This window comes from Pseudoalteromonas sp. Bsw20308 (genome assembly GCF_000310105.2).
GTDB classification, from domain to species: domain Bacteria; phylum Pseudomonadota; class Gammaproteobacteria; order Enterobacterales; family Alteromonadaceae; genus Pseudoalteromonas; species Pseudoalteromonas fuliginea.
In genome coordinates this window covers 3,689,876-3,805,218 of record NZ_CP013138.1, presented here as the reverse complement: position 1 = coordinate 3,805,218, position 115,343 = coordinate 3,689,876, and the positions used below count along the sequence as shown (strand labels likewise).

General features: G+C 39.7%; 104 protein-coding genes, 3 rRNA genes and 2 pseudogenes (1 of these 109 cut by a window edge). 77 read left to right on the top strand and 32 right to left on the bottom strand.

Annotation, left to right across the window (positions count from 1 at the left end):
- Positions 1-225 precede the first annotated feature (225 nt).
- Complete coding sequence (locus D172_RS16695) at positions 226-1,212, top strand: hypothetical protein (RefSeq protein WP_007376380.1); 987 nt, start codon at positions 226-228, stop codon at positions 1,210-1,212.
- A gap of 43 nt (positions 1,213-1,255) precedes the next feature.
- The gene (locus tag D172_RS16690) at positions 1,256-1,849 is read left to right on the top strand and encodes a hypothetical protein (RefSeq protein ID WP_007376381.1); all 594 of its coding nucleotides are present in this window, start codon (positions 1,256-1,258) and stop codon (positions 1,847-1,849) included.
- A gap of 2 nt (positions 1,850-1,851) precedes the next feature.
- On the opposite strand, the gene D172_RS16685 is transcribed toward D172_RS16690, so the two are convergent.
- Positions 1,852-2,232 (bottom strand): hypothetical protein, encoded by a 381-nt coding sequence (locus tag D172_RS16685; protein WP_007376382.1) that lies wholly within the window; start codon positions 2,230-2,232, stop codon positions 1,852-1,854.
- A 99-nt stretch (positions 2,233-2,331) separates the two neighbouring features.
- Here D172_RS16685 and D172_RS16680 point away from each other — a divergent pair, with 99 nt between their 5' ends.
- A complete protein-coding gene (locus tag D172_RS16680) occupies positions 2,332-2,772 on the top strand; it encodes a TerB family tellurite resistance protein (RefSeq protein ID WP_007376383.1) in 441 nt (146 codons plus the stop codon).
- A 17-nt stretch (positions 2,773-2,789) separates the two neighbouring features.
- On the opposite strand, the gene D172_RS16675 is transcribed toward D172_RS16680, so the two are convergent.
- Positions 2,790-3,356: an NADPH-dependent FMN reductase gene (locus tag D172_RS16675; protein ID WP_007376384.1), complete on the bottom strand. Its 567-nt coding sequence runs from the start codon at positions 3,354-3,356 to the stop codon at positions 2,790-2,792.
- A 119-nt stretch (positions 3,357-3,475) separates the two neighbouring features.
- Here D172_RS16675 and D172_RS16670 point away from each other — a divergent pair, with 119 nt between their 5' ends.
- A complete protein-coding gene (locus D172_RS16670) occupies positions 3,476-4,375 on the top strand; it encodes a LysR family transcriptional regulator (protein WP_007376385.1) in 900 nt (299 codons plus the stop codon).
- Between the two features lie 21 nt (positions 4,376-4,396).
- On the opposite strand, the gene norR is transcribed toward D172_RS16670, so the two are convergent.
- Positions 4,397-5,953, bottom strand: coding sequence for a nitric oxide reductase transcriptional regulator NorR (norR, locus tag D172_RS16665; protein WP_007376386.1), 1,557 nt, complete (start codon positions 5,951-5,953; stop codon positions 4,397-4,399).
- Between the two features lie 279 nt (positions 5,954-6,232).
- Here norR and D172_RS16660 point away from each other — a divergent pair, with 279 nt between their 5' ends.
- Both D172_RS16660 and hmpA read left to right on the top strand, forming a co-directional pair.
- The gene (locus D172_RS16660) at positions 6,233-7,465 is read left to right on the top strand and encodes an NnrS family protein (protein WP_007376388.1); all 1,233 of its coding nucleotides are present in this window, start codon (positions 6,233-6,235) and stop codon (positions 7,463-7,465) included.
- 21 nt (positions 7,466-7,486) lie between these two features.
- Positions 7,487-8,668 carry an NO-inducible flavohemoprotein gene (gene hmpA, locus D172_RS16655; RefSeq protein ID WP_007376389.1) on the top strand — a complete coding sequence of 394 codons (1,182 nt, stop codon included), beginning with the start codon at positions 7,487-7,489 and terminating at the stop codon, positions 8,666-8,668.
- A 95-nt stretch (positions 8,669-8,763) separates the two neighbouring features.
- Here hmpA and D172_RS16650 read toward each other — a convergent pair whose 3' ends face one another.
- Both D172_RS16650 and D172_RS16645 read right to left on the bottom strand, forming a co-directional pair.
- On the bottom strand, positions 8,764-9,417 hold the full coding sequence (locus D172_RS16650) for an endonuclease (protein ID WP_033023363.1): 654 nt from the start codon (positions 9,415-9,417) through the stop codon (positions 8,764-8,766).
- Positions 9,418-9,609: 192 nt separating this feature from the next.
- The gene (locus D172_RS16645) at positions 9,610-12,321 is read right to left on the bottom strand and encodes a TonB-dependent receptor (RefSeq protein WP_007376391.1); all 2,712 of its coding nucleotides are present in this window, start codon (positions 12,319-12,321) and stop codon (positions 9,610-9,612) included.
- A 423-nt stretch (positions 12,322-12,744) separates the two neighbouring features.
- Here D172_RS16645 and D172_RS16640 point away from each other — a divergent pair, with 423 nt between their 5' ends.
- Positions 12,745-13,125 carry a hypothetical protein gene (locus tag D172_RS16640; protein ID WP_007376393.1) on the top strand — a complete coding sequence of 127 codons (381 nt, stop codon included), beginning with the start codon at positions 12,745-12,747 and terminating at the stop codon, positions 13,123-13,125.
- Positions 13,126-13,135: 10 nt separating this feature from the next.
- Here the strand turns inward: D172_RS16640 and D172_RS16635 are convergent, their stop codons facing one another.
- Together D172_RS16635 and D172_RS16630 are read right to left on the bottom strand one after the other, a co-directional pair.
- Positions 13,136-13,576, bottom strand: coding sequence for a PaaI family thioesterase (locus D172_RS16635; RefSeq protein ID WP_007376394.1), 441 nt, complete (start codon positions 13,574-13,576; stop codon positions 13,136-13,138).
- Positions 13,577-13,810: 234 nt separating this feature from the next.
- The gene (locus D172_RS16630; protein WP_007376395.1) at positions 13,811-15,301 is read right to left on the bottom strand and encodes a M12 family metallo-peptidase; all 1,491 of its coding nucleotides are present in this window, start codon (positions 15,299-15,301) and stop codon (positions 13,811-13,813) included.
- A 263-nt stretch (positions 15,302-15,564) separates the two neighbouring features.
- Between D172_RS16630 and lexA the strand changes: the two genes are divergently transcribed.
- The 5 genes from lexA (at position 15,565) to D172_RS16605 (ending at position 20,826) form a co-directional block, all read left to right on the top strand.
- On the top strand, positions 15,565-16,182 hold the full coding sequence (gene lexA, locus D172_RS16625; RefSeq protein WP_007376396.1) for a transcriptional repressor LexA: 618 nt from the start codon (positions 15,565-15,567) through the stop codon (positions 16,180-16,182).
- A 468-nt stretch (positions 16,183-16,650) separates the two neighbouring features.
- The gene (coxB, locus tag D172_RS16620; protein WP_007376397.1) at positions 16,651-17,793 is read left to right on the top strand and encodes a cytochrome c oxidase subunit II; all 1,143 of its coding nucleotides are present in this window, start codon (positions 16,651-16,653) and stop codon (positions 17,791-17,793) included.
- Positions 17,793-19,385, top strand: a complete 1,593-nt coding sequence (ctaD, locus tag D172_RS16615) for a cytochrome c oxidase subunit I (protein ID WP_002959615.1) — start codon at positions 17,793-17,795, stop codon at positions 19,383-19,385. The genes coxB and ctaD overlap by 1 nt, the downstream gene beginning before the upstream one ends.
- Positions 19,385-19,915, top strand: a complete 531-nt coding sequence (locus tag D172_RS16610) for a cytochrome c oxidase assembly protein (protein WP_007376398.1) — start codon at positions 19,385-19,387, stop codon at positions 19,913-19,915. The genes ctaD and D172_RS16610 overlap by 1 nt, the downstream gene beginning before the upstream one ends.
- A gap of 35 nt (positions 19,916-19,950) precedes the next feature.
- The gene (locus tag D172_RS16605; RefSeq protein WP_002959610.1) at positions 19,951-20,826 is read left to right on the top strand and encodes a cytochrome c oxidase subunit 3; all 876 of its coding nucleotides are present in this window, start codon (positions 19,951-19,953) and stop codon (positions 20,824-20,826) included.
- Here the strand turns inward: D172_RS16605 and D172_RS21895 are convergent.
- Positions 20,729-21,037 (bottom strand): DUF2909 family protein, encoded by a 309-nt coding sequence (locus D172_RS21895; RefSeq protein ID WP_083503347.1) that lies wholly within the window; start codon positions 21,035-21,037, stop codon positions 20,729-20,731. The two genes, D172_RS16605 and D172_RS21895, sit on opposite strands and share 98 nt — an antisense overlap.
- A 14-nt stretch (positions 21,038-21,051) precedes the next feature.
- On the opposite strand from D172_RS21895, the gene D172_RS16600 reads away from it, so the two are divergent.
- The 13 genes from D172_RS16600 to D172_RS16540 all read left to right on the top strand — a co-directional run bounded on the left by D172_RS16600 (position 21,052) and on the right by D172_RS16540 (position 33,151).
- Entirely contained in the window at positions 21,052-21,792 is a 741-nt protein-coding gene (locus D172_RS16600) for an SURF1 family protein (protein ID WP_007376399.1), read from the top strand.
- On the top strand, positions 21,782-22,276 hold the full coding sequence (locus D172_RS16595; protein WP_007376400.1) for a hypothetical protein: 495 nt from the start codon (positions 21,782-21,784) through the stop codon (positions 22,274-22,276). The genes D172_RS16600 and D172_RS16595 overlap by 11 nt, the downstream gene beginning before the upstream one ends.
- 28 nt (positions 22,277-22,304) lie before the next feature.
- On the top strand, positions 22,305-23,294 hold the full coding sequence (locus D172_RS16590; RefSeq protein ID WP_007376401.1) for a COX15/CtaA family protein: 990 nt from the start codon (positions 22,305-22,307) through the stop codon (positions 23,292-23,294).
- Positions 23,295-23,306: 12 nt separating this feature from the next.
- Positions 23,307-24,236, top strand: a complete 930-nt coding sequence (gene cyoE, locus D172_RS16585) for a heme o synthase (RefSeq protein WP_007376402.1) — start codon at positions 23,307-23,309, stop codon at positions 24,234-24,236.
- Positions 24,233-24,850, top strand: coding sequence for an SCO family protein (locus D172_RS16580; protein WP_007376403.1), 618 nt, complete (start codon positions 24,233-24,235; stop codon positions 24,848-24,850). Before cyoE ends, D172_RS16580 begins: the two co-directional genes overlap by 4 nt.
- A gap of 165 nt (positions 24,851-25,015) precedes the next feature.
- Positions 25,016-25,288, top strand: coding sequence for an STAS domain-containing protein (locus D172_RS16575; RefSeq protein WP_007376404.1), 273 nt, complete (start codon positions 25,016-25,018; stop codon positions 25,286-25,288).
- An 8-nt stretch (positions 25,289-25,296) separates the two neighbouring features.
- On the top strand, positions 25,297-25,659 hold the full coding sequence (locus D172_RS16570) for a response regulator (RefSeq protein ID WP_007376405.1): 363 nt from the start codon (positions 25,297-25,299) through the stop codon (positions 25,657-25,659).
- Between the two features lie 14 nt (positions 25,660-25,673).
- Complete coding sequence (locus D172_RS16565) at positions 25,674-27,761, top strand: chemotaxis protein CheA (RefSeq protein WP_007376406.1); 2,088 nt, start codon at positions 25,674-25,676, stop codon at positions 27,759-27,761.
- Positions 27,758-28,243 (top strand): chemotaxis protein CheW, encoded by a 486-nt coding sequence (locus tag D172_RS16560; RefSeq protein ID WP_007376407.1) that lies wholly within the window; start codon positions 27,758-27,760, stop codon positions 28,241-28,243. The genes D172_RS16565 and D172_RS16560 overlap by 4 nt, the downstream gene beginning before the upstream one ends.
- A 55-nt stretch (positions 28,244-28,298) precedes the next feature.
- Positions 28,299-30,605, top strand: a complete 2,307-nt coding sequence (locus tag D172_RS16555) for a methyl-accepting chemotaxis protein (protein WP_033023365.1) — start codon at positions 28,299-28,301, stop codon at positions 30,603-30,605.
- A 74-nt stretch (positions 30,606-30,679) separates the two neighbouring features.
- Positions 30,680-31,510 carry a CheR family methyltransferase gene (locus D172_RS16550; RefSeq protein ID WP_007376409.1) on the top strand — a complete coding sequence of 277 codons (831 nt, stop codon included), beginning with the start codon at positions 30,680-30,682 and terminating at the stop codon, positions 31,508-31,510.
- A complete protein-coding gene (gene cheD / locus D172_RS16545; RefSeq protein ID WP_007376410.1) occupies positions 31,494-32,111 on the top strand; it encodes a chemoreceptor glutamine deamidase CheD in 618 nt (205 codons plus the stop codon). Before D172_RS16550 ends, cheD begins: the two co-directional genes overlap by 17 nt.
- 8 nt (positions 32,112-32,119) lie before the next feature.
- Positions 32,120-33,151: a protein-glutamate methylesterase/protein-glutamine glutaminase gene (locus tag D172_RS16540; RefSeq protein WP_007376411.1), complete on the top strand. Its 1,032-nt coding sequence runs from the start codon at positions 32,120-32,122 to the stop codon at positions 33,149-33,151.
- On the opposite strand, the gene D172_RS16535 is transcribed toward D172_RS16540, so the two are convergent.
- Positions 33,148-34,179 (bottom strand): polysaccharide deacetylase family protein, encoded by a 1,032-nt coding sequence (locus D172_RS16535; protein ID WP_007376412.1) that lies wholly within the window; start codon positions 34,177-34,179, stop codon positions 33,148-33,150. The genes D172_RS16540 and D172_RS16535 overlap by 4 nt on opposite strands.
- Here D172_RS16535 and dinF point away from each other — a divergent pair.
- Positions 34,159-35,493: an MATE family efflux transporter DinF gene (dinF, locus tag D172_RS16530; protein ID WP_150115564.1), complete on the top strand. Its 1,335-nt coding sequence runs from the start codon at positions 34,159-34,161 to the stop codon at positions 35,491-35,493. The two genes, D172_RS16535 and dinF, sit on opposite strands and share 21 nt — an antisense overlap.
- Before the next feature lie 13 nt (positions 35,494-35,506).
- Here dinF and D172_RS16525 read toward each other — a convergent pair whose 3' ends face one another.
- Complete coding sequence (locus D172_RS16525) at positions 35,507-35,776, bottom strand: hypothetical protein (protein ID WP_007376414.1); 270 nt, start codon at positions 35,774-35,776, stop codon at positions 35,507-35,509.
- Between the two features lie 9 nt (positions 35,777-35,785).
- Entirely contained in the window at positions 35,786-36,361 is a 576-nt protein-coding gene (nfuA, locus tag D172_RS16520) for a Fe-S biogenesis protein NfuA (protein ID WP_002959571.1), read from the bottom strand.
- A gap of 148 nt (positions 36,362-36,509) precedes the next feature.
- On the opposite strand from nfuA, the gene D172_RS16515 reads away from it, so the two are divergent.
- On the top strand, positions 36,510-39,059 hold the full coding sequence (locus D172_RS16515; protein ID WP_033023368.1) for a M14 metallopeptidase family protein: 2,550 nt from the start codon (positions 36,510-36,512) through the stop codon (positions 39,057-39,059).
- Positions 39,060-39,072: 13 nt separating this feature from the next.
- On the opposite strand, the gene D172_RS16510 is transcribed toward D172_RS16515, so the two are convergent.
- The gene (locus D172_RS16510; protein ID WP_007376417.1) at positions 39,073-39,750 is read right to left on the bottom strand and encodes a ComF family protein; all 678 of its coding nucleotides are present in this window, start codon (positions 39,748-39,750) and stop codon (positions 39,073-39,075) included.
- A 74-nt stretch (positions 39,751-39,824) separates the two neighbouring features.
- On the opposite strand from D172_RS16510, the gene bioH reads away from it, so the two are divergent.
- From bioH to D172_RS16495, 3 genes are all read left to right on the top strand, one after another.
- Positions 39,825-40,562 (top strand): pimeloyl-ACP methyl ester esterase BioH, encoded by a 738-nt coding sequence (bioH, locus tag D172_RS16505; RefSeq protein ID WP_007376418.1) that lies wholly within the window; start codon positions 39,825-39,827, stop codon positions 40,560-40,562.
- Between the two features lie 90 nt (positions 40,563-40,652).
- Positions 40,653-40,961: a hypothetical protein gene (locus D172_RS16500; protein ID WP_007376419.1), complete on the top strand. Its 309-nt coding sequence runs from the start codon at positions 40,653-40,655 to the stop codon at positions 40,959-40,961.
- A gap of 4 nt (positions 40,962-40,965) precedes the next feature.
- The gene (locus D172_RS16495; RefSeq protein WP_007376420.1) at positions 40,966-41,820 is read left to right on the top strand and encodes a putative metalloprotease CJM1_0395 family protein; all 855 of its coding nucleotides are present in this window, start codon (positions 40,966-40,968) and stop codon (positions 41,818-41,820) included.
- A gap of 72 nt (positions 41,821-41,892) precedes the next feature.
- Here the strand turns inward: D172_RS16495 and D172_RS16490 are convergent, their stop codons facing one another.
- The 4 genes from D172_RS16490 to greB form a co-directional block, all read right to left on the bottom strand.
- Complete coding sequence (locus tag D172_RS16490; RefSeq protein ID WP_007376421.1) at positions 41,893-44,220, bottom strand: Tex family protein; 2,328 nt, start codon at positions 44,218-44,220, stop codon at positions 41,893-41,895.
- Positions 44,221-44,387: 167 nt separating this feature from the next.
- Positions 44,388-44,969, bottom strand: coding sequence for a CBS domain-containing protein (locus D172_RS16485; protein WP_007376422.1), 582 nt, complete (start codon positions 44,967-44,969; stop codon positions 44,388-44,390).
- Positions 44,970-45,019: 50 nt separating this feature from the next.
- A complete protein-coding gene (locus D172_RS16480; protein WP_007376423.1) occupies positions 45,020-45,331 on the bottom strand; it encodes a hypothetical protein in 312 nt (103 codons plus the stop codon).
- 116 nt (positions 45,332-45,447) lie between these two features.
- Positions 45,448-45,927, bottom strand: a complete 480-nt coding sequence (greB, locus tag D172_RS16475; RefSeq protein WP_007376424.1) for a transcription elongation factor GreB — start codon at positions 45,925-45,927, stop codon at positions 45,448-45,450.
- Between the two features lie 195 nt (positions 45,928-46,122).
- On the opposite strand from greB, the gene ompR reads away from it, so the two are divergent.
- Both ompR and envZ read left to right on the top strand, forming a co-directional pair.
- Complete coding sequence (gene ompR / locus D172_RS16470; RefSeq protein WP_007376425.1) at positions 46,123-46,842, top strand: two-component system response regulator OmpR; 720 nt, start codon at positions 46,123-46,125, stop codon at positions 46,840-46,842.
- 5 nt (positions 46,843-46,847) lie between these two features.
- Positions 46,848-48,164: a two-component system sensor histidine kinase EnvZ gene (gene envZ / locus D172_RS16465; protein WP_007376426.1), complete on the top strand. Its 1,317-nt coding sequence runs from the start codon at positions 46,848-46,850 to the stop codon at positions 48,162-48,164.
- A gap of 674 nt (positions 48,165-48,838) precedes the next feature.
- Here the strand turns inward: envZ and D172_RS16455 are convergent.
- The 3 genes from D172_RS16455 to D172_RS16445 all read right to left on the bottom strand — a co-directional run bounded on the left by D172_RS16455 (position 48,839) and on the right by D172_RS16445 (position 55,623).
- Entirely contained in the window at positions 48,839-49,999 is a 1,161-nt protein-coding gene (locus D172_RS16455; RefSeq protein WP_007376427.1) for a tryptophan 7-halogenase, read from the bottom strand.
- A gap of 7 nt (positions 50,000-50,006) precedes the next feature.
- Complete coding sequence (locus D172_RS16450) at positions 50,007-53,009, bottom strand: LodA/GoxA family CTQ-dependent oxidase (RefSeq protein WP_007376428.1); 3,003 nt, start codon at positions 53,007-53,009, stop codon at positions 50,007-50,009.
- Between the two features lie 571 nt (positions 53,010-53,580).
- On the bottom strand, positions 53,581-55,623 hold the full coding sequence (locus D172_RS16445; protein ID WP_007376429.1) for a glycoside hydrolase family 97 protein: 2,043 nt from the start codon (positions 55,621-55,623) through the stop codon (positions 53,581-53,583).
- Positions 55,624-55,784: 161 nt separating this feature from the next.
- On the opposite strand from D172_RS16445, the gene D172_RS16440 reads away from it, so the two are divergent.
- From D172_RS16440 to D172_RS16430, 3 genes are all read left to right on the top strand, one after another.
- Positions 55,785-56,411, top strand: coding sequence for a methylamine utilization protein (locus D172_RS16440; RefSeq protein WP_007376430.1), 627 nt, complete (start codon positions 55,785-55,787; stop codon positions 56,409-56,411).
- Positions 56,401-57,633, top strand: a complete 1,233-nt coding sequence (locus D172_RS16435; RefSeq protein WP_007376431.1) for a hypothetical protein — start codon at positions 56,401-56,403, stop codon at positions 57,631-57,633. The genes D172_RS16440 and D172_RS16435 overlap by 11 nt, the downstream gene beginning before the upstream one ends.
- Before the next feature lie 64 nt (positions 57,634-57,697).
- Positions 57,698-59,296, top strand: coding sequence for a methyl-accepting chemotaxis protein (locus tag D172_RS16430; protein WP_007376432.1), 1,599 nt, complete (start codon positions 57,698-57,700; stop codon positions 59,294-59,296).
- Between the two features lie 74 nt (positions 59,297-59,370).
- Here D172_RS16430 and speE read toward each other — a convergent pair whose 3' ends face one another.
- Entirely contained in the window at positions 59,371-60,234 is an 864-nt protein-coding gene (gene speE, locus D172_RS16425; RefSeq protein WP_007376433.1) for a polyamine aminopropyltransferase, read from the bottom strand.
- 198 nt (positions 60,235-60,432) lie between these two features.
- Here speE and speA point away from each other — a divergent pair, with 198 nt between their 5' ends.
- The 4 genes from speA (at position 60,433) to D172_RS16405 (ending at position 65,454) form a co-directional block, all read left to right on the top strand.
- Complete coding sequence (gene speA / locus D172_RS16420; RefSeq protein WP_007376434.1) at positions 60,433-62,313, top strand: biosynthetic arginine decarboxylase; 1,881 nt, start codon at positions 60,433-60,435, stop codon at positions 62,311-62,313.
- Positions 62,314-62,374: 61 nt separating this feature from the next.
- Entirely contained in the window at positions 62,375-63,247 is an 873-nt protein-coding gene (locus D172_RS16415) for an acyltransferase (protein ID WP_007376435.1), read from the top strand.
- A 30-nt stretch (positions 63,248-63,277) separates the two neighbouring features.
- The gene (locus D172_RS16410) at positions 63,278-64,198 is read left to right on the top strand and encodes an acetyltransferase (protein ID WP_007376436.1); all 921 of its coding nucleotides are present in this window, start codon (positions 63,278-63,280) and stop codon (positions 64,196-64,198) included.
- Positions 64,195-65,454 (top strand): mechanosensitive ion channel family protein, encoded by a 1,260-nt coding sequence (locus D172_RS16405; RefSeq protein ID WP_007376437.1) that lies wholly within the window; start codon positions 64,195-64,197, stop codon positions 65,452-65,454. The genes D172_RS16410 and D172_RS16405 overlap by 4 nt, the downstream gene beginning before the upstream one ends.
- Here the strand turns inward: D172_RS16405 and chrA are convergent.
- Positions 65,411-66,565 carry a chromate efflux transporter gene (chrA, locus tag D172_RS16400; RefSeq protein ID WP_007376438.1) on the bottom strand — a complete coding sequence of 385 codons (1,155 nt, stop codon included), beginning with the start codon at positions 66,563-66,565 and terminating at the stop codon, positions 65,411-65,413. The two genes, D172_RS16405 and chrA, sit on opposite strands and share 44 nt — an antisense overlap.
- 189 nt (positions 66,566-66,754) lie before the next feature.
- Here chrA and D172_RS16395 point away from each other — a divergent pair.
- Positions 66,755-67,350, top strand: a pseudogene (locus tag D172_RS16395) (OmpA family protein).
- Between the two features lie 195 nt (positions 67,351-67,545).
- Complete coding sequence (locus D172_RS16390; RefSeq protein WP_007376440.1) at positions 67,546-68,253, top strand: hypothetical protein; 708 nt, start codon at positions 67,546-67,548, stop codon at positions 68,251-68,253.
- A gap of 41 nt (positions 68,254-68,294) precedes the next feature.
- On the opposite strand, the gene D172_RS16385 is transcribed toward D172_RS16390, so the two are convergent.
- Positions 68,295-70,073: an ABC transporter transmembrane domain-containing protein gene (locus tag D172_RS16385; RefSeq protein ID WP_007376441.1), complete on the bottom strand. Its 1,779-nt coding sequence runs from the start codon at positions 70,071-70,073 to the stop codon at positions 68,295-68,297.
- Positions 70,074-70,161: 88 nt separating this feature from the next.
- Here D172_RS16385 and D172_RS16380 point away from each other — a divergent pair, with 88 nt between their 5' ends.
- The 4 genes from D172_RS16380 to D172_RS16365 all read left to right on the top strand — a co-directional run bounded on the left by D172_RS16380 (position 70,162) and on the right by D172_RS16365 (position 78,771).
- Positions 70,162-70,569 (top strand): DUF3224 domain-containing protein, encoded by a 408-nt coding sequence (locus tag D172_RS16380; protein WP_007376442.1) that lies wholly within the window; start codon positions 70,162-70,164, stop codon positions 70,567-70,569.
- Between the two features lie 207 nt (positions 70,570-70,776).
- Positions 70,777-71,394, top strand: a complete 618-nt coding sequence (locus D172_RS16375) for a LysE family translocator (protein ID WP_033023353.1) — start codon at positions 70,777-70,779, stop codon at positions 71,392-71,394.
- Positions 71,395-71,565: 171 nt separating this feature from the next.
- Positions 71,566-74,442 (top strand): TonB-dependent receptor, encoded by a 2,877-nt coding sequence (locus D172_RS16370; protein ID WP_007376445.1) that lies wholly within the window; start codon positions 71,566-71,568, stop codon positions 74,440-74,442.
- A 24-nt stretch (positions 74,443-74,466) separates the two neighbouring features.
- Positions 74,467-78,771, top strand: coding sequence for an alpha-1,6-glucosidase domain-containing protein (locus tag D172_RS16365; protein WP_007376446.1), 4,305 nt, complete (start codon positions 74,467-74,469; stop codon positions 78,769-78,771).
- A 47-nt stretch (positions 78,772-78,818) separates the two neighbouring features.
- Here the strand turns inward: D172_RS16365 and D172_RS16360 are convergent, their stop codons facing one another.
- On the bottom strand, positions 78,819-79,574 hold the full coding sequence (locus D172_RS16360; protein ID WP_007376447.1) for a MipA/OmpV family protein: 756 nt from the start codon (positions 79,572-79,574) through the stop codon (positions 78,819-78,821).
- A gap of 288 nt (positions 79,575-79,862) precedes the next feature.
- On the opposite strand from D172_RS16360, the gene D172_RS16355 reads away from it, so the two are divergent.
- Together D172_RS16355 and D172_RS16350 are read left to right on the top strand one after the other, a co-directional pair.
- Positions 79,863-80,408: a PH domain-containing protein gene (locus D172_RS16355; protein WP_033023371.1), complete on the top strand. Its 546-nt coding sequence runs from the start codon at positions 79,863-79,865 to the stop codon at positions 80,406-80,408.
- Between the two features lie 42 nt (positions 80,409-80,450).
- Positions 80,451-80,846 carry a DUF1801 domain-containing protein gene (locus D172_RS16350; RefSeq protein ID WP_007376449.1) on the top strand — a complete coding sequence of 132 codons (396 nt, stop codon included), beginning with the start codon at positions 80,451-80,453 and terminating at the stop codon, positions 80,844-80,846.
- 21 nt (positions 80,847-80,867) lie between these two features.
- Here the strand turns inward: D172_RS16350 and D172_RS16345 are convergent, their stop codons facing one another.
- Positions 80,868-81,212: a rhodanese-like domain-containing protein gene (locus D172_RS16345; RefSeq protein WP_007376450.1), complete on the bottom strand. Its 345-nt coding sequence runs from the start codon at positions 81,210-81,212 to the stop codon at positions 80,868-80,870.
- On the bottom strand, positions 81,212-81,400 hold the full coding sequence (locus tag D172_RS16340) for a YgaP family membrane protein (protein WP_033023357.1): 189 nt from the start codon (positions 81,398-81,400) through the stop codon (positions 81,212-81,214). Before D172_RS16340 ends, D172_RS16345 begins: the two co-directional genes overlap by 1 nt.
- Before the next feature lie 104 nt (positions 81,401-81,504).
- Between D172_RS16340 and D172_RS16335 the strand changes: the two genes are divergently transcribed.
- Entirely contained in the window at positions 81,505-81,813 is a 309-nt protein-coding gene (locus D172_RS16335) for an ArsR/SmtB family transcription factor (RefSeq protein WP_007376451.1), read from the top strand.
- Here D172_RS16335 and D172_RS16330 read toward each other — a convergent pair.
- Complete coding sequence (locus tag D172_RS16330) at positions 81,806-82,483, bottom strand: nitroreductase family protein (RefSeq protein ID WP_007376452.1); 678 nt, start codon at positions 82,481-82,483, stop codon at positions 81,806-81,808. The two genes, D172_RS16335 and D172_RS16330, sit on opposite strands and share 8 nt — an antisense overlap.
- 187 nt (positions 82,484-82,670) lie before the next feature.
- On the opposite strand from D172_RS16330, the gene D172_RS16325 reads away from it, so the two are divergent.
- The 4 genes from D172_RS16325 to D172_RS16310 all read left to right on the top strand — a co-directional run bounded on the left by D172_RS16325 (position 82,671) and on the right by D172_RS16310 (position 88,029).
- Positions 82,671-83,549, top strand: a complete 879-nt coding sequence (locus D172_RS16325) for an ABC transporter ATP-binding protein (RefSeq protein ID WP_007376453.1) — start codon at positions 82,671-82,673, stop codon at positions 83,547-83,549.
- 11 nt (positions 83,550-83,560) lie between these two features.
- Complete coding sequence (locus D172_RS16320) at positions 83,561-87,136, top strand: ABC transporter permease/M1 family aminopeptidase (RefSeq protein ID WP_007376454.1); 3,576 nt, start codon at positions 83,561-83,563, stop codon at positions 87,134-87,136.
- A 261-nt stretch (positions 87,137-87,397) separates the two neighbouring features.
- Entirely contained in the window at positions 87,398-87,709 is a 312-nt protein-coding gene (locus D172_RS16315) for a Bor family protein (RefSeq protein ID WP_007376455.1), read from the top strand.
- A complete protein-coding gene (locus D172_RS16310; RefSeq protein WP_007376456.1) occupies positions 87,706-88,029 on the top strand; it encodes a Bor/Iss family lipoprotein in 324 nt (107 codons plus the stop codon). The genes D172_RS16315 and D172_RS16310 overlap by 4 nt, the downstream gene beginning before the upstream one ends.
- A 61-nt stretch (positions 88,030-88,090) precedes the next feature.
- Here the strand turns inward: D172_RS16310 and D172_RS16305 are convergent, their stop codons facing one another.
- The 4 genes from D172_RS16305 to D172_RS16290 all read right to left on the bottom strand — a co-directional run bounded on the left by D172_RS16305 (position 88,091) and on the right by D172_RS16290 (position 91,003).
- Positions 88,091-88,777: a TorF family putative porin gene (locus D172_RS16305; RefSeq protein WP_033023360.1), complete on the bottom strand. Its 687-nt coding sequence runs from the start codon at positions 88,775-88,777 to the stop codon at positions 88,091-88,093.
- Between the two features lie 278 nt (positions 88,778-89,055).
- Positions 89,056-90,219, bottom strand: coding sequence for a hypothetical protein (locus tag D172_RS16300; protein WP_033023362.1), 1,164 nt, complete (start codon positions 90,217-90,219; stop codon positions 89,056-89,058).
- A gap of 155 nt (positions 90,220-90,374) precedes the next feature.
- The gene (locus D172_RS16295) at positions 90,375-90,575 is read right to left on the bottom strand and encodes a helix-turn-helix transcriptional regulator (protein WP_002959505.1); all 201 of its coding nucleotides are present in this window, start codon (positions 90,573-90,575) and stop codon (positions 90,375-90,377) included.
- Positions 90,576-90,583: 8 nt separating this feature from the next.
- Positions 90,584-91,003, bottom strand: a complete 420-nt coding sequence (locus D172_RS16290) for a hypothetical protein (RefSeq protein ID WP_002959502.1) — start codon at positions 91,001-91,003, stop codon at positions 90,584-90,586.
- A 232-nt stretch (positions 91,004-91,235) separates the two neighbouring features.
- On the opposite strand from D172_RS16290, the gene D172_RS16285 reads away from it, so the two are divergent.
- The 25 genes and pseudogenes from D172_RS16285 (at position 91,236) to D172_RS16165 (ending at position 113,905) form a co-directional block, all read left to right on the top strand.
- Entirely contained in the window at positions 91,236-93,206 is a 1,971-nt protein-coding gene (locus D172_RS16285) for an AsmA family protein (protein WP_058230564.1), read from the top strand.
- 272 nt (positions 93,207-93,478) lie between these two features.
- A complete protein-coding gene (rplN, locus tag D172_RS16280; protein WP_002959498.1) occupies positions 93,479-93,847 on the top strand; it encodes a 50S ribosomal protein L14 in 369 nt (122 codons plus the stop codon).
- Between the two features lie 10 nt (positions 93,848-93,857).
- The gene (rplX, locus tag D172_RS16275) at positions 93,858-94,172 is read left to right on the top strand and encodes a 50S ribosomal protein L24 (protein WP_002959496.1); all 315 of its coding nucleotides are present in this window, start codon (positions 93,858-93,860) and stop codon (positions 94,170-94,172) included.
- 16 nt (positions 94,173-94,188) lie between these two features.
- A complete protein-coding gene (gene rplE / locus D172_RS16270; protein ID WP_024610257.1) occupies positions 94,189-94,728 on the top strand; it encodes a 50S ribosomal protein L5 in 540 nt (179 codons plus the stop codon).
- Between the two features lie 10 nt (positions 94,729-94,738).
- A complete protein-coding gene (gene rpsN / locus D172_RS16265; RefSeq protein WP_033016334.1) occupies positions 94,739-95,044 on the top strand; it encodes a 30S ribosomal protein S14 in 306 nt (101 codons plus the stop codon).
- Between the two features lie 21 nt (positions 95,045-95,065).
- On the top strand, positions 95,066-95,458 hold the full coding sequence (gene rpsH, locus D172_RS16260) for a 30S ribosomal protein S8 (protein ID WP_007376462.1): 393 nt from the start codon (positions 95,066-95,068) through the stop codon (positions 95,456-95,458).
- 13 nt (positions 95,459-95,471) lie between these two features.
- Positions 95,472-96,005 carry a 50S ribosomal protein L6 gene (rplF, locus tag D172_RS16255; protein ID WP_007376463.1) on the top strand — a complete coding sequence of 178 codons (534 nt, stop codon included), beginning with the start codon at positions 95,472-95,474 and terminating at the stop codon, positions 96,003-96,005.
- A 9-nt stretch (positions 96,006-96,014) separates the two neighbouring features.
- Positions 96,015-96,365 (top strand): 50S ribosomal protein L18, encoded by a 351-nt coding sequence (gene rplR / locus D172_RS16250; protein ID WP_002959486.1) that lies wholly within the window; start codon positions 96,015-96,017, stop codon positions 96,363-96,365.
- Between the two features lie 9 nt (positions 96,366-96,374).
- Positions 96,375-96,881 (top strand): 30S ribosomal protein S5, encoded by a 507-nt coding sequence (gene rpsE, locus D172_RS16245; RefSeq protein ID WP_002959485.1) that lies wholly within the window; start codon positions 96,375-96,377, stop codon positions 96,879-96,881.
- Positions 96,882-96,883: 2 nt separating this feature from the next.
- On the top strand, positions 96,884-97,066 hold the full coding sequence (gene rpmD, locus D172_RS16240) for a 50S ribosomal protein L30 (RefSeq protein ID WP_002959482.1): 183 nt from the start codon (positions 96,884-96,886) through the stop codon (positions 97,064-97,066).
- 4 nt (positions 97,067-97,070) lie between these two features.
- Positions 97,071-97,505 (top strand): 50S ribosomal protein L15, encoded by a 435-nt coding sequence (gene rplO / locus D172_RS16235; protein ID WP_002959480.1) that lies wholly within the window; start codon positions 97,071-97,073, stop codon positions 97,503-97,505.
- Between the two features lie 10 nt (positions 97,506-97,515).
- The gene (secY, locus tag D172_RS16230; protein WP_007376464.1) at positions 97,516-98,844 is read left to right on the top strand and encodes a preprotein translocase subunit SecY; all 1,329 of its coding nucleotides are present in this window, start codon (positions 97,516-97,518) and stop codon (positions 98,842-98,844) included.
- Between the two features lie 22 nt (positions 98,845-98,866).
- On the top strand, positions 98,867-98,980 hold the full coding sequence (gene rpmJ, locus D172_RS16225; protein ID WP_002959476.1) for a 50S ribosomal protein L36: 114 nt from the start codon (positions 98,867-98,869) through the stop codon (positions 98,978-98,980).
- Positions 98,981-99,105: 125 nt separating this feature from the next.
- Positions 99,106-99,462, top strand: coding sequence for a 30S ribosomal protein S13 (gene rpsM / locus D172_RS16220; protein WP_002959473.1), 357 nt, complete (start codon positions 99,106-99,108; stop codon positions 99,460-99,462).
- Positions 99,463-99,474: 12 nt separating this feature from the next.
- The gene (gene rpsK, locus D172_RS16215; protein WP_002959471.1) at positions 99,475-99,861 is read left to right on the top strand and encodes a 30S ribosomal protein S11; all 387 of its coding nucleotides are present in this window, start codon (positions 99,475-99,477) and stop codon (positions 99,859-99,861) included.
- 21 nt (positions 99,862-99,882) lie between these two features.
- Positions 99,883-100,503, top strand: a complete 621-nt coding sequence (gene rpsD / locus D172_RS16210; protein WP_002959461.1) for a 30S ribosomal protein S4 — start codon at positions 99,883-99,885, stop codon at positions 100,501-100,503.
- Positions 100,504-100,527: 24 nt separating this feature from the next.
- Positions 100,528-101,514: a DNA-directed RNA polymerase subunit alpha gene (locus D172_RS16205; RefSeq protein WP_002959452.1), complete on the top strand. Its 987-nt coding sequence runs from the start codon at positions 100,528-100,530 to the stop codon at positions 101,512-101,514.
- Positions 101,515-101,553: 39 nt separating this feature from the next.
- Complete coding sequence (rplQ, locus tag D172_RS16200; RefSeq protein WP_002959450.1) at positions 101,554-101,955, top strand: 50S ribosomal protein L17; 402 nt, start codon at positions 101,554-101,556, stop codon at positions 101,953-101,955.
- A 1,060-nt stretch (positions 101,956-103,015) separates the two neighbouring features.
- Positions 103,016-104,550: ribosomal RNA gene (locus D172_RS16195) — 16S ribosomal RNA — on the top strand.
- 299 nt (positions 104,551-104,849) lie between these two features.
- A 23S ribosomal RNA gene (locus tag D172_RS16190) occupies positions 104,850-107,740 on the top strand.
- 150 nt (positions 107,741-107,890) lie between these two features.
- A 5S ribosomal RNA gene (gene rrf / locus D172_RS16185) occupies positions 107,891-108,005 on the top strand.
- Together the 16S, 23S and 5S rRNA genes form the textbook arrangement of a ribosomal RNA operon.
- Before the next feature lie 505 nt (positions 108,006-108,510).
- Complete coding sequence (locus D172_RS16180; protein WP_007377298.1) at positions 108,511-109,305, top strand: VOC family protein; 795 nt, start codon at positions 108,511-108,513, stop codon at positions 109,303-109,305.
- Between the two features lie 86 nt (positions 109,306-109,391).
- A complete protein-coding gene (locus D172_RS16175; protein ID WP_007377297.1) occupies positions 109,392-109,751 on the top strand; it encodes a hypothetical protein in 360 nt (119 codons plus the stop codon).
- Positions 109,751-112,084: a fatty acid cis/trans isomerase gene (locus D172_RS16170; RefSeq protein WP_007377296.1), complete on the top strand. Its 2,334-nt coding sequence runs from the start codon at positions 109,751-109,753 to the stop codon at positions 112,082-112,084. The genes D172_RS16175 and D172_RS16170 overlap by 1 nt, the downstream gene beginning before the upstream one ends.
- Positions 112,085-112,498: 414 nt before the next feature.
- A pseudogene (locus D172_RS16165) lies at positions 112,499-113,905 on the top strand (ATP-binding cassette domain-containing protein).
- 47 nt (positions 113,906-113,952) lie between these two features.
- On the opposite strand, the gene D172_RS16160 reads toward D172_RS16165, so the two are convergent.
- Both D172_RS16160 and D172_RS16155 read right to left on the bottom strand, forming a co-directional pair.
- Positions 113,953-114,831 carry a TraB/GumN family protein gene (locus D172_RS16160; RefSeq protein WP_033038531.1) on the bottom strand — a complete coding sequence of 293 codons (879 nt, stop codon included), beginning with the start codon at positions 114,829-114,831 and terminating at the stop codon, positions 113,953-113,955.
- A 49-nt stretch (positions 114,832-114,880) separates the two neighbouring features.
- Positions 114,881-115,343: the 3' portion of a sensor histidine kinase gene (locus tag D172_RS16155; protein ID WP_007377293.1), read on the bottom strand. 974 nt of this gene lie beyond the right edge of the window; only the last 463 of its 1,437 coding nucleotides appear in the window; the start codon falls outside the window, past its right edge; its stop codon occupies positions 114,881-114,883.

Here is a 115,343-nt window from a genome sequence, read left to right as displayed (position 1 = left end):
AAAGTTGCTATAAATCATAACCTTGAATGTATCATTAAGGAGGCGGAGCACTATTTACCTAATAGTATAGTGTTAACGGCAGGTTATTATCCTTTAGTCTTAGTGGTTGTTAAAGCCGCTTTGTTTGAAAAGCTTATTGGTGGCAGCCGTTAATTTCGTTTTATTTGTGGTGAAATAATACTTCTGTTATTTTCGGATTGTTAATAACAACAATAAAGAATAGAGATGCAACTCAACTCCCCTAAATCAATTGGTATTTTACTTGGTACGCTTTACGGCATATTTATGCGGCTGTTTATAGAGCTATTCAATGCTTATAATTTAGGTAGCTTAGTCTCTATATCATTTATGTTTTTAGTGCCTGTTGCAATTGGTTATATTCGTATTCACTTTGAATTTAAAAGCACAGAAACATTAACTAAAAGGCAAATGGTGACAATTGCTTGGCAGCCTATTTTTGTTTTTTTATTTGTAAGTGTAATTACTTTACTTGAAGGCAGTATTTGTGTGGCTATGGCTTTGCCTGCTTTTATGTTTTTTGCCAGCATTGGTGGATTACTTGCGGGTTTTGTTAGAAAGCGTGAAATAAAAAAAGCGAATAGTTCTTTATTATCAATCGCGTTGTTACCTATATTGCTCTCACCTATTGAAGTTAATTTTTTAAATTTATCAAAAACATACGAAGTAACAAATTCAATAACTATTAACGCGCCCATCAATGCTGTATGGCAACAGTTAGCTAATGTGAGTGATATAAAACCACAGGAAGTGCCTTTTTCACTCACTCAATTAATTGGTGTACCAAAGCCATTAAAGGCAAGTATGAATGCAAGCGGTATAGGCGCTGTTCGCACAAGTATTTGGCAAAAAGGCGTTGTGTTTAAAGAAGTAATAACCGACTGGCAACCAAATAAACAGATGCTTTATAGATTTGACATAGACCCAGATGCTATTCCCGATGACGCACTCGATAAACACGTAAAACTTGGCGGCGAATACTTTTCACCTCTTTACGGTGGATATGAGTTAACTGAAGATAAAGGCGGCAATACAATTTTAACGTTAAAAACGACCGTGCAAGACAATACAAATTTTGGTGTTTATTCGCGAATATGGGGAGAGGTGATATTTCAAGATTTCCATCATTCACTTTTAACGTTGATGAAAAACAGAGCTGAAAAGTCACTTATCGCAGTTATTTCCCATAATTAACTTAAGCCGCTATGGTATTGAAAAATTATTATAATGGTGACTTATGAAATTATTAACGGCAGCAACTCTAATACTTGCCACATCAACAGCCTTTGCACGCCCTGCACCTTTGGTGTCTATTCCTACTCACGATGCCTTTTTTAATAGTATTGCCGCGCATTGTGGTAAAGCGTTTGAGGGTAAAGTAAGTGTAGATAATGCAAAAGGGCCAAGTTCATTTGAGAATAAAAAACTGGTTATGCATGTTCGTAAATGTACCGACACTGAGCTACAAGTACCGTTTCATGTGGGTGATGATGCATCACGTACATGGATCATAACAAAAACGGGAAGTGGCTTGAGTTTAAAACACGATCATCGTCATAAAGATGGCAGCGACGACGCATCAACTATGTATGGTGGCCATACGCTTGATGCAGGGTTTGCACAAATGCAGTCGTTTCCAGCAGACCAGTACTCTAAAGAGTTATTTGTAAAACAAGGGATTGCACAGTCTGTAGGTAATATATGGCAAATGTATATTTACCCGGAAGTATTTACTTATCGATTAATTCGCCAAGGACGTGAGTTTAAGGTGGATTTTGATTTAACTAAACCGATTACTCCACCATCAGCACCTTGGGGTTATAAAGACTAAGGTTACTTGCCCTTGCTTGTATCTTCTTTAGTTTCGCATTGTAGTAAAACACTTAAATCTGGTTGATAGGCGCGTGGCTTAGTTGGAAAACGTTCATATTCTTGCACGCCTTCAAGCACTTTCAACATAAAGGTGTTGCCACGACATAAGCGCTCAGCATGGCGTAATAAAAATACGCTTTGGTTGAAAAAGTGTTTGTAATCGTCAGACTTAATTTTTATTTTATAATTGTCTTCGCCAATTTTTGTTTGGTAGTAATGCACTTTGTTGTCAAAGTCGTAGAGTTTTTCTGTTTCGGCTTTTTCAGCAAAGGCTGTATTTGCGCTCGAAAGGGCCACCAGTATCGCACCTATAGTGAAGCGTGGGGAGTTTAATCCTTTCATAAAAATGTATCCTTTAATTTGCGAACTTTATACCCATTAATTACTTATACAAGTTCGATTTCTTTATATTCAGTCTAACACCCAAAAAGGGATAACGTGATGTTCAAACAAATAAAACAGCTTTTTGCAGTATTCGATGATCAAGAGCCAAGTATAGAGCCACACGATTTAAAAACAGCTGTGGCTGCATTGCTTATTGAAGTAATGCGTGCCGACACCAAGCTTGAACATGATGAACAACAAACCCTGACTGTAACCTTAAAAAAGTACTTTAATTTAACAGATATCGAAGTTGATGAGCTCACTACTAATGCGGCGAGTAGTTTGGATGGTGCGATAGATTACTTTCAGTTTTCAAAACAGATTAATGAGCATTGCAGCGCGGTACAGCGAATAGAAATAATAGAACTATTATGGCGCTTAGCGTATGCCGATGGGGAAATAGATCCCCAAGAAGACTACGTAATACGTAAAGTCGCAGGGCTTTTATATGTAACGCATACCGATTTTATCGCCGCAAAAATAGCGGCGACAAAGTAAGTAAGCGGGCGTGCAAGTTATTTTAACTTACTTGCAACGCTTACTAATTGATGAGCAAGGGCTGATACTTTTTCAGCTGTTACAGGTTCATTTATTTGCCCATTTTCATCAAACAAAGAGTGTACAGCGGGTACAGCAAGCTGATCGGCAAGCACTAATGAACCAATGCCGCTTAATATATCACGCACATGATTTAAACCTCGTAATCCACCAAGCCCACCTGGCGATGCTGCAAACAAAGCGACCACTTTATTACGAAAAGCAGGAACAGCACCTTGTTCTGTGCGCGATGCCCAATCAATGGCGTTTTTTAGTGCTGCGGTAATAGAGCCGTTGTACTCTGGGCTTGCTAGTAAAATACCGTCGGCTGTACGTAGCTTGTCTTTTAAAAGCTGTACATCGCTTGGTGTGCCTTGCGCTTCTATGTCTTCGTTAAATAGTGGGATGTTTAATTCGTTTAGCTTTATTACTTCTACTTCAGCACCTGTTTGTAGAGCAAAACGTGCTGCTTCATTAATAATTTTTTGATTAAAGCTTTCTTGGCGAAGGCTTCCTGCTAGAGCGATAATTTTTGGTGCTGACATGGTAGTGGCCTTTTAATGTTTTAAGTTTCATGGCTAATGTAGCAAAATTTTGCTTGTAGAAAACCCCAATAAACGCAACACTTATGTGCGTATATGCACATAAGTAAAAGGTAGGCAGCATGGCGATAAAGTTTGAAGATTGGCAAGACGTTAAAGTTGCTTTTGAAGTAGCACGTTTAGGCACGTTAACAGCGGCAGCAGAAGAGCTTAATGTACACCACAGCACAGTGCTTAGACGAATTAATAATCTTGAAAAAAACTTGAATACACGGCTTTTTCATCGCCATGCGCGTGGCTACAAAGTAACTGAAATTGGCACTAAGTTATTTGCAACGGCGCAGACTATTCATAGTTCGTTAGAGCAGCTTCATAACGATATTGCTTCGGCAGACAGTACACTTAGAGGGAGTTTGTTGTTAACTACGGTAAGCGGTTTTATGGATATACTTGGCGATGTGTGTGAGCAGTTTCAAGCGTTACACCCGCATGTGCAGTTAGAAGTTATTTTAGAACAAAAAAGGCTAAGGCTCGATCACGGGCAAGCACATATTGCTGTGCGTGCAGGCCCAAGGCCTGATGAAGGCGATTATATTGCTCAACATTTGGCGCAGCTTTCATCGGGCTTATACGCTAATAAACGTTATATTAATAAATACGGCATGCCTAAATTATTAAGTGATTTACAACAGCATAATTTTGTATCGGGTGTGGCAGGTTTTAATGCCCGCGTGCCTTATTTTGCGTGGGCTGATGAACATATTCCCGCATCGCAAATAAAGCTGCGAGTATCTGAAACCGCAGAGGCGACTCGTGCAATAATTAAAGGGCTAGGCATTGGCGGATTGCAGCATGACGTAGCGGCGCAATATCCTGATTTAGTGCCTATATTACACAGTGAGTTAAGCTGGCCTACCGATGTATGGTTAGTCACGCATCACTTAGTGCATCGCACTGCTAAAGTACAAGCTTTTGCAGGGTTGCTAAAAACACATTTTAGTAAGTTAGCTGCTAATCAATAGTTTTAGCAGCGTTTTAAATGATTATAGTGTTTTTTTCACTTCTATCCCTAGGCGTTTAGCCAAGCGTACTAAGTTAGCCCTATCTAATTCAAGCACTCTTGCTGCTGCTGACCAGTTGTAGTTATGCTTCTTTAATTGCTCAGTAATTACGTTGTATTGCAACGATTCTACAGCTTGCTTTAAAGGTTGGTTGATTAAGGTGTTGGTTGTACTTTGGCTTGCTACTAGAGAGTTTTGCGGCGCACTCGGTGTCAAATCACAGTGCTCGCTTGTAATGGTTATTATTGGATTTTGCCATTGGCTTTGTTTTGCTTTTAGGGCGCTGCGGCTAATGACATGTTCAAGCTCGCGCACGTTACCTGGCCAGCTGTACTGATTAAGTAATGCTTGCGCTTCGGGGCTTAGTTTTAATTGTTTTATCCCTAATTTACGGGCTGTTTGCTCAATAAAATAACCAGCTAAGAGTGTTATGTCGTGCTCGCGTTTACTAAGTGGTGGCACAGTAATAGGGTAGACACTGAGGCGATGGTATAAATCGGCTCTAAAGCGACCTTGAGCTACTTCTTCTTTTAAATTTCTGTTGGTTGCAGCAACAACGCGTACATCTACGTATTTTGGTGTGTCTTCTCCTACCGTTTGTATTTCGCCGCTTTGTAGCACTCGTAATAGTTTACTTTGCATGGCAAGGGGCAGTTCGCCAATTTCATCTAAAAATAACGTGCCGCCATCAGCTAATTGAAATTTACCTTGGCGCGCATTTTGTGCGCCTGTAAAAGCCCCTTTTGCATGACCAAAAAATTCACTTTCGGCAAGGTTTTCGGGAAGTGATGCACAATTTAAGTGAATAAGCGGTTGATCTTTTCGGGTTGAGTTTAAGTGAATGTTACGCGCAACAAGTTCTTTCCCTACCCCTGTTTCACCTAATATCAGCACGCTAAAGTTAGATGCTGCAACGAGTTTAATGTCGTTTTTAAGTGTTTGCATTAGCGGGCTTTGACCAATAATTTCACCGCCGTCCCGTGTTAATGCTTCACGATTTAGTTCTTGTACTAATGCACTTGAGTGCTGTGCATGCTGTTTGTAATGGGCAAGTTCTAAGGCCGTTTTAAAGTGTGCACTACACAGCGTTTGTAAAGTATTGAGTGTATCAGCACTTATGCTGTTAAATGCATTGGCGTTAAGGCTATCGAACGTAAGTACGCCAAGTAGCGCGTTTTTATCATAAAGAGGTAAACCTAAACATGCATGTACCGGTATGTCGCCGGTTTTAGCTAATAGTAATCCGTCGTATGGATCGGGTAGTGGGCAGTCGTGCGCAAATTGCAGCGCAAGTGTGCTTTTGCAAATAGCTTCTAGGCGAGGGTGCTCTGCTATTTTAAATCGTCTGCCTAAACTGTCGGGCATTAATCCTTTAATTGCCAGTGGTTTTAATTGCTCGCCCTGAAGCACTAATAACGCACTTGCATCACTAGGAATCACCCGCTCAACCGTTGCTAGTAATTGATCAAAACTATGCTCGTGCAGTGTACTTTGAGCAAGCTCTAGAGCAACTTGGGTAAGGTTGAATTGCTGGTTCATGTCAAAATGACCTGTTTGTGTTTTTATGAGTTAATTTATAGTAGGTCATAAAGACTCATAGTGTAAAGTGGTTTAATTTAACTTATTGAATTTAAATGAATAAAGTTGTTGGCACAGTATGTGTAATAGCTAAGTAACGTAGTTAGTTACAGAGATCGCCATGAACACTCTAATGCTGAATAATTTAAATAATCAAACACAGTTTAGTTCACTGTATGAGGCACTAGCGTGCGCTGAGAACTTTTTTGATCAGTATGGTTTAGGGCAGGAGGTACGATAATGCGCCCTATAAACTTAACTGAGCCAATGCCAACACGCGTTGCTATTCATCAAGTATCTCAATGGCCGTTATGGATGCTTGCTTTTCGGTCTTTCTTTTTGGGTGGTGGTTTATTAGCATTTTTGTCGGTGGGGTATTGGCTACTTATTTTAACAGGCCATGCAAGTTGGCACTTATCGATACCCGCTACATTATGGCACGCGCACGAAATGCTGTTTGGCTTTGCGGGAGTTGTAGCTGTTGGTTTTTTACTTACCGCTGCACAAACATGGACAGGTGTACCGAGCATAAGTGGCAAAGCTCTTATGTGGCTTGCGTTTATATGGCTTGCAGCACGCTTAGCATTTTTTGTAGTACTGCCTGATATTGCTCATTTTAATTTATATGCTGCACTTACATTACAAGTTATTTGGTGGTTAGGCGCCATAGTCGCGTTGGCTAATATGTTATTAAAAGCCAATAGCAAAAGTAACTATCCATTTTTAGCTATTTTAGCAGTGCTTTGTGGGCTCAATGTATTGCATTTAATACTTATTTTACAGAAAAACATGCAACTTGCACTTGGTGTGGTTGATACCGCAGTACTGGTTATTACTTTACTAGTTGGCATTGTTGCGGGTCGCGTTCTACCATTTTTTACCGCTAAAGGTCTGGGTTTAACCGAGCAAGTTCGCACTCCTAAAATAGATAAAGCGGTGATGTATTTATCTATTGTGGCTATCACTTTATTTTTTATCGACAAGTTGTTTTTGAACACGATTAATCCTGCGTTGGTTGTTGCAACGGTTGCTGTGCTTCATCTGGTCAGGGCTGGTTGTTGGTGGGATAGCAAGGTATTGAGAGTACCTTTGTTATGGTCTTTGCATTTTTCGTACCTTGCTCTAGGTGTTGGTTTGATGCTGGTGGCAATAAGCTTTTATAGCAGTGCAATACAATTTAAAGATGCGCTGCACTTAATCACTATTGGCACAATAGGTATGATGATTTTAGCAATGATGACGCGTGTATCACATGGTCATACAGGGCGTACACTCGCTATTCCTCATTACATGGCTGTTGCTTTTGCGTTTTTGCTTGTGGCCGCCATTACTCGTTCATTACTCCCTTTTATTATTGGGCCTCACCTTGCTTGGCAAATAAGTGCTTTGCTGTGGTTAGTGGCTTTTTCATTATTTTTAATTCACTGCACACCTATATTAACGCGGCGTCGTGTTGATGGGCGCCGTGGTTAGTTTACCCATAGGAAAACACATATGTTATCTGATAAAACCATTGAGATTGTAAAAAGCACAGTTCCGTTATTAGCGCAGGCGGGTACGGTTGTTACCGATCATTTTTATAAGCGTTTATTTAGTCATAATCCTGAGCTTAAAAATATTTTTAATATGGCGAATCAAGATACAGGTCGTCAGCAATTTGCACTTTTTAATGCATTGGCTGCGTATGCACAAAATATTGATAATTTAGCCGTATTAAAAGAAGCGCTAACACGTATTAATCATAAGCATACAAGCTTGAATATTTTACCTGAGCATTACCCTATTGTAGGTGCGCATTTAATTGGTACATTAAAAGAGCTTATTCCTGAGCAATTTACTCCCGATGTTGAATACGCTTGGCGCGAAGCTTACGGCGTGCTTGCTGATATTTGTATAACCGAAGAAGCTGCTTTGTATGAGCACAGTAAAAATAAACACGGTGGTTGGGCGGGAACTCGCCAATTTAAAATAACCAACAAACAGGCTGAATCAGAACTAGTAACAAGCTTTACACTTACGCCAGTTGATGGCGAAGCTGTTATTACACATAAACCAGGGCAGTATTTAGGTATTAAAGTTAAGCCAGAGGGCGCCAAATATGAAGAAACTCGCCAGTATTCTATTTCGCAAAAAAGTAACGCTAAAAACTACCGTATTAGTGTTAAAAAAGAGCTACAGCCAAAGCCTGGCATGGTGTCTAATTATTTACACTCATTAGAGCAAGGAACTATTGTTGAGTTATACCCGCCGGCAGGAGACTTCTTTTTACGCAATAACACAAGTCCAGTGGTTCTCATTTCAGCAGGTGTTGGGCAAACACCAATGCTGGCTATGCTTGAAACGTTATTAAGTGATAATTCTAATCAAGAGATTATGTATTTACATGCCTGCGAAAATACTCAGCAGCACTCGTTTTCAAAATATTTAAATGATCTAACAGCGCAGAATAACCACTTGCAAACAATAACGTGGTTTAATCAAGCGACAGAGGGCGCTGACTTTACTGGGTTAATGAGCTTAAACGCAGTACAAGCACAGCTACCATTGAGTAATGGCGACTTTTACTTGTGTGGCCCTGCGGGGTTCATGGCATTTATAAAAAACCAATTACTTGGGCTCGGTGTTAAAAGTGAGCATATTCATTACGAAATATTTGGCCCGCATCAAGACTTATAATACCGTTTAAAAGTGGGCATATTTTAGATAAGTATTTAGCCTACTAACTTAATCGCGCACTATAAGGTTTACTCAATAGTGCGCAACCAATTAAATTATAGCTTTTTAGTATCACTTTGCGCTGCAAACGTTTGTTTTTGCCATGCATTAAAGAGCTTTTGTTGCTTATCTGATATCTTTAAACCGTAGGTTCTTTGCATATAAGCATAGGTGTCGGCTATACGTTTTCGCGCATAAACAGGCGGTTCAACTACACGTTGTTTAAAGTTTACTTTTACTTCGCAGCGGCCATACTGTGTGGCGTTTTCGTTAAGCATGCCAAATCGATAATTGGAGCGATCGGCATTAATTTCGCCAATAGCTGGCGCTAAGTTGTTTATATCGGCTTCCATTTTTCTAAATTTAGCACTTACTTTTCTACAATTTTTTCGCCCGCCATCTTGCCAACATTGTAGTTGATGACCAAATTCCCACGCCGGAACAATGTGTTCCCACTCAATGCGTAGTGCTCGCACGTTTATCTTACCTGAGCGTGTAAGCGTATTTCTCGGAACGTAACCACAGTTTGCGGGATCTGGAACGAGTTTTTTACCTTCTTTTTTAATGTCGCAGCCGCAGTAGATGCTTTTAGCGTTGTCAGGTAGGGTTTTAATAAGGTGTTTTTTTGCAGTAGAAAAACGGGTGAACTGCTCCGCCGATACCGAAGCACACAAAAAACAAGCCAATAAGGCCAGAATAAATCGAGTCATATCCATCACATATGTGAACTACAGGAATGGCTAGTTTAAGCTGTTGATTAAAAAAGATAAAGGAGACTTAGAATTTAGCTTGAAATGGTTACTGGTACTTGCTCTTTTTATTTTTGTAAAAAAGCTGATAGTGCGGGGAAACTATCAGCTTTGTATAAGCTATTTAACCTGAGCTTTGGTTAAGATATTTACTTACATACTATAGCGAATACCTAAAAAGAATTGCCTACCAGTATGGTTATACTCTCGTGGTAAATTAAGAGTTCCGTCACCAGTGGTATACAAGCGCTCGTATTCATCGGTTAAGTTAATAGCTTCAAATGTTACGGTTACATTGTCATTGAGGTTATAAAAAGCAGAAAGGTCATAATGTGCTGGACCTGTTGTTGCTTCTTCAGCATTACCATTACTGCCAGTATAATCAGTAATGTAGTTATCGCGTTTATTCATTGAAACGCGAGCGCCATAATTTTCTTCTTCGTAATAAAGTGTGAAATTATATGAATTTTTAGAAAGCCCCGTTATTTCTCCTGCGGATACGTGAGTGTAGTTAGAAACAATACCGGTATTTTTTAATAACCCCGGTAAAAAGCTAAATGGCTGTTGATATATTAGCTCAATACCTTTAACAACAGTTCCCTTGCCATTTACAGGTACGTAATGGGTGTAGGGTGTTGTTCTTGGGTCAAGTGCACTTGATGGATCGTATTGCGGATCGTTATCAATGAAAGGTAAGTATGCAGGGTCAACTAATTTTTCCTCAGTTGAGCTGGTGATGAAAGTACCTATATCTTTATAAAAACCAGTTAAAGCAAGTAGCGACTCTTCATCAAAATACCATTCGATACCTAAATCAGTATTTGTTGAGGTGAATGGGTCTAAAAATGGATTACCCGCACTGACTGTTCCATTTAAATAGGAGAATGATGGGTTACCTGGGTTTAGTGAGCCAAGGCTTGGACGAGTCATGGTTTTGGATAACCCTAAACGTACAACAACATCTTGCGTTGCATCCAGTGCTAAATTTAAAACAGGTAAAACATTATCGTAACTATTTTCAATTTCAACAGGATCGCTTTGAATAAAGCCCGTTGATGTTGTTTCTGTTTTTACATAACGTAAGCCTACATTTGTTCGTAGGAGCATATCAGATATTTCATATTCAAAATCTGATTGAATATAAGCAGCGATGGTTTCCTCTTCAACTTCCCAGCTTTGTGCACTTCGCGCCGTCCACTCTTTATTGAGTAGTTGTGATTCAATTGCATCAAAATCGGCCACAATAAATTGCGGCAACGTACCATCATAGCCTGAACCATAATCATCGAAAGGCATTAATTGTGAAAAGCCGACGGCTGACTCTTGATCCGGAAATCCATTAATTTGCGATTCATCATAGTTTACTGTTCTATCGTTATAAGCAACCCCACCTTTGATGCTCATAAAGTCTGTTTCGTAAGTTAAATCTAATTTGGCAGTATCATTTTTTCTGAGTACATCCGTAGCACGAAGTCGACCGTCTGTTAAATTAAATGAACTTGCATCTAAATTATCATAGCCATAATCCATCACTGCAGTATTTGCGCTATTTCCAAAATCAATTGAGACGGTATGAGGTGTATTGCTGGTCATATTATAACGATATTGCTCAGAGCGAGCACTTGACTCAGCGGTGCCGATCATTGCATCTAATTTTAAGTAGTCAGATAGGTGGTATTTACCAGATAACACATACTGTTTAAATTTTGTTTTAGATACCTGTTGACGGCTTTCTGCACGGGACTTTACTCCACTAAATGTACCTGCCTGAATTTGTTTTCCATTTTCGGCAACTGTAATAGAGTCTGGAGTGATCTCGCTAAATGTATTTCTGAACATTTCGAAGAAATTATACATCGTACGACTGTTGTCGAGGGTAGAATGCAAGGTATCGAAGGTAATTACTAAGTCATCGTTAGGCGCATACTGTAATGAGCCTGTAAAACCTAATCTATCTTGTTCATTACCAAAAAAATCAGGGCGGGGAAGTCGAGGAGTCCATAGGCAATTTACATCATCAACTTGCTCACCTTCAAATTCACAATTTCCCACATCAGTAGTGCCAATAACGTCAGTATTTGATGTGTCAGCATAGACACCGCCGCCGTCTTTGACGGGGGTTGTCCAGCGAACAGTACCAAAACCTTCTTGGCGAACTGTGCGCTCTGATTTAGCGACAGAGAATAAAGCCCCAAAGGTATCGTCAGCAAATGTATTACTGATCATAAATACCATTCTAGGGTCTGTCTCTTCTGTTAAATCGTTATAGCCTGCCTGTGCCGACGCAGCTACATGAAGACCGGGGGAATCAAAAGGTTTTGCTGAATACATATCGACAGTACCTGCAATACCTCCTTCTTCGGTTGCAGCTGTTGGTGATTTTTGAATATCAACGCGATTGAATAGCTCTGATGCAAAAACGTTGAAGTCAAATGCTCTTCCGCCATTTACACCACCACCCGAATCAGTCCCATCTGTACTAGCAGGAACTTCCATACCATTAAGGGTTGAGCGGGTAAAAGATGGGCCTAAACCACGTAGAGTAATTTGACGTCCTTCTCCTCCTTCTCGCGAAATTGCGACACCAGGGATCCGCTGTAGTGACTCTGCGATATTTAAATCTGGAAATTTACCAATGTCTTCGGCTGCAATTGATTCCGTGGTATTTACTTCAAACCTTTTGGTAGCCAGCGATTTATTAAGTGATGATCTAAAGCCTGTAACTTCGATTAACTCAATTTCACTTTTCTTTTTTATATTTGTTTGTTCGGCTTCTTCAGCACTGATTTGAGCTGTCGTGCTAATTAATAATGCACTAATAATGTAATTAAGTGGCCTGAGAGTGAATCTTTTTGACGTTTTCATTGTGTGTTCCTGCTGAATTTAGGTAATGCCACTCAGTTCAGATTTTGCACTTATTTTTTGTGTTATAAGTAAGCGTAAATATGAGTGAGGTGTGTTTGGCTTTATTTAAATACACCTCTTTAAACAGTGTATTTAACCCGCATATTTAAAATGCCACCGGTGGCATATGAAAGTCAAGGTTATTTTTTATACTTTTTTAAACAATAATTCACTTAATTTTAATCCTCAAAGGTCAACAGGCCATGGAGTTTATAAAAAAGTATTGTTTGTACTTAAAAATGATAAATATTAAATAATGGATTATAAATGCGTAAAACTATCTATTTACCATATAAAACAGCTTATATTACATAGTTGATTTGGTATAAAAGTAAAACTGCGTTAAAGTTTGCGGTGTAATCATTAGAGGATAAATACCAAACAATGTCGGAAATTCAATTTTTAAATGTAGATCTAGAGCTTGAATCAAAGCAGGATATTAGCGTGCTAGTGGCAGACTTAAAAAAAGTCGCTACAGTTTTACATTATGACAAAGACGAATACCGTCAGTTAGCCCGCATTGAAGCTACAGGTGAAGTAGGTACACCAGATAAAGCAATTAACCATATCTGTGAGCTTATAGAATCGTGTTCGCGTAATGCGTTAAAGCAATGGCTAAGTTGTTCACGTAGAACATTTGATATTGGTTTTGAATCAGGCACATCGCCTAAGTGTTTTAACCAAGCTTTAGATGCAGATACATTATTACGTATATCTGCTATTGGTGCGGGTATGGAAATTACAATTTACCCAATCGAAAAGTAACAGTAAGTAATTATCTTCGCTCTACTACGGCTGCGGTCATTCTTGATACGCAGCAAAGCTCGTTTCGACTATTAGTAATTTTTATTTCCCAGACTGAACTACGCTTACCAATATGAAACGCTTTTGCGGTGGCTGTTAAAGTACCATTACGAGATGCTTTTAAGTGACTGGCGCTAATTTCTTGTCCGACACAATAAAACTGAGTGAAGTCGACTACGAAGTTAGCTGCATAACTTGCTACTGTTTCGGCAAGCACTACATTGGCTCCTCCATGCAACATGCCCATTGGATTGTGATGCGCTGGTATGGCAGGCATAGTTGCTACGAGGTAATCATCACCAATTTCGGTAATTTCAATTCCCATGGTTTTCATTAGTGTACCTTGGCCGTTTATACCCTCATCTAGCTGTTTGCAAAACTCTAAAGTAACAGGTTGATACCAAATACTCATAAGCTTACCTTTTAAAATAGTAGTAAAAATATGGCTTATATTTTCATAAAGTTAAGATAATGAAAATAAAAAAGTGGATCTAAATTTATAGCCAGATAGCGTGAGGCGGATAGTAAGAAGTAATAATAGGGATATCGTAGTTTATTGATACAATCGAGCAGTAAAGAAGAAATCGCCCTAGGCTAAATATAAGCAAGCAGCATAATGTTACTTGCTTATACTTAGCCAGATCTTTTATTGGTAACTAGCTATTAACTCGACATTACTAAAAGCACTGTAGCCTTTAATCATAATAGAGTAATTACCAGTGCGGGTGTCGCTACAGCTTTCATTATTTCCGTTTTTATACGGTCGGCAATCGTAGTTACTGCTCGTTGCAATTGCATTATATTTTACATGTAGGTCAACATCCCCAGTGCCATTAGAGGTCGAAAATGTGACTTGCTCAGCTTCACTTGGCACTGTAAAAGTAAACAATTGCTCACTGTTTCGATCACCACTAACAACGATAGATTGGTTATTTTGCAGTGTATTGTTATTTACCGGTGGGCTAGATGCAGATCTAAAATTTGCAATTGTTGGGTTTGTTAAATTTAAGACTCTAGCGTTATCGTGTTTTGATGGAGTTCCCATAACACTTCCGCTGTATGATTTGTTTGGATTTGACCAGTAATTGATTCTTGTGCAGTTATTTGTACAGTTATAAGCCATTACTGAACGCCATTGTGATTGAGGTTGCTGATAACCATGGCCGAACGAATAAGGAGATGTTGATGGATCGTTTTCAGGGTTATGACGAGCACCTTGTAAATGACCAATTTCATGACCGAAAGAGTAATAGCCGGTTGCACAGTCATAATCAACCATCGCAAATGCGCTGTTAGCATTTGCACCAATTGCTTTGGCTTGGCCACAGTAGCCGTTAACGTCGTTTATTAATATGACTACATCAGCACCGTATTGATCTCGTAGTGTGTGCGCTTCATCCATATAACCATCGTTTTTGGCAGCTAAACGATTTAAATCCGTACCTGAATTTGTAGCTTCAGTATAATTAACTCGGCTTACATGGGCCAAACTAACAACTGCATTGACACCTGAGTTTTGGTAACCCTGATTAGTCTCTACTATTGCAAGATCAATCAAGCTATTAATATCACTAGATTTTTGTTCTGCGGCTGGGGTGTATAAAACGAGTAAGCTAATATTGCTTTGCGCGTTAGTTGCCATAGCTGTTTGGAAGCTTTGTTCTGTTAAAATTTGTTCACTGATTGAAATAGTGTTATTAGATTGTTGATAATCGGGTGCATGCTCAGCAGGTTGCTTGGCAGGATCTAATTCAATAAAATTATGACCAGAATGTTTATTCGGTTGCAATTTATAAACATGTTCATTTACCTTTATCGTACCAGAAATCCCCTTTGTAGATTTTATCAGTGTTACTTCGTCACCATCTAAGCTTTTACCTACCCAGATTAAGTTACCAGTTGCTGATGTACTTGCTGTACTTTTGATAAATTCAATGTCACTTCCCTGAACAGGTAAAAAGAATGCATTGGTTTTTGCGCTTAGTTCGAAAAGCGGTTGCCCAAATTGAGATTGAGCATTACCTTCTTTATTAATGTTTTGCGTAAAGTTAGAGTGCTGCACTTCGAAAAGTGGGACTTGGGCATACGCATAGCCGCTAAACAATAAGCCAATAAACAATGGTGAATATTTTTTCATTTGATAATCCTTTTAAGTGTTTGTACACATAAAGTGTACATGTTAATAAGTTGTTTTCAATTTATTAACATGTGGCTGTCATCAAATTAGCCCTTAATCGTAAATATAAAGATACAAATGTTTATTTTATGTAAACATTCGTTGTTTCTACATAAGTGTAAAAGTGATTTATTAACAGCAAGCAATCAATGTAATTTAAATTTGCGATTTTTATTTAACTGTATATACTCACAGTTAAATGTACTGTATGGAAAACCAGTTGTATGCGACCATTAACGAAGCGCCAAGCTCAAATTCTCGAATTAGTTAAAGTTTTTATTAAAGACACTGGTATGCCTCCTACACGTGCTGAAATTGCACAAACATTAGGCTTTAAAAGTGCCAATGCTGCTGAAGAGCATTTAAAAGCGCTTGCTAAAAAAGGTGCTATTAAGATGAAACCAGGTGCAAGCCGAGGTATTCAACTTGTTGAGGAAGAAGAGCCTGAACAGTTAGGTTTACCTCTTATCGGGCGAGTCGCAGCGGGAGAGCCTATTTTGGCGCAAGAGCACGTTGAGAGTCATTGTAAAATTGATCCATTAATGTTTAAACCGGCTGCTGATTTTTTATTGCGCGTTAACGGTATGAGCATGAAAGATATAGGTATTATGGATGGTGATTTGTTAGCTGTGCATAAAACTCAAGTTGCAGAAAATGGACAAGTTGTAGTTGCTCGTGTTGATGATGATGTTACCGTAAAGCGGTTTGAAAAAGCAGGCCGAAAAGTATTATTGCATGCTGAGAATGACGACTTTTCGCCAATTGAAGTTGATCTAGAAAATGAATCTTTTAATATAGAAGGTTTAGCCGTTGGAGTTATTCGTAACGCTGATTGGATGTAGTTTTTAATTTATTTTTATAAATGCGTGCTTTTTAGCACGCATTTTTGTTTTAACATTAGCACTAAAAATAGGACGTAAACAGCCCACTAATTATTTTAGCTGTAAATTTTTTTGCACTTATATTTTCCTCCTCCGAATGCGTTAAACCCCTTTGTTTTGCTCATATTTCGAACTTCCTGTTGATTAGTTGATTACTGATTTTTTATTAATTACTCAATATCACCTGATTGTTTTTTATACTAAAACTTGCTTGTTGTTCGTTTTTTAGCTAATTATTAATGTGCTGAGCTAATAATAACTCACAGCTTTTTAGTTTTGAGAACACACAATATACACAAACTCGTTGTTGGCGCAGCAAAACCAATCAATATTAAATAAGATTGGCTAAAAAAATAAAAATAACGAATTGGCGTTTAAGCCGTATGCCTCTTCGCTTTGCATTCGCAATAGCATCAAAGGAGCCGTCACATGGGTAAACTGACCTCTACCTTGTGGCTTATATTATGTGTTTTTTCGCACTCAGTTTTGGCGAACAGCCAATACAATATGCGCAAAGGCGTAACCGATATAAGCAATAATGTATATCAGCTGCACATGACCATATTTATAATATGTTGTGTGATTGGGGTGATAGTGTTCGCAATTATGTTTTGGGCACTTATTCATCACCGTAAATCTAAAGGGGCTGTACCTGCCCAATTTCACGAAAGCACTAAAGTAGAAATACTTTGGACTGCAATTCCGTTTGTTATTTTAATTGCTATGGCAGTACCAGCCACTAAAACCCTTATTGCAATGGAAGATGCCAGTAAAGCTGATCTCACTATTAAAATTACGGGTTCGCAATGGAAATGGCATTATGAATATATGGGCGAAGATGTAGAGTTCTACTCTATTTTATCTACCCCGCAAGATGAAATCGCGAATCTTGCAGATAAAAACCCTAACTACTTACTTGAGGTTGATAAGCCTCTTGTACTGCCAATAAATCAAAAAGTACGATTTTTAATGACTTCAGATGATGTTATTCACTCTTGGTGGGTACCTGATTTTGCAGTTAAAAAAGATGCGAACCCCGGCTTTATAAACGAAACATGGACCAATATTAACGAAGAAGGTACTTACCGAGGCCAATGTGCTGAGTTGTGTGGTAAAGACCATGGCTTTATGCCCGTTGTGGTGGTCGTTAAATCTGAGGCTGATTTTAAAACATGGCTTGCAGATGCAAAGCAGGCGAAGCAGAAAGCTGCGCTGGCAGATGCCGCATTACTTGATAAAACCCTCCCAAAAGAAGAGTTAATGACTTTAGGCGAACAAGTATATATGGCTAATTGTGCAGCGTGCCATCAGCCTACGGGCATGGGGTTACCGGGTGTATTTCCTGCACTTAAAGGCAGTCCGATAGTGCTTGGCGATATAAAAGATCACATTGATGTAGTTATCCATGGACGACCCGGTACGGCAATGCAAGCTTTTGCCAAGCAGTTATCTATAAAGCAATTAGCTGCGGTTATTACTTATAAACGTAATGCGTGGGGTAATGATACGGGTGATGTTATTCAACCGAGTCAAATACAGACAGCACTTGATGCCAAAGTGGAGGCGAACTAATGAGTAGCATAGTAGAACAACCTAACGCCAATGAAGCTCATCATGCTCATCACCCAGCTAAAGGTTTTAAACGCTGGCTTTACACAACTAATCATAAAGATATAGGTAGTTTATATTTAATTTTTTCGCTGACCATGTTCTTAATTGGTGGCGCAATGGCTATGGTGATCAGGGCTGAATTATTTCAACCAGGCTTACAGTTGGTCGACCCTCACTTTTTTAATCAAATGACCACAGTGCATGGTTTAATTATGGTGTTTGGTGCGGTTATGCCCGCCTTTACAGGCCTTGCTAACTGGATGATACCACTCATGATTGGCGCGCCAGATATGGCATTGCCAAGAATGAATAACTGGAGCTTTTGGATTTTACCGTTTGCGTTTTTAATCCTATTGGCATCGTTATTTATGCCTGGTGGGGGCCCTGCATTTGGCTGGACTTTTTATGCACCATTGTCCACAACATACAGTAATGATAATACTGCATTGTTTGTATTTGCCGTACATATTATGGGGATTAGCTCAATAATGGGCGCAATCAATGTGATTGTAACCATAGTGAACCTACGTGCCCCCGGCATGACATGGATGAAGTTGCCCTTATTTGTATGGACGTGGTTAATTACTGCCTTTTTATTAATTGCGGTAATGCCAGTGCTTGCAGGGGCTGTCACTATGGTACTTACCGATAAGTACTTTGCGACCAGCTTTTTTGATGCTGCAGGCGGTGGCGACCCGGTGATGTTTCAGCACATTTTTTGGTTTTTTGGTCACCCTGAAGTGTACATAATGATTCTTCCTGCCTTTGGCATTATATCTACAATAGTACCTACCTTTTCTCGTAAAAAACTTTTTGGCTATGCCTCAATGGTATACGCCACATCCTCCATAGCACTATTGAGCTTTATTGTATGGGCTCATCATATGTTTACTACTGGGATGCCGGTCGCTGGCGAGTTGTTTTTTATGTACGCGACCATGCTTATATCGGTACCTACAGGAGTAAAAGTATTTAATTGGGTTGCCACAATGTGGAAAGGCTCAATAACTTTTGAAGTGCCAATGCTTTTTAGTATTGCGTTTATTGTGCTGTTTACCTTAGGTGGTTTTTCGGGATTGATGCTGGCAATTACACCTGCTGACTTTCAATATCACGATACTTATTTTGTAGTGGCGCACTTTCATTATGTATTAGTAACAGGGGCTGTATTTTCGATAATGGCGGGGGCCTATTACTGGCTGCCCAAGTGGACAGGCAATATGTTTAATATCACATTGGCTAAATGGCATTTTTGGCTATCGCTGGTGAGCGTGAACGTACTGTTTTTTCCTATGCATTTTGTAGGGCTTGCCGGTATGCCGCGTCGGATTCCCGATTACGCTCTTCAATTTGCCGACTTTAATGCAATTATAAGTATTGGTGGGTTTGCCTTTGGTTTATCGCAATTGTTGTTTGTAGCTGTGGTAATTAAATGCGCGCGTGGCGGTGATAAAGTGCCTGCAAAAGTATGGGAAGGGGCAGAAGGGCTTGAGTGGGAAGTTGACTCTCCAGCGCCATATCATACTTTTTCTACGCCGCCGGTAATTAAGTAATGACACACGCACCGCTACTCAAACGTTTGGTACTTATTTGCATAGGCATGTTTGCCTTTGCCTTTGCTTTAGTACCTTTGTATGACGTGTTTTGTGATGTAACAGGGCTTAATGGAAAGCCTTCGCTTGAGCAAGCAGAGCAAAGTACAAAAATAGTACAAAACCGAGAAGTTGGCGTTAGCTTTACTACTCACGCACAAAGTGGTGCACCGTTTGAAGTTAAATCAAAAGAATACAGTGTAGTGGTAAAACCCGGTGCAATGCGTGAAGTAATGTTTACTGCAAAAAATAACAGCAACCTAGATAAAGTAATGCAGGCTGTACCATCAGTCTCACCAGGTAAAGCGGCAAAGTATTTACATAAAATAGCCTGTTTTTGCTTTGATCAGCAACCTCTAAAAGCAGGGGAAGAACTTGAATTTAAATTGCTTTTTTATGTTGATACCGCACTGCCAAGCGACATTGAAGAATTAACTTTATCTTATACCGTATTTGATATTAGTGAACAGCTGGTGGCAAGTAATAACTAGCTTTTTAAACTAGTGTGAAACTAGGAGTAAATAAAATGAATCAAGAATATGAGCATTATTATGTACCAGAACAAAGCCCGTGGCCTATTGTAGGTGCTGTTGCATTGTTTTTTATTGCAGTAGGGGCAGGCTTAACAGTTATGAGTGTAGGTAAAGAAGGTGGTAGCGGGGTTTATCTGCTTTATGCCGGTATTGCTGTACTTGTGTATATGTTGTTTAGCTGGTTTAAAAATGTAATTAGTGAATCGGACCAAGGTTTGTACTCAGCACAAATGGATCGGTCTTTTAGACAAGGTATGAGCTGGTTTATTTTTTCTGAAGTTATGTTTTTTATGGCCTTTTTTGGTGCGCTTTTTTATGCACGCGTATTGTCGGTACCTTGGCTTGGAGGTGCAGGCAATAATGCAATGACTAACGAGGTATTATGGCCTACTTTTGAAGCCGTTTGGCCGCTTGTTTCAACACCTGCTGGCGAAACTACTCAAGCTATGGGCTGGCAAGGCTTACCACTTATAAATACCTTAATACTGCTTACTTCCTCCGTTACTTTGCATTTTGCCCACGTAGCGATGGAAAACAATAAACGTACTCCACTTAAGGTTTTTTTAGGCGCTACTATTTTATTGGGTGTTTGCTTTTTAGGGCTGCAAGTTGAGGAGTACATGCATGCATATAATGACCTTAACCTAACGCTAGATGCGGGTATTTACGGTAATACGTTCTTTTTATTGACTGGTTTTCATGGCATGCATGTAACGCTAGGAACCGTACTTTTATTTGTAATATTTTTACGGATATTAAAAGGACACTTTACTAAAGATAAGCACTTTGCTTTTCAAGCAGCTGCTTGGTATTGGCACTTTGTAGATGTGGTGTGGCTGTGTTTGTTTGTATTTGTATATGTGCTGTAGCGTTTATTGGCGAATTATTTGCTTTAATAAAACCAAGTTTAAGCGCTGCAATAACAACAACTAAAACAACGACCGAAAACAATACGCGACGACCTAAAAAGTGAGACATAGGTCGTCCCCCTGTTTTCCCTGACACCATAATAAACAATGCTCTAAATAAGTTAAAAAGTATAAATATTAACAACAGTACGATAATAATTTTAATAATCACTGAGTTGACCCTTTATGCAGTTAGTTTTATGGCACAAACAAAAGCTTAGCTCACTAATCACACTTTGTATGGTTGTGGTTGTTGTACTTGTGTGTGTGCGATTAGGGTTTTGGCAGTTGGAGCGAGGTGAGCAAAAGCAGCAACAGCTAACCGCCATAGCTAAGCAACAGACTCGTGGTGTGATGAGCTGGTCTCAATTACTTAACCTGCCTGATAGCTGGAACAAAACTGGTGTATTGGTTGAGTTAAAAGGGCGGTTTGTACAAAGCCAATATTGGCTTTTAGATAATCAAGTTTATAACGGACAAGTAGGGTACGACCTACTTGCTTTACTAAAGCCAGACAGCGAAGAAAAAGTGATTTTAGTTAATTTAGGATGGGTAAAAGCGCCTATATCTAGAGATGCACTGCCAAAGGTTACTCTGCCTACAGGTATTTTTATTCTTAAAGCGCAAATAAAAGAAAATAACTTAAGTAGCTTTACGCTTGAAGATGAAACTACAAATAACGACTTACCTCCAAGAATCCAATCTATCGACTTGAATATGTTGAGCACTCAAAGCCAGCAATCATTAATTAATTTTATGGCTTACAGACAAGGTACTGGTGATGAGATTGCAACACCTCATTATGAGGCCGTTGTTATGAGCCCTCAAAAGCATAATGCCTACGCTGTGCAATGGTTTTTAATTGCTACTGCATGTGCTGTTGTGGCTATTTTTGCGAGTAAAAAAAGGACACATAATGAAAAATAATCCCCTTTTGTTGTTTGTGGGTTGCTGCGCTATCCCATTAATTTTGGCATATGGCGCATTAAAGTTTGATTGGTTGCCTACTGCAATTACTAATAATGGCGAGTTTTTAAGCCAAGAAATAAAACTTAAAAATTGGCCGAAAAATAATCCCAAGCAATGGACTATCGCACTTAATTATTCAAACGAATGTAACACCCCATGCAGCGAACAACTCAATGCACTGAATAACTTATATGTGGCACTTGGTAAAAACCAAGGCAAGGTTGATATGGCTGTAATGGGAAGTCCCAACAATAAAAATCTACCATGGAAAATTATTACCGAGCAACAGAGTTTAAATCCTGCAAGTTTGTATTTAATTGATCATATGGGGTTAGTGGTACTTGAATATCCCTTTAAGGCCGAGCCACAAGAAAACCGTTTAGTACAAAAAGGGTTATTAAAAGATCTAAAAAAATTACTTAACTATTCTCGTTCTAGCTAACTAAGTTGAGCTTAAGTTGGAGTATCTGATGTATAAAAATTATAAAAACTTAGTATTAATAACAGGATTACTCGCTTTGATTGTAGTTGCTTTAGGTGCGTACACCCGCTTAAGTGATGCAGGATTAGGGTGCCCCGATTGGCCTGGCTGTTACGGCTTTTTAACGGTACCTAAGCATGAGGCTGACATAGCCTTAGCAACTCAAAGCTACCCCGATATGATGTTCGAAACCGCAAAAGCGTGGAAAGAAATGATTCATCGCTACTTTGCAGGTGCTTTAGGTTTACTTATTTTAGGTTTATTTGTGTTGGCTTTTTTAAAGCGCCAATATCCAACTACGCCAGTTAAATTGCCTTTGGCTTTACTTCTACTCGTGGTGTTTCAGGCTGCCCTTGGTATGTGGACAGTAACCATGAACCTTCAGCCGCTTATTGTAATGGGCCACTTATTAGGTGGCTTTAGTATTTTGTCACTTATAACGCTTTTATATTTACGGCTAACCGCAAAACCCATTATGGGTGGCGATAGCGGCGCAAAACGCTATTTCGGTTTAAGTTTAGTAGCGCTCAGTGTATTAATTATCCAAATTGCACTTGGTGGTTGGCTGGCTGCAAATTACGCCGCTCCACATTGTAGTGGTTTGCCATTGTGTAATTACGCACAACCGTTTTCATTAAGTAGCGTATTTCAATTACCACTTGAGCACAGTAATTATGAGTTTGGTGTGTTATCGCAGCAAGCGCGTATGTCTATTCATTTATTACATCGTATTTGGGCACTGGTTACTTGCATCGTTCTGGCGCTAATTATGTGGAAAATATACAGCCAAGCGTACTCTAAAAAAATTAAAAATTGCGTTGTGAGCGTATTACTTGTCCTGCTTTGCCAAATTAGCTTAGGGCTTATTTTAGTACATTTGCATATTCCGTTGGGAGTTGCACTGGCGCATAACTTGATGGCTGCCTTACTGTTATTAAGCATGGTTAGGTTGTGTTATTACCTAAAATCACGCACATAAAGGGGAAATATAATGGCACTTATAATTGATAAAAAAATACTGCTACCCGTTAATACTCAATCGCTAATTTCGCGTACTCATAATTTGCTGCAAGACTACTTAGCAATTAGTAAATTTAAAGTGGTAGCCATGCTGGTACTAACAGCTTGGGTTGGTTTAGCGCTGGCTCCTGATGTAGGACGTGGTATGGCTGTACAGTTTATTAGCTTGTTAGGTATAGGGCTACTTTCTGCTGCTGCAGCGGTTATTAATCACGTGGTTGATAGTGAGATAGACTCAAAAATGGCGCGGACTCGTCATCGCCCTGTGGCTAAAGGGCGTTTAAGTAAAACACACGCGCTTAGTTTTGCAGCTGTTATTGGGGTTGCTGGTTTTATTATGCTGATGGTGTGGGCTAATACTTTAACCGCTATATTAACGTTATTTGCATTGGTAGGTTATGCATTTGTTTATACATCATTTTTAAAGCGTGCTACACCGCAAAATATTGTTATAGGTGGGTTGGCTGGCGCAATGCCTCCATTATTAGGTTGGGTGTCAGAAACAAACCAAATGGCAGCAGCCCCTTGGTTACTTGTAATGATAATATTTACCTGGACTCCGCCACACTTTTGGGCGCTGGCTATAGCACGAAAAAGTGATTATGAACGCGCTAAAATCCCTATGTTACCAGTAACCCATGGTATCGATTTTTGTAAAACCTGCGTTGTTGCTTATTCTGTTTTACTCGCTGTTGTTTGCGTATTGCCTTATTTAATCGGTATGTCTGGAGTAATTTATTTAATAGGCGCATGTGTATTAAATGCAGTGTTTATATATAAGGCGGTCAAATTAAAAATTGCTGGAAATGATGAGACTGCAATGGACTTATTTCGTTTTTCGATTATTCATTTAATGGTACTCTTTGTAATCTTATTTATAGATAAATGGCTCCCTTTATGAAGCAGTTATGGCTTGGATTAATTGTTGTTTTAGTTTTGTTTTTATCAGCATGTTCAAATGAAAATAGTCCACCTGATGTAGATGCATTAGTTTACGAAAATGCAAAGCCACTGTCTGATTTTACGTTAAACGATCAGCGCGGCGAATTAGTGACTAAGCAACAATTTTTAGGACAGTGGAATTTAGTATTTTTAGGCTACACAAGCTGCCCAGATATTTGTCCATTAACACTAGCTAAGTTAAATGCTGTTTATAAAAACTTACAGGCAGATTATCCGCTACAAGTTTGGTTTTTATCGGTTGATCCAAAACGCGATACACCAGCTAAACGAAAGCAATATATAGATTACTTTAACCCTGATTTTTTAGCTGTATCAGGGGAACATAAACACCTTTTTCCAGTTGTTCGAGAGCTTGGCTTAATTTACGCCATTAGCGATAGTAGTGAATCAGAATATGCAGTTGATCATAGTGCTTCGGTCGCTATGGTTGATCAAAATGGAGCCGTAAGAGCTATTTTTAAACCCGAATTTAAACAAGGTAGTGTGCCATTAATTAATGCGACTACTTTAACTGAAGAATTTAAAAAAATAGCCGATTACTATAAAAACTAGTTTTTAACTTTTCATGTATTTTAAAGGAGCTTTGTGCTCCTTTTTTTTGTTTTTCATTCCTGTTACAAAAATTAATTTAATTTTTTTAGGCCCTTTTATGGCATTTTTAATAACTAGGTCTAAGCTTTTGTTATGAAATAAATTGACAAGGAATGCACTTACTAAATGTTAAAACTTCCACGTGAACTTGTCATTATGCAAGCTGAAACACTGCATCAAGATTTACTAAAAGAACTCAATAGTAATAATGATATTTGTCTTGATATTAGCGATGTAATGTCTGCCGATACTGCCTCAATTCAACTTTTATGTGCTTTGCAAAAACATCTGCTTATCATTAAGCATAAAATAATTTGGGTAGGGGCGAGTGAAGCATTAACACATTCAATTGAGCAACTCGGTTTAAGTCATTACTTAATACTTGAAAGTAAAGGTTAGGAATTAATATGAAAAAAATTTTAGCGGTTGATGACTCAGCATCAATGCGTCAAATGGTAAGTTTTACTCTAAAAACAGCAGGGTTTGATGTAATTGAAGCAAAAGATGGAAGTGAAGCGTTAGCTATCGCTAAACAACAAGATTTTGATGTCGTAATTTCGGATGTAAACATGCCAATAATGGATGGTATTACGTTGATTAGAGAGCTGCGAGGCTTACCTAATTATAAATTTACACCATTACTTATGCTCACTACAGAGTCGGGCTTAGAAAAAAAAGTAGAAGGTAAAGCCGCTGGCGCAACAGGTTGGATAGTTAAACCGTTTAACCCAGAACAGCTATTAGCCGTTATTAAAAAGGTTATTCGCTAGCGAAGGAGTATTGTGTGAGTATAGATTTGAGTCAATTTTTTGAAGTTTTCTTTGAAGAGAGTTTTGAAGGCCTAGATACTATGGAGGCTGAGCTTTTAAACTTAGTGCCAGGTGAGGAAGACTTAGAAACTATCAACACTATTTTTAGAGCTGCTCACTCAATTAAAGGGGGAAGTGGTACTTTTGGTTTTAGTTCTGTTGCTGATTTTACCCATGTACTTGAAACACTATTAGACCAGATCCGCCAAGGAGAGCGAGAACTTAGCACTGAACACGTTAATTTATTACTCAAAGCAGTTGATTGCTTGCGAGGTTTACTTGCCGCGCTTCAAGCAGATCAAGCGTCTGATTTAACTGAAGCTAATGCTTTGCGGATGCAATTTGAACATGTGTTAGAGAAAAAAGACAACGTATTGGAGAGTAAGCCACAAAACGAAGCTGTGCTATCGACTAGCAACACATATCAAATTAACTTTAAGCCTCATCATCACTTATTTAAAACAGGAAATGAGCCGCTGTACATGATCAGTGAACTTGCTGAGTTAGGTGAATTAAAAACAACCGTTTTTTATGATTCAGTGCCTGATATTACGGAGTTAAGTTATGATGAATGTTTTTTACACTGGCGCTTTTTTTTAAATACAAGCCATGACGAAAAGGCGATAAAAGAAGTCTTTGAATGGGTAGAAGATGATGCAGAGATTACAGTTGAATTATGTGTAAGCTCATTTGATGATGAACAACCAGCTAGTATTTCAGATCATAACCATGATTTAGTTCTCTCAGAACAACCTGAAAAATTAGAAAAAATAACAACCTTACCCGCCAAATCAAAACCAAGTAGCAATAAAGATAAAAAAGTCGCTAGTGCGCCAGAGTCAACCTCAATCCGTGTTGGCATTGATAAGGTTGACTCATTAATAAACATGGTTGGTGAACTGGTAATTACTCAAGCTATGCTGAATCAGCTAAGTGAACAGGAAATAACATCAACTACGATTACGTCGTTGAAAGAGGGTTTAGCGCAACTTGCACACAATACACGTGACTTACAAGAAAACGTAATGCGTATTCGTATGTTACCAATTAATTTTGTATTTAGTCGCTTTCCTCGATTGGTACGCGACATAGCACAAAAGCTAAATAAGAAAGTCGAGCTTAAGTTGATTGGTGAGCAAACCGAACTTGATAAAACCGTAATGGAAAAAATTTCAGATCCTATGGTGCACTTGCTTAGAAACTCGCTTGATCATGGGTTAGAAACCGTAGATCAAAGAGTGCTTGCAGGAAAAAATCCAGTGGGAATTGTCACGTTAAATGCATTTCATCAAGGCGGTAATATTGTTATTGAGATAATGGATGATGGTCAAGGCCTTAATACCAAAAAAATTAAAGAAAAAGCAATCGCAAATGAGTTAATTACAGCCGATAGTAATTTAACGGACAATGAAATCAATGAACTAATTTTTATGCCTGGCTTCTCTACTATGGATGAAGTGAGTGAGCTATCGGGTCGAGGTGTAGGCATGGATGTTGTTAAGCGTAACATTCAATCTTTAAATGGTTCAGTTGAAGTAACATCGGCCCCTGGTATTGGTTCAACATTCACAATTCGATTACCGCTTACGCTAGCTATTTTAGATGGTCAGCTCGTTAAAGTCGCTCAACATACCTATATTATACCGCTCATTTCGATTGTTGAGTCATTACAAATTGATATCACAAAAGTAAGTCGAGTGGGTAAAGACCTTGATGTACTCAGACTTCGAGATGAATATATTCCTATTTTACGTCTATACGCTATTTTTAATCATCAAAATGCGATTGAGTCTTTAGATAAAACATTACTCGTAGTAGTTGAAACTGATAACCAAAAAGTAGGACTTTTAGTTGATGATTTATTGTCTCAGCAACAGGTTGTGATTAAAAGTTTAGAAGCTAACTATCACAAAGTTGATGGCGTATCGGGTGCCACTATTTTAGGAGATGGGCGCGTATCGCTGATTGTGGACATTAGTGGCTTAATAAAGCTCTCAGGTTTAAAAAAACCAGGCAGTCAAGAACTAACCATTGAAACGCAAGCCACTTTGGAGGCGTTATGAACTCAGAGCAAAGCCAGCTCAGTAACCAATTAAACCTTCAGCAGCAACAAGGAGTGAAGCAATTTTTAACTTTTATTATGGCTGATGAAGAGTACGGCGTTGATATTCTAACAGTACAAGAAATTCGTAGCTGGGAGGAAATTACAGTACTACCTAACGCACCTGAGTTTGTAAAAGGCGTAATTAACTTGCGGGGTACAATTGTGCCAATTATTGATTTACGTTTACGGTTTGGCTTACCAAGTACTGATTATGGACCATTGACAGTGGTTATTGTTATAAAAATAGAGTTTGAACAGGGCAGTAAAATTATAGGTATTGCAGTAGATGCAGTCTCTGATGTTTACAGTATTGTAGAGCAAGATGCTAAAGCTGTTCCTAGTTTATCTGAATCAAATAATTGTGAGTACGTTGCTGGGTTGGTCAATGTGGGCGATAAAATGGTGGCGTTGATCGACTTACAAAAAACAATGAATATTTAGTTTATAAAATAACTAAATAAAGTAATAAAAAATAAACTTAAAGGTGGTGATGGGCATGGGATGGTTTAGTAATCCAAAACAGTCAGAATCAAGTAATGATTTAATTGTAAGCGCATTAAATAAGTCATTAGCTGTGATTGAGTTTGAGCCAAGCGGAATAATAATTACCGCAAATGCTAACTTTCTTAGCGTAATGGAATACCAATTAGAAGACGTACAAGGACAACACCATTCTTTATTTGTAGATTATGATGATGCTAAAAGTAATGACTACAAAAATTTTTGGCAGCGTCTTCGTAATGGCGAGTTTATTTCCGATGAATTTAAGCGTTTTGCTAAAAGTGGTAAAGAGGTTTGGATTCAGGCTACTTACAATCCAATTATTAACTCTGAGGGCCAAGTACTCAAAGTCGTTAAACTTGCTACAGATATCACAGATCAAAAGTTGGTATCGGCAAATGCTGCCGGACAAATTAGTGCAATTAGTAAATCCCAAGCGGTTATCGAATTTAGTTTAGATGGCAGTATTATTAGCGCTAATGATAATTTTTTAAATGCTCTTGGTTATCAGCTTGATGAAATTAAAGGTCAGCATCATAGATTATTTGTCGCACCGGAATATGCAAATAGCAATGAATACAAAGAGTTTTGGACTAAACTTGGTCGAGGCGAGTTTGATTCAGGTGAGTATTTACGAATAGGAAAGCAAGGCCAAGAAATTTGGATACAAGCCTCTTATAACCCAATCTATGATATGAATGGTAAGCCTTTTAAGGTTATTAAGTACGCTACAAATATTACAGTGCAAAAAGAGCTTGAAAAAGCTTCTAGAAAGGCAGCCGATTTAGCTAATGCCCTAAAAGTTTGCCAGGCAAATGTAATGATTGCCGATGAAGAGCTTAATATTATTTTTGTGAACGATTGCGTTCAAAAAATGCTTAAAATACGAGAAAAAGAACTGCAAACAGTATTACCAAACTTTTCTGTAGATAGTCTTATAGGTACCTGCGTTGATGACTTTCATAAGCACCCTGCGCACCAACGTGAGTTACTAAAAAATTTGGATAAACCACATAAAGCTGAATTACTTTTAGCAGGTGTTACTTTTACCTTAATAGCTTCACCTTGGATTAGTCAAGAAGGTAAAAAGTTAGGCACAATTGTGGAATGGGAAGATAGGACTGCTGAAGTTGCTATAGAAAAAGAAATTGCGACGCTCATTAGTGCAGCAGGTAAAGGCGATTTAGATACAAGAGTTATTGAAAATGGAAAAGAAGGATTTTTCTTACGTTTAGCTCAAGGGCTAAATAGTTTAGTTAAAATTGTTGATGATGCTGTCGCCGATACTGGAGATATGCTTGATGCTATGGCAAATGGTGATTTGTCAAAACGAATCGAGAAAGAATATAAAGGCTCATTTGATAAACTCAAACGTGATGCAAACACGACAGCAGATAAGCTCACCGAAGTTATAAATCGGATAAATTCATCGGCTACGTTAGTTGCAAGTGGCGCTGAAGAGATATCTCAAGGCAATGCTGATTTGAGTCAGCGAACAGAAGAGCAAGCCTCGTCACTTGAAGAAACAGCATCAAGCATGGAAGAGATGACCAGTACCGTTCGCCAAAATGCTGATAACGCAAAAGTAGCAAATGATTTGGCAGAAGAAACCTGTGAAAAAGCAATGCAGGGCGGCGAAGTCGTTAACAGAGCTGTCACGAGTATGTCGGCGATTAATGAATCAAGCAAAAAAATTGCTGACATTATTGGGGTCATTGACGAAATAGCATTTCAGACCAATTTATTGGCGCTTAATGCTGCTGTAGAGGCTGCTAGAGCTGGTGAACAAGGGCGAGGCTTTGCGGTTGTTGCAGGGGAAGTTCGTAACTTAGCTCAGCGCTCAGCGGGCGCAGCTAAAGAAATTAAAGAATTAATAAGAGACAGTGTAGGTAAGGTCGCTGATGGTTCTCAATTAGTTAATGAATCAGGCGCTACACTGAAAGAAATTGTTGTTTCAGTACAACGAGTCACACAAATGATTTCTGATATTACAGAAGCATCCGAAGAGCAAAGCGCCGGTATTGAACAGGTAAATAAAGCTATTTCACAAATGGATGAAATGACTCAACAAAATGCTGCTTTAGTAGAGCAAGCCTCTGCCGCTGGCGAGTCTATGGCTGAGCAGGCAAATGAAATGCGGCGGTTACTCAACTTTTTCTCTTTAGGTCAGCAAGATAAAGCGATGATTTCACCTACGATGCGAACGCCAGCGCTATCTCAAAGGCCGCAGAATAATTATATTCGCAGTAAAACGCGAGGAGATAATTTTGTTGACTCGGCAGATGAATGGGAAGAGTTTTAACAACTCACCTTCTCGGCCTCGTTGTTATGTAATTACATTGAGGCATTGCTTGTTGGCTTGATTGAGAGTGAATAATGAAAGAGTTTTTATTTACCGACCGAGATTTTAAAGAGATTGCCGATCTTGTTTATAACGCATGCGGAATTGTATTAGGTGAACATAAACGAGAAATGGTTTATTCGCGTTTAGCAAGACGTATTAGAGAGCGAAACCTTGTTGATTTTAAATCATATTTAGCTTTCTTGAAAAAGAATAAAGATCAAGAGTTCGATGCCTTTATTAATGCTATAACAACGAACTTAACATCTTTTTTCCGTGAAATTCATCATTTTGAATTTATTAAATCTGAACTTATCCCTGTCCTTTTAAAAACAAATAAGCACAGCAAACGCGTGAGATTTTGGTCTGCTGGTTGCTCAACTGGGGAGGAGCCTTACAGTTTAGCAATGACATTAAATGCTGCATTTCCGAGTGATTGGGATGTGAAGATCTTAGCCACAGATTTAGATTCAAACGTGTTAGCAAAAGCGCAAAGTGGCATGTATACCGCTGCAAATGTTAATGGACTCAGTGAGCAGCAGCTCAAGCGTTGGTTTTTAAAAAGTAAGGATGGTGAGGCATATAAAGTAAAGCCAAAATTGCAGGAATGTATAGCGTTTAAACGTTTAAACTTATTACAAGAGTGGCCAATGAATGGTCCTTTTGATCTTATTTTATGTCGTAATGTAGTTATTTACTTTGATAAAGAAACGAAAGATCAGCTTTTTGAACGCTACGCTAATATATTGAGTGAGCAAGGGCATTTGTTCTTAGGTCACTCAGAAAGTATGGGTAAAGAGCATTCTCAATATAAAAACTTAGGTAAAACGATGTATCAAAAGGGCAGTAATGCACGCGGAATTTAGAACAGTATTACCTAGCTTTGAGCATATTAAGCGGTATTGGGATTCAGGTCGGCAGAGCGTTGTTGCCAAAGTGCTCCCTGGTGAGTTCTATGTGTCAAAAAACAATGAACTTATCTCAACAGTACTCGGTTCGTGTATTGCGGCTTGCGTTTATGACGAAGTACTAGGAATTGGCGGGATGAACCATTTTATGCTGCCAATTCAAAAAGGAGTGGAGCTTAATAATGCACATAGCTTAAGTTGTCGTTACGGTAACTGGGCTATGGAATATTTAATAAACGAAGTGCTAAAAAATGGAGCTTCACGTCGAAACTTAAAAATTAAGCTGTTTGGTGGGGGGAAAATTATTAGCGCGATGACTGATATCGGTTTGGGTAATATTAGTTTTGCTACCGCTTATGTTCAAGAGGAAGCCCTTAATTTAGTGGCGCATGATATGGGAGGCCCTTGGCCAAGGAAAATATTTTTTCATCCCCACACTGGTAAAGTTCATATGAAAAAGTTGAAAAACCTACATAACAATACCATTGAGAAGCGTGAAGTTCGTTATTTACAAAGCCTTAAAAAACAAGATGTAGTTACGGATATTGAACTGTTTTAGGTGTGTTTATGATTAAAGTACTCATAATAGATGACTCTCCTTTAATTAGGCGATTACTCACTGACGTTTTACAGCAAGCTGAAGATATTACAGTGGTAGGTAGTGCTGAGGATCCATATAAAGCACGAGAAATGATTAAACAACTTAACCCTGATGTACTTACATTGGATGTAGAGATGCCAAAAATGGACGGTATTAGTTTTTTAAAAAATCTAATGCGCCTAAGGCCAATGCCTGTAGTGATGATTTCTACATTAACACAAAAAGGTTCACCAATTACATTAGAGGCACTAGAGCTCGGTGCGATTGATTTTATAGCTAAACCAACGGCTAATATAAAAGATAAAATGAGCCAATATGCGTATTTAGTTCAGCAAAAGGTACGAGTAGCCGCTGGTGCAAGAGTTAGAAGTTATAAAAAAGCGTTACCATCGAGTGATCCTTTACCTATCAATGCTCAGTTTTTATTAAATAAAGTTATTGCTATAGGCGCATCAACTGGGGGCACTGAAGCGATAAAAGAAGTATTAATAAAAATGCCTATTAATTGCCCGCCGATTGTTATTACTCAACATATTCCCCCTGTATTTAGTACTTCGTTCGCTTTAAGGATGGATCGTACATGTATCATTAGTGTTAAAGAAGCAGAGCAAGGTGATAAGCTAGTCGCAGGTTGCGCTTATATTGCTCCTGGTGGTTTGCATTTAACCATTAAAAAATATGGGGGACACTTATATTGTGAACTTGATGATAATGAGCCTGTAAATCGGCATAAACCAGCAGTGGATGTATTGTTTAATTCATTGGTAGAAATTAACGCTAAGAATGTTGTGGCAGCGTTGTTAACCGGAATGGGGAGTGATGGCGCAAAAGGATTGCTCGCTTTAAGGGAAGGTGGCGCGTACACACTAGCTCAGGACGAATTTTCGTCTGTGGTTTGGGGAATGCCAAAAGCTGCTGTGGAGTTAAACGCAGCAAACGAAGTTGTTGCGTTGGATAAGGTAACTGAGCGGCTATTGAATCAGGCTATTAAAGTTTAATTATTTTCAATAACCCACGGCTGTGAGAACCAATAATAGTCACTCGGGTTTTTAATCGAAGGCGCAGTGCAATTAAAGCGAGAACGGCCATTATTTAGCTCTTTTGGAGAAGTGACTTCAACCGTATTTTTACTTATCCAATTTAAGCTTGCTTGGCCAACATTTGAGACATAGCAGGCAAACTGTGTTTTATGAAAATCTCCCATTTCAAACTCTATGGTTAGTGTTGGTGGGTTTTGTGTTGTCACGCTATCTTGATACGTTAACTTTGTAATATTAAAAGCATGAGAATTTAGTTTTGTGATTAACGTATCTAGTTTACTGTAAAACCCAGAAGCTGGGAAACGCGGCAAGCGACTGAAGTTTGAGTTTTTATTCACCGCCCCAGAGTGTTGACCAATACCTATAAAGCCAAGATCAGTCACAAGAGCTTGTAATTCGTTATTAAATTCACCATACGGGTAGGCTAAATATTTGTAGTCTTGGCCAACCTCTTCTTTTATACGTTGTTGTGAATACAAAATATCTTGTTTGATACGTATTTTCCACTGGGCATCCGTTTCGTTATCAAGTTTAATATGCAAATAATCATGTTGAGCACTGTGGTTGCTTATAAGCGCGCCCTTTTTGCTAAGCTCTTTGAGTTTATCCCAGTCCATTACATAACTTTGGCCTTCATCAATTAATTTTGGATTTACAAAAATAGTATATGGATAATTAAATTTCTCTAAAATTGGCGCTGCTTCGTCGTAATTGTTGTTGTAACCGTCATCAAAAGTGATAGCGATGGTTTTCTCAGGTAATGTTTTACCTTGCTGAAGTGCATTTATTAGTTCATTAAGAGGAATAACGTTAAAGTTATGCTCTTTCAAATAGCTTAAATGTTTAGTGAATGTATTCGCGCTAACACTCGTTACGGCAGGAAGGCTTTCACTAACATGATGGTATTGTAAAATAACAGCAGCTTGAACGCGTAGAGATACACTAATGAGAGAAAATAATACTAAATGAAACAATTTCTTATACATAATAAAGCACACCATAAAAGCTTGTTGTTGTTAGCCGGTCCGATGATACTATCAAATATCACAGTACCACTGTTAGGAATTGTTGATACTGCTGTCATTGGGCACTTAGGGAGCGCTCACTATTTAGCGGGTATTGCGCTTGGTTCTGCTGTTATTTCTATTTTATTTTGGCTAGCGGGATTTTTAAGAATGAGTACGACTGGCATGGTCGCTCAGGCTTACGGAGAAAATGATTTAACTCAATTAGCCGCCTTACTTAAACGTAGCTTATTACTTGCAAGTCTTGTTGCTGTACTACTTATCGCTTTATCTCCTTTGATAAAACATGCGATTGCATTTTTATCTGCTGCTAATAGCGATGTACTCACACAAGCATATCAGTATTTTAGTATCCGCATTTTTAGTGCTCCAGCAGCATTGTGTAATTTAGTGTTACTGGGTTGGATGCTTGGTGTACATTACGGGCGAGGGCCATTTTATTTATTATTAGTAACAAACATAGTCAATATAATACTCGATATTTACTTTGTTGTTTACCTTGATTGGGCGGTTGCTGGTGCTGCATGGGCGTCACTTATTGCTGACTATACCGCACTAATTTTTGCACTTTTTTTAGTGGTTAAACTAGCTAAAAAACAAGATATTGAGCTCAATGTACCGAATTGGTTGAGTATTAGCAAAATGGCTGAATTATTGAGTTTGAATCGCGATATTTTTATTCGCTCTTTAATACTGCAATTATGTTTTAGCTTTATGACATTTTATGGTGCACGTATTGGCGAAACGACACTCGCTGCTAACGCCGTGCTGCTTAACTTTTTAATGTTAGTTAGTTTTGCTCTAGATGGTATTGCATATGCTAGTGAGGCAAAAGTAGGGCAAGCAAAAGGCCAAAAAAGTGTAAGTAATATAGAGTTATGGGTAAAAATCAGTGTATTTTGGGGAATGTTGTTTGGATTGTTGTATAGCCTATTTTTTGCCGTTTTTGGTGCCCAAATTATTATGCTTTTAACCAATGTGCCAGAGGTTATTAATGAGGCGACGCTTTATTTGCCTTGGGTTATTGCACTTCCATTACTTGCTATGAGTTGTTTTTTATTTGATGGTGTTTTTGTGGGTTTAACACGTGCAAAAGATATGCGTAATAGTATGCTTTTTTCGGCTACAGTTGGATTTTTTGGGGTGTTTTGGATATTTAACGAATTACAAAATAATGGACTATGGTTAGCTATGAGCTGTTTTATGTTAATGCGGGGCGTGACTTTGATTATTAAATACCAAAGGCTTAAAGAAAATAACAAGCTATTAGATTAAGTGCGATGATTATTTATTTCCATAAATCGGGATCGTGATTTTTTGGGCCAATGCCTTTAATGACTTGTGAAAAGCGGTTAGCAAAAATCCCGCAATAACCCCAAGCTGCAAAAAACAGTGCAGGGACTAAAATTGCAACGCCAATTATTTGCAAACTGTAATGAGTGTAATACCCAAGGGAGATGAATACCACGGCTAGCACAAATAGTGCTAAGCCGCGAAAAAATCGCTTTAAGCTAAGTTTAGGGTTACTCCCTAAACGATAGATAAGTGGCTTTAGCATTTATAATAATTAATAGTAAGAGTGATCGCCCGCTTCGTGCTCTGTAATATCAGCAACACCGGTGATTTCTTCAAATTTAGCGATCATTTCTTTCTCGATGCCTTCTTTTAGCGTTACATCGATCATAGAGCAACCATTACAACCACCACCAAACTGAAGTATAGCAATGCCTGCAGCTGTTATTTCTACTAGACTTACTTGGCCGCCATGGTTTGCTAGTTGCGGGTTTACTTCAGTTTCAAGCATGTGCTGCACGCGTTCATTTAATGATGCATCATCACCAATTTTACGAGCTTTAGCATTCGGCGCTTTTAGCGTTAATTGAGTGCCCATTTTGTCAGTAACAAAATCGATCTCGGCTTCTTCTAAAAATGGCGCACTTTCTGCATCTACAACAGCATCAAAACCATTGAAATTTAGACGAATATCGCTGGCTTCAACAGCGTCTTCTGGACAATAAGACACACCACATTCCGCTTGTGATGAACCAGGGTTTACAACAAAAACACGAATATTGGTTTGTTGTGATTGATCTGCTAATAGTTTAGCAAAATGCGCTTGCGCTGTTTCGGAAATAGAAATCATAAAAACGGCTTTATACCTGACTAAATTACTCGGATACTGCATATCATACTCCGCTCATCGTGTTGCGGCTAGTGTTGAGCGTAAAAAGTTGGCATCTATTTTAAGCAATGGTAGCGTGCAATTAACAAACATTTTTAGAGTGATTTATATGCGGTTCATGTTAACAATAATGGTGGTACTACTGAGTTTTTCAAGTATGGCAAAGCCACTATCTTATTATTTTGAGCAAGATGTTCAATTTGACCCTACCATTCCCACCCCTGAAGCAGTGCTAGGTTATCAAGTGGGGGAGTGGCATGTAAGACACGACCAGTTAGTGCGCTATATGGAAGTACTTGCGAAAAAAAGTGACCGCATAAACTTTGAAATTATTGGCCGTACACATGAGCAACGCCCGCTTGTGATGCTAACAATTACTGCCGCCAACAAGTTGCCAAACATAGAGCAAACTCGCCAAGCTCATTTGGCGCGTTTAAGTAACAACAGTGACAAAACTAAAGACCAACCTGCTGTTGTCTGGATGGGTTATAGTGTACACGGCAATGAATCATCGGGCAGCAACGCTTCATTATTGGTAGCCTATTATTTAGCAGCTGCTCAAGGTGCTGAAATAGATGAGCTATTAAATAACACGGTTATTTTACTCGACCCTTCACTTAATCCTGATGGGCTTGCTCGTTTTGCTAATTGGGCCAACAGTAACCGAGGTATGAACTTATCGTCTGATCCTAAGACCCGTGAACATGTTGAAAATTGGCCAAGTAGCCGTACTAACCATTATTGGTTTGATTTAAATCGTGACTGGTTATTACTACAGCATCCTGAATCGCGCGCGCGAATTGCCAAATTTCATCAGTGGAAACCAAATATTTTAACTGACTTTCATGAAATGGGGCCAAATAGCAGTTACTTTTTTCAGCCAGGTATCCCAAGTCGTAAACACCCAATAACACCAGATGAAAATGTAACTTTAACGAAAGCGATTGCCAACTATCATGCAAAAACTTTAGATGAAAATAACGCACTTTATTTTACAGAAGAAAGTTTTGACGATTTTTATTACGGAAAAGGCTCAACTTATCCCGACGTAAATGGTGGTGTAGGCATTTTATTCGAGCAAGCCAGTTCTCGTGGGCATATTCAAGAAACTATAAACGGACCTTTAAGCTTTGCATTTACTATTAAAAATCAGCTATTAACGAGCTTATCAACCTTTAAAGCAGCCATTGATAATCGCCAGGCGTTACTAGATTACCAAGCGAAGCTTTATAATCAGGCAGCTGATTTAGCCAGTGACGAGAGCTTTGAAGGTTATGTTGTTGAAGGCGCGAGCGACAACTCCCGTATTAAGCACTTTTTAGAATTACTAAAACAGCATCAAATTAACGCTTACCCACTTACTAAACCATTAAAAGCAAATGGAAAAAGTTTTAGTACTCATAGTTATTTTGTGCCATTAGCGCAACCGCAATACCGTTTAGTAAAAGCTATTTTTAGTGAGCAAAAAAACTTTGCTGATAATACATTCTATGATGTTTCGGGTTGGACTCTAGCGCATGCTTTTAATTTACCGTTTGCAAAAGTTAAAAGCAATTGGGGCTTAGATGTTGCAGATACTGCTTGGAATAAAGCGGTAAAAACATCTTTTTCCGATTTAAAAAATGGTTATGCCTTTGGTTTTGCATGGGACGATTATTTAGCCCCTAAAATGCTCAATACTTTACTTAAACAAGGTATTAAAGCACGCGTTGCATTGAGCTCATTAACTGCTAAATCAACATCGGGGGAGGTAAACTTCGAACCAGGTAGTATTATTATTTCAGCAGGCCTACAAACAAATATCGATTGGGTTGCCCAGCTTAGTAAAGCACAAAGTGAATTTGGTATTGCAATTAAACCAATTACATCAGGTTTAACAAGTAAAGGCGCTGATTTAGGTTCACGATCAATGGCCGTTGTTAGTGTGCCAAAGGTACTGCTTATTGGTGGGCAGGGCGCGAGCCAGTACGAAGTAGGCGAAGTGTGGTATTACCTAGATCGCTTTGTTGGCGCAGCGCCAACAATTGTTGAAATGAACCGCTTTAGCTCACTTGAGCTAAGTGATTACAGCCATATTGTACTTGCTCATGGCAATTACAATAGCTTATCTGACACTGATAAAGTGGCAATTAAAAGCTGGGTAAGAAAAGGTGGTGTTATTTGGGGTCACAAAGGCGGCGCTAAATTTTTAGTTGATCAGCAAATTCTTAAAGCAAGTTATCTATCACGACAAGATGTAGCGAGCGCATTTAATACGACAGGTTTAAGTTATGGCGACAAAGATCATTTAGCTGGACGTCAGCGCATTGCAGGTGCCATTTTTAATACCAATGTAGATTTAACTCACCCACTTAGTTTTTCACTTAATCGTAATACATTACCGGTATTTAAAAACAGCACATGGTTACTTGAAGCTTCCGATGCGCCGTTCGTAAATGTACTTACCTACACTAAAAAACCATTATTGGCAGGTTTTACTGATGCCGTTAATGTTGAGCAAGTTGCCGGCGGCGCCGGTTTAATCGCACACTCATACGGGCGAGGTACAGTGATAGGTATGACCGACGATCCTGTATTTAGAGGTTACTGGTATGGTACTAGTCGACTGCTAAGCAATGCTTTATTTTTTGGTCACACGTTTCGCGCAAATGGTGGGTAGTATTTTTTAATTACTAAATTGGCGTTAAACAGGTTACAAAAGCCCATACTTGTTTAGCGCCAGCTTGTTTTAATGTATGAGTCGCTGCATTTAATGTAGCGCCCGTTGTCATTACATCATCAACAATAGCGACGGTTTTACCGCGCATATCCTCTGTACAAATAAAGGCATTTTTTAAGTTTTTAATACGCTTTGTTTTTGATAGTTTTGACTGAGCCTGTGTTTTTTTGTCGCGAATAAGTACGTTACTCAATGGTAAGTAATTAGTTAAACATGGATACCATACTTGGCTGACTTGATTAAATCCACGCTCCAAAAAACGATTTTTATGCAGTGGTAAAATAACAAAAGCATCAGGTAAGTTTTGGCTCTGAGCAAACAGTTGTACAAGCTGTTTTTTAATGACTTGCTGCAATGCCTTTTTATAATGAATTTGGTTATTAAATTTAAGTTGCTTAAGCCAGTGCTCAAATGGAGGTTGATAAAATGCGCATGCAAATAACTTATCAAACTCGCAATTAGGAAACATCTCAATAATATCGGGTCGGTGCAGTAAATTAGTATGCTTACTAAAATCAAATAACGGTAAATCTTCAAGGCAATAATCACACAACCCTAAATTAGCTGTAATCGGGCTTTGGCATTGCACGCAATAAGAGGGAAATAACCAATTTAAAACGGCTTGTTTCATTGATTCACTCCGTGCATTACAACCACCTATTTAAACGTTATGATAAGCCTAAGTTTGGTAAAGGTTAGGCAAATATGCAAAATGAGTTAGTGTTATTACATGGTTGGGGAATGAATCAGGGGGTATGGCAGTTGGTTCAGCCAGAGCTTGAATTTTTATATTCAGGGAATGTACGCAGCCTTGACTTACCTGGGTTTGGTAATAGTATTGCTTGCCCAAGCCCTTATACACTCCATGATGCAGCCGCACTTTTGAGTGAACAACTACAACCACAATCAATTTTAATGGGCTGGTCATTAGGAGGCTTATTTGCACTGTATATTGCTAAGCATTGGCCTGAAAAAGTGTCAAAAGTAATATTGGTTGCATCAACGCCATTTTTTGCAGAGCAAATAGATTGGCCTGGTATTAATTCCAAAGTATTAGAACAATTTAAAGACCAACTAGTTAATCATAGAGAAAAAACGATAGAGCGATTTTTAGCAATTCAAGCGATGGGAAGTGAGTCGGCAAGGGATGATATAAAGCAACTTAAACTATTACTAAATCAATACAGCGCACCAAATACTGAAGCGCTTATGGCAGGTTTGGATATTTTAAAAAACGAAGACTTGCGTGAGTTATTTACTCGTTGCCCGGTCTCTATTAAAGGTATATTCGGGCGTTTAGATGCACTTGTACCTTATAAAGTGATTGCGGAAATATCAGCACTAAATACTGAGTTTGAATATGAAGTGCTTGATAAAGCATCGCACGCCCCATTTATTTCTCATAAGAGAGAGTTTTTATCTGTCGTTAAATCAATGCTTTAAAATTGAGCTGAAAATAGCGCAGTTTAAAGCTTTATTTTGTGCATAACCTGAGCGATAATTAAACAATGTTAATTTGGTGGAGGTTTTAATATGCCAATCGGATCTGTATTTAATAACGGTGTTGAAGGATTTAATCGTGCTAGCCAAGGTATCGAAAAGGCCAGTGCTGAGATTAATCGTGCCAATATTGAACAGCAAGACGACGCGCAGTTAGCGCAGCAACGTCAGCTTACGGCAGCACGCCCTGAAGAAGCTATTACTGCACCTGTAGCACAGCCTGCTCGTGTTGATGAAGCGCTTGTTAACTTAAAAGTTGAAGAGTTTAATGCCAAGGCAAATACGCAATCAATTCAAACGGCCGATGATGTACTTGGCACGTTAATCGATATTAAAGTTTAGTATTATGAATATTGTCACGCCATTTCCATCTATCAATATAAACACTGCAAATGTTTATACGGAAACTGCACGACGTGACAACCAACTACGCGAAGTCATTCCTGCACCAGCATCAAGTAGCGCAAGTAATACCGAAACTAAAGCCCAAAGTGACGCTGAAAAAGCGAAGTTGCCAGGTGGAAGTGATAGCGTAACATATGATGCAACGGGAAAAACAACAGACGAAAAATCAGTTCAACAACGCGATGAAAACTCAGAAAACCCTGAAGGCTCTGAACAAGAAAACGAAGCAAGTGAGCAACAAGAATTAGAGCAAGAAGAGCTGCAATTAGAGCAAGAACAGCTACAAATTAAAGAGCTAAAGGCTCGAGATACCGAAGTCAGAATACACGAACAAGCGCATGCCTCTGTAGGTGGACAACATGCAGGTTCGCCAAGTTATGAATATCAACGCGGGCCCGATGGTACTAATTACGCAGTTGGCGGAGAAGTACAAATTGATGTATCAGAAATACCCGGCGACCCACAAGCGACGATTGATAAAATGCAAACGGTGCGCGCTGCTGCATTAGCACCTGCTGAGCCTTCGGGAGCTGATCGCTCTATTGCTGCAGATGCTACGCAAAAGCTAGCAGCGGCTCAGGCTGAGCTTGCACAACCTGAAAAAGAAGATGACGAAGACGCAAAAAGTAAACTTGAAGCTTCATTCTCTAGCGATGAAAGCAGCGATACAAAAACAGCTAAAAGTGACGAGCAAACACGTGATGCCGATGTTGAGGCACGTGCAGGGCGTATTGCTAACTTTTATCAAATGGCGACATCGCCAGCGAGCCAAAGTAGTTTTTCAGCGTTAAGTTAATAATCTAGCAAAACATAACCACAAAAAAACCGCTTACGCGGTTTTTTTCGTTTTAGCTTAGCTGTACAACTATTATTTTTTTACTTTAGCATTAGCGAACGCATCGGCAAATGCATTACCCATTAACGCATTACCATTGTCACGTTTAGGCTTTGCAGCACGAGGTTGCGAATTATTAGCACGTGCTTGTGGCTTTTGCGTAGCTGGAGCTGCTGACTTATTACTTGTGTCAATTTCGTCATCTAAGCGCATAGTAAAGCTTATGCGCTTACGTGCAGCGTCTACCTCAACTACTTTAACCTTTACAATATCACCAGCTTTAACAACTTCACGCGGATCTGATATAAATTTATTCGTGATTGCTGAAATATGCACTAAACCATCTTGGTGAACACCTACATCAACAAACGCACCAAAATTAGCAACGTTTGAAACCACGCCTTCTAAAATCATACCTGGTTTTAAATCACTAATTTTTTCAACACCGGCTTTAAATTCAGCCGTTTTAAATTCAGGGCGAGGATCTCGACCAGGTTTATCAAGCTCAGTAATAATGTCGGTAACGGTTGGTAAGCCAAATTTTTCGTCAGTGTAATCGTTAGCAGCAAGTTTAGTTAAAAAGTCGCTGTTACCAATTAGGTTACTGACATCGACGCTATTGCGTTCACAAATACGTTTAACAACAGGATAAGCTTCAGGGTGAACTGATGAGTTATCTAGCGGATCGCTACCATTGTTAATACGTAAAAAACCAGCCGCTTGTTCAAATGCTTTTGGCCCTAAACGCTCAACCTTTTTAAGCTCACTACGTTTAGTAAATGTGCCGTTAGCATCGCGATAATTAACGATATTTTGCGCTAATGTTTTGTTCAAACCAGATACGCGTGTAAGTAGCGGTACCGATGCCATGTTTAAATCTACGCCTACTGAGTTTACACAGTCTTCTACAACGGAGATAAGGCTTTGGCCTAATTGGCTTTGCGATACATCGTGTTGGTATTGGCCAACACCAATTGATTTTGGCTCAATTTTAACAAGTTCAGCAAGAGGATCTTGTAGGCGGCGCGCAATAGAAACAGCGCCGCGTATAGAAACATCTAAATCTGGAAATTCATTAGCTGCAAATTCAGAAGCTGAGTAAACCGATGCACCCGCTTCGCTAACCATAATTTTACTAAGTTTAAGTTCGCTGTTTGCTTTGATAAGTTCAGCAACTAACTTATCTGACTCGCGTGATGCAGTACCGTTACCAATCGCAATTAGCTCAACTTTATACTGACGACAAAGTTGCTCTAACGTACGCACTGATTTATCCCAATGATTTTGTGGTGCATGAGGGAAAATAGTTTGTGTAGCTAGTAATTTACCTGTGCTATCAACAACGGCAATCTTACAGCCAGTTCGAAGGCCTGGATCAAGACCTAAAGTAGTACGAGGGCCTGCAGGTGCTGCCATTAATAAATCTTTTAAGTTTTTAGCAAATACGTCGATTGCACCAGCTTCTGCTTTTTCGCGCATGGCTGCAAAAAATTCGTTTTCTAAATGCAGCCCTAATTTAATTTTCCACGCCCATTGCAAAACGTTTAATAACCAAGGACTTGCCGCTTTATATTTAATATCTAAACGGTAATGCTCAGCAATCATGTTGGCACAAAGTTGCGCTGAATTTTCAGCACTAGGCTCAGGGTTAACATTTAACTGAAGTACACCTTCATTTCGAGCTCTCAGCATTGCAAGTGCGCGATGCGAAGGTACTTTTTTTAGAAGCTCTTGGTGTTCAAAGTAATCACGGTATTTAGTGCCAGCTTGTTCTTGGCCTTTAATAACGGTACTTTGAATTGCGCCATTTTGGCTAATGTGGCTTCTAAATTTAGCAAGTAGTTTTGCGTCTTCAGCAAAGCGCTCCATTAAAATAAACTTAGCACCTTCAAGCACTGCCTTTATATCAGCAAAGCCTTTTTCGATATTTATAAATTGTTCAGCTTGTTGTTCAGGATCAAGGTTAGCATTTTTAAACAGTGCATCAGCAAGTGGCTCTAATCCGGCCTCAATTGCTATTTGGCCTTTAGTACGGCGCTTCGCTTTATACGGGAGATATAAATCTTCAAGTTCAGTTTTGCTTTGCGCAGTACTAATATCTGCCTTTAACTCTGCTGTTAATTTATTTTGAGATTCGATGGTTGATAAAATAAAGCTGCGGCGTTCTTCTAGTTCACGTAAATATGATAAACGCTGTTCTAAAAGGCGTAATTGGGTGTCATCTAAGCCACCGGTTACTTCCTTTCTATAACGAGCAATAAAAGGCACAGTTGCACCTTCATCAAGTAACTTTGTTGCAGCAACAACTTGCTGTTGTTGTGCATTTAGCTCACCGGCTAAACGTGCAGAGATATCGCTCATGCAAAAACCTTTTTAAACAAAAATAAGACCAGTTAGTAAGTTAACTGATACGACTAATTGCTTGAATAATATCACACGAGGTTGTAATAAAAAGCTCTTAAAGCAAGCTATTTTCCTTGCTTTAAGATGGTTGGCTTGATTGGGTAATTATAGCGTTAAAAGAGCCCCTAGTGAGGGTGCTCTATGTTTTCTAATACTTCACTGAATGAATTAGCTATGGGGGTAATATGCAGAGGGATATGTAGCGCTTTAGTAATTTGACGTGCTGAGATTAAACCGCAAATTTCATTGTCAGTTGTAGTCACTAATAAAAACATCACCCCTTGATGCTCCATTGTTTGCAACGCATCACCAATACATGCGTAGCTTAAGCTTTGCATACTTACACTCATTAACTGACTTATTGGTGTCATTATGTGGCGTAAGCTAACTTCATTACGCGGTGTATTTAAACGCTGGGCAATAATCGTGATTTTTGAGCTTTGTAAATCAGCACTTGAAACTATTCCAATTAATTTTTGGTTGTCGTCCGTTACTAAGACAAAATCAGATTGTTGAGCGCTAATCTGTTTTAGTGCTGCTTCAATTGTTGTTTCATACTGGGCGCGGACAGGTGTTTTTTGAGTGAAATTATTTACCACTTTTAATGCCGGAGAGGCTAAATCAATTAATGGTTGGTCATCTGCAAATGTGCTTGCAATAACGCCGTGAGAAATGCTTTGAGTACGTAATTCTTTAAAGTTAGACATAGTAGTCACCTTAGTCGTTATAAAATTTAATTAAGTTGTAAAATAATGAATTAAATTAAATAGCTAGGTGGTCCGCGTTGGTACGCAGTGCTAAAAGGTCTGTTTAGATTGGTGCTCTTATAAAAAGAATCTACGACATTAGGAAGTGGTTGAGGCGACCTAAAGGTAATAGTATTAACGTGAGAGTCTACGTCAAAATCGAGGTTTGCCTGGTCAGGAATGTCACAAGCAATAAAGTGATTAGATAGTTTAGCGTTATCAAGGTTTACTTCAGTGTTATTGGCATGCAGCGTCAAACTTACACTCATTAAAAGTGCAAACAATACGGCATTATTTAATATGCGCTGTACTATGTTTGACATACCCACGACCTTAATTAACTGCTTTCAAATTAAACAAATCAACTTGAATAATTCATTTATAGCTTATTGACCTAATTTACACAATCAAAAGTTAACATGATCTGAATCAAAACTTTTTATTTCTTTTTTTGGTAATCAATACTGTTTACATACCATTGCTTTTTACCCTGAGGAGTAGGTACTTCAAAGTCGTCATCTACTTGCTTTTTAATCAATGCACGCGCCATAGGTGAGTCTATTGATATGTAATCTTTTCGGTCGTAAATTTCATCAGGTCCGACAATTCTGAATTTTTTAGTTTCACCTTCTTCGTTTTCAATTTCGACCCATGCACCAAAAAACACTTTTCCATCTTGAACGGGAGAGTAGTCGATGATTTTTAAATCAGGTATGCGTTTGCGTAAATAGCGTATACGACGGTCAATTTGGCGAAGCAAACGCTTGTTATATTGATAGTCAGCGTTCTCAGAGCGATCTCCGAGACTGGCCGCCCAGCTGACTATTTTTGTTACTTCTGGGCGTTTAACGTTCCATAGTTGGTCGTGTTCTTGTTGTAATTGTAAGTAACCTTCGCGGGTAACTAAATTTGTTTTCATGGTGAATTCTTTATTAACTCTAATGGTGTGCACGTTATTAAATTTGCCAAAACTTGTCGAGCGTAAAATGTAATAAAGTACGAGCAAGTAAGCTTTGAAATGTTCAGTAACAATCTAAGCAAGTAATTAGTTTTTGATTATTCAGTTTTTCATTTATATTAACTAATAATTGGATATAAAAATAAGAAAGAGATTATGGGACACGAGACCACAAAAGTATTAGTTGTTGATGACGATATGCGCTTACGCAGTTTGCTCGAACGTTACTTAGTAGAGCAAGGCTTTATTGTGAGAACCGCAGGAAATTCGGAGCAAATGGACAGACTCCTTGAACGTGAAAACTTTCACTTAATGGTTCTCGATTTAATGCTTCCAGGTGAAGATGGATTGTCAATTTGTCGCAGGTTACGCCAAAAAGAAAATGAAATCCCTATTGTTATGCTCACCGCTAAAGGCGACGAAGTAGACCGTATTATTGGTCTTGAACTTGGCGCTGACGATTACATTCCAAAACCATTTAATCCACGTGAGCTACTTGCTCGCATAAAAGCAATTTTGCGCCGCCGCGCAAAAGAAGTGCCAGGTGCTCCAGCTGCTGAAGAAAACTTGATCGCTTTTGGTAAATTTACGCTTAATTTAGCAACGCGCGAAATGAGTGAAGGGGACAAAACAATATCGCTTACCAGTGGTGAGTTTGCCGTGCTTAAAGCGCTTGTTTCGCATCCACGAGAGCCACTTAGCCGCGATAAGCTAATGAACTTAGCGCGTGGGCGTGATTACAGTGCGCTTGAGCGAAGTATTGATGTGCAAGTGTCGCGACTTCGACGCATGATTGAAATTGATGCTGCCAATCCGCGTTATATTCAAACCGTATGGGGTTTGGGGTATGTATTTGTTCCTGATGGTGAAAAGTAATTTATATGGGATTTTTTCCGCGTAGTGCGTTTGGACAAACGGTTTTTTTGGTAGCCGCATTATTACTAATAAACCAAATAGTGTCTTACGTTACAGTAAGCTTATATGTTGTAAAGCCTACAATTGAGCAAGTAAATTTAATGCTCGCAAAGCAAATAAAAACCGTATTTATAGATTGGGAAGACGGCATTGAGATAAACGACGAGGTTTCAGAAAAGTTTTTTGAAATCACTGGAATTGAAGTAATGACTCAACGTGAGGCAATGCGTAATGGGTTAGGGCAAACTCGTGAGTATTCAGGATTATCGCGCAGTATGACGAAACAGTTAAATGGCTTCTCGCGTGTGCGCATTAGCCAAACTGGTCCACTCATATATTGGGTCGAAGCCCCCCAAGCTCCAGGTTACTGGGTTAAAGTACCGTTAACTGGTTTCCAAGAGAATAATTTAGAGTTTTTAACTTTTTATTTATCAAGCATCGGATTTTTAAGTGTGTTAGGTGGGTGGTTGTTTGCAAGGCACCTCAATAGGCCGCTTAAAGCGTTACAGCAAGCTGCAATAAAAGTTGGTAAAGGTGATTTTACTACTAAGTTAGCAGAGGAAGGTTCAACAGAAGTGATAGAAGTAACGCGCGCGTTTAATCAGATGTCGCGGGGTATTGCTGCACTTGAGAATGACCGCCGTTTATTAATGGCTGGAGTGTCACATGATTTACGCACGCCGCTTACACGCATTCGTTTAGCGACTGAAATGATGGCTGAAGCTGATGAGTACTTACGCGAAGGTATTATTTACGATATTGAAGACATGAACGGTATTATCGACCAGTTTATCGAGTACTTACGCCATCATAAGCGTGAAGAACTAACCTGTGAAAATATAAATGCACTGGTGGCTGAAGTTATTCATTCGGAGCTAAAGCATCAACGTGTAATTACGTTTAAAGAGAACCCAAGTATTGGCAATATACCGCTAAGCTCTGTGGCTATTAAGCGTGTAATAACAAACATGATTGGTAATGCGCTGCGTTATTCACAAGATGATATAGAAGTACTTAGTTATTTTAGTCCAAATAAAAAATATGTCGTTATTGCAGTAAACGATAATGGCCCCGGCATTCCTGAAAGTGAGTTAGAGTCCGTGTTCGAACCATTTAAGCAAGGTGATGCTGCTCGAGGGAGCGAAGGCAGTGGTTTAGGGCTGGCAATTATCAAGCGTATAGTAGATATGCACGATGGAAAAGTGATGCTTGAAAATCGTCCCGAAGGCGGGCTAAGTGCGCAAATATACTTGCCTATAAAAGTAACTAACCAAGCTGTTTAAAGCTAATAGCTGTGTAGTTACTAACTGTAAACTAAGTGTTTAATACCAAATAGACTTACAAGGTATAAGCCATATGATTACCTCCACATATTTCAAAATACATGTGCTATGTACGGTCAGGCATTAATCGTTTTTATTAGGGTATTGTATACAGCTTTTTCGTAGAGCTTTTTATAATGGATCAAAATAGAGTGTTTGTATCGCTTTTTAGTATGCTTTTTAGCTGTTACATCATTAATACATTAATACCAATTCGTAATAATATTTGAGCAATTTGAGAGCTTAAACCTGACGCTAACTGTGTTAAATATTTCTTATATAGAACAACTAAATAACGAATTTTTGCCTTGTTATCGACACTGTTTTCTTACCTCAAAATAGCTTACTTAATTAAGCAGATTGGTATTACGAAGATTAAATAGTGACCTTACTTTTTATAGCTACTTGATTTGTAATTATTCGAGTAGTTAGAAAAATTATTAGCATTGGATAGCTAATATATATTTTTACTCCCCATAAATGCCAAACATGCTCAGCCCTTTGGGTTTGCCCTAGAGACGGTTTACTTTTACTTAGCCCACTAGGTTGCAAACTTCCTGCGATAACTAAATCACCCCTAGCTAAAGTAGCTTTAGTCATGAAAGATCAACACTCTAGCGTAAAAATAATCATGGTTATGCTTTATATTGAAGTCTGCGTTGCCAAAAAGGCATTTTAGACCAGCGCTGTTCTTGGTTATAAAAGAAATGTTGATGGTGTAAATAATGACGCCATATTTGCTCTATTTGCTGTTGGTAAATTTTATTAAAGTGCTGTTGTATATCATTGTCGATAATTTTTAGTATATTTGATTTTTTAAGCAGTAATGCGAGTTGCATCGCATTTGCCATTGCGTTAAAAATTCCTTGTGATGACAAGGGATCAAAGCTTATAGCTGCATCACCTAATGCGGCCCATTGTTGACCTGAAAAGTTGTTCAAACGTGTTGAGTTAGCACTTACAATGCCCTGTAAATTTAGCGTTTTTTGATTGTCATTTAGTAATTTTGCGAGTGATGAGTGTTGTTGAGCATACTTAATAAAGTATGCTGGATCGCGATGCAGCCCCTTAGGCATTAGGTCTGAATCAGTTTGGAAGGCTAAAACACGCCGCTGGTTTGGAAGTGGAGCACTGTACCACCAACCATTATTAGTTGAGTGAATATTGCCCAGTTTATTTTCGCTATTGTCATCTAAAGTTGCCCAGCATGATATGAGGCGATCACTTTGCTGGCGATCGGTATACTTTTTGGCAAAATGTGCTTGGCGACCAGTTGCATCAATAACGAATGGACATACTATGCTTACTTCCTGATCTTCATTTAAGTCTGAATTTATAAGTGTAATATGCCAAGAGTTTTCTTTGTATTGACTGTTAATTAATTTAGCGGGCCAAATGCATTCTACGCCTCGCTGTTGGGCTTTTTCACGTAAAAACAACTCAAACCTTTTTCGGTCTAGTCGCCAGCCGAAACCATCAGGGTTATTGAGGTTATCTGCAATGTGCAGGGCTTCTTGACCCCAACTTATTTGCATTCCGGCATTAGGTAAATGATGAGGAAGTGCAATATCCGTTTCTAATCGGCTTTCAAATTCAGTTAGTAAGTTGAGTTGTTTTAAAATTCGTCTTGCTGCGGGTGCTAAGCACTCTCCTATACGTTCTTCAGGAGATGCTGATTTATCGATAAGCGTCACCTTATAAGAATCGCACAAAGCAAGCGCGGCAATACATCCAGCCACGCCAGCACCAATGATCACAACACTGTTTTTTGCGTCCTCATTTTTAATCATTGGCATAGCGATTTCAACGTCCTTTGATGCGATGAAAACGGTTGGCTTTTTCGGTCACGCCTAAATCTACTTTGCTTCGATTATGAGTCAAATCTACAGAGAGAGTAACGTTACTATGTTGTATTGCTTTACTGGCTAAGTTAACTAAACCTTCGCCTGCTTTATTATGAGGTAGCATGCCTACCTGCATAGTGTTGGGGAATTGTTCGTCGTTAATAGCACCAGTATGTGTTTGTACAATAGCAAGTTCTGCAAAGTGCTCAACCATACTATTTATTTGGTTGGTATAGGTTGCAGGGTTACCATGTAGGGGCAAGTCATCAAGCCAATCTGTTCTATATGCAAACGCTTGCTGGCGGGTACTATCAGATAATGATGTATCAAGAACCTGTTGATAGCGTCGTTGATTCATTATTTGATTGGGAACACGAGCTGGCCAAAATGTGGGTAAAAATGGGTCATACTCAGAGCTATAACCATCGCGACAACTGGCCGTGTCAGTTTGCCATGGAATAGCCATCCAACGTGTGATCCCTCCTGCTACTTGGCCACCAAACAAAGGGCCTTTTGCTAAAGTATAAATATCATGATTCATAATAGGCCCATAATAACAATGATCACTTTGTGTATCAGGTAATGCATGTTTTAGTCGAAATGGAGACATATACATTCCGGCCGTTCGCATTGGCCAAGTCATCTCACAGCCTGGATGAAATGCATCAGCAAGGCAAAACTCCATTGCACCACGCGTTAGCTGTTCAGGCTGTTCGGCAACAGGGTAGTCATCAATAGTTGGTGGCTGAGTTGGCACAGGGCAGCGTGATTGTGGTTTGTAATCATTAATGAAATCACCTTTTACCCACTGGTCTAAAAACGACAATTGTAAATTAGACAAAGTCGCATGCTGGCGTACTGAGCCTGTTGGAGGGATGCTAATAGCGTCACCATATAACCAAGGCCATAGTTGAGGTGCTTGTGCACCTGATACATCAGTTCGACGAAAGTTATTAGATAAAGTCCGGCGGAGCTCTTGATATGCAGGTGATGGGTCACTAAGTTTTGCCAACCATTCTGGGGTCGTATAATCAAATTGACCACCCCAGCCGAATGCACCAGCAAAGCCGCTATTAACCCACTGTAAATTGGTCATCCTAGAAAATATAGGTTGAATGTCCTCTGTGAATGATGGGCGTTGTGGTCGTGCTAGCATGCTACTATTAACAGCAACATCGCGCATTAAATCCCACATAGTACGAACTGATTTTTGCATAGGCGCATAATCAGGCGGCGCACAAATGACCCAAGCTGGTTCAACTCTTAATGCAACACCATTATGAACAACCTCGGCAGTAATTGGGCCATCGGATATATCGTCATACCAACCTTCGTTGTTGGCGAAAGTTACCGCAATATCGCCTTTTAAATTACGGGCAACACCATGTCCTCCTAACATTATTAATCGACCGTGGTTATCGCTGCGCATCTCGCCTAAGTAGACATCTTCGTCCATAAACTTACCAATAAAGTTATGTTCGTTTTTGCTATTTACGTTTTTACCACTTAGCTTGCGCTGACCACCATTAATATGAAGTTTATCTCGGTCTGCTACATTATTATTACGCAGTAGCGAAGGTGGAGCGTCTGCGGCTTCAGGAATATCTAAAGCAATTTGAAACTCGTACCAAGATGATTTTTGGTTGGCGAGTTGGGCGTGCCATGTGATATCTGCATTATCTAGTGTAAGCTCTTTTATAGCCTTACCTGCAGCGTTAAAACCATAAATTCTAAACTCTGCAGCTTGGCGTTTAAGTGCACCGCTTTTATCGCGATACGCATATTCGTCACTATTGGGAACTGGTTGAGGTTGCTGCGGACCAATAAAATAATCGTCCTTGCTGTTGCCAACGCGCATTACGCCAATAGGAGGGTAAATTCCGGCATAAACAATACATTCAGAATCCGCTTCTTGTGCTTGTTCTGGATTGAAGTTAGTTAATTTAGTTGGCTCTTGTAGCTGTTGTCCGTTAGCTGTGTGACGTGCTTTTGCACTGGCTGCATAGGCTGACTTTCGTGCAAGTGCGATACTGCCAAGTGGTTCATGGGCGGCTAAAGTACGCCAAATATTAAATGCCAAGCTACTACCAAGTTCGGCTTGGCCAATTGCTGTAATATTTTGTTGTGCTAGATGTAGACGAGCAATACACACATAAGGACTTTGTTGAGTGCTCCATACTGCTTGAGCGTCATCGAGTGGCATTGTTTCTGGATTTGTACGTAGTTGTACCTCAAATCGGAATTTGGCACTCCCTTCTCGTAATCGTCGCTGTAAATCTAAAGCAAGGTAATTGTTATCAACGCATGGCGCGCCGACTTCACTCTCTTCAGGAACTAAGCGATATTTAACAATTTGTTGATCACCTAGCTTGAATGGCAAAATAGCCCAATATTTGGCACTTAAGCAGCTCGATTCAACTTTTTGCATGTCGTTTAGGATGTTAGCAACGTCACTATTTTTAGGGTCATTTAGGTAAGCATCATAATCTTTATCAATCACACCTGCTGTTGTAAATTGGCACATCTGTTGCGCATTTTTAGTGAAAAAACGATCCATATTTTGAAAAATAAAATCAGCGGTATTGCTTTCACCAATTAATTTATCTCCATTGACCGCAAACAACTTCATTGCTAAACCAAGTGTGCTGTGTAAATCGGGGGAGGAGGGAGTGGTATCACTCGAAAAACGTATGGCGCATTCATATTCACTTTTAGAAAAAATACCAATTTTGAATTGCGGGTCTATGTCTGGATTAATTTTAAACTTACCGTATGCGATGCCATGTTGCTTTCTAAAAACGGCACGTTGCGCAGGTTGTTGACCTTTATCAATACGTGGTACTTGGCCGAGGCCAACAAACATCTCAGTTAAGCGTCTACAGGCTTGTTCAACACTTTCATTATCTGACCAACAAGGTATGTTGTTAGCTGATGGTTTTGTTGGATTTTCTTTTTTAGCCATTGTAAGTATTCCTTTTAAGCTATTGAGATATAAATTGGTTTTGAGAAAACATTGTATTTTTATTAATTTCAGCTGCGTGATTTTTACGAAAAAAAGAATAAAACTACCGTTGTTATTTGTTTTCAATATTGCATTCGGAATGCTGTGAGATTGGCAATCGAGATTGCAAGAAATAGGTATTAAATGCCTAAGCTGTATGAGTAACCATTTTTTATGTTTTTATTCGTTTTAGGTACAGCTTAGAATTATTGTTATTCACATACTAATTTTTTTATGTGGAATTATTGATAAAGGTAGATGATGCAGCTAAAGAAATCTATTACAGAGTATTACAGCAAATAGCATATCTAAAAAAGAATAGGTGAGGCTGACAAAGGGTTATTTAAAAAGTGTGTGTTTGGTTTGTAGGCAAGGCTGTGCCTAATGTATATGGTTATCCCTCATAAATACCAAGTAAGTGCACGCTGCTATTTAAGTTACAAGTTTCGCACCGCGATTAAATAGCACCTGGGTTGAATTTCAATCTTGAAAAGCCAATAGCCCAGGTTACTTGGTATATTTTTTGTGTTATTTAAAGTGCTTTAAAGCGAATTGCTGTACCACCACTTGTTGCTAGTTTTAAAGTAAGCTTATCGTTTGCAGTTACAATACGTTTCTCGATAGTTAAATCGTATGGGTTATTTTTCCACTCGGCATTTTCACCGTCTTTATAAATTTGTGCTTCAAATTTTTTGCCTTGCTCTAAAAAATCGAGTTTTACCTTAATTGTACGGGCTTTTTCATCGGTAACGGCACCCAAGTACCAATCGTTTCCTGAGTATTTACCACTTTTACGCTCTTTGCGGGCAAATACAATAAAGTCGCCTACTTCGCCATCTAGGGCAATACTTTGCTGCCAATCGGTGGGAACATCTTGGATAAATTGAAATGCGTCGGGCTTCGCTAAGTAATTTTTAGGTAAGTCGGCCGCCATTTGAATTGGGCTATACAAAACAACATAAAGCGCCAGCTGTTTGGCAAGTGTAGTTTGTGGGCGATTTGTGTCATCACCTAAGCCATTAAAGCTCATATCAAAAATACCAGGTGTAAAGTCCATTGGGCCTGCAAGCATGCGGGTAAAGGCAAGCATTGGTATGTGTTCAGGTGGGTTAGGCGGGGAGCCCCATGCGTTAAACTCTTGTCCACGTGCGCCTTCACGCGCAATCCAATTGGGGTAGGTACGGCGCAGACCCGTATCTTTAATCGGCTCGTGGGTATTTATACTAATTTTATGCTTTGCGGCAAGTTTTATGTTGTAAAGATACTCGTTAACCATAAACTGACCGTCGTGCCATTCATGACGAGCTATGCCGTTTTCATCTATGCGTTTAATATTCCCGCCATCAGCTACGTAACCTGTTTTTACCTGGCTTACGTTTAATTTTTCGTAAAGAGCAAAGGCGTCTTCCATTTGATCACGATAGTTGCTCACATTACCTGACGTTTCGTGATGACCAATGAGCTGAACGCCTTTCTCTTTGCCATATTGTGCAAGTGTTGCAATATCAAAATCGTCATAAGGTTTTGTAAAATTAAATACATCGCCATTAAAATACCAATCACCATCCCAGCCAATATTCCAGCCTTCAACTAATACGCCATCAAAACCGTGTTGTGCTGCAAAATCCATATAGTATTTAGTTGTTTTTGTGGTTGCTCCGTGTTTTTCGCCGCTCCCCCACGTTTGTGTTTCTATGTGCATTCCCCACCAAATACCGACGTATTTACCAGGTTTAATCCACGATACATCGTCGAGCTTATTTGGCTCGTTTAAATTTAAAATAATATCCGAATTAACTAAATCAACAGCATGTTCGCCCATTTGGATTGTACGCCACGGGGTATTGAATGCGCCTTGTTTTTTAACTGCAATACCGTCTGACCAAGGTGTTAAATCTGCCTGAAATGTACCAGGGCGACGCTGATTAAGCACCATGGCGGCGTAATCAACAAGTGCAGCTTCGTGAATACTTAAATGTATGCCATCTTTATTTTTAAAGGTAAATGGAGTGTGCACTAAAGCTGCGTCATTAAGCGGGGTGGTGTTATAAACATACTCATAACGGTTCCAACCACGAGCAGGGATCCACCATGCTGTTGCATTGCTACTGTCGGCTATTGCAAACTCGGTAAGCTCTTTGGTTATTTCTGTTTTTTCGAAACCTATTTGTTCAGGCACTTCGTACCTAAAGCCAATACCATTATTAAAGGCTCTAAATTTTACGGTGAAAGTACCACCTTGAGGCTGTGATTTATTAAATGTTACGGCAACTTCATTATGCTTATCAGTCACTGTTTGGCGCTCACCCCAAGGCAGCTGCCATTGAGTATTAACGGTTTGTTTTTGGGTTTTTGCTATTTTAAAGCCTTCGCTAAAAGGTGCTTGTTGTTTAAATTCAAACCCTAGAGCGGAGCTTGTTATTACTGGTCTGTTTTTAAAATCAATAGAATATGTTGGAGTATTTAGTTCGTCTGATATAGTTATTTTTATATTGCCATTAGGAGATTGCAACGTCGCTGTTTGAGCAAAACAACTGCTCGAAAAAGCTAAAAGTAAAAGTGTTGATGTTCTCATTATGAGATCCTTGGTATGCCAGTATGAATTAACCAGCATAAAGGCAGTTATTAAGGAATACGAACTTCTACATACGTATTCAATGTTATAAAAAATAGAAAGAAATAAGTAATCTAACCGGTCTATAATATAAATAAGTTGAAAATAAGAATGGTAAGCGAATGATTAAGTATTTAATTTTTATAATATCAATGGTTTTAAGTTGGCAAGCAGCGGCAATTCAAATAACAATTAAAAATACAAAAGATGAACCAATGGCGAATGCCGTCGTGTGGCTAACTGCAAAAAACACTTCAGAAGTAATCATTGCACCGGATGCGCCTTATGCAATGAGTCAAAAAAACAGAGAGTTTACACCACGCATTTTAGTTGTACCGCAAAACGCTAAAGTGGAGTTTCCAAATGCAGATTCTATTATGCATCATGTGTATTCGTTTTCTAAGGCTAAAACATTCGAATTAAAGCTATATAAAGAACAACCTAAAGCCCCCTTGGTGTTTGAGCAAACCGGTGTTGTAGAGCTTGGGTGTAATATTCATGATTGGATGTTGGGTTATATCGTTGTGGTTGATAGCACTATTTTTGCTATTACCGATATAACAGGAAAGGTTGATTTAGCAGCACCTTTAGGAGAATACACTCTCAATGTATGGCATTCAGGATTTGGTGATATTAGTAATGTTGAATCAGAGACTGTAACTGTAAATTCAGCCCCACTTACTTATAAAATAAAGCAAACTATAACCGAACAAATTGATTTTGCCACGGACGAATTCGATGATTACTAATAACTTACTAAAGCTGACACTGCTGTGTTGTATTGTATTTTTTAGTGGTGCGTTAAGTGCACAGGTAAAAGGCTTAATACAAGTTAGAGCAGTGCAAGGTGATGATACGCTTAGTTTTCAAGAGGGCGGTATTGGATTGTATCGGCACGATGCTAAAAGCGATGAGCTTATTTTATCACAAGGTATTTTAGATTTTAATGTTGATTTAGCATCTAGTTGGTCGGCTCATGGTGTACTGAATATAAATCAAGACCCTGATGTGGCTTTAGGTTTAACGCAAGCTTACATAAAGTACCAACCGTTATCTAACAGTAACTATAAATGGCATGTACGTGTAGGTGGCTTTTATCCATTAATGTCTTTAGAAAACCCAGATATTGGCTGGACGTCGCCATATAATTATACAAATTCAGCAATTAATAGTTGGATTGGTGAAGAACTACGTACTGTCGGAGTTGAGGTTACTATAAAGCGACCTGCAAAGCGTTTTAATAGTGCACATGGCTTTAGTGTTATAGGAGCTACATTTAAAGGAAATGACCCCGCAGGTACATTGCTCGCATGGCGTGGTTTTGCATTACATGACAGGCAAACAACATTTAACGAAGGCGTCAGGTTTGCACCTATAGCAGCATTAAATGAATCCCAATTACGTTGGCAAGCTAACCAAGTATTACCGTTTGAAGAGGTGGATGGTCGCTTTGGTTATTATGTGGGTATGCACTGGGATTACTTAAAAAAATCACAATTTCGAATTTATTATTATGATAACAATGGCGATCCGACCAAGCTAAATATTAGCTCAGGACAATATGCGTGGGATACTCGGTTTACCAGCGCCGCATGGCTCTATAAGTTAAATAAAAAAACACGCCTCATTGCGCAAGTGTTAAGTGGTAAAACTGAAATGGGATATAATGCGTTAATAGACAATACATACTATAGTCATTATTTAATGATGAGTCATAAAGAAGGTAAGCACAGAGTATCGTTGCGTTATGATTATTTTAAAGTTACAGATAACGATACCACTGTATTTGACCCTAATGGCAGTCATGGTGAAGGTATAACTGCAACATGGCGTTATCAGTTGAGTGAAAAGTTACAAATAGGTGTTGAGGGAGCTACTCTTAAAAGTGTAGTTGAAAATAGAGCTGCAATTGGTTTTAAACAGTCTATTTCACAACAGCAAGTAATGCTTAATATGCAATGGAAATTATAAATTTAATGCATGTGTTGCCTTTTTAAAACTTAGTTATAGTGTGTAATCCCGTCAGGAGTGATAAATGAATTTGCATAGTATTCGCGTTAAAGTTTCTTTTCCTATAGTGATTTTAGGAATTGCAGTATTGTCGTTAATTATTGGCTACACCCATTTAATTAATCTACAAAAAAATGCATTGGATGTGCAATCTGAAAAATTTATTAAGGCAACTTCACTCGCATTAAATGCGGATCGTGACTTATATCAAGCTAAGGTCGCAGAGCTAAATCTTGTTACGCATACTAATAATATTGAAAAATATAAGGCAGAACACAAAGAAAATGCAGCGCAAGTAATACAAAAATTAAAGCAGTATTTGGATCTTCTCACGGATTATCCTGAAATTAAAAATGAATTTAGAAGTTTTGATGCTACTTTTAATGCTTGGCTTAATGCCTCGAACGCTCATATGGCTGATAAGAGTGAGGCAAAGCAGTTTGAATCGGAACAGACATTTGCTGATTTAAGAGTAAGGCTTGACCGCGCTGGAGAGTTAGCTGAAAAAACTTCCGAACAAGAAATTAATAAATTATCCGAAAAAATAGAGTCGACTAAGTTGATGATGTTAGTTTTCGTTATAATTATTTTATTAATAGCCGTTTGGTTTAGCTACATAATACCTAAACAGTTAACGCAACAAATTAATTATGTTACAGAACGTATTAATGATATTGCATCGGGGGATGGTGATTTAACGGGGCGTATACAAGTAACATCTCAAGATGAGTTTGCAGATCTTGCTACTAGTTTTAATGGCTTTTTAGATAATTTACAGCAGCTCATTCGCGATATTTTAGAGCAATCAAAAGAACTAAATACGCTAGGTGCAGAGCTAAGTAAGGTTGCGAATCAAAATAACAGTGTAAACCAAGCTTTAGGTCAGGCTTCTGAGTCTATAGTCAGTGCTGTACATGAAATGAGTGTAGCAAGTAGAGAAGTTGCAGGAGTTGCTCAACAATCTTCGAGTGAGGCTGATAACTCTTTAAATTTGGCGCAACAAGGTTTAACTGCCGTTGCTAATTCGAGCGCTCGTATTGTTTCTCTTTCACAAAATATGGATCAGGCGATGGCGCGCTCAACTGAACTACAACAAAGTTCAGATAACATAGCCAAAGTATTAGAGGTTATTCGTGCTATTGCGGAGCAAACCAATCTATTAGCATTAAACGCGGCAATTGAAGCAGCACGTGCTGGCGAATATGGCCGAGGGTTTGCTGTTGTTGCTGATGAAGTCAGAACGCTTGCAACACGTACACAGGTCAGTACTAACGACATCCAACAAATGATTGAGCACTTTGCGACAAGTGTTGAGCAATCTATAAAAGCAATTGATGAAGGGAAGCAGTTTGCTGATGATGCTGTGGGGTCATTTACTCAAACTAATGATGTACTTAATGCAATGCAAAGCTCGTCAACTAAAGTGAACGATATGGCAATGCAAACAGCGCAGGCTACAGAAGAGCAAACTACGGTCGCCGACGAAATAAGTCAAAATTTATCATCACTAAATGATCAAACTGTTGAAGGTGTTGCACTTGCACGAACAACTGAAGATGTATCTAAAAAAATGGAACAATTAACCGATGAGTTAAATCGTTTAGTACATCGTTTTAAAGTTTAAACAGTGAGCTATTAAAACAATCAGGGGCCTATTAGGGCCCCTTTTTAATGCAATTTATATCTAAGTGAATGGGACTATTTTTTATCGAATGCGCGTTTCATGTAGTTAGGTGTAGCGAGTGCACCATGGTGAATACCGCTGTTGTAGTATTCACTTTGCTCAGCTATTTTTGCTGCGCCGTCTTCTCTGAAACCGTCAAATGCTTGTGATTTACGTGCAAGTGTTACCGACCATAAACCACTTGGGTAAATTGGTTGTGGGAATGGCAGTGTTTGTAAATCGTTAAAGCCTACGCTTAGCATTGCTTCGCGCATTTCAACTAACAATGGCATATGCATAAGTGGCGATTCACTTTGTTGTACTAAAATACCACCTGGGCGCAGTGCATCTAAACAGCTTGTGTAAAACGCATGGTTAAATAAACCTTCACCTGGACCCACCGGATCGGTGCCATCAACAATAACCACGTCGATAGATTCGCCAGCGGCTTCGCGCATGTATTTAATACCGTCGTCAAACATAACCGTTGCACGGGCGTCGTTGTTAGATTCACAAAGCTCTGGGAAGTATTTTAACGACATTTGCGTTACTACTTCGTCTATATCTATTTGCGTTACAGTTTCTACGCCTGGGTGTTTTAATACTTCGCGTAAAGTACCGCAGTCGCCGCCGCCAATAATAACGACGTTTTTAGGGTTTGGGTGCGCTAAAAGTGCAGGGTGGCTGATCATCTCATGGTAAAAGAAGTTTTCGCGGGTTGTTACCATAGTACACCCGTCGATGATCATTAAATTACCAAAGTCTGTGGTTTCAAACATTTCTACCTTTTGAAAAGGAGACTGTTTTTCATCTAACTTTTTATTAATACGTAATGAAAATGCGCTGCCATCGCGGTCGCTAATTTCAGTAAACCACTTACTTTGATCTAAATTTGCCATAGTTACTATTACACTTTTTAGGTTGAGTATGAAAAAGGGGCAATTCTGCCAGTGCTTGGCGTTTTGCTCAATGACATTTTAACTGATTTGACGAATAAAGTTAGTTAGGAGTGAGTGAAAGTTCAATTTTTGTTAGCCTAGTGGATAGTGACGTATTAAAATGCGCCTTTATACCTAATTGACTAAAGAAGAGTTGCCATGACCTGGGGTTTAGAAACAGCACGCGCCACTTATAACGTTGCTCATTGGAGTGATGGTTATTTTGATATTAACGCACAAGGCGAACTGGTGGCTTACCCAGATGGCGACCAAGCAAAACCGGCCATTTCTTTAACGCAATTAACTGAGCAGTTTAAGCAACAAGGGTTAACGTTGCCGGTTTTAGTACGCTTTACCGATATTTTACAAAATCGTGTAGACACACTTACTAACGCGTTTACGCAAGCGCGAGCAAATCGTGAATATAACGGTAAATACACCTGTGTTTATCCAATTAAAGTAAATCAGCAGCGTTCTGTAGTAAGTAAACTATTAGCGCACCCAAGCGGACTTGTTGGCCTAGAAGCAGGCTCAAAGCCAGAGCTTATGGCTATTTTGGGCGTAGCAAAAGAGCCAATTACTATTGTGTGTAACGGCTATAAAGACAGTGAGTTTTTACGTTTAGCGTGTATTGGTCAAGCAATGGGCCACAGCGTAAAAATTGTGGTAGAAAAGCTTTCAGAACTGACCACACTACTTGAAGAAATAGACAACCTAGGCATTGAACCTGCTATTGGTATTCGTATTCGCCTAAACTCAGTAGGCAAAGGCAAGTGGCAAAACACCGGTGGCGAAAAAGGCAAGTTTGGTTTAACGGCAGGCCAAGTACTAAGTGCTGTTGAAGTGCTTAAAAAGCATAATAAGCTGCACTTAATGCAAATGGTGCATTTTCATATTGGTTCTCAAATTGCCAACATTCGTGATATTCACCGTGCTTTGCGTGAATGCGCACGCCACTTTGCTGAGCTTACGCAATTAAACGTACCGTTAAATACCGTTGATGTGGGCGGCGGCTTAGGCGTTGATTACGAGGGCTCTGGCTCACGCAGTGCGTGTTCAATGAACTACACAGTAGAAGAGTACGCACGTAATGTAGTGAATGCATTTGCAGACGTGTGCGACCAACATAACCTTACCCATCCGGCTATTATCACCGAATCGGGACGTGCTTTAACCGCTCACCATGCGGTATTAATTACCGATGTAATAGACGTAGAAAAAGCGCCAAATCATTTAAATTCAGAGCCACCGCTTGAAAATAGCGCATTAGTGCTTGATGAAATGTGGCAGTGTTTACAGCGTTTAAACCCGCGTATGGCATTAGAGATTTATCACGACGCTATGCACTTATTTAGCGAAGCGCACGATCAGTACGTGCATGGCTTAGTAAGCATGCTAGAGTGGGCAAAAATAGAGCAGCTTTATTTTACTATTTTACATCGTGTACGTGCATCGCTTAGTAATAACGCGCGCGCGCACCGTGAAGTGCTCGACGATTTAAACGAAAAGTTGGCTGATAAACTCTTTGTTAACTTTTCATTATTTCAGTCATTGCCAGATGTATGGGGTATTCAGCAGTTGTTTCCGGTTATGCCAATCGAAAATTTAACTCAGCCATTGACTCAACGTGCGATTATTCAAGATATTACCTGTGACTCTGATGGGCAAATCCGTGAATACGTTGAAGGTGCTGGTATCGAAACTAGCTTACCCATTCCAGAATATAAACATGGCGAGCAATACCATATTGCGATGTTTATGGTGGGCGCATATCAAGAGATTTTAGGTGATTTACATAACCTATTTGGTGATACCGATTCGGTGCATGTAGAGCTTAACGACGAAGGTTATGTGTTAACCAATGCCATAAAAGGTGATAGCGTTAAGGATGTATTAAAGTTTGTTGACTATGATAGCGCTATTTTAGCTGACAACTTTGCGTACCAAGTTAATAAACTTGATGTATCGACGCAGTGTAAGCAAGGTTATTTAGCTGAGCTTAATGCAGGCCTTGAAGGTTATACCTATTTTGAAGATTAATTTGTAAGCAACTGAAAGCGCAGTATTAGTTGCTGCGCCATGTTTAAAGGAAGTAGAAGTAATGTCAGTTATTCGCGGTGTACTTAGTATTATTTTGTACGCAATAAACACACTCTTTTGGTTTGTGCCTATTTTTATTTGTGGGCTTATAAAGCTTATCCCTATTAAGCCACTGCAAAAATTAATGAGCTGGGTTGCTAAACAATGTGCAACTATTTGGGTCACTTTTAATAGCTTAAATCAAATGTTATTTACGCCAACAAAACTTAACGTAACTGGCCTTGAAGAACTAAAACTAAAAGATTGGTACCTAGTAATAGCAAACCACCAAAGCTGGGTCGATATTTTAGTATTACAGCGCGTGTTTAATCGTAAAATTCCATTTTTAAACTTCTTTTTAAAAAAGGAGCTTATTTATGTGCCCATTTTAGGCTTGTGTTGGTGGGCGCTTGATTTCCCGTTTATGACGCGCACGAGTAAAAGCCAATTAAAAAAGAATCCAAAGCTGCGTGGTAAAGATTTAGAAACTACGCGTAAAGCCTGCGAAAAATTCAAAGAGATGCCAGTAAGTGTGGTTAACTTTGTTGAAGGCACTCGTTTTACTACGCAAAAGCATGCGCGCCAAAATAGCCCGTTCCCACATTTATTAAAACCAAAAGCGGGCGGTATTGCTTTTGTAATGCAAGCAATGGGCGAGCAAATTACTAAAGTGGTTAACGTCACAATTCATTACCCCGATGGCATCCCTACTTTTATGGATTTTGCTGGTGGTAAGGTAAAAAATATCAACGTACACGTGGAAGTAAGGCCGGTAAGCGAAGAGCTTATTGGTGACTACACCGGTGATTCTGAATTTAGAATTCGCTTTCAAAGTGAGTTAAATCGTTTATGGGAAAATAAAGAGCAAACATTGCAATCGCTTGAAAAACCATAAAGAAAAGGTAAAAAATATGAGCTTACAGTTATGCTAAAAAAGTGGTTACCAAATTGGCTTAACGGCTTAATTGTAGGCTGCGTGTTGTTTTCTAATGTCATACTTTTTGGCTCGCTGGTATTAATGCTGGGTCTTATTAAGTTATTGCTTCCTCTACCTATTGTTAATTCTATATTGCACAGCGCTTATCGTGGTTGGTGTAACGGCAATCGTTTAGGGCTTTGGTTAGGTTGCCCTAATATTGTGGTTGATATAAGTGGCGACTTAAACTCAAAACGTTGGTATTTACTGATTTGTAATCACGCGAGTTGGTTAGATATAACCGTACTTAGCTCATTACATGCTTTGCCTGCCCCTAAGTTCTTTTTAAAAGATGAATTAAAATACGTTCCTTTTATTGGCACTGGTGCGTGGGCTATGGGTATGCCGTTTATGAAACGGGTAAGCAAAGCGCAGCTTGCTAAAAACCCTAAACTCAAAGGGCTTGATGTAGAGCGAACTAAACATAGCTGTCGTAATTTCCGTCATCATCCTACTACCATCATTAATTTTGTTGAAGGTACACGCTATACGCCAGCCAAACATAATCTGCAACAAAGTCCTTTTAAGCATTTATTAAAACCCAAAGCGGGCGGCATTGCTTTTGCGCTTGAAGTATTAGCCGATCAATTTGATGCCATGCTTAATACAAGTTTAGTATATAGCGGCAAAACAGATCATGTTTGCCGTAACTTGTTGAAAGGTGAGTTAGATTCTATTTATGTTTCAATAAACGTAATGCCCATTAATGACAATATGCAGGGCAGCTATCAAAGCGATGACGTATTTAAAGTTAATTTTCAACATTATGTGAATGAGCTATGGGTTGCCAAAGATCAGCAGCTTGCCGATATTTATGCTCAACAAGATTTACCTGAACCACAAATCAGTAAGGAAATTGAAACACTATGACGAATACCCACCTGCAGGAGTTAATTACTCCTTGGTTTGATAAAGTGCCCGATGCAGATTTCCTGAGCTCAATTACAGCTACTGCGATTGGCGTATGTTCTCTATTAGTACTGTATTTATTTACGCGTCGTTTAATGTTGCCAGGCATTCAAAAAATAGTAACTAAGCTTTCTCCCGAGCGGATTGGTGCACTTTCTCCAATGTTAACCAAGCTCAACAAACGTATTGCAGGGTTGCTTTGTTGTGTTTTATTTTTAGCGACCTTCGACAGTGTTTATCCGGTTAACGAATTGGCCGCCGAAATATTAAAAACGGTGGGGCAGGCTTTATTAATTATCTACGTCGGCTTTATTATAAGCAGCATAGTGAGTATTGCTGGCGCTATTTATAACCAACTTGAATTTGCTCGTGAAGTACCTATTCAGGGCTTAATTCAGGTTGTTAAGCTAATCACCTTTATTGTGTGTGCAATTTTAATTGTGAGCATTTTTCTTGAGAAGTCACCCACTTATATTCTCTCTGGTTTTGGTGCTATTGCTGCGGTTACATTATTAGTATTTAAAGACACCATATTAGGCTTTGTAGCGAGCATTCAAATAGCTGCAAATCGTTTAGTAACGTATGGTGATTGGATCCAAGTAGAAAACTACGGCGCCGATGGCGAAGTGATTGATTTGGGTTTAAACACAGTAAAAGTACGTAACTGGGATAATACCATCACAACTATTCCAACTTATATGTTGGTGGCGGGCTCGTTTAAAAACTGGCGCGGGATGCAAGAGTCGGGCGGTAGGCGTATTAAACGTTCACTTAATATAGATATGCACAGTATTTGTTTAGTAAGTGATGAGTTTAGAAAGCAAATTGATGCGGCTATTCCGCTACATGACTATATCCGAGTAACGACACTACCTGCGCAAGTTTCTAATTTAGGGCTGTTTCGTCGCTATGCTGAAGGCTATTTAAAGCAGCACAGTAAAATTAATACATCGCTTACGTTAATGGTACGAGAACTACAACCACTAAACCATGGTTTACCTATTGAGTTTTATTGCTTTAGTGAAGACAAACGCTGGATTTCGTACGAGCATTTACAAGCCGAAATAATGGATCATTTACTTGCGGTATTACCCGTGTTTGGGCTTAGAGCGTATCAAAGTGTAAGTGGACAATTAAGCCCACCTAACGAGCAACAAACAGATAAGCCAACATTTAGAGTGATGGCAAATAGTGTTGTAAAAGACCCACAGCAATAAATAAAGCTAAGAGCCACCAAATAGGTGGCTTTTTAAATCGCAGCCATGCAAATGTAATTATTACTAACGCAACTTGCCAAAAGTTATGCACAGCCGATGTCCAAATTGGCGAATACAGTGCAGCCGCTAAAAAACCGACTACCGCTGCATTAAGCGCCGCTATTGAACTTGCAAAACGTGGCTTACTTGCCAAATTAATCCAACTCTTCTGAAACGCCAGTATAAGTAAAAAACCAGGCATAAATATAAGCAGTGTAGCTATAAGGCCACCCACTAAAGGTTGCTCAGTAGTAAGTTGTGCGCCTAAGTAAGTAGCAATAGTAAACATAGGCCCTGGCACTGCCTGAGCGCTCGCGTAAGCACTTAAAAACTGATCATCACTCAATGCTGGTACGCCAGCTTGAAGTACCGGCAGTACTACGTGTCCGCCGCCAAACACCATTGCACCTGCCTGGTAAAAAGGGGTAAACAAAGTAAACTCATGCCCTAGTGGAATAAAGCTAACACCAAGTAAGAGCGCAAATAACCCCAGTGCAATCCAGTTAATATTACTTTTTGTACTGCTAGCATCTTTTGCTACTGTGCCAAGTTTTAATAAAGGCCATATAGCACCTATTGTGGCAGCGGTGATTAAAATTGCTATTTGAGTTCCCATCATTGGAAATAACACCAAAGCAAGTGTACTCATTACCGCAAGTAACTTAAGCGCAGCACTTGTACAAAAGCTTTTAGCCATACTAAGTGTTGCATCAGCGACTATAACAACGGCAAATAACTTTAAGCCTGCAATAATAGCAAAGTAAATAGCGTCAAACTGATGGGCACTGATAGCCAGCAGCATCATTATTAAAAACGAGGGTAGCGTAAAGCCTAAAAAAGCAGCTATACCACCAAGTACCCCAGCCCGCTCAACACCAATCGCAAAACTAACTTGGCTAGAGCCAGGCCCTGGCAGTGCTTGGCTTAAACTAATAAGCTGCGCGTAACGGGCACTAGTTAGCCAATTTAATGTATCTACAAAGTGGCGCTTAAAGTAACCCAAATGCGCAGCTGGGCCGCCAAAGCTCATGCACCCTAGTAAAAAAAACTGTCTAAAAATAGCAATTAACATTGCGCTCATATCCTTTGTGAAATTCATTAAATTGTCACAAGGGAGTATGACATTTTTATTAAAACGGCACATTAGTTTGAGGTCTGTTTAACAATCAAGCAAGATGCGCTGCTTTTAACACTCTCTTCATAGTTTGTTCATACGTGTATTTGCATACTCCTGCTAAATTCTTATTGAATAGGTAACATCATGACTTTAACTAAATCACTTTTAAGCGTAACCGTATTAGCTGTATTGCTTTCAGGTTGTGTGCCGCAGGTGGCGTATTAGGTAAAGCTACGAGTAACCATAAAGATAAACGCTTTTTTATTGGTGCAGCAATAGGGGCACTTGCGGGCGCTGCTGTTGGCGATTACATGGATAAACAAGAAGAAGCATTTCGTGATGAACTTGCAGGCTCTGGGGTTGAAGTTGTGCGTGAGGGCGACAACTTACGTTTGGTTATGCCATCAAATATTACCTTTGCGACGGATCAATCGTATATTTCATCAGGTTTTAACGACACGTTAAATGCGATTGCAAAAGTAATGAATAAGTACGAAAAAACTTACCTTAGTGTAGAAGGGCATACTGATAGCACAGGTAAAGATAGCTACAACATGAACTTGTCGCGCGAGCGTGCACAAAGTGTAAAAGACTATTTAGTGAATCAACAAATTATGGCTGCACGAGTTAGCACTAAAGGCTATGGCGAAACTCGTCCAATTGCGACTAATAAAAGTGCAAATGGTCGTGCTCAAAACCGCCGCGTAGAAATTCAGATAGCGCCTAATACGCAAGGTTAGTTTGTAATTTATCAGATGGCTTCCTACTGCAAGCAAACTCAACGTAGTTAACGTTGAAAATAGTGACTTGAGATAGTTTATTATTCTCAGTTGAAGTTGGTTATAAACCGCGCTAATGCGCGGTTTATTTGTTTATTTAATGGCACTTTTAAACCGGTTAGCTGTCATAACTAGTTCTTTCATAGGGACATATTTATGGCAAAGTGGCGTTCGACAATTATTTTATCAATACTTTTACATGGATTATTGTTGTTTTTTTTAGCAACTTTAAAGGTACCTGAAATAAAGCAGCTGCAATCACCGCCAATTAAAGCCTATATAGTAAGTGTGCCAGCCAAAATTAAAGCAACACAGCAAGCGCCTCAACAGAGTGTTAATAAAAGTGTACGCATAGAAAAAAAGCCAAGTGAGCCGGTAAATAAAACAGTATTAAAATCAGTAAGCTCTTCTAGTAAAAAAGCAGAAAAAACGGCTGAACCGGTAAACTCCACTATAACAAGCTCGACCACAATAAATGCCCACTCTGCAGCATTAACGCCATATAAAAAAATCGACTTACAAAAAGGCCTTAATCGTATTTTACAGCAACAAATAGGATCTTTACCTGCTAGTACAACCTCTACTGGTACAACAGCTGATGAATACGCAACGGTAAAGAGGATCACAGTTCCAAAAGTACACTCTGCAACGGTAAAACCACTATTACAAATAGAGCAGCAAAGTATGCAATCTACTACCTATCGTAAAGGTGATACCTGTTTTAAAAAGGTGTTTATTGGCGCAGGCGTTATGCCAAAAAATGACTTACCAGATAGTTATTTAACCGCAGGGAAATTGTGCAGTAAAACTAAGTTAACAGAGGCTTATGATGCGGCTATGAACAAATGGTTTAGCAAAAAGTAGCAGCAAAGCCGCTGCTACTTTAATTAATTACTTGTACCAGCTCAATCTTTATTAAACTGTAATTCACACAGTTTTTGATACAACGGGTTACTTGCTAACAATTCTTGGTGAGTACCCGTTGCTATAATCTCCCCATTTTCCATTACCACAATCACATCAGCATGTTTTACCGTGGCCAGCCTATGGGCAATTATTAACGTTGTTCTGTTTTGCATTAGGTGTTCAAGTGCCGCTTGTACGTGGTGCTCACTTTGTGCATCTAGTGCGCTGGTGGCTTCATCGAGAAGGAGTATTTCTGGGTCTTTTAATATAGCGCGGGCAAGCACAATACGTTGTTTTTGCCCACCAGATAACCTAACGCCTTGCTCGCCTAAAAAGCTGTGATAGCCTTGTGGCAACTGTTTTATAAACTCATCGGCGTGGGCGTGTTTTGCAGCGGTATACACTTGCTCATCGGTTGCATTTGGGTTGCCGTAGCGGATGTTATGCATTACGTCGGAGCTAAATAAAATAGGGTTTTGCGCTACCATGCCCATTTTATTACGCAGAGTATTAAGCGATAAATCTTTAATGTTTACATCTTTAAATTTAATGGCTCCGCTGGCCGGATCGTAAAAACGTTGTAGCAATTCAAATAATGTAGTTTTACCAGCGCCGGAAGGGCCAACAATAGCCACAGTTTGGCCTTGCTCGATATTTAGGCTTATTTTATTAAGCGCACTTACGTCGGGGCGAGAAGGATAGTTAAAGCTAATGTTTTCAAGCGCAATTGCAGGGCTGCTACTTTCTTGCAGTAAATTACTATCTTGTGGGTTTAACGGGTTTTCTATTTCACTTTTAACAGCAAGTAACTCAAGTAATCTTGCTGCCGCGCCTGCTGCTCGTTGTAGTTCGCCATATACTTCAGCAACGGTTGCCACCGACATTGCCACCATAATAGCGTAAAACACAAATGCACCTAACTCGCCGCCGGTCATAGTACCCGCAAGTACATCGTTACCACCCACCCAAAGCATTGCGCTAATGGCACTAAAGGTTAAAAAAATCACTACGGCTATTAAAAACGAACGTTGTTTGATACGTTTTTTAGCCACGTTAAAGGCTTTTTCGGTCTCGAGTGCAAAGGCATGTTGCTCTTGTTCTTCGTGGCTATAGCTTTGCACTACTTTAATATTTTGTATGATTTCGCCGGCATAGGTACTTATGTCGGCAATAGCATCTTGGCTAGAACTTGCTAGTTTTCGTACCTTGCGACCAAATATCATCATTGGGACAAGTACCAGCGGTACACACGCTACAACTACTAAAGTAAGTTTTAAATTAGTAAACAACAGCATAGCAAGCCCACCAATCAACATAAGTACACTGCGCAGCGCCATAGAAAATGATGAGCCGATAATTGATTGCAGTAATGTGGTGTCGGTGGTTAAACGCGACATAAGCTCGCCACTGCGGTTTTCTTCAAAGTAGCTAGGGTGTAGCGTTACAATACGATTAAACACGGCTTTTCGAATATCGTTACTGACTCGTTCGCCAATCCACGACATTAAATAAAAACGGCTAAAAGTGCCTACTGCTAATAAGCTGATTAAACCAATAAGTACTAATACGGCCTGCTGTAATTGGGCCTTTGATCCTGCAATAAAGCCATGATCAATAACAAATTTAACACCTTGCCCTAATGACAAGTTAACGCCTGCGGTAACTAATAACGCAGCTAGGGCAGCTACTACCATCCATTTGTACGGTTTAATAAACGCAAAAACAGGTAATAAACTGCTAAACGCAGCTTTTTCGGCTATGGATGTTTCTTTTGACATAGTGGATTCTTTTTGAAGGTTAAGGTATAGATATGGCATCATCGAATTAAAAATCAATAGTATTAAATATCATCAATAAGGATTCGTTATGACTACAAATATAATAAACGGTGAATTTACAGTCACTTTAGCGCCCATTGAAGGTTATGCCAAAGGGCAGCAAGGCATTAACTTAGGACGCATGTCGATAGATAAAACATTTAAAGGTAGCTTAAATGCCACCAGCCAAGGCGAAATGCTTAGCGCCATGACGCCTACGCAAGGCAGTGCCGGTTATGTTGCCATAGAGCAAGTGTTAGGTGAGCTTGACGGCAAAAAAGGAAGTTTTGTATTACAGCATTTTGGCACTATGGATAAAGGCCAAGACAGCCTAATTTTAAATGTAATTCCCGATTCAGGCACTGGCGAACTTGAAGGCTTAAGCGGCAGTATGAAAATTCGTATAGAGCAAGGTATTCATTACTATGACTTTGAATACACTTTAGATAGTAAATAACCTTAATTCTGGATAATAAATCTATCTTGAGCAGCTATTTTCAGCGCTAACTACGTTGAATTTACTTGCAATAGGCCCACTATTGACGCGTAAATTCGCCTTGTTTTCACTGAAAATCTCTTAACCAGAGTTCAGTTTAAATAAAAAAGCATAGGTAAATACTTATGCGGATTAGCTATTGAAAACCATAAGTTATAAGGGATATAAATGGCTTTATCTGTTTGGTTGAGTTTAGCATTGGTATGCATGATGGGTGCAATGTCACCAGGGCCAAGCCTTGCAGTGGTGTTAAAGCACACGCTTAGTGGTGGCATGAAAAACGGTATGCTTGCCGCGCTCAGCCATGGTATTGGCGTTGGGCTTTATGCTGCAGCCTCATTACTTGGCTTAGGTGCATTAATGGCTCAATTTCCAACACTATACCAAATATTGGTGTATTTAGGCGCTGCGTATTTAGCCTATTTAGGTTTAAAAATATTGCTAGCAAAACCAATTAATAACGAGCTGCAAGTACAAAAGAGTGAAGTAAGTGCGAGTAAAGCGCTACAAGATGGATTTGCGATTGCTTTTTTAAACCCTAAACTCGCGATTTTCTTTTTAGCGTTGTTCTCACAATTTATAGATCCGCAAAATCTCACTTTAAGCATTGGTATTATTATGTGCTTAACCGTGTTTGTAATTGATACTGGTTGGTATTTATTAGTTGCAGTGCTAACTGAGGTGTCTAAAAACCGTTTTGGTTTTACCAAGCAAAATCCATGGTTAGACAAAATACTGGGTGTTGTGTTTATTGCCCTAGCCATAAGGGTGGTAATTGGTTTGTAGTTTTATAATCGGTTGTTGCTGAATTATTTGTACAAAATAGCTACAGCCAAAGCCCTCTATGATGCATACGTATTCATCACAATTTGATTACCTTTTAGTTACACTTTGTTGGTTATGTTTTAACTGCACTGACTGACATAACGAATAACAATAACTAAAAGGTACGCACACATGAAAAAATTCAAATTAAGCGCGCTAATGCTGGCATTATTTGCTGCAAATAGCGCAATAGCGAATGAAAGCCAAACTAAGGACGAAAGTAAACCTGAAAAAGTTCAAGCAGACTTAGAAGTAATTGAAGTGAGCGGCTTTAGCCGCAGCTTAATACAGTCTTTGAATCAAAAGCGCTTTAGCGATACGGTATCGGAGCAAATATCAGCGGATGACTTAGGTGCTTTACCTGATATATCAATGGCTGATGCACTGACGCGTTTACCTGGTATATCGGCGGTAAGAACCGGCGGCCAAGCTGCACAAATTAACATCCGTGGGCTTTCGGGCGGCTTTGTTTTTTCGACATTAAATGGTCGCGAGCAAGTATCGACCAGTGGTAGTCGTAGTATTGAGTTTGACCAATACCCTTCTGAACTTATTAGTTCTGCTGCGGTATATAAATCACCCAAAGCATCCTTAATTGAAGGCGGTGTAGCGGGCACTGTTGAACTTGAAACAGCAAGCCCATTAAATAATTCACAACAGCATAAATTTGTAGCCAATGTGCGAGGCATGTATAACGACCGTGCGTCAGAGGTATTTGATGCAACGGAGTTTGGCGACCGGATTAGTTTTTCATATCAAGGTAAATACCTCGATGACACACTTGGCGTAGCACTTGGTTATGCGCGATTATTTCAGCCAAGCGTCGCAACTCAGTTTATTGGCCTTGCTTACAATGATACTAAAGATGTTGATGGGCTCGCTAACGACACTAATGGGCCAACGCAAAATCCAGCAAACGAATACATAAGTGAAGGCTTTGAACTACAGCACTCAGGTGGAGAAGAAACTCGAAATGGTTATTTAGCCGCAATAGAGTGGGCACCTGTTGATAACTTTAGACTTAAAGGGGATGCGTTTTTATCTCGATTTGATAAAAAGTCATTTGCTCGTGGTTTTAGGGTGAAGTTAGGTGGCCCTTCTGCAGCATATGCAAATCCTCAGCTTGATGGAAATACAGTTATTGGCGCTGCTGTAAATCGAACTTCACAAAGCTATACTCGCGTTGAAATAGTAAATGATGATAACCAAGACTTTGACGAAGTAGATAGCTTTGGTGTTAACGCTGATTGGCAAGTGAATGATCGTTTAAGCGTTAATGCAGACGTGTCATTATCACGCGCTAAAAGTAACTTTAGAAATGGTTTGTTATGGAGCTTAGTAGCTGAAGATGCTAACGCAGAGGCCCCTGTGTTTGATACGAACGTTGCTATTAACTATCAATTAAATGGCCTAAGTTTACCCGATGTTGGCTTTAATCAAGCCGCTGCATTTAGCGATATAAACCGCGTTATGGTTAGTAAATACGGTATTTACCCGGATCAAACCGAAGATGAAGTAACCGCATTTAGGCTCGACTTTAAATACGAATTAGAAAACGATATATTTAGCTCTGTTGAGTTTGGTGCACGCTATTCTGATAGAGAATATAGCCGTAAGCGTTCGGTATTTGAATACGGAAATGATGGCGCATTTTCATCAACACAGCCACCGATGCGTTTAACAGACGAGATGACCTCAATTGTTGATTGGCAAGGTGAGTTTAGTTATTTTCCCTCTTATTTAGCCATTGATTTAGACAAAGCGCTAAACGCATGGTTTCCAGATGGGACACCACAACCAGTGCAAACATGGGGTAATGCAGACGGTGTTGATGACGCCCAAGGATATACTAGTAATTACTCCTGGACATTATTGCAAAGTGGTTCAGTGTTTGAAGATGTATTGGCCGCTTACGTGATGGTGAATATAAATACTGAAGTTGCTGGTTTAGCGTTGTTAGGTAACGTGGGTGTACGTCGAATTGAGACAGACCAGTCGGCAACCGTACTTGAAAACGTAAATGGTGATGCCCGCTTGGGAGCACAAAATATTGTCGACGAAAACGGGATTATTAACGACCTTTATGCACCCAATGTACTAGGGACAAAGTACACCGATTATTTACCATCACTTAATTTAAACCTGCAATTGAATGACAATTCTCAATTGCGGTTTGCTGCCGCTAAAGTGATGTCGCGAGCACCAATAAACCGCCTTGCCGGTGATGCCAGTGCTAACGTAAGTGATGATGGGGTCATTAATGGTTCGAGCAATAACAACCCATTTTTAAAGCCATTTTATGCTGACCAATATGACTTATCTTACGAATATTATTTTGAAGAGAGTAACGGGTCTGTAGCCGCAGCCCTATTTTATAAAAACATAGACTCGTTTGTTGAAACCTTATCAATCGAAAACTTCGACTTTAAAGGCAATGGTTTTAACGTACCTGATTTTATTGAAGACCCAATAAGTGGTGAACAAGTTGCCACAACCAATGGGATTTACACCACCGCCGTTAACAATGGCAAGGGCGGTTATATTAGAGGGTTAGAGTTAGCTTATACCCATGTATTTACGTTTTTACCCGAGCCATTTAATGGGTTAGGGATCAACGGTAGTTACTCTTACACCGAGAGCGAAATCTCGTCTATTACCAGTTTAGGAGGCGATACCGTATCGCAATCTTTACCTGGGCTTTCAAATAATGTAGTTAACGCGACTTTGTTTTATTCAAATAACAACTTCGAAACACGTTTAAATGCACGTTATCGTGATGAATTTGTATCTGAGCAAGTCGCTATCAACGAACAAGTTGTTAATTTTGACTCTGAAACGGTGATAGATTTTCAAACGTCATACAAACTTACTGATTCCCTCACAATGCTTTTGCAAGTTAATAACCTGACAGACGAACCGACCCAAAGCTACTTTGGCACAAAGCAACGCACCGGTACGACTCAGTACTTTGGTCGTCAGCTTTATCTTGGTTTTACTTATAGTCATTAATTTAGCAAGTTGGAGCGTTTAAAAATGAAAAAAATTAAAAAATATAGTTACTTCTTAGTCGCCTTAAACTTAATGCTATTAGTTGGATGTGGCAGTGGTGATGATGTGAAATCGGGGCAAGTGTTACTCACTTGTAATGTACCTCAAGTACCAAACGAAACTGGCACACAGTGTGTCGATCCTGAGCCGATTGAATGCGCAGCGCCAACGGTTCCCGACGAAAAAAATGAAAGCTGTATTGTTGGCGCTGATCCAACGTTACCTGATCCTGTTGTATTTCCTGGCGATAATGAGGCAATTTTATTTTATAACCGCGTAACAGACGCTAACTATGAAGGTTACCGATTGCATTCGTGGAATAACGATGTGTGCGATGCTTTTGCACCGCCTTTTGATACGAGCGATTGGGAAAACGGCCATGTGCATGATGGGATAGATCCGAATTATGGTGCTTATTGGATTATAAAGCTCAAAGCCGATTACAACGAGTGCGCTAATTTTATTATTCATATAGGCACAGAAGGTGATGGTAAGGCATTTGGTGATGTTGATTTAACAATGCCATTAATGCAAGACGACGAAAAATTTCAGCGTATGAACTTTACTTTACATGGTGAGCCGTCTGTTTTTGAGTTTCCTATTTTAAATTTAGGTGAGCGTCCGGTTGCTATTGCAGGGGCTTCTGCACATTGGATAGATTTAAATACAGTATTATACAAACCGAGTAATGAACTGAGTCAAATCATTAAATTATATAGCTCTGCAAGCGCAGATTTAAAGGTTGATGAAGAGACTGGATTAAATGGTCAAAGCATTGAGTTGATACAAACCAACTTAACCGATGAGCAAGCACTAAAAGTACCGCACTTGAGTGATTGGACCGCTTATCAAGGTAACTGGGATGCAGAGGCCGCTAAGCAATTAATTAAACAACAACTGCTAGTGGCGGGTTTTGATGTTGATGGCAAACTTCTTGAAGCAAGTTACGTTCAAACAGCAAAAGCACTAGATGCGCTTTATACGCAAAATGAAAATGATGCTAACGAGGCGCTACTAGGCGTTAATTACAATAACAATGCAATTGATGTATCAGTATGGGCACCTACGGCCAATAATATGATACTTAATGTGTTTGATGCCGATAAAGCACAAGTGCATAGCAGTGCAATGTTATTTGATAGTAATACTGGCATTTGGTCTATCAGCTTAGATACTAAATACGATCGCCATTACTACCGTTTTGCTTTTGATGTATATCACCCAATCACTAAAGCGATTGAAAGTTTATGGAGTACAGACCCCTATTCACTCAATGTATCAAGCAATGGTTTGTATTCGCAGCTAATCAACCTAAATGACGATGACACCAAACCACAGGGCTGGGATGAACGCAGTATACCGACCGTTACCAATCCAGAAGATGCGATTATTTATGAAGGGCATGTACGTGACTTTAGTGTGCGCGATACCAGTGTTAGTGCACCAAATCGCGGTAAATACCTTGCATTTACAGAGCGCGAAAGCGTGCCAATGCAGCATCTTAAGCAGTTGGCTGATAAGGGTTTAACTCACTTTCATTTACTACCAGTGACAGACATTGGCACTATTGAAGAAAATGCCGCAGAGCGAGTTGAAATAACCGATACGTTAGGTAAGTTATGTGAACGTATAAATGATGAAGCAGACGCTTGTAAAACAGAAGACAAGAACAGCACTATTGTCCAGTTGCTGCAAAGTTATTTACCAGGCTCTGACGATGCCCAAGCACTTGCCAGTGCTATGCGTGATCTAGATGGTTTTAACTGGGGTTACGATCCGCATCATTTTATTGCCCCTGAAGGGTCTTATGCCTCAACGGCTGAGGGTATTGCTCGCGTAGTTGAAACGCGCGCTATGGTGCAGTCGCTACACGAAATTGGATTAAGAGTCGTGCTGGATGTTGTTTATAACCATACAACAGCATCAGGTATTTGGGATAAGTCGGTATTTGATAAATTAGTACCCGGCTATTATCACAGGTACAACGAAGTGAGTGGTGGCATTGAGCAATCAACATGTTGTGAAAACACCGCCACTGAGCATGTCATGATGGATAAGTTTGTCACTGATTCATTAGTGATTTTAGCCCGTGACTTTGGTTATGATAGTTTTCGCTTTGATGTGATGGGGCATATGCCTAAATCATCTATTTTAGCAGCGCGTGAAGCGGTTCAAGCAATCGATGCAGATAACTATTTTTATGGCGAAGGTTGGGACTTTGGTGAAGTAGCTAATAACCGTTTATTTACGCAAGCAAAACAAGCCGATATGGCGGGTTCAGAGGTGGGTACCTTTAACGACCGTATCCGCGAGGCTATTCGAGGTGGAGCATTGTTTAGCAATAACCCAACCGATGGTAATTTAGCTGAGCAAGATACATTGCGTTTATCGCTTGCTGGGAATTTACAAAATTATATTCTAAAAGACTTTAAAGGTAATTCAGCCAAGGGCAATAGCTTTACGTGGAATACTCAGCCAACAGCATATGCACTTGACCCTGCCGATAGCATTAACTACGTCTCTAAACATGACAACGAAACGCTATGGGATCAATTACAATATAAACATGCTGCTAGTATGAATATTGAAGAGCGTGTACGTGCTCACAATATGGCGCTCGCTATGCCGCTTGTAAGCCAAGGCATACCATTTATGCAACTGGGCGCTGATTTACTGCGTTCAAAGTCAATGGATCGTGATAGTTACAATGCCGGAGATTGGTTTAATGCAGTTGATTTAACTAAGCAAAATAATAATTGGAATATTGGCTTACCTAATGCTGAGAAAAACCAAGAGAAATGGTCTGAAATAATGCCTATTTCGGGTAACCCTCAAGCTGCTGCACAACCGCAAAATATTGCTTATGCTGGTGGTGTTTTTCAAGAGTTTTTAGCTATTCGCAGTGCTAGCCCATTATTTAGATTAACCACAGAGCAAGATGTAATAGAACGTGTTGGTTTTCATAATGTGGGCAAAAACCAGCAACATGGCTTAATTGTTATGAGTATTGATGATGGCGAAGGATTAACCGACATTGATGCAAACAACGATGCGCTCGTTGTGGTTATTAATAGCACCGAGCAGTTGCTTACTCATAGCATACCAACGGCGAATGGCTTTGAGTTACACAGTATACTTAAAGATAGTGTTGATCCAATGATGGCTGCAGCTTCTTTTACTCAAGGAGATGGTGAAGGTAGCTTTAACGTACCAGCATACACAATGGCGGTATTTGTTCAGCCGCAAGACGATGGCCAAGGTGTAGGGTTAAGTGCTAATGCAACGGTAGGTGCCCCCGATGTAGTGCCTTTTGCGAGTACTGCCGTTTATGTGCGCGGCTCGTTAAATGATTGGGGTACTCGTGATGTACTTGAATATGTTGGTAATGGAGAGTACCGCTTAGCTGTTACGCTTAGTGCGGGTGACTATGAATTTAAAATAGCCTCAGAAGATTGGTCTACTGTCGATTTTGGTGCGCTATCAGATGCCGATAAAGAAGTAATTGAAAGTCAAAGTGAGCCCCTAACAGCTAGTGGGTCTAACATGACTTTTACTGCCGCTATTGATGCCACTTATGTGTTTGTATTTGATGCTAGCGATAAGGAGAGCCCAACACTTAAAATTTATAACGAAGAGCCATTTGTTGGTAATGCCATTTTTGTGCGAGGTACATTAAATAATTGGGGAGTCACAGACGAACTGATTTACAAAGGAAAGGGTATTTATACTTTTACTAATACTCTCGCTGCAGGGAGTTACGAATTTAAAGTTGCCTCTGAAGACTGGAGTTCGGTTGATTATGGCTCTGCTGATAGCGATATTAGTGCAACTATAGGCAAAGCTAAACTATTAGCACTTGGTGGCGCAAATATGACTATAGATATTGCTAATGATGGCGAATATCAATTTGTATTGGATGCGAGCGATTTAAGCGCCGTTACATTAATCATTTTAAATGCGGAAATGTTTGCTGATACGCAAGTATTTATTCGAGGCAATTTAAATGAATGGAGTACGGATAACCCACTTATTTATCAGGGTAATGCTACTTATACAACGTCATTAGCTTTAGAAGCGGGTGATTATGAGTTTAAAGTGGCTTCTGAGGATTGGAGTACCGTTGATTACGGTGGTGTAGGTGAATCCCCAATTGTAAATATAGGTGAACTGACTTTACTGGAAGCGGTGGGTACTAATATAGCTTTGAGCGTTGCTGAGCAGGGTAATTATACATTTAGCGTTATTGGCCCTGATAGAAATAATATAAAGGTAATAATTAATCAACAATAGCATTTAGAGGCCGAGCATTACTATATGCTCGGCTTCTATGTTTTAAATTAGAACTGATAGCTAACCGACATCATGGCAGTTGAGATACTCGACGTATCTATAATTGGCGAGTCTTCAATATCAGAGTCTAGTTGTGTGTAGTTAATCATAGCACTCACATTCCATTTTTTATTAAGCTGGTAGCTGAGTAGCATACCGGCATTATAATTCACTGTAGAGCCTAATTCGTATGCATCAAAAGTGTTTGATTCGCCCTTTGTAACACCGTAATAATAATTTGATACTTTGCTACTGCTTAGCTCAACTCCAAATGAAGGTATTAACATAATTTGTTTAGAAAGTTTGAATGGGTAGCTATAGCGAGCTTTTAATTTTGCGCCATCGCCATGGCCCAATATATCGTGTGACGCACTGGCACTTAAACTACCATACCCTGTGGTATAACTTACTTTAGAACCTGCATAGAGAGATATTTTGCGATCGTCGAGTGCTTTAATCTCGGCGAGATCAGAATCAGACGAATCAAAAAATTGACCGGGTTCCAGTATTACTGACCAATTAAACCCCTTATTTTCAACTAATTTGTAATCGAGTGCAAAGCCTCTAAAGGTTAATTTTTCACCTTCATAGTTGATCATAGGTAAGAGCAATGTTCTATTATCTGTGCCCGCATAGGGAGATTCAGTTGAAATAAGCCCAGCACCAACCGACCACGGAGATTTATCTTGCGCTTGAGCCATTAGGCTTGATAAGGCTAATGTGCTAAGTAACAGTTGCAAACTCTTTTTCACATAAATATTCATGATTACCTTCGCTATTAATGTAGTTATAAGATTTGTTATTGGTTTGACGCAGTGAGTGTAACGGTTATAAGTATTTTGAGTTGTAAGTTAGTGTGTGAAATTTTAAATATATGTAAGCAGCTGAAGTAAAGTGTTTAGTGGTTTTTTGGATTGCAATTTTTTATATGTATTACGAAATATAAGTAACATATTTTTAGAATAACTTTATATTTTTATATTTGATGAAATTGCATTCAATTTTGTAATGGAGTACTTTGAATTTTTATGGTGATTAGAAATAATATGATTATGGCTGAAATTATTTTAAAAAGTGCATCATTCGATTTTAAAGTAAAACAATACTGGATGGTTACTGCATCACTCATTAGTTTTTTAGCGTTGGTTATTATTCCACTCATCCCTTTGATTTTATTTATAGTGTGGTTGGCGGCTGGGCGAATATTAGCTGCGATGTCTGCTGAACTATTACCACAAAAGCTAGTAGTTAAACGTGGGGTATTATTTAAAGAGGAAAAGTCGATACCGCTTGAAAAAATAACTGATGTTGGGTTGAGCCAAGGCCCGTTAATGCGGCTCTTTGGGTTATATCGTTTAAGTTTTGAAACGGCAGGGCAATCAGGACACGGCGCTTTAGTATCTTTGCTCGGTGTAGTTAATGCGAGTGAGTTTAGAGAGGCGATACTTGAACAAAAAGATGTATTGGCTAATCAAGGTAAAACGTCGCAGCAGTCGACAGAGCAAAGTGAGAAAGAGCTACTAAGAGCGCTGACTTATAGTGTAAAAAATATAGAACAAATGCTACTTGTTTTACTGGATGAAAAACAACAAAAGTAATTTATCTTTAAGTATAGGTAGAGCGCTTACAAGGATATTTTTATGAATACGGATATAAAAAATATATTTAATAATTATCCTGAGACAGCAAAAAGTAAGCTTATAAAATTACGAGAGTTAATTTATACCGTAGCACAAGAGCAAAACTTAGGAGCTGTTGAAGAGTCTTTAAAGTGGGGAGAGCCAAGTTATAACGTAATAAATGGCAGCCCCATTCGCATAGGCTTTAAGGGCTCATCGTGTTATTTGTTTTTTCATTGCCAATCAAAGCTAGTCAGCACATTTAGAGAGTTGTATTCCCACAGTCTCACTTTTGAAGGTAACCGGGCAATTGTATTAAATAGTGAAAAGCCATTACCAGAACACCCAGTTAAAGAGTGTATTAAATTAGCACTGACTTATCAAAAAGTTAAACGCCTACCTTTGTTAGGCGCATAATTATAAGTACTTAGTTGATGCTTAAAATACGCTACAAATTTGATTTGCATCACAGGTAATAACGCTAACGTTTTCATAACCAACACGCGTTAACGCTTCTGCTCCCAATGTTGCGCGAGCACCACTTGCACAGTGTAAGTATATTGGCCGTGCAGCATCTTTTTCTATTTCCATTAATTTCATTTCGAGTAACCCACGCGGAATGTTTATTGCTCCTATAGCGGCTTTTGTAGCGTGCTCTGCGGGTTCTCGCACATCAATAAGTAGGCCTTTATTTTGTTCGAGCTCTATTTTTGCTTGCGCTGCGTCAATACGCCGCTGGTTAGGTGTGATAACTTTTAGTAAGTCAGGAATTGAAGTAAGCATTAGTCTGTGAATCCTCTTTTGCGTAAAAAAGACATTAATGGGCACCACTTTGTGAAAGCTGACTGCACTAAGTTAATACCTATGAATAATGTTAGAAACTGGAAATTACTATGTACAAAATAGCTTAAAAGTACTGATATTGTTACTGCACTACCGCCGATTAAAAGTATCGCATCGCTTATTTTCATTATAATCTCAATTTTATATTAGTAATACCTAATGTTAATTTATATTAGAGTTATCTAATGTAAAAGTCTATACTTAAAAGCATATTTATAAATGATGTGATTAAATGAATATTGAACAACTCGCTGTGAATGCAGAACAAGCCGAACAGTTTTTAAAATTAATGGCTAATAGAAATCGTTTAATGATTTTATGCAGTTTGCTACAAGGTGAGCAAAGTGTTGGTGAATTAAATAAAAATGTGCCCTTGGCTCAATCTGCACTATCTCAACATTTAGCCAGTTTACGCAAGGCGGATATGGTTATGACCCGCCGACATGGACACACTATTTATTACTCATTGACCGACCCAAAAGTTGAGTCGATCATTGCTTTGCTATATGAGTGGTTTTGCCGAGCAGAAAACACTAAATAAAAGTAGCTATTTCATCAATAGATTTTTTATCCAGTGCATGAGCAGGTACTGTTGCATCACCACTTGGGTAGCCTGCAATAAGTAGCATGTATGGGCGTTCGTTATCCCTATCGCGGCCACATATGTCGGTTAAAAAACTCATTGGCTTTGGAGTATGAGTAAGGGTTGCCAAACCACTGCGATGCAAAGCCTGAATTAAAAAGCCGGTAGCTAGACCAACCGATTCGTGTACGTAGTAATTAGTATTTTTATCATCGGTGCTTACGCCCCCCTTTTTTTGACTAAATACAGCTATAAGCCAAGGTGCATGCTCTAAATAAGGCTTATTGGCGTCGGTGCCTAACGGTTTTAGCGCATCTAACCACTCTTCACCTGCTCTGCCTTCGTAAAAAGATCGCTCTAGTTTTTCGGCGGCTTCTCTTATTTGTTTTTTTACATCACTGCTGTTTATAGCCACAAAATGCCAAGGCTGATGATTCGCTCCACTTGGTGCTGTGCCCGCTGCTTTTATACATGTCTCAATAATATTTTTTGGTACTGGGCGATCGCTAAAGCTGCGAATGCTATGGCGGCGTTGGCTAGTGGTTAAAAACTCGTTAGCGCGATTTAGCATTTCGTCGTGTGGGTATTCTATAAAGTCGTTTAATGGCTGGCTTTGGTGATCTTGCATGGCTTTTCGCTTCTTATATAAAGTATATGTGGTTTTTATACCGAGTGAATACAGTGCAAGCAAGTATTATGAGTTTAAACTATGTTTATTTGTTGTTACAAATTTGACCAGCAAGTAGCTTATGTTCCTATTTTTCTTGTGGTATAAAACATTATAAAAATAATTACTTATATTCAAGGAAGTAAAAATGCTATCAATAACAGGGTTATCAAAAACCTACGATAACGGCGTACATGCACTACAAGGTGTTGATTTAAATATCCCTAAAGGGATGTTTGGTTTACTGGGTCCTAATGGTGCGGGTAAATCTTCATTAATGCGAACGATCGCTACACTGCAATCAGCCGATAGTGGCAGCGTTGTATTTGATGGTATTGATGTGTTAACACACCCTAAAAGCTTGCGTGAGCGTTTAGGTTATTTACCGCAAGACTTTGGTGTTTATCAGCGTGTTAGTGCTTATGATTTACTTGATCATATGGCGATTTTAAAAGGTTTAAGTAATAAGGCTGAACGTAAAGAGGCCGTTGAAGGGTTGTTAGCGCAAACTAATTTATATGATCATCGAAAAAATGCGGTGAGTGGTTTCTCGGGCGGTATGCGCCAACGTTTTGGTATTGCACAAGCTTTATTAGGCGACCCTGATTTACTCATTGTAGATGAGCCAACAGCAGGTCTAGATCCTGAAGAGCGAAATCGTTTTCATAATTTGTTAGTGGGTTTAGGTGAAAGTAAAGTGGTGATTTTATCAACGCATATAGTTGAAGATGTGTCTGAGCTTTGCCCAAATATGGCCGTATTAGCTAATGGTCAAATTTTACTTGAAGGTAACCCAATTGAGCTTACGAATACGTTACAGGGAAAAATTTGGCACAAAGCAATGAGTCAAGCCGAGGCTTTGGAACTCGAACAATCATTACCGGTAATAGCGAAGCGTTTGTTTGCAGGACAAACATTACTCAGTGTGTTTGCTGACGATGCGCCAGAAGGGTTTGAGTCTAAGCCTGCTGATTTAGAAGACGTCTATTTTTCAACATTGCACCAACACCGCAATAAAGCAGCATAAGGATACTGATTATGTTGTTTAAAATGATGCAATTTGAGCTGCGCTATTTTATGCGTCAGCCCTCTTTCTATATCACGTCACTTATCTTGTTTTTTCTTACTTTTATGGCATCGGTTTCTGACTCGGTGCAAATAGGGGGAAGCAGCAATGTAAATATAAATTCTCCTTACGCAATTTTGCAAGTTATTGCGATTATGTCGGTGTTTGCTATTTTTTTAGTGGTCAACTTTGTTGGAAGCTCAGCTATTCGTGATGACGTGAGTAAACTCAACGAATTAGTTTTGAGCAAGCCACTGAACATAGTTCAGTATAAAGCTGGGAGATTCATCGGGGCTTATTTAGTCACGCTATTAGTGTTTTCAAGCACTATGTTGGGTGTGTGGGTTGGCAGTGGTTTTGGTAGCTTAATGGGTTGGTTAGACAGTGAAATGATAGGTGAAAACCAACTAAGTTATTATTTAGTGCCTTTCTTTTATATTGCAGCTCCTTCTTTGTTTGTTGTCTCATCGCTCATTAATGCTGTGGCAATGCGCTTTCGTAGCATGGTAACGCTCTATCTAGTTGCTGTTGCCCTGCTTATTAGCTATTTGGTTGGATCTAATATTTTCTCTGATATCCAATATCGTGAAATCTCAGCTTACCTAGATATGTTTGGTATGTCGGCAATGAGAATGCAGATGGAATACTGGACAATAGCAGAGCGTAATGTAATGGAAATTACGTTAACTGATCAGTTATTACATAATAGGTTAATTTGGGTCGGTGTTGCCTTACTAGCATTGGCAATTGCAGCACTCAATACATCTCATCATTTGGCTCAAAAGCAAAAAGTGAAAGGCAAGGCGAGTAAAAATAATAATACTAATTTTGCAGCTGCACTTAAGTTTAATATAACGGCAAAAGCGACGGGAAATAATGCGTGGTCGCAATTTTTAACGCGTACTTTTTTTGAAGTCAAACAAGTTATAAAAAGCTATTCGTTTGGTATTTTACTTATTTTATCTTTAGCGACATTAATTCCAGCGTTGGTAGGCTCAATGGGTCCATACGGAACTGATGTTTGGCCAGTCACATTTAGAATGGTTGAGCTTATTCAAGGTAGCTTTGGCATATTGATGATGATAGTACTTGTTTACTATTGTGGTGAACTTGTATGGCATGATCGTGAATCCAGAATGGCCGACATTATCGATGCGTACCCTGTTGCGAATTGGGTGTTCTGGGGCTCTAAATATGTAGCGCTGAGTGCTGTTTTATTATTGTTATGCGCATTTGGCTCCGTGGTGACATTGTTTTATCAAATGATGATGGGTATGGCGAACTTTGATATTGCACAATATGTAATTAGACTCGGTTATTTATTTGTACTCGGGCTTATCTTTCAAGGTGGTTTTGCCTTTTTACTACAAGTAATTAGCCCAAATAAATACGTAGGTATGGGATTATATGTGCTGTATTTTATCGCTACTTTGGTGATGAGTAACTATGGTTTTGAGCATAATATGTTTGTAATAGGTCGGACACCAGAGGCGCCTTATTCAGATATTAATGGTTATGGCCACTTTTTAACTGCGGTGCATTGGTATAATTTATACTGGCTAGGTTTTAGTATGATCATTGCTGCACTTAGCTATGCGCTTTGGCCTCGTGGAGCTGGGCAAAATTTAAAAGCACGCGTTCAGTTGTTAGGCTATCAGCTAGGCAATTCAGGTAAAGCGGTTATTGTATGTGGTGCCCTTATTTTTGGTGGTGTAGGAAGTTTTATTTACTACAACACAACGGTTCTCAATCAATTTATAACCAGTGAACAGTATGAAGACTTACAAGAGCAGTATGAGCGTGAGTTCGGTCAGTTTGTAGATGCGGCTTTACCTATTCCAACGGATGTTGTTGTTACTGCTGATATCTACCCTCAAGAACGTCGTATTACAGCTACCGTGATAATGCAGATAGAGAATAAATCGCAACAACCGATTACGCGAGTATTAGTAAATAAGCCTGATAATACTCATAAATGGAGTGTTGAGGTGGATGGCGCGCAACTTGGGGAGTTAAACGAGCAGTATCGTCATGCTTGGTTAGATTTTACTAAACCCATGCAACCAAACGAAAGCCGCGAAATTACAATGAGCGTAGAGCGTTATACCGAAGGGTTTGAAGATAGAGGAAGCGATGAGCGACTTGTGTATAACGGTACTTTTATTGACAACACGGCACTGTTCCCGAGTTTTGGTTATTCCTTTGGTAAGCAAATACAAGATAAAAGTGAGCGTCGTCAAAGGGGTTTGCCAGAGTTAAAACGCGGCAATAAAATTGAAGAAACGCAGTATCATAATCAACCTTTGTTTGCAGATAACTATGTAAGTTTTGCTGCCACAATTTCCACTGATGAGTCGCAAATTGCGATGGTTCCAGGTTACTTGCAATCACAAAGTACTAAAAATGGCCGAACCACGTTTGTATACGAAATGGATGCACCTATGTTGCACTTTTACACTTTACTCTCAATGGAACTTGAGGTGAAAAAAGAGCAGCATCATGGCGTAAACATTGAAGTGTACCATCATAAAGATCATGCTTGGAATGTAGATGCAATGATTCAGTCGACTAAAGATTCTTTAGATTACTTCTCTAAAGAGTTTGGTCCTTATCAGCATAAGCAAATGCGTATTATTGAGTTTCCTCGCTATCGTAGTTTTGCGCAGAGTTTTGCTAATACAGTACCGTATTCTGAAAATATGGGGTTTATTACAGATACACGTGACCCAGATAATATTAATTTTCCTTACTATGTAACATCGCATGAATTGGCGCACCAGTGGTGGGCGCACCAAGTGATTGGCGCGAATGTCGAAGGCTCTAATATTTTATCTGAAATGCTATCGCAATATGCAGCTATCATGGTGATGAAAGAAAAGTATGGTGAAAACAACCTTCGTAAATTCTTAAAGTATGAACTTGATCGTTACTTATTAGGACGCACGACAGAGCTTTATGAGGAACGTACACTTGCACGCGCCGCAGGGCAGCAGTATATCCACTATAACAAAGGTGCCGTGGTAATGATGGCCATACATGATTTGTTAGGTGAGCAGCGCGTAAATGCCGCTTTGCGAGCGTTTTTGCGAGATTACCAATATGCGCAGGAGTTTTACCCAACCACGTTAGACTTTATTGCCTATCTAAAGCGAGGAGCGAGTGAGCAAGAACAAGCATTCATTGAAGATCAATTTAATGCCATTACGTTATATGATTTAAAAATCAGTGATGTTGATGTGCAAGAGGCTGAATCTGCTGATGGGGAACATATCATTACATTGACTATTGCTGCAGCGAAAAAGCATGCCGATGGCGAAGGTAATGAAGAAGATGTACCGCTAGCGCAAATGATAGATGTTGCTTTATTTAGCGCAGATCCGAATGAGATACATAGTGAAAGTGCTGTGATCTATATGCAAAAGCACGAGATAAAAACGGGTGTAAATACCATTATACTAAAGGTAACTGAATTACCTAAATTTGCAGGTGTGGATCCTTTTATTAAGTTAATTGACAAGAAAAGTGGCGATAATATTAAAGCACTTTAGCTTTTAAGTGCAGTATAAAAAATGCCAGTTGTTTTACTGACTGGCATTTTTATAGCTATTGAAAGAGGTTATTGATAGCTAACAGTAAAGTTATTTTTACTATATATAAACTCATTTAGTAAGCAGCCCTCATCCTAAACTTTGTAGAAAATTGTATAAATTTTTGTATAAACCGCTACATTTTCCCCACACCTTCTTACGAACTTAACTCTAGTTATTTTGTACACTGTTGCCATTAAGAGTAAACAACAAGGTATAAGCATGAAGCAGCTAATGATAAGCGTTTTAGTACTAAGTCTAACTGCTTGCTCTGCGGTGACAATTCAGCCACAGCAAGCAGCCAAAATAACAAGCAAAGCGAGTTATGAAGATAGTCGACCGTTCTTTTTATGGGGATTGGTTGGAGAAGAGCGCGTTGATGTGAAAAAAGTATGTGTAGATAAATCAGTGACTCAAATGCAGTCACAACAAACGTTTAGTGATGGAGCACTTAGTTTAATTACACTTGGTATATATGCACCTCACACTATTAAAGTATGGTGCCAAGATGAAATAGTGGGAGAGGCATTATGAGTATTAAGTCACTAATAACAAGTTGTATGCTGATTATATTAACGGGATGTACGAACATTTACTTTGATAATGGTGTACAAGACAACGTGAGCAATAAAACTCAAGAGAGTTCACAATGGCATCATAATTTTGCTCTTGCATTATATGAAGGATCTAAACCGTTAGATTTAAGTACTCATTGCCCACAAGGTGAATGGCAAAGTGTCCATACGTATAAATCGTTTACTAATGGTTTGGCTGAGGTGGCTGTTAATCAAATTGCTCCGGCTTGGTACCCTAAAACAGTTGAAGTGAGTTGTACTAAGGTGCCATTCAAGTAATATTATAAACGAGAAAAGGGCCAAAAGGCCCTTCGTGTTGCAGCAAGTAACACATTCTTTTTTATAAGTTAAAGTCTACAGAGTAAGCTACGTAGGCTTTAATATCTGAATCATCTATATCTGTATCAGACAAACCAAAAGTAAAACCGTCTTTTGAAATAGATATACCGTAATCTAAGATATTGTCGTCACCAATAAAATCACCAGAGTAATGACCTAAATGTAGTGCCATTTCAGTACCGTTACTACCGACAGCAAAGCCATAATCAGCAGTTAGGTAAAGTGAGTCGCCAAAGTCTGTACCGTCACCACTTGCAGCTGATGTTGCAAGTACTGAAGCGCCAAACGTGAAGCCTTCAACACTAATACTACCGTAAATTTCAGAGAAATCTGCGTCAGCTTCAGAAGCTGCGTCTGGGTAAGCGTAATAAATATAACCAACATCGTAACTAACACTTTCGTTAATGTCGCCACCGAAGCCTGCGTATAAGTCAAGCTCGTAGGTCATTTCGTCAGCCCAAGATGCATTTGAAGCCCAAGTACCGGCATAAAAACCAGACTCATTAGCGTAGTCAATACCACCGGATATTGCCGCATCACCACCCGTTTGCTCTTGGCCGCGCCATAAGTAATTTGATGTTGCTGCCGCATTTGCTGTTACTTCAGCTTGAACTGATGTTGAGATTACCGATGTTGCAGCCATTAATGCGATGGTGCTAATCGCAATTGTTTTTTTTAGTTTGAGCATGTCCATTTCCCGTTATATGATTTTTGCATGCCAAGGTTTTATTATGTATTGCTTTAACCTTTTAACTGGATGCATTTTTATTGTTTAACTGGGGAGATGGTGCACTGTGTGTGCCAGCTTGGTTTTATTTATTTTAAAATGTATTTTTATATTTTAAAAATAATGACTTACAAAGGAGTGGTGTTTTTTTATTGAGGTAATTTTAATAAGTGTTCGCACGCTGCTGGTGCATAAATTAACCTAACCGCACCATTAAAGTACAGCTAGGTTAGATTTATTTAGCCGAAAATAGTACGCATTAGACTAATTGTTTCGTTAACGCCTCGACCTTTTTGTACTTCATTAATGATCGAGTCACGTTTGCTGCGAATATGCTCAGGAATATCGTCAGCAGCAAGAGCACGGTCTACTAAAATTTCTGCAGACTCTTTGCCTCTACGTTGAGTTTTACCTGTCGTTGTTGTACTACGCTTAGGCTTGCTAAGTAACTTGATGTAGTTTGAACTGTCAGGTGTTTTAGTGTCTGCATAATAAAAGAAACATGGGATCAGTGCTTTAATAGCAACTAACTGTTCCTCTAGTTCGTTACTTGCATTAGCCATTTTATACCACGACATAGCTTGAATACCTTTAACGATATCTTGCCAGTAACGCTCAAAATCACTATTTTTAAGTTTTGGAACTCCAAGAGCGCCACATAATGCATCTAATCGATTATTTGTAATCGGAGTAAATAAATCAGGGCGGCGCATTGCTAGCAAGCGAGTTGCAGGGGCTAGCGTTGGTTTTTCATTGTTGTCGGTAAACACTTTTGAGTAAGCAGCAACAAATTGCTGGTATTCATATTGAGTGATATCACCTTCAAGTGGGATGTTTGCTAGAGCTGCATCAAAATCACCTGGTAAATCGCTAAGCATTTGATGAAAGCTTTTTGCACTCTTAGTTGAGGCAAACCATTCAACATCAAAGTTGTATGTGCTTGGATCAAGTGACGCCATATGCTTACCGCTAAACGCAAGTAAATCTTCAGGAATCATATCTTTAAGAGATTGTTCACGAATGCTTTTAATGTAGTCTACTAAGCGAAGCTGTTCATCAAGAGCAATAACGTCTTTGTGTTGTTCTACAAATACACTTACAACAGGCCACGGAGCAATACGTAAAGTTTTAACCTGTAAAAAGCTGATAGCTGAAATAAGCTGATCGTGTAGCTTCTTAAGTATAGGTAATTGTTGCGGCTCTAGTAAATCGTAGTTCATACGATCTCTACTTGCATTTAATAGTTCGTAACACCAAGGTAAAAAATCATCAGGGTGGTTTTCTACTTTCACGGCCATAAGGTTAAGGCTTAACTCTGAAGATTGCTTCAGAATGTTCTGATAGATTTGATTTTCTTGTTCGCCTAGCGTCATTTTTGACGGTGAAATTAGCAGTTTTTTCATGCCTTGTAGAATCTCCGGATTAGATATATATTTTTTTGCTGGTCTATTTTAGCGCAATTACATCAATAACAACAGCGCTGTCCTCCATACGTTGTAATTGAAGTAGCTAAATCGGCGTTTTTGCTAATAGAATGAGACCAACGTTTTAACATGTATCAATCATTTTTATCTAGTACAAAGAGACTTTCAACTGAGGTATTAAAATGCTTTGCTATTTTTAGAGCAATTATTACCGAAGGGGTAAATCGTGCCGTTTCTACTGTACTAATAGTCTTACGTGAAACCGCAATTAGATCAGCCAAGTCTTGTTGAGAAAGGCCTGCTTCTTTGCGGTATTTTGCAATTTTATTTTGCACTTTTGCTCCTAATCTTTGCTTTGCCAAAGAATTGATACGCCGTATATTAAACTCATTACAGCAAGGTAAAATGTAGCCATCATGCTGTGAGATACTTCTAAAGCAAGAGTATCGGAGAGTAAGTACACGCCACCCATACTAAAAAGTAAGCCAAGCACGACATGTTTATAGGCAATAGTGTCGATGGTATTTAAATACTCATCTTTATATGTAAGGTGGTATTTCATTCTCCATGTAAACCCGCCTCTGATCACAAACATAAAGAATGAACCTAAAAAAGCAGCAGTTCCTAAAAACAATAGTGGGGCTGATGTTTGATTAAGCATTGGGTAAACACTAATGATTAATAAAGTGACCCCCATGAATAATGAAAACCATGCATTTTGGCCCATAAATTTTTCTTCACTTTTAATATCGTAATTAGACATAGCTCATTTCCTTTTAAAATTTTTACAATATGTAACCTGTAGGTATCAATGTAACCTTAAGGTTTCATTGGGTCAATATTTATTTGTAACCTAAAGGTATCAAAATGTTTCAGGGGCGATTCAGGATGGGAATGTAATATCTAATAAAAAGCTTTTTTATCAGAACGACAATGATTTTAAAGCTAACACTCGCTATGATAAGAACATTATTTGCACGTTTGAAAGGACGATCATGAAAACCTTACTTAAAATTGTAGGTGTAATACTTTTATTATGTATAGCACTAATTGTTGCCGCACCGTTTTTAATTCCTACTGATACTATTTTTAATAAAGTATCGCAGCAGGTAGAACAAACAATTGGGCGCACTCTTACTATTAAAGGTGATAAAACACTTAGCGTATTCCCTGCATTAAAGTTAGAACTTAACGACGTGCATTTTGCAAATATGGGATCAGGTTCGCGCGCCGACATGGCGAGTATGAAACAGCTTGCTGTACATATACCTTGGTTTTCATTATTTGGTGGTGAGTTTAAATTAGATAAGTTTGTTATAAACGAACCAAATATCCTATTAGAAACCGACAAAAATGGTAAAGCTAATTGGCAGTTGTTTGATGCAGTTGCAGAGCAACCTAAAGAGCAAAGCCAATCAGGTGAAGCAATAAAGCTTCCAGATAACTTTGATATTGAGTTAGGTGAGGTTGCTATTTATGGCGGCACATTTACCTATCTAGATGGGCAAACAGGTGCTAAGCAACAGATTAGTGATTTAGAACTCGCTATTTTACTTCCATCACTTCGTAAAACATTAGAAGTAAAAGGGGGTATTACTTATATGCAGGAGCGTTTTGAGCTTGATATAAAATTAGATACTCCAGCTAAAGCAATTGAAGGTGCTACTTTTAATGTTAAACAAACCTTAGATTCTCGTTTAGTTGATTTAACGTTCGAAGGGAGCATCGCTAAGCAAGGCAAAGATATTAAAGGTCAGTTAGCACTAAGCGGTGAGTCTGTTAAAAGTATTGCGAAATGGCAAGGTGTAGAGTTAGACGCTAAAGACAATGCTTTTAATGCATTTAGTGTAAACGGTAAAATGCACCTAGCAGGTGAGAAATTTAATTTAGAAGATTTAGCTGCGACGTTAGACGCATTGGAAATAAAAGGTAAGAGCGAGCTTAACCTAGGTAAGCGTTTAGCTGTAAATGCTGATATTGATTTAGGTATGCTTGATTTAAACCCGTACCTACCTGAAGCAGTAGCAAAACAGGAAGAGTCAGTAGAGCAAGAAGATAAACCTGCAGAGCCAATAGTATGGGATGACACTAAAATTGATTTAAGTGCGTTAAATTCACTAGATGCGAATGTAGTAATTCGTTCAAGTGGATTAAAAGCTAATGATATTAAGTTGGGCGCAAATCAATTTACTGTTGCTTTAAAAAATAGCGTTGCAAAACTAAGCCTAGATAGCTTTTCTGCTTATGAAGGGTCAGGTAAAGGCGTTATCAATGTAAACGCACAACAAGTGCCTTATAAAATATCAACTAACTTTGACTTAGCTGGTATAGATGCACAGCCTTTATTAGCGGATGCGGCAGGTTTTGACAAGCTAATGGGTAAGGGTTCTTTAAATTGGAACCTAAGCACAACTGGCCAAAGTCAAAAGTCGTTTATTGGTGCGCTTAACGGAAAACTTGGGTTTGAGTTTGCTGATGGCGCTGTAAAAGGCGCGAATATAGCTGAAATGGTACGTAAAGGTAAGGAGCTTATTTCAGGAAACTTTGGTGCAGCATCTGAAGGGTTAGATACTGGGTTTGAAGAATCAGAGCAAACAGATTTCTCTGCACTAACGGGAAGCTTCAACTTTACTAATGGTGTTGGCAAAAATACCGACCTATCACTTATCAGCCCACTTATTAGAATATCAGGTGAAGGCGATGTTGATTTACCCCAAACAACGGTTAACTACCGTTTGGTTACAGGCATAGTTGGATCGATTGAAGGACAGGGAACGACTGATGACAGTACAGGCTTTAAAATACCACTGCGCATAAAAGGCCCTTTCCACGATGTAGGTATAAAGCTTGACGTTGGCAGTGCGCTCAAAGATGAAGCTAAGCAAAAGGTCGATGAGGTAAAAGAAAAGGCAAAAGAAAAAGCAAAAGATAAGATTAAAGATAAATTAAAAGGTTTATTTGGTTAATTTATTGCGCTCTAAACAAACAAGGCACATTACAGGTGCCTTGTTTGTTTTGTAACCACCTGTAAAATAGCTACATAGCCGGAATTGCTCAGCTTTAATTTCCCATCACTCCAAATTAATTAAAAAATAACCTATCGCTACCCCCTCAATGCTGGTACAATTGCCCGCCCTTAAGAGACAACTCGTTTGTTTTTGAGTGGGATTTAATCGAAATGTCTTGATTTTAAACAAATTTAAGACACGTTGTAATTACTACACCGGAGGTCATTAACATGATCCAAATGCAAACTCAGCTGGAAGTTGCTGATAACAGCGGCGCTCGCAAAGTGCAGTGTATAAAAGTCCTTGGTGGTTCACACCGTCGCTACGCAGCGATTGGCGACATCATTAAAGTTTCTGTTAAAGAAGCTATTCCTCGCGGTAAAGTGAAGAAAGGTGATGTTAAAAACGCGGTAGTTGTGCGTACCAGAAAAGGTGTTCGCCGTCCAGATGGTTCTCTGATCCGTTTTGACAGCAACGCTGCTGTTATCTTAAATGATAACTTACAGCCAATTGGTACACGTATTTTCGGCCCTGTGACTCGCGAACTTCGTAATGATAAGTTCATGAAAATCGTTTCACTAGCCCCAGAAGTACTGTAAGGAGCCAATCATGGCAGCAAAAATACGTCGTGATGACGAAGTAATCGTACTAGCAGGTAAAGACAAAGGTAAGCGCGGAAAAGTGCTTTCAGTTGTTACTGAATCTGGTCGAATCTTTGTCGAAGGCATAAACTTGATCAAGAAACACCAAAAGCCGGTTCCACAATTGAACCAAGCTGGCGGTATTGTTGAGAAAGAAGCATCTATGGATGCATCAAACGTTGCGATCTTCAACTCGGAAACGAGTAAAGCTGATCGTGTAGGTTTCAAGATTGAAGATGGTAAGAAATTACGTATCTTTAAATCTACTGGTAAAACTATCTAATAGTTGGAGTAGAATGATGGCGAAACTGCATGAAGTATATAAAGACAAAGTAGTTGCTGAACTTCAAGAGAAGTTTGGTTTCAGCTCTGTCATGCAAGTCCCTCAGATCGAAAAGATCACATTGAATATGGGCGTGGGCGAAGCCCTAGCTGACAAGAAGATTTTAGATCACGCAGTAGCTGATCTTGCAGCAATCTCTGGTCAGAAACCTCTAATCACTAAAGCACGCAAATCTGTTGCTGGCTTCAAAGTGCGTGAAGGTTACCCAATTGGTTGTAAAGTAACCCTACGCGGCGAGCGTATGTGGGACTTTTTTGAGCGTTTGGTATCAATCGCTATCCCACGTATTCGTGACTTCCGTGGCGTAAGTGCTAAGTCTTTTGATGGACGTGGTAACTACAGCATGGGCGTACGTGAACAAATCATCTTCCCAGAAATCGATTACGATAAAGTAGACCGTGTACGCGGTATGGATATTACTATCACTACTTCTGCGAAATCTGATGAGGAAGGCCGTGCGTTGTTAGAAGCGTTTAACTTCCCATTTAAGAAATAAGGGTAGGGTTATGGCAAAGAATTCTATGAAAGCGCGCGAAGCTAAGCGCACAAAACTAGTTGCTCAATTCGCTGAAAAGCGTACAGCACTAAAAGCTATCATCACAGATGTTAACACATCTGAAGATGATCGTTGGGACGCGGTTCTTAAGCTACAAGCTTTACCTCGTGATTCTAGCCCTGTACGTCAACGTAATCGTTGTAACATTACGGGCCGCCCACATGGTTACCTTCGCAAATTCGGCATGAGCCGTATTAAAGTTCGCGAAGCAGCTATGCGCGGTGAAATTCCTGGCCTTAAAAAGGCTAGCTGGTAATAGAATCATGGGAGTAAGACTATGAGCTTGCAAGATCCTATCGCGGATTTGTTTACACGTATCCGTAATGGTCAATCAGCGAAGAAAGTATCTGTAACGATGCCAACTTCAAAGCTGAAAGTAGCATTAGCTAAAGTACTAAAAGACGAAGGTTACATCGTAGATTTCGCTGTTAACAGTGAAGCGAAACCTGAGCTTTCTATCGAGTTAAAGTACTTCGAAGGCAAAGCTGTAATTGAAAATATCCAGCGTGTAAGTCGCCCTGGTTTACGTATCTATAAGAAACGTGACCAATTACCTAAGGTAATGGGTGGTCTTGGTATCGCTATCGTATCAACTTCTAAAGGCCTAATGACAGACCGCACAGCACGTAGTGCTGGTGTTGGTGGTGAAATCATTGGTTTTGTAGCTTAATCGGAGGGGAACTATGTCTCGCATAGCAAAGGCACCAATTACTGTTCCTGCCGGTGTAGAAGTTACATTAAAAGGCCAGGAAATCACAGTTAAAGGCAAAAACGGTGAACTAACTCGTACTATCAACAACGCTGTTGAAGTACAAGTTAATGACAACGTTATTACAACTTTACCTCGTGATGGCGTAGCTAATGCATGGGCTCAAGCAGGTACTGCTCGTGCTCTAATCAACAACATGGTTGTTGGTACGCATGAAGGTTACGAGAAGAAACTTCAGTTAGTAGGCGTTGGTTACCGTGCAGCAGCTAAGGGTAAAGTTTTAGACTTAACACTTGGTTTCTCACACCCAGTTAATTTCGCAGTTCCTGAAGGAATTACGATTGAAACTCCAAGCCAAACAGAAGTTCTAGTTAAGGGCGTAGATAAGCAGTTAGTTGGTCAAACAGCTGCTAACATTCGTGCATACCGTAAACCTGAGCCTTATAAAGGTAAGGGTGTTCGTTATTCAGATGAGAATGTACGCCGTAAAGAGGCTAAGAAGAAGTAAGGTAAGACGATGGATAAAAAAACAGCTCGTCTACGTCGTGCTAAACGCACTCGTAGAAATTATATTGAACAAGGCACAACGCGTCTTGTTATCCACCGCACGCCACGTCACATATATGCTCAAGTAGTAAATGCTGAGGGTAATGTACTGGCTGCTGCTTCTACTGTTGAAAAGGCTATTAGCGAAACAGTTAAAGGCACCGGTAACGTTGAAGCTGCGCAAGCAGTTGGCAAAGCGGTTGCTGAACGTGCGGCTGACAAAGGCATCGAAAAGATTGCTTTTGATCGCAGTGGCTTTAAATATCACGGCCGTGTGAAGGCGCTAGCTGATGCTGCGCGTGAAGCCGGTTTGCAATTCTAGGAGTAGACAATGGCTAACGTAGAAGCAAAGCAACAACAGCCTGATCTAGCTGAAAAGCTAATCGCGGTAAACCGTGTGTCTAAAGTAGTTAAAGGTGGTCGTATCTTTAGCTTTACTGCACTAACTGTAGTTGGTGACGGCGCAGGTAAAGTAGGTTTTGGTTATGGTAAAGCACGTGAAGTTCCAGCTGCTATTCAAAAAGCAATGGAAAAGGCACGTCGCAACATGATTAACGTAGACCTAAATGGCAATACATTACAGCATCCTGTTAAGGGACGTCATGCTGGCTCACTAGTGTTCATGAAACCAGCATCTGAAGGTACTGGTATCATCGCAGGTGGTGCTATGCGTGCAGTACTAGAAGTTACTGGTGTGCAGAACGTACTTTCTAAATGTTACGGTTCTACTAACCCGATCAACGTGGTACGTGCAACGATTTCGGCTCTTGAGAATATGAATTCTCCACAGTCTATCGCTGCAAAACGTGGCCTTCGCGTAGACGAAATTCTGGGGTAACCATGGCAAATCAAACTGTAAAAGTAACACAAGTAAAAAGCTCTATCGGTCGTTTACCGAAACATAAAGCTACATTACGCGGTCTTGGTTTACGTCGTATCAACCACACTGTTGAGTTAGAAGACACAGCATGTGTACGTGGTATGATAAACAAGGTTTCTTACATGGTTAAGGTAGAGGGTTAATTCGATGCATTTGAATACACTTTCACCTGCTGCAGGTTCAAAAACTGCTCCAAAACGTGTTGGTCGTGGTATCGGTTCTGGTCTAGGTAAGACTGGTGGTCGTGGTCACAAAGGTCAAAAGTCACGTTCTGGCGGTAAAGTACGCGTTGGTTTTGAAGGCGGTCAAATGCCTATGCAACGTCGTCTACCAAAATTTGGTTTCACTTCTCGCAAATCTTTAGTATCTGCAGAAATAAACCTTTTTGAAATCGCTAAAGTAGAAGGCGATGTGGTAGACCTAAGCGCGTTACAAGCAGCTGGTCTAGTTAAAAAGAACGTTCTTTTCGTTAAAGTTGTTAAATCTGGCGAAGTTTCACGCGCTGTTACCGTTAAAGGCCTTAAAGCCTCTAAAGGTGCTCGCGAAGCAATTGAAGCTGCCGGAGGCAAGGTAGAAGACTAAGGAAGTACTAATGGCTAAACCAGGTCAAGATACACAAAGTGCACAAAGTGGACTTTCGGAATTGAAGCGCCGATTACTCTTCGTATTGGGTGCTATCATAATTTACCGTCTAGGTTCATTTGTGCCGATCCCTGGGATTGACGCCGCTGTACTTGCCGATTTCTTCGAGCAACAAAAGGGCACCATTGTTGAAATGTTCAACATGTTCAGTGGTGGTGCACTTGAGCGAGCTTCAGTGTTAGCACTGGGTATTATGCCGTATATTTCGGCTTCGATTATTACGCAACTATTAACGCATATGTATCCTCCGTTTATAGAGCTTAAGAAAGAAGGTGAACAAGGGCGTAAAAAAATTAGCCAGTACACACGCTATGGCACGCTTGTGCTAGCTACTATTCAATCAATCGGTATTGCTACTAGCTTACCGGGCATGATGGAGGGGTTAGTAGTTAACCCTGGTATGGGTTTCTATTTCACCGCAGTGGTGAGTTTAGTAACTGGTACTATGTTCCTTATGTGGTTGGGTGAACAGATAACAGAACGTGGTATCGGCAACGGTATTTCTGTTCTAATATTTGTTGGTATTGTAGCTAACTTGCCGTCTGCTATTGGTTCGACAGTCGAAATGGCGCGCCAAGGTGATTTGAATGTTTTTGTACTGTTGATGGTTGCGGTAATCGTATTCGCTGTTACTTATCTTGTAGTGTTTTTTGAACGTGGACAACGTCGTATTGTTGTTAACTACGCAAAGCGCCAACAAGGTCGTCAAGTATTTGCTGCTCAAAGCACGCATTTACCACTAAAAGTAAATATGGCGGGTGTTATTCCACCAATCTTCGCTAGCAGTATAATTCTGTTCCCTGGTACAATTGCAAGCTGGTTCGGCCAAGGTGAAGGTCCGGTCGCTGATGTATTACAAGCTGTTGCTACTACGCTGACTCCAGGTCAACCGTTGTACTCACTTGTTTTAGCTGCGGCTATTATCTTCTTCTGCTTTTTCTATACAGCGTTGGTGTTTAACCCGCGTGAAACTGCAGACAACCTTAAGAAATCTGGCGCATTTATCCCAGGTATTCGACCAGGTGAGCAGACATCTAAATACATTGATAAAGTGATGACACGCCTGACATTGGCAGGTGCTTTGTATATAACCTTTATCTGTCTGGTGCCTGAATTCATGACTATGGCATGGCAAACGCCATTCTATTTCGGCGGTACATCAATTTTGATTATCGTTGTTGTAATCATGGACTTTATGGCACAAGTACAGACTCACCTGATGTCTCATCAGTATGATTCTGTGCTGAAAAAAGCGAACCTTAAAGGCTACGGTCGATAAGGTCAGTTTACGGAGTTGAGCAATGAAAGTACGTGCTTCCGTTAAGAAAATATGCCGTAACTGTAAAGTTATTAAACGTGCTGGTGTAGTACGCGTAATTTGCAGTGAGCCTAAGCATAAGCAAAGGCAAGGCTAAGTAAACAGTCGTGCAGGCTGAGTTTTCTCGGCCTGTGTTTTTAGTAGTAATTTGGTCTTCGTTTGAGTATCCTTACGGGCTTTTCAAACTTATGATTACCAAATTCGAATATAGGAGATGTGTTAGTGGCCCGTATTGCTGGCATTAACGTCCCTGATCATAAACATGCAGTTATTGGTTTAACAGCTATTTATGGCATAGGTAAGACTCGCTCTAAGGCTATCTTAGAAGCGACTGGTATCGCCGAAACCACAAAAATCGGTGAACTTTCAGACGAAATTCTTGACGTACTGCGTGATGCAGTTGGCAAGTACACTGTTGAAGGTGATCTTCGTCGTGAAGTTACTTTAAATATCAAGCGCCTAATGGACCTTGGTTGTTATCGTGGCCTACGTCACCGTCGCTCTTTACCACTACGTGGTCAAAGAACTAAGACTAACGCGCGCACCCGTAAGGGTCCTCGTAAGCCTATTAAGCGATAAGGGGATAGTATTATGGCTAAGACACCAATTCGTCGTAAAAAGGTTAAAAAACAAGTTGCTGATGGTATGGCTCATGTTCATGCGTCTTTCAACAACACTATTGTAACGATTACCGACCGTCAAGGTAATGCATTATCATGGGCTACTGCCGGTGGTTCAGGTTTCCGTGGTTCACGTAAATCTACACCATTTGCTGCTCAGGTTGCTGCAGAGCGTGCAGGTACTGCTGCTCAAGAATACGGTTTAAAGAATCTAGAAGTTTTCATCAAAGGTCCAGGTCCAGGTCGTGAATCTGCTGTACGTGCTTTGAATGCTGCTGGTTACCGTATTACCAACATTACTGACGTGACGCCAATACCACATAATGGTTGTCGTCCACCGAAGAAACGTCGCGTTTAACAATAGGTTAGGAGAAATAACATGGCAAGATATTTGGGCCCTAAGCTCAAGCTGAGTCGTCGTGAAGGTACTGACCTGTTCCTTAAGAGCGGCGTAAGAGCTATCGACTCTAAGTGTAAACTTGAGACTGCACCTGGTCAGCACGGCGCTCGTAAAGGTCGCTTATCTGATTACGGTTTACAATTACGTGAAAAGCAAAAAGTACGTCGTATCTACGGTGTATTAGAAAAGCAATTCCGTAACTACTACAAAGAAGCTGCTCGCCTTAAAGGCAACACAGGTGAAAACTTGTTACAGCTTTTAGAGCAACGTTTAGACAATGTTGTATATCGCATGGGTTTTGCTAGCACACGTGCAGAAGCACGTCAGTTAGTAAGCCATAAAGCGATTTTAGTTAATGGTCGTGTTGTGAACATTCCTTCATACGTAATTACACCAGAAGATACTGTTGTAATCCGTGAGAAGTCTAAGACACAAGCACGCATCATCGCTGCTCTAGAGTTGGCTGAGCAACGTGAAAAGCCGACTTGGGTTGAAGTTGACGGTAAGAAATTGGAAGGCAGCTTTAAGCGTCTACCTGAGCGTTCAGACCTGTCTGCGGACATTAATGAACAACTAATCGTCGAACTTTACTCTAAGTAAAGTTAAGAGTTAAGAGAGGATAAAATGCAGGGTTCTGTTACAGAATTTCTAAAACCAAGGTTAGTCGACATCGACGCTATCAACCCAACGCGTTCTAAAATAGTTTTAGAACCATTAGAGCGAGGCTTTGGCCATACTCTGGGTAATGCTTTACGCCGTATATTACTTTCATCTATGCCTGGATGTGCAGTAACTGAAGTTGAAATCGACGGTGTATTACATGAGTACAGCGCGAAAGAAGGCGTTCAAGAAGACATCATTGAAATACTATTAAACCTTAAAGGTTTAGCAGTAACGTTAGAAGGCAAAGATGAAGTTTTTCTGACCCTGACTAAATCTGGTGTAGGCCCTGTTACTGCGGCTGATATTCAGCACGATGGCGATGTAACAATTGCTAATCCAGATCACGTTATTTGTAATTTAACTACAAATAACAGCGAGATCAGCATGCGTATTCGTGTTGAACGTGGTCGTGGTTATGTGCCGGCATCTAGTCGTTTATCCTCTGATGACGATGAGCGTCCAATTGGTAGATTGTTGCTTGATGCATCATTTAGCCCAGTTGAACGTATTGCGTACTCGGTTGAATCAGCTCGAGTTGAGCAACGTACAGATTTAGACAAATTAATCATTGATATGGAAACAAACGGCACTTTAGATCCAGAAGAAGCGATCCGCCGTGCGTCTACTATCTTAGCTGAGCAATTAGATGCATTCGTAGATTTACGCGATGTAACTGAGCCAGAAGAGAAAGAAGAGAAGCCAGAATTCGATCCTATTCTACTTCGTCCAGTTGATGATCTTGAACTAACAGTACGCTCAGCAAATTGTTTGAAAGCCGAGCAAATTCAATATATTGGTGATTTAGTTCAGCGCACTGAAGTTGAGCTTCTTAAAACGCCTAATCTAGGTAAGAAGTCTCTAACTGAAATTAAAGACGTGCTAGCTTCACGTGGTCTTTCTCTGGGCATGCGCCTAGAAAATTGGCCGCCTGCAAGTTTAGCTGAATAATCTAAATCACTATATTAGTTTAGTTAGAAGGATAGGGTCATGCGCCATCGTAAGAGTGGTCGTCAATTAAACCGTAACAGTAGCCATCGTAAAGCGATGTTTAGCAATATGGCAGGTTCTTTGGTGAAACATGAAATCATCAAAACTACTTTGCCTAAAGCGAAAGAGTTACGTCGTGTAATTGAACCTTTAATCACACTGGCTAAGACTGACAGTGTAGCAAATCGCCGTTTAGCGTTTGCTCGCACGCGTGATAATGAAGTTGTTGGTAAATTATTCAGTGAAATCGGTCCGCGTAATGCAGATCGTCCAGGTGGTTACACTCGTATTCTTAAGTGTGGCTTCCGTACTGGTGATAATGCACCAATGGCTTATATTGAACTAGTTGGTCGCCCAGCGACTAGCGAAGCAGTTCAAGAAGACGCACAGTCTGCAGAGTAAGTCTTAAAGAAACCTAAAAGCCGAGCAATGCTCGGCTTTTTCTTGCCTAAAATTTATTAAGTCCCCTCCAACAGAATATTTCTTCCTAAAGTTCCTATTTTATAAGCTTATATGGATTCATTTAAAACTTTTATCAGCGATATCTTTTCATCAAGAGTGGTTTATTAACTATCCTAATGACTTTTTTAAACTCAAGACGGCTAATTGAATTGGCTTCATAATAAATAAATGAGCAAACACTAAATTTAGCTGATATTTAACATCTTACACTTTCTATTGAGCCTCAACGGCCACAGACTTAAATAGTTCCATTTTTTAAACCGAACTAAATTCACGTAGAGCATAGCAAGTCAATTCAAGAATGCTTTTTGTATTTGCCTTATCTAATTGTTACTCCTTATCAAGAAGCAATTTGAACTTTGTGTAGCGGTATAGATCATTTATTAATGAATAGGATTCGAATGGATCCCATTTCGAAAGGGTGATTATGGCTTTTAATACTCGTTTTTACATTAACTAGCTATATAAACTAGTAAAGACACACTGTTTAGTGTTGTTTTTGACCGCTTAGCTCAAATAGTCAGCGAACAGCACATTATTTCAAGTTTTCTTCAAAAAAGGGTTGATCTGTTTTCGGATCTCCCTATAATGCGACCCCACTGAGACGGGAAAGGCCAACGCATAGCGAGGCACGAACTACTCAGAGAGTTAAATAAAACTTCGGTTTTAAATCTTCCAAAAGAAAGTTTAAAACTAAGTATTGACTCGAAAAATAAAGGGTGTATTATTCGCATCCCTTGAGACGCTAAAGCGACTCAAAACGTTCTTTAACAATATAAAGCAATCATCTGTGTGGGCACTCGTACAGATTGAGTTCTAACAGCCAAGCTACTTCGTTCTTTATTGAGCAAGTAACGAGGCAAAAAAATTAGAGTCTCAATTGAAAACTGAGTGACCAACAGAATAGTTATTTCGGTAATTATTCGGCACAGTCAATTCAATATCGAAAGATATTAAAAAATTCAGAATTCATTGAGCTGTCGAAAGACATAAAACTTTTTAATTGAAGAGTTTGATCATGGCTCAGATTGAACGCTGGCGGCAGGCCTAACACATGCAAGTCGAGCGGTAACAGAGAGTAGCTTGCTACTTTGCTGACGAGCGGCGGACGGGTGAGTAATGCTTGGGAACATGCCTTGAGGTGGGGGACAACAGTTGGAAACGACTGCTAATACCGCATAATGTCTACGGACCAAAGGGGGCTTCGGCTCTCGCCTTTAGATTGGCCCAAGTGGGATTAGCTAGTTGGTGAGGTAATGGCTCACCAAGGCGACGATCCCTAGCTGGTTTGAGAGGATGATCAGCCACACTGGGACTGAGACACGGCCCAGACTCCTACGGGAGGCAGCAGTGGGGAATATTGCACAATGGGCGCAAGCCTGATGCAGCCATGCCGCGTGTGTGAAGAAGGCCTTCGGGTTGTAAAGCACTTTCAGTCAGGAGGAAAGGTTAGTAGTTAATACCTGCTAGCTGTGACGTTACTGACAGAAGAAGCACCGGCTAACTCCGTGCCAGCAGCCGCGGTAATACGGAGGGTGCGAGCGTTAATCGGAATTACTGGGCGTAAAGCGTACGCAGGCGGTTTGTTAAGCGAGATGTGAAAGCCCCGGGCTCAACCTGGGAACTGCATTTCGAACTGGCAAACTAGAGTGTGATAGAGGGTGGTAGAATTTCAGGTGTAGCGGTGAAATGCGTAGAGATCTGAAGGAATACCGATGGCGAAGGCAGCCACCTGGGTCAACACTGACGCTCATGTACGAAAGCGTGGGGAGCAAACGGGATTAGATACCCCGGTAGTCCACGCCGTAAACGATGTCTACTAGAAGCTCGGAGCCTCGGTTCTGTTTTTCAAAGCTAACGCATTAAGTAGACCGCCTGGGGAGTACGGCCGCAAGGTTAAAACTCAAATGAATTGACGGGGGCCCGCACAAGCGGTGGAGCATGTGGTTTAATTCGATGCAACGCGAAGAACCTTACCTACACTTGACATACAGAGAACTTACCAGAGATGGTTTGGTGCCTTCGGGAACTCTGATACAGGTGCTGCATGGCTGTCGTCAGCTCGTGTTGTGAGATGTTGGGTTAAGTCCCGCAACGAGCGCAACCCCTATCCTTAGTTGCTAGCAGGTAATGCTGAGAACTCTAAGGAGACTGCCGGTGATAAACCGGAGGAAGGTGGGGACGACGTCAAGTCATCATGGCCCTTACGTGTAGGGCTACACACGTGCTACAATGGCGCATACAGAGTGCTGCGAACCTGCGAAGGTAAGCGAATCACTTAAAGTGCGTCGTAGTCCGGATTGGAGTCTGCAACTCGACTCCATGAAGTCGGAATCGCTAGTAATCGCGTATCAGAATGACGCGGTGATACGTTCCCGGGCCTTGTACACACCGCCCGTCACACCATGGGAGTGGGTTGCTCCAGAAGTAGATAGTCTAACCCTCGGGAGGACGTTTACCACGGAGTGATTCATGACTGGGGTGAAGTCGTAACAAGGTAGCCCTAGGGGAACCTGGGGCTGGATCACCTCCTTATACGATTTAGAACTTATTTGTTCGTAGTGTCCACACAGATGATTGTTAATTAGTGCTTGTCCCTTTGGGATAACTAATTAATATGCTCTTTAAAAATTTGGAAAAGCTGATAATAAAATTCTGATGAATACATTGTATTTATCAAGAGTTTTCAAAAGTAAAAAAACAATGGTAGCAGTACCATTGAGTGCCATTTAGTTAACTCTTATGAGTTAATTGATTGGTATCTACTTTAGTATTCAATATTGACTTCTGGCGAAGTTAAACTGTCACAAAACAAAGACCCGTTTGGGTTGTATGGTTAAGTGACTAAGCGTACACGGTGGATGCCTTGGCAGTTGGAGGCGATGAAGGACGTATTAACTTGCGATAAGCCTAGTCAAGCTAGTAAAAAGCGCTTGAGACTAGGATTTCCGAATGGGGAAACCCACCTGCTTGCAGGTATCGTTAACTGAATACATAGGTTAACGAGGCGAACGCGGAGAACTGAAACATCTAAGTACCCGTAGGAAAAGAAATCAACCGAGATTCCGAAAGTAGCGGCGAGCGAAATCGGAACAGCCCTTAAGCTTATTATGTGTTAATGGAAGGCTGCTGGAAAGCGCCACGATACAGGGTGATAGTCCCGTACATGAAAAGACATTTTAAGTGAAATCGAGTAGGTCGGAGCACGTGAAACTTTGACTGAATATAGGTGGACCATCATCTAAGGCTAAATACTCCCAACTGACCGATAGTGAACCAGTACCGTGAGGGAAAGGCGAAAAGAACCCCTGTGAGGGGAGTGAAATAGAACCTGAAACCGTGTACGTACAAGCAGTAGGAGCCCACTTGTTGGGTGACTGCGTACCTTTTGTATAATGGGTCAGCGACTTATATTTTGTAGCGAGGTTAACCGAATAGGGTAGCCGTAGGGAAACCGAGTCTTAACTGGGCGAATAGTTGCAAGGTATAGACCCGAAACCCGGTGATCTAGCCATGGGCAGGTTGAAGGTTGAGTAACATCAACTGGAGGACCGAACCCACTAACGTTGAAAAGTTAGGGGATGACCTGTGGCTAGGAGTGAAAGGCTAATCAAACCGGGAGATAGCTGGTTCTCCCCGAAATCTATTTAGGTAGAGCCTCGGACGAATACTTACGGGGGTAGAGCACTGTTAAGGCTAGGGGGTCATCCCGACTTACCAACCCTTTGCAAACTCCGAATACCGTAAAGTAATATCCGGGAGACACACGGCGGGTGCTAACGTCCGTCGTGAAGAGGGAAACAACCCAGACCGCCAGCTAAGGTCCCAAAGTCATAGTTAAGTGGGAAACGATGTGGAAAGGCCCAGACAGCCAGGAGGTTGGCTTAGAAGCAGCCATCCTTTAAAGAAAGCGTAATAGCTCACTGGTCGAGTCGGTCTGCGCGGAAGATGTAACGGGGCTAAACTATGCACCGAAGCTGCGGATTCAGAATTTATTCTGAGTGGTAGGGGAGCGTTCTGTAAGCGGTTGAAGGTGTACCGGGAGGTATGCTGGACGTATCAGAAGTGCGAATGCTGACATGAGTAACGATAATGGGAGTGAAAAACTCCCACGCCGGAAGACCAAGGGTTCCTATCCCATGTTAATCAGGGTAGGGTAAGTCGACCCCTAAGGCGAGGCCGAAAGGCGTAGTCGATGGGAAACAGATTAATATTTCTGTACTCGATATAATTGCGATGGGGGGACGGAGCAGGCTAAGCAAGCATAGCGTTGGTAGTCTATGTGAAAGTGAGTAGGGCGTTTGTTTAGGTAAATCCGGACGAACATTAAACCTGAGACACGAGACGAGTCACTACGGTGATGAAGTTGCTGATGCCATACTTCCAGGAAAAGCCTCTAAGCTTCAGATTATATGGAATCGTACCCCAAACCGACACAGGTGGTCAGGTAGAGAATACTAAGGCGCTTGAGAGAACTCGGGTGAAGGAACTAGGCAAAATCGTACCGTAACTTCGGGAGAAGGTACGCTCCTATCTGTGATGAGACTTGCTCTCTAAGCGGACGGGAGCCGCAGTGACCAGGTGGCTGGGACTGTTTATTAAAAACACAGCACTGTGCAAAATCGCAAGATGACGTATACGGTGTGACACCTGCCCGGTGCCGGAAGGTTAATTGATGGGGTTATCCTTAGGGAGAAGCTCTTGATCGAAGCCCCGGTAAACGGCGGCCGTAACTATAACGGTCCTAAGGTAGCGAAATTCCTTGTCGGGTAAGTTCCGACCTGCACGAATGGTGTAACCATGGCCACGCTGTCTCCACCCGAGACTCAGTGAAATTGAAATCGCAGTGAAGATGCTGTGTACCCGCGGCTAGACGGAAAGACCCCGTGAACCTTTACTACAGCTTGGCACTGAACATTGAACCTACATGTGTAGGATAGGTGGGAGACTTTGAAGATGAGACGCTAGTTTTGTTGGAGTCAACCTTGAAATACCACCCTTGTAGTTTTGATGTTCTAACGTTGGCCCCTGAATCGGGGTTACGGACAGTGCCTGGTGGGTAGTTTGACTGGGGCGGTCTCCTCCTAAAGAGTAACGGAGGAGCACGAAGGTTGGCTAAGTACGGTCGGACATCGTACGGTTAGTGTAATGGTAGAAGCCAGCTTAACTGCGAGACAGACACGTCGAGCAGGTACGAAAGTAGGTCATAGTGATCCGGTGGTTCTGAATGGAAGGGCCATCGCTCAACGGATAAAAGGTACTCCGGGGATAACAGGCTGATACCGCCCAAGAGTTCATATCGACGGCGGTGTTTGGCACCTCGATGTCGGCTCATCACATCCTGGGGCTGAAGTCGGTCCCAAGGGTATGGCTGTTCGCCATTTAAAGTGGTACGCGAGCTGGGTTTAGAACGTCGTGAGACAGTTCGGTCCCTATCTGCCGTGGGCGTTTGAGAATTGAGAGGGGTTGCTCCTAGTACGAGAGGACCGGAGTGAACGAACCGCTGGTGTTCGGGTTGTCATGCCAATGGCATTGCCCGGTAGCTACGTTCGGAACTGATAAGCGCTGAAAGCATCTAAGCGCGAAGCAGGCCTCGAGATGAGTTCTCACTAGACTTTTAAAGTCTCTGAAGGGCCGTTGAAGACTACAACGTTGATAGGCAAGATGTGGAAGTGGTGTGAGCCATTAAGCTAACTTGTACTAATTACCCGTGAGGCTTAACCATACAACGCCAAACGCGTTTTATGTGATAGTGAAACACGCGAAGAAGTTAATATAACTAAAGTAGATATTACTTAGAAAGACTTAAAAAATATTATCAGATATTTTCCAAATTCAGTTAATGCGCAGAAATACGTATTAACGCCCAAATTTGCTTGGTGACAATAGCGTTTTGGACCCACCTGACTCCATGCCGAACTCAGTAGTGAAACGAAACAGCGCCGATGATAGTGTAGCATTTGCTATGTGAAAGTAGGACATTACCAGGCTTCAAATTGTAGAGAGCCCGACTAGAAATAGTCGGGCTTTTTTACGTCTGCAGAAAAGTGAAATGCGCGTAATTAATATACACTCACATCAACACCCATAACGTAGGGCGGGCAAGCGCAGCGACTCCCGACGTTAAAATCACAACAAAACCCCTCAATATCTCAGTCGGCCATTACAGTAGCATTTGCTACGTGATTTTCTACCGCTGTGGACACCATGACATTCTACTGCGTAGCGCACCGACCTCACATTGTAGAAAGCCCGACTGAAATGGTCGGGTTTTCTTACCTCAAAATAGCTCACTCAATTAAGCAGATTGGTGTAAGAATATATTTTCAATATCTCTTTTTTAAATTCATTACTTTAACTTTAGAGTTGTGTCTTAATTTTATCGACTCTGCTTAGTTGTTGCTCTAATCTTAATTTATGATCTGCTTAATTATGTCGTTTATAAAAATGTGACAGAACTTGTTTAGGTGAAATTAGAATAATAAGGGCTTAATAATGAGTGAAATTGAAAATAATCCGCATGGTATTTTTTGTTGGTCAGAACTTTGTACGCACAATTGGAAAGACGGTAAGGCGTTTTATACATCATTATTTGATTGGGGGCATGACGATCAACCTATTGGGGAAGGCATATATTACACCATGCTACAAAAGCAAGGTGATGATATCGCTGCAATGTACGAAATGCCTAAAGAGCAAATTAGTGCAGAGATACCAAGTTATTGGTTGGCATATATTGCAGTCGATAATGTTGATGATTGTGCGCTAAAAGCGAAAGAGCTAGGTGCTGAAATTATTGCCGGTCCTCATGATGTTATGAATGCAGGTCGCATGCTTATGTTAAAAGATCCAGTAGGCGCAACTGTTGCACTATGGCAGGGGAATGATCATAAAGGTTGTAAGCGCTTAGGTGAATTAAATACGCCTTATTGGCATGAGTTAGCAACAAGAGATAGTAGAGTAAGTAGAGACTTTTACTGTGCTTTACTAGGCTGGGAAAGCGAAATAAAGCCTATGGAAGGGATGGACTACATTTTACTTTTAGTCGATGGACAACCAATTGCCGGTATGCTTGAAATGACAAGTGAATGGCCTGATGATACCCCTGCTCATTGGATGATTTATTTTGCAGTAGAGAGTTGCGATGTAATTGTTAGTAAAGCCGCTAACTTAGGCGGGCAAGTATGTGTTCCTGCAACAGACATCCCCGATGTTGGTCGCTTTAGTGTTATATGCGACCCTCAAGGTGCTGTATTTTCTGTGATCGAATCTGTTATGGATGACGTTTAAATAGTTACATTAGCTTTAGCGTTAATTTACTCGCTAGTTTGTTATAATACTCGCCAATTAAATCGTCAGAAAGTGCAGAGAACGCAATGGAATTTGAACAAGATAGCAATTTAACCCTCCCTTTATTTCTATTAGATGAATCATTAAGTGATAGAGATGTAGAGCAGCCTGATTTTGAAATATCAATTGGACTTGATGATGAGTTACTTGCTCAAATTTGCCAAAATCCAAGTGAAGATAGCAGTGTAGCTATTACCATTGATAGTTATGAATTACTTATTACTGCCCCTTTGTATTTAAACATATTGAGTCAAGAACATGATGCGCAAATAACATTAACGCATGGGCCTCTTTTAAGTGTTGTTTTGAATACTGAAGGTCAAAAGACATTCGTTTCTCCTCAAATGGATATGATGCCCACCTTCGATTTAGGTGACGAGGACTAATGAAAAAAATAATAATAAGCATATTCGTACTAATTATTCTCAGTGGTTGTGCTTACTTAGGTAATGCACATTACGATGATTTATTTGGGCCTGAGCAAGCGCAAGAGCGTATTGTTCCGCATTCTACCTTAGCTGGCGCTGATTTTTTACAAAACGTAAAACCAGTACTCGATACCCGCTGCGTCGTTTGCCATGGTTGTTATGACGCACCTTGCCAGCTTAAGCTTTCATCTCCAGAAGGTATTGACCGAGGGCTGAGTAAAGAACTGGTTTATGATGGAACTCGATTATTAGCAACGACTCCAAGTCGCTTATTATTTGATGCAACTAATACTCAGCAATGGCGAGAAAAAAACTTTACCCCAGTACTTAATGAACGTGCGCAAACTGAAGAAGCTAATTTAGCCGGAAGTGTTTTATTTAATAGCTTGGTGTTAAAGCAAAGCCATGAACTACCAACAAATGAAGTACTAGATGATGAATTCGACTTTTCTTTAAATCGCGCTCAAACCTGCGCAACCATGGGAGAGTTTGACCGATTAGCAGATGAGCAGCCTCATGGCGGCATGCCTTATGGTTTGCCTGGTGTATCACGGGATGAATTCAATCATTTACAGCAATGGCTCAAAACGGGTGGTAAAATGTCGCATATTGCGCCGCCAAGTAAATTCGAGCAAAATAAAATAAAGGGTTGGGAAGCATTTTTAAACCAAGATAGTTTGAAGTATCAGCTATCTGCTCGTTACATTTATGAGCATTGGTTTTTAGCTCATATTTATTTTACGCCTAAAAATCCACAGAGCTTTTTTAAATTAGTCCGTTCAAGCACACCTCCGGGTGAAAAAATAAAGCTAATAAATACGCGCCGTCCATATGATGACCCTAAAGTTAGCCGCGTTTATTATCGTTTTATGCAAGAGCGTACAACAATACTTTCCAAGACGCATTTACCACTTGAGCTTAATGAAGCTAAGTTACTGCGTTTGTATGAGCAATTTATTGCGCCAGATTATACCGTTGCGCAAATGCCAAGTTATAAGGCTGAGTCTGCATCTAATCCATTTAAAACATTTGAAGTAATCCCTATTAATTCTAAATATCAATTTATGCTTGATGAAGCAGAGCTGATCATCATGGGGTTTATTAAAGGACCTGTGTGTCGTGGTCAAATTGCCTTAAATGTAATTAATGACCACTTTTGGGTTGCATTCGCTGATCCAGCTAAAGTGGCCACGCCAGCAGTTGGTCAAATGCTAATGCGCCACGAAGAAGCATTAGAGCTACCAGCTGCTGAGGAAAGTAACGCATTACCAATTTCTAACTGGGTAAAATATTCAGCACTAGAGCAAAAATATTTACAAGCTAAAGTCGATCTGGCTAATGATCTGTTTAAGGGGGGTGAGCATCTAACAACTGATTTATTGTGGAAAGGCGACGGGCATAATAAAAATGCGGCACTGACTATTTTTCGTCATTTTGACAGTGCGACTGTTGTAAAAGGTTTTATTGGACAAGAGCCAAAAACAACGTGGGTACTTGATTATGCTTTGTTTGAGCGTATTCATTACTTACTGGTCGCTGGTTTTGATGTGTACGGTAATATAGGCCATCAATTAGTGACGCGCTTGTATATGGACTTTTTACGTTTAGAGGGAGAGCAAAATTTTTTAGCTTTATTACCTGAAAATAAACGCAATCAAATTAAAAAATACTGGTACCGAAAATCACCGCCAAGCTTAGCTAAGTTTTTTAAAAATAATCGCGAATTTAGTCAACCCAGTGGTATTGAGTATAAAACGGATGATCCTCAACACGAGCTTTATGAGTTAATGAAAGAAGCGTTAGCACCTGTGTTAAATGAGCAATATGATTATACTCAAGTGCCTAAAGATCTGAGTGTAATTAACTCTATGCCAGCAAAAGCTGTTAACTTATTACCGCAATTATCTTTTGTATTAGTTAAGCAAACTGATGATAGCCATAAGGCGTACACGATTATCCATCATAATGCGCACTACAATATATCTAGTTTATTAAACGAAGATGGGCAACGTGCTTATGATGAAGATACCGCAACGATTGTTCCTGGCTTTATAGGTGATTATCCAGCAGCTATTTGGTATTTAAATAACGATCAGCAAGTAAATGCTTTTGTTGAGCAATTGCCTATGATGCAAATAGAAGCTGATTATAGAACACTAAAATCTAAGTTTGGTATCCGACGGACTCATCCACAATTTTGGCAATACAGTGATATTTTGCACGACACGGCTAAAAAATATCGTGGTGTTGAATATGGAATGTTTGATTATAACCGTTTAGAAAACAGATAATTAATCTAAACTCTGGTTAAAATATTTACTAACATATTGACCCTAAATAATATTTAAGTGGATTTGTCTCTAGCCAGAGATTTTTAGTGAAAACAAGGCGAGTTATGCGTCAATAGCTCGACTATTGCAAGTAAATTCAACGTAGTTAGCGTTGAAAACAATTGTTTGAGATAGGTTTATTATCCAGAGTTCAGAGCAATTAGATAGCTTCATTTTAGTAGCCCAGCTTTTAAGCTGGGCTTTTTTATTTTATGAGTGTTATATAATACCAATCCACAAAGATAGCTGCGGACGCTTGTTAAGCGTCCTTTATTTTCAATGCTTTAAATGACGAAAACTCACTTGCTAAGTACTTTTGAAATACGTTAATTTATGATTTTAATATTCACATAGGAAGTTAGTGTGCAGTCTATTGTGCAATCAATTCAATTTCAGCAATTCAGTGGCTCTTTACAAGGCCAAGGTCAAAGCAGCTAATGCATCCACAACTTACACTGGCACGTTAACGAAGGTGAGCATTGGTTGCTTCTAGGTGGCAATGGCGCAGGTAAATCAGCATTAACGGCGGCGTTAGTTGGTGAGGCTAAGCATGAAAATGGTCAAAGAGTGTGTACGTTTAAAAAGCTACTGCTTGTTTCATCTGATGCGCAAAAACAGCTATTGAATAAAGAGCTAGAAGAAGAAAAAAATAGCCTAGTAAAAGAGCTTATTATAGATAAAAATTATAATATCGATTTACGTAAGCAGCTTATAAAGCTATTTAAGTTTGATGAATTATTAACTCGACATTTTAGAAAACTTTCAACGGGTGAAACGCGAAAATTTTTATTAATTAAAGCACTTAGCTCAAATGCTGACTTAGTCGTGCTTGACGAGCCTTTTGATGGGCTCGACGTACAATCGTGCCAGCAACTTAATAAAATACTCATAGAGCTTAGTCAAACAATTACTTTTGTTTTTGTACTAAACCGCCTAGACGAAATCCCTTCATTCATTACTCACTATGGCTATGTAAACCAAGGTTGCTTGTTACATACTTTGGCAAAGCCAGACAGTGAGCAATTGAGTGATTTACTAAAACTACTTCATTTAGAACATACCTCATTGGATGTGCCATCTCCTGATACCGAACAAGAGCAAAAGGCATTCACTGGTAATACCTTAGTTAAATTGAGTAATGCTAAAGTTAGTTATAGTGATGTAAGCATATTCAAAAATCTCAATTGGACTATAAAAAAGCATCAGCATTGGCAGCTTAGTGGAGCGAACGGTTCAGGCAAAACATGCTTATTAAATTTAATAACAGGTGATAACCCACAGTGTTATAACAATGACATTGAAGTGTTCGGTTTTAAACGCGGAACCGGGGAGAGTATTTGGGATATAAAACAGCATATTGGTTTTATATCTAACGCGCTACATATGGATTACCGCGTAAGTATATCGGCTTTAAATACTGTTATTTCAGGATTTTACGACAGCATAGGTTTATATCAAAAACCGAGCGACGCACAAATTAATATTGCTAAGCAGTGGCTGGCATTTATTGGTTTAAGTGACAAGCAAAACACCTCATTCACCCAGCTATCGTACGGCGATCAGCGTATGTTATTAATTGTGCGGGCCATGGTAAAACATCCAACGTTACTTATTTTAGATGAGCCTTGCTTAGGCTTAGATGAAGCAAACAGGCAGCGTGTACTGCTACTAATAGAGAAAATTTGTGCTGCCAATACAAGTACTGTGATTTATGTAAATCATCATGCGGCAGACAAAATTAAAGGAATAGAGAATTACTTAAAAATGGAAGACTTTCATTAAAAGCTTAGAGAAAGGTTGAGCGAGAATTCACTCAACCCATTTTTATTTTAAAGACGAGTAACGCTAAAGCCTTTATCTCGAAGCTGTTTAAGTAACCCGTGTTTTTCAGGTAAATGCAGAGCGCCTACAGCAATAAATAGCTGCTCGTTTGCTAAACGCGGTGTGAGTTGTTTAACCCAATTATTATTGCGGTTAGTTAGCATTACTTGCTCGCTAATTTCACCGTAATTACTGTCATCAAAACTCATGTTGTAGTAATCGGTTAGTGTGTCCATGTCACCGCTTTTCCATGCATTAACTAACTTGATAAAGTAAGTATTAATATCGGCTAGTTGCTCAAAGGTTTCTTCAATCATTTCATTGCTTAATAGCGCCATACCATCAAACATTTGTAGTTGTTGCTCTAGGGTTTCAAGCTCGCCAATTTTAATATTATGCTCTTTAGCATAACTAAGCACTTGCTTGTCTATGCCGGTTTTATCTGAATATCCTGCATTTTGAAATTCAATTTGCATCATAGTCACCATAACAGCCCAAGGCTTTAAGCCATTAAACATAGCAATATCAATCGACTTTTTAGCAAAGTAATCTTTTAGCTTGGTATAATTTTGCTTTGAAAGCTCAGTTTGCAGTGTTTTACCGTCACTTAGCATCATAAATGGCATTGAGCGCTGTTGCATTTCAAGTGGTGTAAGTTTGCTTATATCAACTTCAACAATCACTTCTTTGCTTGCACTAATTGCATCGGTTACATTTTTAGGTAAGCCTTTCATGCTGGCATCACCAACGTGTACAGTGCCAAATAGGTAAGAACTGACGCCATTTTTTTCTATTTTATATAAGGCGGGAGCTGCGTAGCTGTTAAGGCTAAATGTTATAAGTAACGCCACAATAAAAAAGTGGCTAATACGGGTAAGAGCATTCATGGTTTGTCCTTAAAATCTCAAAATTAGTAGTGTAAATACTAACCTAAATTTACTTCAGAGGTAACGTTAATATAAACGTTAACGTATTGTTTTCGGTATTACTGGCCGTAATAGTAAAGCCATTTAAGTTACATAAGCTCTGTACAATTGATAATCCTAAACCATGGCGCTGATTATTAGTTCTAGATGAATCTAGCTGATAGAGCGGGTCAAAAATAGCAGTGAGCTGTTCATCACTTAGTGGTTTATTTACTTTGTTACTAACAGAGATGGTCATGTTTGTGCTGTTATTTACGGCAGTTAATTTAATTGGCGCCTCAGGAAGTCCATAAAATAGTGCGTTATCGATTAAGTTACATAAAATGGTATTTAAACTAAATTCGTCAGCATTAAGCGTAAGTTCGCCACTTATTTCGTTATTTAAACGCATTTTGATACTTGGATGCTTAAAGGTCAGCTCATCAATAATTTGATTTACTAAGTTATTTAGAGTGATATTTTGCGCATTCAAT

Coding starts and splice junctions, on each gene's coding strand:
- D172_RS16695 (WP_007376380.1), top strand. CDS start 226: ATGCAACTCAACTCCCCTAAATCAATTGGTATTTTACTTGGTACGCTT.
- D172_RS16690 (WP_007376381.1), top strand. CDS start 1,256: ATGAAATTATTAACGGCAGCAACTCTAATACTTGCCACATCAACAGCC.
- D172_RS16685 (WP_007376382.1), bottom strand. CDS start 2,232: ATGAAAGGATTAAACTCCCCACGCTTCACTATAGGTGCGATACTGGTG.
- D172_RS16680 (WP_007376383.1), top strand. CDS start 2,332: ATGTTCAAACAAATAAAACAGCTTTTTGCAGTATTCGATGATCAAGAG.
- D172_RS16675 (WP_007376384.1), bottom strand. CDS start 3,356: ATGTCAGCACCAAAAATTATCGCTCTAGCAGGAAGCCTTCGCCAAGAA.
- D172_RS16670 (WP_007376385.1), top strand. CDS start 3,476: ATGGCGATAAAGTTTGAAGATTGGCAAGACGTTAAAGTTGCTTTTGAA.
- norR (WP_007376386.1), bottom strand. CDS start 5,953: ATGAACCAGCAATTCAACCTTACCCAAGTTGCTCTAGAGCTTGCTCAA.
- D172_RS16660 (WP_007376388.1), top strand. CDS start 6,233: ATGCGCCCTATAAACTTAACTGAGCCAATGCCAACACGCGTTGCTATT.
- hmpA (WP_007376389.1), top strand. CDS start 7,487: ATGTTATCTGATAAAACCATTGAGATTGTAAAAAGCACAGTTCCGTTA.
- D172_RS16650 (WP_033023363.1), bottom strand. CDS start 9,417: ATGACTCGATTTATTCTGGCCTTATTGGCTTGTTTTTTGTGTGCTTCG.
- D172_RS16645 (WP_007376391.1), bottom strand. CDS start 12,321: ATGAAAACGTCAAAAAGATTCACTCTCAGGCCACTTAATTACATTATT.
- D172_RS16640 (WP_007376393.1), top strand. CDS start 12,745: ATGTCGGAAATTCAATTTTTAAATGTAGATCTAGAGCTTGAATCAAAG.
- D172_RS16635 (WP_007376394.1), bottom strand. CDS start 13,576: ATGAGTATTTGGTATCAACCTGTTACTTTAGAGTTTTGCAAACAGCTA.
- D172_RS16630 (WP_007376395.1), bottom strand. CDS start 15,301: ATGAAAAAATATTCACCATTGTTTATTGGCTTATTGTTTAGCGGCTAT.
- lexA (WP_007376396.1), top strand. CDS start 15,565: ATGCGACCATTAACGAAGCGCCAAGCTCAAATTCTCGAATTAGTTAAA.
- coxB (WP_007376397.1), top strand. CDS start 16,651: ATGGGTAAACTGACCTCTACCTTGTGGCTTATATTATGTGTTTTTTCG.
- ctaD (WP_002959615.1), top strand. CDS start 17,793: ATGAGTAGCATAGTAGAACAACCTAACGCCAATGAAGCTCATCATGCT.
- D172_RS16610 (WP_007376398.1), top strand. CDS start 19,385: ATGACACACGCACCGCTACTCAAACGTTTGGTACTTATTTGCATAGGC.
- D172_RS16605 (WP_002959610.1), top strand. CDS start 19,951: ATGAATCAAGAATATGAGCATTATTATGTACCAGAACAAAGCCCGTGG.
- D172_RS16600 (WP_007376399.1), top strand. CDS start 21,052: ATGCAGTTAGTTTTATGGCACAAACAAAAGCTTAGCTCACTAATCACA.
- D172_RS16595 (WP_007376400.1), top strand. CDS start 21,782: ATGAAAAATAATCCCCTTTTGTTGTTTGTGGGTTGCTGCGCTATCCCA.
- D172_RS16590 (WP_007376401.1), top strand. CDS start 22,305: ATGTATAAAAATTATAAAAACTTAGTATTAATAACAGGATTACTCGCT.
- cyoE (WP_007376402.1), top strand. CDS start 23,307: ATGGCACTTATAATTGATAAAAAAATACTGCTACCCGTTAATACTCAA.
- D172_RS16580 (WP_007376403.1), top strand. CDS start 24,233: ATGAAGCAGTTATGGCTTGGATTAATTGTTGTTTTAGTTTTGTTTTTA.
- D172_RS16575 (WP_007376404.1), top strand. CDS start 25,016: ATGTTAAAACTTCCACGTGAACTTGTCATTATGCAAGCTGAAACACTG.
- D172_RS16570 (WP_007376405.1), top strand. CDS start 25,297: ATGAAAAAAATTTTAGCGGTTGATGACTCAGCATCAATGCGTCAAATG.
- D172_RS16560 (WP_007376407.1), top strand. CDS start 27,758: ATGAACTCAGAGCAAAGCCAGCTCAGTAACCAATTAAACCTTCAGCAG.
- D172_RS16555 (WP_033023365.1), top strand. CDS start 28,299: ATGGGATGGTTTAGTAATCCAAAACAGTCAGAATCAAGTAATGATTTA.
- D172_RS16550 (WP_007376409.1), top strand. CDS start 30,680: ATGAAAGAGTTTTTATTTACCGACCGAGATTTTAAAGAGATTGCCGAT.
- cheD (WP_007376410.1), top strand. CDS start 31,494: ATGCACGCGGAATTTAGAACAGTATTACCTAGCTTTGAGCATATTAAG.
- D172_RS16540 (WP_007376411.1), top strand. CDS start 32,120: ATGATTAAAGTACTCATAATAGATGACTCTCCTTTAATTAGGCGATTA.
- dinF (WP_150115564.1), top strand. CDS start 34,159: ATGAAACAATTTCTTATACATAATAAAGCACACCATAAAAGCTTGTTG.
- D172_RS16535 (WP_007376412.1), bottom strand. CDS start 34,179: ATGTATAAGAAATTGTTTCATTTAGTATTATTTTCTCTCATTAGTGTA.
- D172_RS16525 (WP_007376414.1), bottom strand. CDS start 35,776: ATGCTAAAGCCACTTATCTATCGTTTAGGGAGTAACCCTAAACTTAGC.
- nfuA (WP_002959571.1), bottom strand. CDS start 36,361: ATGATTTCTATTTCCGAAACAGCGCAAGCGCATTTTGCTAAACTATTA.
- D172_RS16515 (WP_033023368.1), top strand. CDS start 36,510: ATGCGGTTCATGTTAACAATAATGGTGGTACTACTGAGTTTTTCAAGT.
- D172_RS16510 (WP_007376417.1), bottom strand. CDS start 39,750: ATGAAACAAGCCGTTTTAAATTGGTTATTTCCCTCTTATTGCGTGCAA.
- bioH (WP_007376418.1), top strand. CDS start 39,825: ATGCAAAATGAGTTAGTGTTATTACATGGTTGGGGAATGAATCAGGGG.
- D172_RS16500 (WP_007376419.1), top strand. CDS start 40,653: ATGCCAATCGGATCTGTATTTAATAACGGTGTTGAAGGATTTAATCGT.
- D172_RS16495 (WP_007376420.1), top strand. CDS start 40,966: ATGAATATTGTCACGCCATTTCCATCTATCAATATAAACACTGCAAAT.
- D172_RS16490 (WP_007376421.1), bottom strand. CDS start 44,220: ATGAGCGATATCTCTGCACGTTTAGCCGGTGAGCTAAATGCACAACAA.
- D172_RS16485 (WP_007376422.1), bottom strand. CDS start 44,969: ATGTCTAACTTTAAAGAATTACGTACTCAAAGCATTTCTCACGGCGTT.
- D172_RS16480 (WP_007376423.1), bottom strand. CDS start 45,331: ATGTCAAACATAGTACAGCGCATATTAAATAATGCCGTATTGTTTGCA.
- greB (WP_007376424.1), bottom strand. CDS start 45,927: ATGAAAACAAATTTAGTTACCCGCGAAGGTTACTTACAATTACAACAA.
- ompR (WP_007376425.1), top strand. CDS start 46,123: ATGGGACACGAGACCACAAAAGTATTAGTTGTTGATGACGATATGCGC.
- envZ (WP_007376426.1), top strand. CDS start 46,848: ATGGGATTTTTTCCGCGTAGTGCGTTTGGACAAACGGTTTTTTTGGTA.
- D172_RS16455 (WP_007376427.1), bottom strand. CDS start 49,999: ATGCCAATGATTAAAAATGAGGACGCAAAAAACAGTGTTGTGATCATT.
- D172_RS16450 (WP_007376428.1), bottom strand. CDS start 53,009: ATGGCTAAAAAAGAAAATCCAACAAAACCATCAGCTAACAACATACCT.
- D172_RS16445 (WP_007376429.1), bottom strand. CDS start 55,623: ATGAGAACATCAACACTTTTACTTTTAGCTTTTTCGAGCAGTTGTTTT.
- D172_RS16440 (WP_007376430.1), top strand. CDS start 55,785: ATGATTAAGTATTTAATTTTTATAATATCAATGGTTTTAAGTTGGCAA.
- D172_RS16435 (WP_007376431.1), top strand. CDS start 56,401: ATGATTACTAATAACTTACTAAAGCTGACACTGCTGTGTTGTATTGTA.
- D172_RS16430 (WP_007376432.1), top strand. CDS start 57,698: ATGAATTTGCATAGTATTCGCGTTAAAGTTTCTTTTCCTATAGTGATT.
- speE (WP_007376433.1), bottom strand. CDS start 60,234: ATGGCAAATTTAGATCAAAGTAAGTGGTTTACTGAAATTAGCGACCGC.
- speA (WP_007376434.1), top strand. CDS start 60,433: ATGACCTGGGGTTTAGAAACAGCACGCGCCACTTATAACGTTGCTCAT.
- D172_RS16415 (WP_007376435.1), top strand. CDS start 62,375: ATGTCAGTTATTCGCGGTGTACTTAGTATTATTTTGTACGCAATAAAC.
- D172_RS16410 (WP_007376436.1), top strand. CDS start 63,278: ATGCTAAAAAAGTGGTTACCAAATTGGCTTAACGGCTTAATTGTAGGC.
- D172_RS16405 (WP_007376437.1), top strand. CDS start 64,195: ATGACGAATACCCACCTGCAGGAGTTAATTACTCCTTGGTTTGATAAA.
- chrA (WP_007376438.1), bottom strand. CDS start 66,565: ATGTTAATTGCTATTTTTAGACAGTTTTTTTTACTAGGGTGCATGAGC.
- D172_RS16390 (WP_007376440.1), top strand. CDS start 67,546: ATGGCAAAGTGGCGTTCGACAATTATTTTATCAATACTTTTACATGGA.
- D172_RS16385 (WP_007376441.1), bottom strand. CDS start 70,073: ATGTCAAAAGAAACATCCATAGCCGAAAAAGCTGCGTTTAGCAGTTTA.
- D172_RS16380 (WP_007376442.1), top strand. CDS start 70,162: ATGACTACAAATATAATAAACGGTGAATTTACAGTCACTTTAGCGCCC.
- D172_RS16375 (WP_033023353.1), top strand. CDS start 70,777: ATGGCTTTATCTGTTTGGTTGAGTTTAGCATTGGTATGCATGATGGGT.
- D172_RS16370 (WP_007376445.1), top strand. CDS start 71,566: ATGAAAAAATTCAAATTAAGCGCGCTAATGCTGGCATTATTTGCTGCA.
- D172_RS16365 (WP_007376446.1), top strand. CDS start 74,467: ATGAAAAAAATTAAAAAATATAGTTACTTCTTAGTCGCCTTAAACTTA.
- D172_RS16360 (WP_007376447.1), bottom strand. CDS start 79,574: ATGAATATTTATGTGAAAAAGAGTTTGCAACTGTTACTTAGCACATTA.
- D172_RS16355 (WP_033023371.1), top strand. CDS start 79,863: ATGGCTGAAATTATTTTAAAAAGTGCATCATTCGATTTTAAAGTAAAA.
- D172_RS16350 (WP_007376449.1), top strand. CDS start 80,451: ATGAATACGGATATAAAAAATATATTTAATAATTATCCTGAGACAGCA.
- D172_RS16345 (WP_007376450.1), bottom strand. CDS start 81,212: ATGCTTACTTCAATTCCTGACTTACTAAAAGTTATCACACCTAACCAG.
- D172_RS16340 (WP_033023357.1), bottom strand. CDS start 81,400: ATGAAAATAAGCGATGCGATACTTTTAATCGGCGGTAGTGCAGTAACA.
- D172_RS16335 (WP_007376451.1), top strand. CDS start 81,505: ATGAATATTGAACAACTCGCTGTGAATGCAGAACAAGCCGAACAGTTT.
- D172_RS16330 (WP_007376452.1), bottom strand. CDS start 82,483: ATGCAAGATCACCAAAGCCAGCCATTAAACGACTTTATAGAATACCCA.
- D172_RS16325 (WP_007376453.1), top strand. CDS start 82,671: ATGCTATCAATAACAGGGTTATCAAAAACCTACGATAACGGCGTACAT.
- D172_RS16320 (WP_007376454.1), top strand. CDS start 83,561: ATGTTGTTTAAAATGATGCAATTTGAGCTGCGCTATTTTATGCGTCAG.
- D172_RS16315 (WP_007376455.1), top strand. CDS start 87,398: ATGAAGCAGCTAATGATAAGCGTTTTAGTACTAAGTCTAACTGCTTGC.
- D172_RS16310 (WP_007376456.1), top strand. CDS start 87,706: ATGAGTATTAAGTCACTAATAACAAGTTGTATGCTGATTATATTAACG.
- D172_RS16305 (WP_033023360.1), bottom strand. CDS start 88,777: ATGCTCAAACTAAAAAAAACAATTGCGATTAGCACCATCGCATTAATG.
- D172_RS16300 (WP_033023362.1), bottom strand. CDS start 90,219: ATGAAAAAACTGCTAATTTCACCGTCAAAAATGACGCTAGGCGAACAA.
- D172_RS16290 (WP_002959502.1), bottom strand. CDS start 91,003: ATGTCTAATTACGATATTAAAAGTGAAGAAAAATTTATGGGCCAAAAT.
- D172_RS16285 (WP_058230564.1), top strand. CDS start 91,236: ATGAAAACCTTACTTAAAATTGTAGGTGTAATACTTTTATTATGTATA.
- rplN (WP_002959498.1), top strand. CDS start 93,479: ATGATCCAAATGCAAACTCAGCTGGAAGTTGCTGATAACAGCGGCGCT.
- rplX (WP_002959496.1), top strand. CDS start 93,858: ATGGCAGCAAAAATACGTCGTGATGACGAAGTAATCGTACTAGCAGGT.
- rplE (WP_024610257.1), top strand. CDS start 94,189: ATGGCGAAACTGCATGAAGTATATAAAGACAAAGTAGTTGCTGAACTT.
- rpsN (WP_033016334.1), top strand. CDS start 94,739: ATGGCAAAGAATTCTATGAAAGCGCGCGAAGCTAAGCGCACAAAACTA.
- rpsH (WP_007376462.1), top strand. CDS start 95,066: ATGAGCTTGCAAGATCCTATCGCGGATTTGTTTACACGTATCCGTAAT.
- rplF (WP_007376463.1), top strand. CDS start 95,472: ATGTCTCGCATAGCAAAGGCACCAATTACTGTTCCTGCCGGTGTAGAA.
- rplR (WP_002959486.1), top strand. CDS start 96,015: ATGGATAAAAAAACAGCTCGTCTACGTCGTGCTAAACGCACTCGTAGA.
- rpsE (WP_002959485.1), top strand. CDS start 96,375: ATGGCTAACGTAGAAGCAAAGCAACAACAGCCTGATCTAGCTGAAAAG.
- rpmD (WP_002959482.1), top strand. CDS start 96,884: ATGGCAAATCAAACTGTAAAAGTAACACAAGTAAAAAGCTCTATCGGT.
- rplO (WP_002959480.1), top strand. CDS start 97,071: ATGCATTTGAATACACTTTCACCTGCTGCAGGTTCAAAAACTGCTCCA.
- secY (WP_007376464.1), top strand. CDS start 97,516: ATGGCTAAACCAGGTCAAGATACACAAAGTGCACAAAGTGGACTTTCG.
- rpmJ (WP_002959476.1), top strand. CDS start 98,867: ATGAAAGTACGTGCTTCCGTTAAGAAAATATGCCGTAACTGTAAAGTT.
- rpsK (WP_002959471.1), top strand. CDS start 99,475: ATGGCTAAGACACCAATTCGTCGTAAAAAGGTTAAAAAACAAGTTGCT.
- rpsD (WP_002959461.1), top strand. CDS start 99,883: ATGGCAAGATATTTGGGCCCTAAGCTCAAGCTGAGTCGTCGTGAAGGT.
- D172_RS16205 (WP_002959452.1), top strand. CDS start 100,528: ATGCAGGGTTCTGTTACAGAATTTCTAAAACCAAGGTTAGTCGACATC.
- rplQ (WP_002959450.1), top strand. CDS start 101,554: ATGCGCCATCGTAAGAGTGGTCGTCAATTAAACCGTAACAGTAGCCAT.
- D172_RS16180 (WP_007377298.1), top strand. CDS start 108,511: ATGAGTGAAATTGAAAATAATCCGCATGGTATTTTTTGTTGGTCAGAA.
- D172_RS16175 (WP_007377297.1), top strand. CDS start 109,392: ATGGAATTTGAACAAGATAGCAATTTAACCCTCCCTTTATTTCTATTA.
- D172_RS16170 (WP_007377296.1), top strand. CDS start 109,751: ATGAAAAAAATAATAATAAGCATATTCGTACTAATTATTCTCAGTGGT.
- D172_RS16160 (WP_033038531.1), bottom strand. CDS start 114,831: ATGAATGCTCTTACCCGTATTAGCCACTTTTTTATTGTGGCGTTACTT.